The 115,343-nt window shown below is 62.8% G+C and carries 101 protein-coding genes and 1 tRNA gene (2 of these 102 running past the window's edge); 67 read left to right on the plus strand and 35 right to left on the minus strand.

What is annotated here, in order from left to right; genetic code table 11:
* A protein-coding gene (pepN, locus tag BOH68_RS05170) for an aminopeptidase N (RefSeq protein WP_077372471.1) crosses the window boundary here: on the plus strand, window positions 1–129 show its 3' portion. Its footprint begins 2,523 nt before the window's first position; only the last 129 of its 2,652 coding nucleotides appear in the window; its start codon lies off the left edge, out of view; it ends in the stop codon at window positions 127–129.
* 127 nt (window positions 130–256) lie between these two features.
* On the opposite strand, the gene rsgA is transcribed toward pepN, so the two are convergent.
* The gene (rsgA, locus tag BOH68_RS05175; RefSeq protein ID WP_077372474.1) at window positions 257–1,267 is read right to left on the minus strand and encodes a small ribosomal subunit biogenesis GTPase RsgA; all 1,011 of its coding nucleotides are present in this window, start codon (window positions 1,265–1,267) and stop codon (window positions 257–259) included.
* 183 nt (window positions 1,268–1,450) lie between these two features.
* Between rsgA and orn the strand changes: the two genes are divergently transcribed.
* Window positions 1,451–2,023: an oligoribonuclease gene (gene orn, locus BOH68_RS05180; protein WP_077372477.1), complete on the plus strand. Its 573-nt coding sequence runs from the start codon at window positions 1,451–1,453 to the stop codon at window positions 2,021–2,023.
* 19 nt (window positions 2,024–2,042) lie between these two features.
* Here orn and queG read toward each other — a convergent pair whose 3' ends face one another.
* Window positions 2,043–3,113 carry a tRNA epoxyqueuosine(34) reductase QueG gene (gene queG, locus BOH68_RS05185; RefSeq protein ID WP_103751384.1) on the minus strand — a complete coding sequence of 357 codons (1,071 nt, stop codon included), beginning with the start codon at window positions 3,111–3,113 and terminating at the stop codon, window positions 2,043–2,045.
* Window positions 3,114–3,437: 324 nt separating this feature from the next.
* Between queG and BOH68_RS05190 the strand changes: the two genes are divergently transcribed.
* The 19 genes from BOH68_RS05190 to BOH68_RS05280 all read left to right on the plus strand — a co-directional run bounded on the left by BOH68_RS05190 (window position 3,438) and on the right by BOH68_RS05280 (window position 26,216).
* The gene (locus tag BOH68_RS05190) at window positions 3,438–5,234 is read left to right on the plus strand and encodes an NAD(P)H-hydrate dehydratase (protein ID WP_167593037.1); all 1,797 of its coding nucleotides are present in this window, start codon (window positions 3,438–3,440) and stop codon (window positions 5,232–5,234) included.
* Complete coding sequence (gene tsaE / locus BOH68_RS05195; protein WP_077372483.1) at window positions 5,215–5,700, plus strand: tRNA (adenosine(37)-N6)-threonylcarbamoyltransferase complex ATPase subunit type 1 TsaE; 486 nt, start codon at window positions 5,215–5,217, stop codon at window positions 5,698–5,700. The genes BOH68_RS05190 and tsaE overlap by 20 nt, the downstream gene beginning before the upstream one ends.
* A gap of 93 nt (window positions 5,701–5,793) precedes the next feature.
* A complete protein-coding gene (locus tag BOH68_RS05200; RefSeq protein ID WP_374700392.1) occupies window positions 5,794–7,278 on the plus strand; it encodes an N-acetylmuramoyl-L-alanine amidase in 1,485 nt (494 codons plus the stop codon).
* Window positions 7,279–7,473: 195 nt separating this feature from the next.
* Window positions 7,474–9,750 carry a DNA mismatch repair endonuclease MutL gene (mutL, locus tag BOH68_RS05205; protein WP_077372489.1) on the plus strand — a complete coding sequence of 759 codons (2,277 nt, stop codon included), beginning with the start codon at window positions 7,474–7,476 and terminating at the stop codon, window positions 9,748–9,750.
* A gap of 60 nt (window positions 9,751–9,810) precedes the next feature.
* The gene (gene miaA / locus BOH68_RS05210; protein WP_374700393.1) at window positions 9,811–10,794 is read left to right on the plus strand and encodes a tRNA (adenosine(37)-N6)-dimethylallyltransferase MiaA; all 984 of its coding nucleotides are present in this window, start codon (window positions 9,811–9,813) and stop codon (window positions 10,792–10,794) included.
* A gap of 115 nt (window positions 10,795–10,909) precedes the next feature.
* The gene (gene hfq / locus BOH68_RS05215) at window positions 10,910–11,158 is read left to right on the plus strand and encodes an RNA chaperone Hfq (RefSeq protein WP_065392483.1); all 249 of its coding nucleotides are present in this window, start codon (window positions 10,910–10,912) and stop codon (window positions 11,156–11,158) included.
* A gap of 15 nt (window positions 11,159–11,173) precedes the next feature.
* The gene (hflX, locus tag BOH68_RS05220) at window positions 11,174–12,544 is read left to right on the plus strand and encodes a ribosome rescue GTPase HflX (protein WP_065392482.1); all 1,371 of its coding nucleotides are present in this window, start codon (window positions 11,174–11,176) and stop codon (window positions 12,542–12,544) included.
* Window positions 12,545–12,831: 287 nt separating this feature from the next.
* The gene (gene hflK, locus BOH68_RS05225) at window positions 12,832–14,064 is read left to right on the plus strand and encodes an FtsH protease activity modulator HflK (protein ID WP_077372495.1); all 1,233 of its coding nucleotides are present in this window, start codon (window positions 12,832–12,834) and stop codon (window positions 14,062–14,064) included.
* Window positions 14,061–14,942: a protease modulator HflC gene (gene hflC, locus BOH68_RS05230; protein ID WP_077372498.1), complete on the plus strand. Its 882-nt coding sequence runs from the start codon at window positions 14,061–14,063 to the stop codon at window positions 14,940–14,942. The genes hflK and hflC overlap by 4 nt, the downstream gene beginning before the upstream one ends.
* Before the next feature lie 400 nt (window positions 14,943–15,342).
* Window positions 15,343–16,527: an ATP phosphoribosyltransferase regulatory subunit gene (locus BOH68_RS05235; RefSeq protein ID WP_077372501.1), complete on the plus strand. Its 1,185-nt coding sequence runs from the start codon at window positions 15,343–15,345 to the stop codon at window positions 16,525–16,527.
* Window positions 16,528–16,661: 134 nt separating this feature from the next.
* Window positions 16,662–17,957, plus strand: a complete 1,296-nt coding sequence (locus BOH68_RS05240; protein ID WP_077372504.1) for an adenylosuccinate synthase — start codon at window positions 16,662–16,664, stop codon at window positions 17,955–17,957.
* A 325-nt stretch (window positions 17,958–18,282) separates the two neighbouring features.
* Window positions 18,283–18,813 carry an SUF system Fe-S cluster assembly regulator gene (locus tag BOH68_RS05245; RefSeq protein WP_077372507.1) on the plus strand — a complete coding sequence of 177 codons (531 nt, stop codon included), beginning with the start codon at window positions 18,283–18,285 and terminating at the stop codon, window positions 18,811–18,813.
* 125 nt (window positions 18,814–18,938) lie between these two features.
* On the plus strand, window positions 18,939–20,381 hold the full coding sequence (gene sufB, locus BOH68_RS05250; protein WP_077372510.1) for a Fe-S cluster assembly protein SufB: 1,443 nt from the start codon (window positions 18,939–18,941) through the stop codon (window positions 20,379–20,381).
* A 75-nt stretch (window positions 20,382–20,456) separates the two neighbouring features.
* Window positions 20,457–21,206, plus strand: a complete 750-nt coding sequence (sufC, locus tag BOH68_RS05255) for a Fe-S cluster assembly ATPase SufC (protein WP_077372513.1) — start codon at window positions 20,457–20,459, stop codon at window positions 21,204–21,206.
* On the plus strand, window positions 21,206–22,618 hold the full coding sequence (gene sufD, locus BOH68_RS05260; protein ID WP_077372516.1) for a Fe-S cluster assembly protein SufD: 1,413 nt from the start codon (window positions 21,206–21,208) through the stop codon (window positions 22,616–22,618). The genes sufC and sufD overlap by 1 nt, the downstream gene beginning before the upstream one ends.
* Window positions 22,615–23,859: a cysteine desulfurase gene (locus BOH68_RS05265; RefSeq protein ID WP_077372519.1), complete on the plus strand. Its 1,245-nt coding sequence runs from the start codon at window positions 22,615–22,617 to the stop codon at window positions 23,857–23,859. The genes sufD and BOH68_RS05265 overlap by 4 nt, the downstream gene beginning before the upstream one ends.
* Window positions 23,860–24,024: 165 nt before the next feature.
* The gene (sufT, locus tag BOH68_RS05270) at window positions 24,025–24,600 is read left to right on the plus strand and encodes a putative Fe-S cluster assembly protein SufT (protein ID WP_077372522.1); all 576 of its coding nucleotides are present in this window, start codon (window positions 24,025–24,027) and stop codon (window positions 24,598–24,600) included.
* Between the two features lie 166 nt (window positions 24,601–24,766).
* The gene (locus BOH68_RS05275; protein ID WP_077372525.1) at window positions 24,767–25,372 is read left to right on the plus strand and encodes a YceI family protein; all 606 of its coding nucleotides are present in this window, start codon (window positions 24,767–24,769) and stop codon (window positions 25,370–25,372) included.
* A gap of 157 nt (window positions 25,373–25,529) precedes the next feature.
* Window positions 25,530–26,216, plus strand: coding sequence for a SanA/YdcF family protein (locus BOH68_RS05280; protein WP_077372528.1), 687 nt, complete (start codon window positions 25,530–25,532; stop codon window positions 26,214–26,216).
* Window positions 26,217–26,327: 111 nt separating this feature from the next.
* Here the strand turns inward: BOH68_RS05280 and BOH68_RS05285 are convergent, their stop codons facing one another.
* From BOH68_RS05285 to BOH68_RS05300, 4 genes are all read right to left on the minus strand, one after another.
* Entirely contained in the window at window positions 26,328–26,786 is a 459-nt protein-coding gene (locus BOH68_RS05285; RefSeq protein WP_077372529.1) for a hypothetical protein, read from the minus strand.
* A gap of 211 nt (window positions 26,787–26,997) precedes the next feature.
* A complete protein-coding gene (rimK, locus tag BOH68_RS05290) occupies window positions 26,998–27,906 on the minus strand; it encodes a 30S ribosomal protein S6--L-glutamate ligase (RefSeq protein ID WP_077372532.1) in 909 nt (302 codons plus the stop codon).
* 151 nt (window positions 27,907–28,057) lie between these two features.
* The gene (locus BOH68_RS05295; protein ID WP_077372535.1) at window positions 28,058–28,567 is read right to left on the minus strand and encodes an ATP-dependent zinc protease family protein; all 510 of its coding nucleotides are present in this window, start codon (window positions 28,565–28,567) and stop codon (window positions 28,058–28,060) included.
* Between the two features lie 529 nt (window positions 28,568–29,096).
* Window positions 29,097–30,215, minus strand: a complete 1,119-nt coding sequence (locus BOH68_RS05300) for a DUF3549 family protein (protein WP_077372538.1) — start codon at window positions 30,213–30,215, stop codon at window positions 29,097–29,099.
* A 764-nt stretch (window positions 30,216–30,979) separates the two neighbouring features.
* On the opposite strand from BOH68_RS05300, the gene BOH68_RS05305 reads away from it, so the two are divergent.
* The 3 genes from BOH68_RS05305 to BOH68_RS05315 all read left to right on the plus strand — a co-directional run bounded on the left by BOH68_RS05305 (window position 30,980) and on the right by BOH68_RS05315 (window position 33,381).
* Window positions 30,980–31,714, plus strand: a complete 735-nt coding sequence (locus BOH68_RS05305; RefSeq protein ID WP_103751385.1) for an amino acid ABC transporter substrate-binding protein — start codon at window positions 30,980–30,982, stop codon at window positions 31,712–31,714.
* A 231-nt stretch (window positions 31,715–31,945) separates the two neighbouring features.
* A complete protein-coding gene (locus BOH68_RS05310) occupies window positions 31,946–32,620 on the plus strand; it encodes an amino acid ABC transporter permease (protein ID WP_077372544.1) in 675 nt (224 codons plus the stop codon).
* Window positions 32,617–33,381 carry an amino acid ABC transporter ATP-binding protein gene (locus tag BOH68_RS05315; protein WP_077372546.1) on the plus strand — a complete coding sequence of 255 codons (765 nt, stop codon included), beginning with the start codon at window positions 32,617–32,619 and terminating at the stop codon, window positions 33,379–33,381. Before BOH68_RS05310 ends, BOH68_RS05315 begins: the two co-directional genes overlap by 4 nt.
* 193 nt (window positions 33,382–33,574) lie before the next feature.
* Here the strand turns inward: BOH68_RS05315 and BOH68_RS05320 are convergent, their stop codons facing one another.
* Together BOH68_RS05320 and BOH68_RS05325 are read right to left on the minus strand one after the other, a co-directional pair.
* A complete protein-coding gene (locus tag BOH68_RS05320; protein ID WP_170877348.1) occupies window positions 33,575–33,832 on the minus strand; it encodes a late competence development ComFB family protein in 258 nt (85 codons plus the stop codon).
* A gap of 137 nt (window positions 33,833–33,969) precedes the next feature.
* Window positions 33,970–35,958, minus strand: coding sequence for a cation:proton antiporter domain-containing protein (locus tag BOH68_RS05325; protein ID WP_077372552.1), 1,989 nt, complete (start codon window positions 35,956–35,958; stop codon window positions 33,970–33,972).
* Between the two features lie 76 nt (window positions 35,959–36,034).
* Here BOH68_RS05325 and BOH68_RS05330 point away from each other — a divergent pair, with 76 nt between their 5' ends.
* Window positions 36,035–36,400: a YqcC family protein gene (locus BOH68_RS05330; RefSeq protein ID WP_077372555.1), complete on the plus strand. Its 366-nt coding sequence runs from the start codon at window positions 36,035–36,037 to the stop codon at window positions 36,398–36,400.
* A 28-nt stretch (window positions 36,401–36,428) separates the two neighbouring features.
* Window positions 36,429–36,929, plus strand: a complete 501-nt coding sequence (locus BOH68_RS05335; RefSeq protein WP_077372558.1) for a gamma-glutamylcyclotransferase family protein — start codon at window positions 36,429–36,431, stop codon at window positions 36,927–36,929.
* Window positions 36,930–37,043: 114 nt separating this feature from the next.
* On the opposite strand, the gene brnQ is transcribed toward BOH68_RS05335, so the two are convergent.
* Window positions 37,044–38,384 (minus strand): branched-chain amino acid transport system II carrier protein, encoded by a 1,341-nt coding sequence (brnQ, locus tag BOH68_RS05340; protein ID WP_219815740.1) that lies wholly within the window; start codon window positions 38,382–38,384, stop codon window positions 37,044–37,046.
* Between the two features lie 274 nt (window positions 38,385–38,658).
* A complete protein-coding gene (locus tag BOH68_RS05345; RefSeq protein ID WP_456821154.1) occupies window positions 38,659–39,873 on the minus strand; it encodes a DUF1853 family protein in 1,215 nt (404 codons plus the stop codon).
* A gap of 928 nt (window positions 39,874–40,801) precedes the next feature.
* Between BOH68_RS05345 and BOH68_RS05350 the strand changes: the two genes are divergently transcribed.
* The 4 genes from BOH68_RS05350 (at window position 40,802) to BOH68_RS05365 (ending at window position 44,068) form a co-directional block, all read left to right on the plus strand.
* Window positions 40,802–41,143 (plus strand): hypothetical protein, encoded by a 342-nt coding sequence (locus BOH68_RS05350; RefSeq protein WP_077372561.1) that lies wholly within the window; start codon window positions 40,802–40,804, stop codon window positions 41,141–41,143.
* Window positions 41,144–41,259: 116 nt separating this feature from the next.
* On the plus strand, window positions 41,260–41,592 hold the full coding sequence (locus BOH68_RS05355; protein ID WP_077372564.1) for a hypothetical protein: 333 nt from the start codon (window positions 41,260–41,262) through the stop codon (window positions 41,590–41,592).
* A 424-nt stretch (window positions 41,593–42,016) separates the two neighbouring features.
* A complete protein-coding gene (locus BOH68_RS05360; RefSeq protein ID WP_077372568.1) occupies window positions 42,017–42,778 on the plus strand; it encodes a haloacid dehalogenase type II in 762 nt (253 codons plus the stop codon).
* A gap of 606 nt (window positions 42,779–43,384) precedes the next feature.
* Window positions 43,385–44,068 (plus strand): alpha/beta hydrolase, encoded by a 684-nt coding sequence (locus BOH68_RS05365; RefSeq protein ID WP_077372570.1) that lies wholly within the window; start codon window positions 43,385–43,387, stop codon window positions 44,066–44,068.
* Between the two features lie 78 nt (window positions 44,069–44,146).
* Here the strand turns inward: BOH68_RS05365 and BOH68_RS05370 are convergent, their stop codons facing one another.
* Window positions 44,147–44,671 carry a DUF6314 family protein gene (locus BOH68_RS05370; RefSeq protein ID WP_077372573.1) on the minus strand — a complete coding sequence of 175 codons (525 nt, stop codon included), beginning with the start codon at window positions 44,669–44,671 and terminating at the stop codon, window positions 44,147–44,149.
* A 28-nt stretch (window positions 44,672–44,699) separates the two neighbouring features.
* On the opposite strand from BOH68_RS05370, the gene BOH68_RS05375 reads away from it, so the two are divergent.
* Window positions 44,700–45,587 (plus strand): carboxylate/amino acid/amine transporter, encoded by an 888-nt coding sequence (locus BOH68_RS05375; RefSeq protein WP_077372576.1) that lies wholly within the window; start codon window positions 44,700–44,702, stop codon window positions 45,585–45,587.
* Here the strand turns inward: BOH68_RS05375 and BOH68_RS05380 are convergent.
* Window positions 45,584–47,227, minus strand: coding sequence for an aminotransferase-like domain-containing protein (locus BOH68_RS05380; RefSeq protein ID WP_170877349.1), 1,644 nt, complete (start codon window positions 47,225–47,227; stop codon window positions 45,584–45,586). The two genes, BOH68_RS05375 and BOH68_RS05380, sit on opposite strands and share 4 nt — an antisense overlap.
* Before the next feature lie 160 nt (window positions 47,228–47,387).
* On the opposite strand from BOH68_RS05380, the gene BOH68_RS05385 reads away from it, so the two are divergent.
* Window positions 47,388–48,350 carry a DMT family transporter gene (locus BOH68_RS05385; protein ID WP_077372582.1) on the plus strand — a complete coding sequence of 321 codons (963 nt, stop codon included), beginning with the start codon at window positions 47,388–47,390 and terminating at the stop codon, window positions 48,348–48,350.
* An 81-nt stretch (window positions 48,351–48,431) separates the two neighbouring features.
* Here the strand turns inward: BOH68_RS05385 and BOH68_RS05390 are convergent, their stop codons facing one another.
* The 3 genes from BOH68_RS05390 to BOH68_RS05400 all read right to left on the minus strand — a co-directional run bounded on the left by BOH68_RS05390 (window position 48,432) and on the right by BOH68_RS05400 (window position 51,236).
* Window positions 48,432–49,136: an OmpW/AlkL family protein gene (locus BOH68_RS05390; RefSeq protein ID WP_258038162.1), complete on the minus strand. Its 705-nt coding sequence runs from the start codon at window positions 49,134–49,136 to the stop codon at window positions 48,432–48,434.
* A gap of 278 nt (window positions 49,137–49,414) precedes the next feature.
* Entirely contained in the window at window positions 49,415–50,008 is a 594-nt protein-coding gene (locus tag BOH68_RS05395; RefSeq protein WP_065392614.1) for an OmpW/AlkL family protein, read from the minus strand.
* Window positions 50,009–50,372: 364 nt separating this feature from the next.
* Window positions 50,373–51,236: a lipopolysaccharide kinase InaA family protein gene (locus BOH68_RS05400; RefSeq protein ID WP_170877350.1), complete on the minus strand. Its 864-nt coding sequence runs from the start codon at window positions 51,234–51,236 to the stop codon at window positions 50,373–50,375.
* Window positions 51,237–51,790: 554 nt separating this feature from the next.
* On the opposite strand from BOH68_RS05400, the gene BOH68_RS05405 reads away from it, so the two are divergent.
* The 10 genes from BOH68_RS05405 to BOH68_RS05450 all read left to right on the plus strand — a co-directional run bounded on the left by BOH68_RS05405 (window position 51,791) and on the right by BOH68_RS05450 (window position 61,944).
* The gene (locus tag BOH68_RS05405) at window positions 51,791–53,392 is read left to right on the plus strand and encodes a cytochrome ubiquinol oxidase subunit I (RefSeq protein WP_077372588.1); all 1,602 of its coding nucleotides are present in this window, start codon (window positions 51,791–51,793) and stop codon (window positions 53,390–53,392) included.
* A gap of 6 nt (window positions 53,393–53,398) precedes the next feature.
* Entirely contained in the window at window positions 53,399–54,532 is a 1,134-nt protein-coding gene (cydB, locus tag BOH68_RS05410) for a cytochrome d ubiquinol oxidase subunit II (RefSeq protein ID WP_077372590.1), read from the plus strand.
* A gap of 90 nt (window positions 54,533–54,622) precedes the next feature.
* Window positions 54,623–54,724, plus strand: a complete 102-nt coding sequence (gene cydX, locus BOH68_RS05415) for a cytochrome bd-I oxidase subunit CydX (protein ID WP_024951692.1) — start codon at window positions 54,623–54,625, stop codon at window positions 54,722–54,724.
* 58 nt (window positions 54,725–54,782) lie between these two features.
* Window positions 54,783–55,085 (plus strand): cyd operon YbgE family protein, encoded by a 303-nt coding sequence (locus BOH68_RS05420; protein ID WP_167593034.1) that lies wholly within the window; start codon window positions 54,783–54,785, stop codon window positions 55,083–55,085.
* A gap of 507 nt (window positions 55,086–55,592) precedes the next feature.
* Window positions 55,593–56,699, plus strand: coding sequence for a glycosyltransferase family 2 protein (locus BOH68_RS05425; RefSeq protein WP_077372596.1), 1,107 nt, complete (start codon window positions 55,593–55,595; stop codon window positions 56,697–56,699).
* A complete protein-coding gene (locus BOH68_RS05430) occupies window positions 56,689–57,108 on the plus strand; it encodes a GtrA family protein (RefSeq protein ID WP_170877351.1) in 420 nt (139 codons plus the stop codon). Before BOH68_RS05425 ends, BOH68_RS05430 begins: the two co-directional genes overlap by 11 nt.
* A 5-nt stretch (window positions 57,109–57,113) precedes the next feature.
* Window positions 57,114–58,325, plus strand: a complete 1,212-nt coding sequence (locus BOH68_RS05435) for a hypothetical protein (RefSeq protein ID WP_077372602.1) — start codon at window positions 57,114–57,116, stop codon at window positions 58,323–58,325.
* A complete protein-coding gene (locus BOH68_RS05440) occupies window positions 58,300–59,025 on the plus strand; it encodes a hypothetical protein (protein WP_077372605.1) in 726 nt (241 codons plus the stop codon). The genes BOH68_RS05435 and BOH68_RS05440 overlap by 26 nt, the downstream gene beginning before the upstream one ends.
* A gap of 186 nt (window positions 59,026–59,211) precedes the next feature.
* Entirely contained in the window at window positions 59,212–60,051 is an 840-nt protein-coding gene (locus BOH68_RS05445) for a mechanosensitive ion channel family protein (protein ID WP_240499561.1), read from the plus strand.
* Between the two features lie 165 nt (window positions 60,052–60,216).
* Complete coding sequence (locus tag BOH68_RS05450; RefSeq protein ID WP_456821155.1) at window positions 60,217–61,944, plus strand: glucosyltransferase domain-containing protein; 1,728 nt, start codon at window positions 60,217–60,219, stop codon at window positions 61,942–61,944.
* A 102-nt stretch (window positions 61,945–62,046) separates the two neighbouring features.
* On the opposite strand, the gene putP is transcribed toward BOH68_RS05450, so the two are convergent.
* From putP to BOH68_RS05470, 4 genes are all read right to left on the minus strand, one after another.
* Entirely contained in the window at window positions 62,047–63,528 is a 1,482-nt protein-coding gene (gene putP / locus BOH68_RS05455; RefSeq protein WP_077372611.1) for a sodium/proline symporter PutP, read from the minus strand.
* Window positions 63,529–63,998: 470 nt separating this feature from the next.
* Window positions 63,999–67,289, minus strand: a complete 3,291-nt coding sequence (putA, locus tag BOH68_RS05460) for a bifunctional proline dehydrogenase/L-glutamate gamma-semialdehyde dehydrogenase PutA (protein ID WP_103751368.1) — start codon at window positions 67,287–67,289, stop codon at window positions 63,999–64,001.
* Window positions 67,290–67,697: 408 nt separating this feature from the next.
* Window positions 67,698–68,456 (minus strand): AraC family transcriptional regulator, encoded by a 759-nt coding sequence (locus BOH68_RS05465; protein WP_077372614.1) that lies wholly within the window; start codon window positions 68,454–68,456, stop codon window positions 67,698–67,700.
* Window positions 68,456–68,821 carry a hypothetical protein gene (locus BOH68_RS05470; RefSeq protein ID WP_077372617.1) on the minus strand — a complete coding sequence of 122 codons (366 nt, stop codon included), beginning with the start codon at window positions 68,819–68,821 and terminating at the stop codon, window positions 68,456–68,458. The genes BOH68_RS05465 and BOH68_RS05470 overlap by 1 nt, the downstream gene beginning before the upstream one ends.
* 178 nt (window positions 68,822–68,999) lie before the next feature.
* Between BOH68_RS05470 and BOH68_RS05475 the strand changes: the two genes are divergently transcribed.
* Window positions 69,000–69,668 carry a helix-turn-helix domain-containing protein gene (locus tag BOH68_RS05475; protein ID WP_170877353.1) on the plus strand — a complete coding sequence of 223 codons (669 nt, stop codon included), beginning with the start codon at window positions 69,000–69,002 and terminating at the stop codon, window positions 69,666–69,668.
* Between the two features lie 91 nt (window positions 69,669–69,759).
* On the opposite strand, the gene BOH68_RS05480 is transcribed toward BOH68_RS05475, so the two are convergent.
* The 3 genes from BOH68_RS05480 to BOH68_RS05490 are packed head-to-tail and all read right to left on the minus strand — an operon-like array spanning window position 69,760 to window position 72,703.
* Window positions 69,760–71,280, minus strand: coding sequence for a tripartite tricarboxylate transporter permease (locus tag BOH68_RS05480; RefSeq protein WP_077372623.1), 1,521 nt, complete (start codon window positions 71,278–71,280; stop codon window positions 69,760–69,762).
* Window positions 71,280–71,717 carry a tripartite tricarboxylate transporter TctB family protein gene (locus BOH68_RS05485; protein WP_077372626.1) on the minus strand — a complete coding sequence of 146 codons (438 nt, stop codon included), beginning with the start codon at window positions 71,715–71,717 and terminating at the stop codon, window positions 71,280–71,282. Before BOH68_RS05485 ends, BOH68_RS05480 begins: the two co-directional genes overlap by 1 nt.
* Window positions 71,717–72,703 carry a Bug family tripartite tricarboxylate transporter substrate binding protein gene (locus tag BOH68_RS05490; RefSeq protein WP_077372629.1) on the minus strand — a complete coding sequence of 329 codons (987 nt, stop codon included), beginning with the start codon at window positions 72,701–72,703 and terminating at the stop codon, window positions 71,717–71,719. The genes BOH68_RS05485 and BOH68_RS05490 overlap by 1 nt, the downstream gene beginning before the upstream one ends.
* Before the next feature lie 392 nt (window positions 72,704–73,095).
* Between BOH68_RS05490 and BOH68_RS05495 the strand changes: the two genes are divergently transcribed.
* Complete coding sequence (locus BOH68_RS05495) at window positions 73,096–74,676, plus strand: MFS transporter (protein ID WP_077372632.1); 1,581 nt, start codon at window positions 73,096–73,098, stop codon at window positions 74,674–74,676.
* Between the two features lie 50 nt (window positions 74,677–74,726).
* Here BOH68_RS05495 and BOH68_RS05500 read toward each other — a convergent pair whose 3' ends face one another.
* Window positions 74,727–75,797, minus strand: a complete 1,071-nt coding sequence (locus BOH68_RS05500) for a Bug family tripartite tricarboxylate transporter substrate binding protein (RefSeq protein WP_077372635.1) — start codon at window positions 75,795–75,797, stop codon at window positions 74,727–74,729.
* Window positions 75,798–76,124: 327 nt separating this feature from the next.
* Here BOH68_RS05500 and BOH68_RS05505 point away from each other — a divergent pair, with 327 nt between their 5' ends.
* From BOH68_RS05505 to BOH68_RS05515, 3 genes are all read left to right on the plus strand, one after another.
* Window positions 76,125–77,147, plus strand: a complete 1,023-nt coding sequence (locus tag BOH68_RS05505; protein ID WP_077373215.1) for an adenosine deaminase — start codon at window positions 76,125–76,127, stop codon at window positions 77,145–77,147.
* Between the two features lie 160 nt (window positions 77,148–77,307).
* A tRNA-Gly gene (locus tag BOH68_RS05510) sits at window positions 77,308–77,381 on the plus strand.
* A 221-nt stretch (window positions 77,382–77,602) separates the two neighbouring features.
* Window positions 77,603–77,824, plus strand: coding sequence for a hypothetical protein (locus BOH68_RS05515; protein WP_077372638.1), 222 nt, complete (start codon window positions 77,603–77,605; stop codon window positions 77,822–77,824).
* A gap of 203 nt (window positions 77,825–78,027) precedes the next feature.
* Here BOH68_RS05515 and BOH68_RS05520 read toward each other — a convergent pair whose 3' ends face one another.
* Window positions 78,028–80,124 (minus strand): KAP family P-loop NTPase fold protein, encoded by a 2,097-nt coding sequence (locus BOH68_RS05520; RefSeq protein WP_077372641.1) that lies wholly within the window; start codon window positions 80,122–80,124, stop codon window positions 78,028–78,030.
* A gap of 923 nt (window positions 80,125–81,047) precedes the next feature.
* Between BOH68_RS05520 and BOH68_RS05525 the strand changes: the two genes are divergently transcribed.
* Window positions 81,048–81,686 carry a LysE family translocator gene (locus BOH68_RS05525; protein WP_103751369.1) on the plus strand — a complete coding sequence of 213 codons (639 nt, stop codon included), beginning with the start codon at window positions 81,048–81,050 and terminating at the stop codon, window positions 81,684–81,686.
* A gap of 110 nt (window positions 81,687–81,796) precedes the next feature.
* On the opposite strand, the gene BOH68_RS05530 is transcribed toward BOH68_RS05525, so the two are convergent.
* Both BOH68_RS05530 and dctP read right to left on the minus strand, forming a co-directional pair.
* Window positions 81,797–82,792, minus strand: a complete 996-nt coding sequence (locus BOH68_RS05530) for a TRAP transporter substrate-binding protein (protein WP_170877354.1) — start codon at window positions 82,790–82,792, stop codon at window positions 81,797–81,799.
* A gap of 163 nt (window positions 82,793–82,955) precedes the next feature.
* Complete coding sequence (gene dctP / locus BOH68_RS05535; RefSeq protein ID WP_170877355.1) at window positions 82,956–83,951, minus strand: TRAP transporter substrate-binding protein DctP; 996 nt, start codon at window positions 83,949–83,951, stop codon at window positions 82,956–82,958.
* Between the two features lie 289 nt (window positions 83,952–84,240).
* On the opposite strand from dctP, the gene BOH68_RS05540 reads away from it, so the two are divergent.
* The 10 genes from BOH68_RS05540 (at window position 84,241) to xylB (ending at window position 95,322) form a co-directional block, all read left to right on the plus strand.
* Complete coding sequence (locus tag BOH68_RS05540; RefSeq protein ID WP_077372653.1) at window positions 84,241–84,834, plus strand: Yip1 family protein; 594 nt, start codon at window positions 84,241–84,243, stop codon at window positions 84,832–84,834.
* A gap of 184 nt (window positions 84,835–85,018) precedes the next feature.
* A complete protein-coding gene (locus BOH68_RS05545; RefSeq protein WP_077372656.1) occupies window positions 85,019–85,975 on the plus strand; it encodes a sugar-binding transcriptional regulator in 957 nt (318 codons plus the stop codon).
* Window positions 85,976–86,683: 708 nt separating this feature from the next.
* A complete protein-coding gene (locus tag BOH68_RS05550; RefSeq protein WP_077372660.1) occupies window positions 86,684–88,027 on the plus strand; it encodes an ABC transporter substrate-binding protein in 1,344 nt (447 codons plus the stop codon).
* A gap of 243 nt (window positions 88,028–88,270) precedes the next feature.
* Window positions 88,271–89,158, plus strand: a complete 888-nt coding sequence (locus BOH68_RS05555; protein WP_043334545.1) for a carbohydrate ABC transporter permease — start codon at window positions 88,271–88,273, stop codon at window positions 89,156–89,158.
* 31 nt (window positions 89,159–89,189) lie between these two features.
* Window positions 89,190–90,074: a carbohydrate ABC transporter permease gene (locus tag BOH68_RS05560; protein ID WP_077373218.1), complete on the plus strand. Its 885-nt coding sequence runs from the start codon at window positions 89,190–89,192 to the stop codon at window positions 90,072–90,074.
* A gap of 90 nt (window positions 90,075–90,164) precedes the next feature.
* Window positions 90,165–91,412, plus strand: coding sequence for an ABC transporter ATP-binding protein (locus BOH68_RS05565; RefSeq protein ID WP_077372662.1), 1,248 nt, complete (start codon window positions 90,165–90,167; stop codon window positions 91,410–91,412).
* 26 nt (window positions 91,413–91,438) lie between these two features.
* The gene (locus BOH68_RS05570; protein ID WP_258038164.1) at window positions 91,439–92,149 is read left to right on the plus strand and encodes an HAD family hydrolase; all 711 of its coding nucleotides are present in this window, start codon (window positions 91,439–91,441) and stop codon (window positions 92,147–92,149) included.
* 26 nt (window positions 92,150–92,175) lie between these two features.
* Complete coding sequence (locus BOH68_RS05575) at window positions 92,176–93,018, plus strand: L-iditol 2-dehydrogenase (protein ID WP_077373225.1); 843 nt, start codon at window positions 92,176–92,178, stop codon at window positions 93,016–93,018.
* Between the two features lie 60 nt (window positions 93,019–93,078).
* Entirely contained in the window at window positions 93,079–93,780 is a 702-nt protein-coding gene (locus tag BOH68_RS05580) for a nucleoside/nucleotide kinase family protein (protein ID WP_307722823.1), read from the plus strand.
* A gap of 24 nt (window positions 93,781–93,804) precedes the next feature.
* Entirely contained in the window at window positions 93,805–95,322 is a 1,518-nt protein-coding gene (gene xylB, locus BOH68_RS05585; protein WP_077373228.1) for a xylulokinase, read from the plus strand.
* Between the two features lie 188 nt (window positions 95,323–95,510).
* Here xylB and mgrA read toward each other — a convergent pair whose 3' ends face one another.
* On the minus strand, window positions 95,511–96,539 hold the full coding sequence (gene mgrA, locus BOH68_RS05590) for an L-glyceraldehyde 3-phosphate reductase (RefSeq protein ID WP_054556771.1): 1,029 nt from the start codon (window positions 96,537–96,539) through the stop codon (window positions 95,511–95,513).
* A 192-nt stretch (window positions 96,540–96,731) separates the two neighbouring features.
* Between mgrA and BOH68_RS05595 the strand changes: the two genes are divergently transcribed.
* A complete protein-coding gene (locus BOH68_RS05595) occupies window positions 96,732–97,637 on the plus strand; it encodes a LysR family transcriptional regulator (protein ID WP_077372668.1) in 906 nt (301 codons plus the stop codon).
* 123 nt (window positions 97,638–97,760) lie between these two features.
* On the opposite strand, the gene BOH68_RS05600 is transcribed toward BOH68_RS05595, so the two are convergent.
* The 4 genes from BOH68_RS05600 to glcD form a co-directional block, all read right to left on the minus strand.
* On the minus strand, window positions 97,761–98,168 hold the full coding sequence (locus BOH68_RS05600) for a GlcG/HbpS family heme-binding protein (RefSeq protein WP_077372671.1): 408 nt from the start codon (window positions 98,166–98,168) through the stop codon (window positions 97,761–97,763).
* Window positions 98,169–98,235: 67 nt separating this feature from the next.
* On the minus strand, window positions 98,236–99,561 hold the full coding sequence (glcF, locus tag BOH68_RS05605; protein ID WP_077372675.1) for a glycolate oxidase subunit GlcF: 1,326 nt from the start codon (window positions 99,559–99,561) through the stop codon (window positions 98,236–98,238).
* 28 nt (window positions 99,562–99,589) lie between these two features.
* The gene (gene glcE, locus BOH68_RS05610) at window positions 99,590–100,792 is read right to left on the minus strand and encodes a glycolate oxidase subunit GlcE (protein WP_077372677.1); all 1,203 of its coding nucleotides are present in this window, start codon (window positions 100,790–100,792) and stop codon (window positions 99,590–99,592) included.
* Between the two features lie 170 nt (window positions 100,793–100,962).
* Window positions 100,963–102,462 carry a glycolate oxidase subunit GlcD gene (gene glcD / locus BOH68_RS05615; RefSeq protein ID WP_077372680.1) on the minus strand — a complete coding sequence of 500 codons (1,500 nt, stop codon included), beginning with the start codon at window positions 102,460–102,462 and terminating at the stop codon, window positions 100,963–100,965.
* Between the two features lie 360 nt (window positions 102,463–102,822).
* Here glcD and glcC point away from each other — a divergent pair, with 360 nt between their 5' ends.
* Together glcC and BOH68_RS05625 are read left to right on the plus strand one after the other, a co-directional pair.
* A complete protein-coding gene (gene glcC, locus BOH68_RS05620; RefSeq protein WP_077372683.1) occupies window positions 102,823–103,638 on the plus strand; it encodes a transcriptional regulator GlcC in 816 nt (271 codons plus the stop codon).
* Between the two features lie 149 nt (window positions 103,639–103,787).
* Window positions 103,788–104,372: a YqaA family protein gene (locus BOH68_RS05625; protein ID WP_077372686.1), complete on the plus strand. Its 585-nt coding sequence runs from the start codon at window positions 103,788–103,790 to the stop codon at window positions 104,370–104,372.
* Here the strand turns inward: BOH68_RS05625 and BOH68_RS05630 are convergent.
* The 4 genes from BOH68_RS05630 to BOH68_RS05645 form a co-directional block, all read right to left on the minus strand.
* Window positions 104,349–105,785 carry a D-serine ammonia-lyase gene (locus BOH68_RS05630; RefSeq protein WP_077372689.1) on the minus strand — a complete coding sequence of 479 codons (1,437 nt, stop codon included), beginning with the start codon at window positions 105,783–105,785 and terminating at the stop codon, window positions 104,349–104,351. The two genes, BOH68_RS05625 and BOH68_RS05630, sit on opposite strands and share 24 nt — an antisense overlap.
* 630 nt (window positions 105,786–106,415) lie before the next feature.
* A complete protein-coding gene (locus BOH68_RS05635; RefSeq protein ID WP_077372692.1) occupies window positions 106,416–106,835 on the minus strand; it encodes a CBS domain-containing protein in 420 nt (139 codons plus the stop codon).
* A 212-nt stretch (window positions 106,836–107,047) separates the two neighbouring features.
* Window positions 107,048–108,532: a dihydrolipoyl dehydrogenase gene (locus tag BOH68_RS05640; RefSeq protein ID WP_077372695.1), complete on the minus strand. Its 1,485-nt coding sequence runs from the start codon at window positions 108,530–108,532 to the stop codon at window positions 107,048–107,050.
* A 114-nt stretch (window positions 108,533–108,646) separates the two neighbouring features.
* On the minus strand, window positions 108,647–109,396 hold the full coding sequence (locus BOH68_RS05645; RefSeq protein WP_077372697.1) for a glutathione peroxidase: 750 nt from the start codon (window positions 109,394–109,396) through the stop codon (window positions 108,647–108,649).
* A gap of 335 nt (window positions 109,397–109,731) precedes the next feature.
* Between BOH68_RS05645 and BOH68_RS05650 the strand changes: the two genes are divergently transcribed.
* The 6 genes from BOH68_RS05650 to BOH68_RS05675 form a co-directional block, all read left to right on the plus strand.
* Window positions 109,732–109,992 (plus strand): hypothetical protein, encoded by a 261-nt coding sequence (locus BOH68_RS05650; protein ID WP_240499559.1) that lies wholly within the window; start codon window positions 109,732–109,734, stop codon window positions 109,990–109,992.
* 82 nt (window positions 109,993–110,074) lie between these two features.
* Window positions 110,075–110,236, plus strand: a complete 162-nt coding sequence (locus tag BOH68_RS05655) for a YqaE/Pmp3 family membrane protein (protein WP_043334518.1) — start codon at window positions 110,075–110,077, stop codon at window positions 110,234–110,236.
* Window positions 110,237–110,659: 423 nt separating this feature from the next.
* Complete coding sequence (locus BOH68_RS05660; RefSeq protein WP_373996111.1) at window positions 110,660–111,799, plus strand: ABC transporter ATP-binding protein; 1,140 nt, start codon at window positions 110,660–110,662, stop codon at window positions 111,797–111,799.
* A 100-nt stretch (window positions 111,800–111,899) separates the two neighbouring features.
* Window positions 111,900–113,057, plus strand: coding sequence for an extracellular solute-binding protein (locus tag BOH68_RS05665; RefSeq protein WP_240499558.1), 1,158 nt, complete (start codon window positions 111,900–111,902; stop codon window positions 113,055–113,057).
* Between the two features lie 158 nt (window positions 113,058–113,215).
* Window positions 113,216–114,517, plus strand: a complete 1,302-nt coding sequence (locus tag BOH68_RS05670) for an ABC transporter permease (protein WP_077372703.1) — start codon at window positions 113,216–113,218, stop codon at window positions 114,515–114,517.
* Between the two features lie 3 nt (window positions 114,518–114,520).
* Window positions 114,521–115,343, plus strand: partial view of an ABC transporter permease gene (locus BOH68_RS05675; RefSeq protein WP_077372706.1) — the 5' portion only. The gene runs 29 nt beyond the window's last position; 823 of the gene's 852 nt are visible here — the first part of the coding sequence; the start codon lies at window positions 114,521–114,523; its stop codon lies off the right edge, out of view.

The raw sequence follows: 115,343 nt of genomic DNA on the forward strand, positions 1-115,343 counted from the left end.
ACGCCGCTGACGCGCTACAAGCGTTTCGATGCCAAGCGTCAGGCGCTGATGAAGGCAGAGCTCGAGCGTATCCGTGGCGAGAAGCTGTCGCGCAATCTCTACGAGGTCGTGGAGAAGGCGCTGGCCTGATCCGCCTGATCACGTACTCGCCCCGTCAGTTCGACTGACATGAAAAACCCCCACCCGTCTGTGACGGGTGGGGGTTTTCATGGTGCTTGCGAACCAGACCTTGAAGAGAGGCGTCAGTCGCGCACGTTCAGCTCTCGGTCAGTGACAGCAGGATCTTCTTGTAGCTGTCAAAGCGCACGCGGCCTATCTCGCCGCTGTCGACCGCCTGGAGCAGGGCGCATCCCGGCTCCTTCTCGTGCTTGCAGTCACGGAAGCGGCATAGCCCCAGGTAGTCGTGGAATTCACGGAAACCATCGGTGACCTGCTCCGGCGTCAGGTGCACCAGGCCGAATTCACGGATACCGGGTGAGTCGATCAGATCACCGCCGTCCGGCATGTGATAGAGCCAGGCCGTGGTGGTGGTGTGCATGCCCTGGCGTGATTCGGTGGAGAGCGGGCCGACACGTATCTCTTCTCGGGGCAGCAGCATGCCGACCAGTGACGACTTGCCGACGCCACTCTGACCGACGAACACCGAGGTGCGATCGCTCAGCTGTGCCTTCAGGGCGTCCAGGCCTGCCTCGCCGCGCGTGGTACAGGCGACGACGTCGTAGCCGAGTGCCTCGTAGCGTGCCAGCAGGTCACGCAACACACCGCCACTCTCGGGCAGGAGGTCAACCTTGTTGAGCACCAGCACCGGCGTGATGCCGGTGGCTTCCGCGGCGATCAGGTAGCGGTCGATCAGATTGGGTTGTGGCGCGGGTTCGGCGGCGAACACGATCATGATCTGGTCGATGTTGGCGGCCACCGGCTTGAGCACCCCCCGCATGTCCGGGCGTTCAAGCTCGGTAGTGCGGGCACCGCGTGCCACCACCACACCCGTGGCGTCGCTGGCTTCACGCCAGATCACGCGGTCACCGGTGACCAGCGTTTCCAGGTTGGCGCGCAGGTGGCAGCGATGCAGGCTGCCGGATTCACTTTCGACTTCCAGGCTGCGCCCGTAGTGGGCAATGACACGGCCGTGCTGTTCCGGGCCGTATTCGCCGGCGTCGAGCTTGTCGCGGTCCTGCGTCTCGCGCTTTTCGGCGCGCTTGGTACGCTCGGCCTGGACCTTCTCGATGCGCCATTGTTGCTGGCGGCTTAGCTTGCGTTTGCTCATGCTTGGCTGGTGACTCCGGTCGCCGTTCGTTCGCCAGGGATGGGAGCGTCTTCCCCCCTCTGCGGCGCGATTGTACCCTTTGCGCCCTCGGGTGTCGTGCCACACCCCGGGATGGCGTGTGATACTGCCGTCACAGGCGGATCCTCAGCGTCTTCCCATTCCCCGTTCAGCAAGGAGTGACCCATGGCAAATCCCACCGCGCAGGCCGAGCGACTCATCTGGATCGACCTGGAAATGACCGGTCTCGACCCGGCGCGTGAGCGCATCATCGAGGTGGCCACGCTGGTCACCGACGGCGACCTCAACCTGATCGCCGAAGGCCCGGTGCTGGCCGTGCATCAGCCGGACAGCCTGCTGGAGGCGATGGATGAGTGGAACACGCGCACCCACGGCGAATCCGGACTGGTGACGCGCGTCAAGGAAAGTCAGATCGATACCGCCGAAGCCGAACGTCAGACTCTCGAGTTCCTGGCCCGTCACGTGGCGGCAGGCGCCTCGCCGATGTGCGGAAACAGCGTGCATCAGGACCGCCGTTTCCTGCAGCATGAGATGCCGTTGCTGGAAGCGTTCTTCCATTACCGCAACATCGATGTCTCGACCCTCAAGGAACTCGCCAAGCGCTGGAATCCGGCCGCGCTGGACGGTTTCAAGAAGCGCGCGACTCACCAGGCGATGGACGATATCCGCGAGTCACTGGCGGAGCTTGCGCATTACCGCAAGACCTTCCTCAAGCTGACCCAGCAGGGCATCGTCTGAACGACGCAGGGTGAGAGTGTCAGAGCGCGGTGGCCAGACGGGCACCGCGCTTGATGGCTTGCTCCTTCAGCGCCCAGCGCACGTGCTCGCGCAGTGGCTCGCTGGGATAGGGCAGGCGGGCACGCAGGACATGCTCGACCTGCTCCGACCAGGGCGCATTGCCCAGCCCGATGGCGATGTTGGAGAGCCACTTCTCATAGCCGATACGCCGGATGGGACTGCCTTGCGTCTTGTCGAGGAACTCCTGCTCCCCCCAGCAGAACAGCCGGATCAGCTCGATGCGATCCAGATCATGGCGTGGCGAGAAATCCGCCTCCTGGGTCGCCTTGGCAAAGCGCGTGAAGGGACAGAACAGCTGGCAGTCGTCGCAGCCATAGATGCGGTTGCCCATGGCACGGCGGAATTCTTCGGGGATGGCGCCATCCAGCTCGATGGTCAGGTAGGAGATGCAGCGGCGTGCATCGATGACCTTGTCCTCGACGATGGCATCCGTCGGGCAGGCGACCTTGCAGGCGTTGCAGCTGCCACAGTGCTCCTTCTCGAAAGGGGCATCCACCGGCAGAGGCAGGTCGGTGTAGAGTTCGCCCAGGAAGAACAGGCAGCCGGCCTGCTGGTTCATCAGCATGGCGTTCTTGCCGAACCAGCCGATACCGGCCTTCTGGGCCAGCGCGCGCTCCATGACCGGGGCGGAGTCGACGAAGGCGCGGTAGCCGAACGTGCCGACTTCCTTCTCTATCTGCTTGGCCAGGTTGGCCAGCCGCTTGCGCATCAGCTTGTGGTAATCGCGTCCCAGCGCGTAGCGTGAGACGTAGGCGCGCTCGGGCTGGCTGAGTACCTGGGTGGTCTCGACCTCGGGCGGCAGGTAGTCGAGGCGCACGCTGATGACGCGCAGCGTGCCGGGCACCAGCTCCTCCGGGCGCGTGCGCCTGGTGCCGTGCTTGGCCATGAAGTTCATCTCGCCGTGATGACCATTGGCCAGCCAACGTTCCAGGTAGGCCTCGTGTTCCGAGAGGTCGACATCGGTGATCCCGACCTGCTGAAACCCCAGTTCGCGCCCCCATATCTTGATGCGGGCTGCCAGTTCCGCCATGGCCTGAGGGTCGGCGACGCGCGAGTCATCACCGGATGTCTCGTCGGGAGAGCTTCCGGCTGCGTCGGCGGGCAGGGGCATGGTGGCGGATGAAGCAGGCATGGGCATTCCAGCTGGACAGGATGTTCAGGAGCATGGTGCACGCTGGCGTCTCACGGCGAGGAGTCGGCGGTGCGTGCGAAAGGGCGCCACCTTAGCGTAACTTGCCGATCAGCCCAAGCGGCATGTGAGGTGTGCGCTACCCAGTATTTCAGGGCGTGCGGCGCCGCTTTTCCAGGGCGCGGGCACGACTCAGTTTATCAGACATGGAGTGTGGGCATGGCCGTGAGCGATTCCTCTAACCCCTGCGATGTGACGCCGGTCTCATCCGCCACTCAAGCCTTGTGGCGTTCGGTCAATTGCCTGTGGCCCATCGCGGCGCTGCGTGACCTCGAGCATTGGCTGCTGGCGGAAGAGACCGTCTCGATGACCAACGGCTTGCCTGAAGCGTCGGTGGACAAGCGTCTGATGGGGCGGGCGGCGCAGTCAGCCTTCGACCTGCTGCGGCAGCGATGGCCCGAGACGCGCAGATTGTGTGTCCTGTGTGGTGGCGGCAACAATGCGGGCGACGGCTATCTGGTGGCGCGTCTTGCCCAGCTGGCGGGGTTCGAGGTGCGCATCATCGCTTTGAAGGATGAGGCGCAATTGACGGGCGATGCCCAGCTGGCCGCGATTGCCGCGCGGGAAGCCGGGGTCGAGCGTCACCCCTGGCCACAAGATACCGCCACGGCAGAATCATTGGTGAAGGGCTGGCCATTGCTGCTGGACGCCCTGACCGGTATCGGTCTGCGCGAGGCGCCCCGCGGCGCGGTCGCCCACGCCATCGAGCTGATCAACCAACGTCACCGGGAGGGCGCGCATGTCATGGCGCTGGATGTGCCCTCGGGGCTTGATGCCGCCACGGGGGCGGTGGCCGGTGTCGCCGTGGAGGCGGATGTCACGCTGACATTTCTGGTCGACAAGCCGGGTCTGCACACCGGGCGCGCCGAGCTGCATGCCGGACACGTCAGTCTGGCGCGGCTTGGTGCGGCTCGGGTGCTGCCGGAGGTGGTCAAGCAGACCCGAACGGCAGCGTTGCTGGCATGCGAGTCCGTGCAGCGCCTCACGCCGCGCTGGCTGGAGACCGAGCTGGTGCCGCGCTCTCCGCTGGCGCACAAGGGGGATGCCGGCAGCGTGCTGGTCTTTGGCGGCGGGCCGGGGCTTGGCGGCTCCGTTCTGCTGGCCAGTGAAGCCGCCGCGCGTGCCGGTGCCGGCAAGGTGGCGCTGCTTACCGCGCCGGCGCATGTCAGCGCCAGCCTGACACGCTGCCCGGAAGTCATGGTGCGTGGTCTCAAGAGCGGGCCGGAGGGCAGCAGTCATGACGGGTTTGCCGTACTGGAAGCCCAGATGGCACAGGCCAGCGTGACACTGGTCGGCCCCGGCATGGGGACGGAGCCGCTGGAGAGCCTGTTGTGGGGCTGGGGAGGACTGTCTCGCGTGCTCGCGGCCGACCAGCCGCTGGTGGTGGATGCCGACGCCCTGAGCCTGCTGGCCTGGCGAGCCGGTGAAGGTGAGGTGATCCGACGCGACGATTGGGTGTTGACGCCGCATCCTGGAGAGGCGGCGCGCCTGCTGGGCTGCTCGGTGGCACAGGTCGAGCAGGACCGGCCCGGTGCCGTGCGTGCCCTGCAGCAAAGATATGGCGGCAGTGTGGTGCTCAAGGGGGCCGGCAGTCTGATTGCCAGTCCCGCCGGCGTACTGGAAGGGCCAGACGTGGCGCTGTGTCCCTATGGCAATCCCGGCATGGCCAGTGGCGGCATGGGGGACGTGCTGGGCGGCATCATCGCGGGGCTGGCGGCCCAGGCGCTCAATGGTGGCTTCGATGCACGCCAGTCACGCACCCATGAGCAGGGCACGGCACAGGCGGCGCATGTCACGCGTTGCATGGCGCAGGCGGCACGGGTCGGCGTGCTGGTGCACGCCCTGGCCGCCGACCGTGCGGTGCAGGAGCGCGGCGAGCGTGGCCTGCTCGCGGGTGATCTGGCATCCTATATGCATTTATTGCTCAATCCACGGGCCCGAAATGCGCATACTCCTGTCTGATGAAAATGCCCAGGTTGCCTTTGGCAGCCAGCTGGGCGACGTCCTTGCCGGCCGCGGGCTGGTGTTCCTGGAAGGTGAGCTGGGGGCCGGCAAGACGACTCTCACGCGTGGCGTGCTGCGTGCCTACGGGCATGAGGGGGCGGTGAAGAGTCCGACCTATACCCTGGTGGAGCCCTATGTGCTGCCACGTCCCGAGGGCGGCGAATGGCACATCAATCATTTTGATCTCTACCGGCTGGCTGACCCGGAGGAGCTTGAGTTCATCGGCGGGCGAGACCTGCTTGCCGATGACTGCCTGGCGCTGATCGAGTGGCCAAGCTGTGGTCAGGGCTTCCTGCCGGTGCCGGACCTGCGCGTGACGTTGTCCGTCGCCGAGCAGGGCCGCGAGGCCGAGTTGCATGCCCTCACACCGCGAGGAGAGGGTTGGCTTGAGGCACTGGCCGAGCGACGCGCCTCTCAGGCATGATGGCGCCTGACGTGCCGTATCATCTTCGTGGCTGCGTCTGGTCATCCTTCGCTATATTCATCCATGTTCCTTCTGTTCGAGTCACCCTTTCCGATGCCTGAAACTGCGCCCCAATCCTCTCGCCTGCGCATGATGCGCGGTCTACGTCGCTGCCTGGCGGGGGGGGTGATGTGCTCGCTGGCAAGTCTCGCGCTCGCTCCCCAGGCGCTGGCCGCCAAGGTCGAGAATCTGCGGTTGTGGACCGCGCCGGACCACACGCGGCTGGTGTTCGATCTCGATAGCGCAGCCAGTGCCAACATCTTCAGCCTCGACAATCCTCGGCGTCTGGTGATCGACCTCGCGGCAAGCGAGGTGGCCAGCAACGCGGTGAAGCACAAGCTCGATGCGCTGGATCTGGAAGGCAGTGCCATCAAGGCGATCCGTACCGGACGACAGGACGATGCCCTGCGGGTCGTGCTGGATCTGACGCGCCAGGTCAATCCCAAGGACTTCACGCTGGCGCCGAACGACAAGTACGGCAACCGTCTGGTGGTGGATCTCGAGTTCCCGGGCGAGTCCGCGGTCGAGAATCCCATCGACCCGATCGAAGCCCGTATCCGCGAGCAGGAGCAGGCGGCAGCCAAGCGCAAGCTGAAGGGCGAGCCTGCCGCGCCGCTGCCGAGCAGCAAGGCGGCGACGCATCCCAAGCGCGATATCATCATCGCCATTGACCCCGGTCACGGCGGTGAGGACCCGGGCGCCAGCGGCCCGAGCGGCACCAAGGAGAAGGATGTGGTGCTCAAGATCGGCAAGCGTCTCAAGCGCATGTTCGACGAGCAGCCCGGCTTCAAGGCCATCCTGACCCGCAACAGCGATTACTACATCCCGCTGCGCAAGCGTACCGAGATCGCGCGTGAGCAGAAGGCAGACTTCTTCGTCTCGGTGCACGCCGACGCCTTCAACAGTCCGCGGCCGCATGGCAGCTCGGTCTTTGCGCTTTCCAGCCGAGGCGCCACCTCAGAGACCGCCCGCTGGCTGGCGGCCACCGAGAACCGTGCTGACCTGATCGGCGGCGTGGATGGCAACCTCAGCCTGAATGACAAGGATGAGATGCTGCGCGGCGTGCTGCTGGATCTGACCATGACCGCCACGCTCAATGATTCATTGGCGGCAGGCAGCGGCGTGCTGGCCAATCTGGGCCGCATCAACTCGCTGCACAAGCGTCAGGTGGAGCAGGCCGGGTTCGTGGTGCTCAAGTCGCCGGACATCCCGTCTCTGCTGGTGGAAACGGGCTTCATCTCCAATCCCCAGGAAGAGCGCAACCTCAACAGTGGCGCCTATCAGGAAAAGCTGGCGCGCTCGATCTTCTCGGGTATCCAGAGTCACTTCGAGCGCAATCCGCCGCCTGCCAGTCTGCTGGCATGGCGACGCAGCCAGGCACGAGGCGGCAATGGTGGCGAGTATCGCGTCAAGAGTGGCGATACGCTGTCGGAAGTCGCACAGCGTCACAACGTGAGCATGGCCGCGCTGAAGCAGGCCAATGGCATGAGCGGGGACACGGTCCGCGTCGGTCAGGTGCTCAAGATTCCGCGCGGCTGAGTGTCAGGCCGCCTGCTCCTTCGATGTGGTGGCAGGCGGGCGTGGCGGCCCGAGCACGCTATCCATCGGGCATGAAGCCCGTCGACTGTCCGCTGACTCGGCTCTTGCGTGCTCGCCGCACGGAGAAGCCGGGTCGGCGGGCAGTGTCGTTTTCAGAGAGACGCCCTCTACGCATGCATAATCAGGAGTTCTTCCATGTCCGTCGAGTCATCTGATACGGATGTCGCTGAAACACGTGAGCGGCGTATCCGCATCCTCAATCCGCGTCTTGCCAACCAGATCGCGGCGGGCGAGGTGGTGGAGCGACCGGCCTCCGTGGTCAAGGAGCTGGTCGAGAACGCCATCGATGCCGGCAGTACGCGCATCGAGCTGGAACTGGAAGGCGGCGGTGCGCGGCTGATTCGCGTGCGTGACAACGGCTGCGGCATCACCGAGGAGGATCTGCCGCTGGCCCTGTCACGTCACGCGACCAGCAAGATCGAGAGCCTTGATGACCTGGAAGGTGTGGCGAGTCTCGGCTTTCGGGGGGAGGCATTGGCCTCGATCAGCTCGGTCTCGCGCCTGGAGCTGTTCTCGAACGTCTCGGATGAGCCCGCCAATGGCTGGCGGGTGGTGGCGGAAGGCCGTGAGATGTCGCCGCGCGTCTCGCCGGCGCCCCATCCGCGTGGCACCAGCGTGGCCGTGCGTGACCTGTTCTTCAATACGCCGGCGCGTCGCAAGTTCATGCGTACCGAGAAGACCGAATTCGGCCATGTCGAGGAAAGCTTCCGCCGTCTCGCGCTGTCGCGTCACGACATCGGCTGGACGTTGCGCCACAACCAGAAGGTGGTGCATCAGCTGCGTGCCGGCGAGGACACGCTGACGGTGGAGCGACGGATCGGCGCACTGCTGGGTCGCAACTTCCTCGAGCATGCGCTGCATCTGGATATCGAGGCCTCCGGCTTGCGTCTCTCCGGCTGGGTCGGCTTGCCGACGCATTCGCGTGCCCAGGCGGACCAGCAGTATTTCTTCGTCAATGGCCGCGTGGTGCGTGACCGTCTGGTCGCGCATGCCGTGCGTCAGGCCTATCGCGACGTGCTGTTCCACGGCCGGCATCCGGTGTTCGTGCTCTATCTGGAGCTGGACCCCACGGTGGTGGATGTCAACGTTCACCCCACCAAGCACGAAGTGCGCTTCCGTGACGGTCGCCTGGTGCACGACTTCCTGTTCTCCAGCTTGCACAAGGCACTGGCCGAGGTGCGCCCCGGTGACAACAGCGCCGCGCCCACCGGTATCGAGGGCCAGGAGAAGGAGGAGGATCCCGGCTGGCAGCAGCAGGGCATGCGTCTCGGGCGTCAGGAGCAGGATGCGCAGGAGCATGGTGCGTCAGCGCAGTCATCCCCTGGTGGTGGTGCGTCGGCCGGGAAGGATCAGTCAGCCGCTGCAGGTGAGCCGTCAGGCGCTGCCGCGCCCTGGAAGCCATCGTCACAGCTGCCGCCGGCCGGAGATGGCCGCTCCAGCGAGCGCCTGAGTGCTGAGCGGGTGCGTCAGTTCATGGCCGGCTATCGTGCGTTGCATCCCAGCGAAGACCATCTGCTGACGCCGGGTGGCGGGCCAGCGGGCACGACGCCTGAGCATGGCGCTGCTCGTGACCCTGCCGCCATCGCCATTGCCGAGCGCGAGGCGCGACGCGCCCCGCGTGTCACACTGGGCGAAGGGATGCGCCAAGGTGAGGATGACGCACCGGCCAGTATCAGCGAATCTGCCGCCGGTTGGCAGGTCTCGGCACCGTCAGCGGAGCCATCGTCGGGAGTCCCGGCAGAGAATGTGTCCGCTGACGGACCCACGCCTGTCACCTCTGACATCGTGATGCGTGGCCTGCCAGCCCAGAGCGCCGAGGATGATACGCCACCGCTGGGCTACGCCATCGCGCAGCTGCACGGGGTCTACATCCTGTCGCAGACCTCGCGTGGACTGGTGATGGTCGACATGCACGCCGCCCACGAGCGCATCACCTACGAGCGCATGAAGCGCCATGTGCATGGCGGCGGTCATCTGGAGGCCCAGCCGCTGCTGGTGCCGGTGTCACTTGCCGTCAGTTCGCGCGAGATGGGTACCTTCGAGCGCGAATCCGAGGCATTCACGCGTCTGGGTGTCGAGCTGGACGCCGCCGGACCGGAAACCCTGCTGGTGCGACAGGTGCCGGTGGTGCTCGGCAATGCCGATGTCGAGCCACTGGTGCGCGGCATGCTGGAGGATCTCGAGCGTTACGGCCGCAGCGATCGCATGGAAGCTCACATGAATGAGCTGCTCGCGGACATGGCCTGCCGGGGCAGCGTGCGGGCCAATCGTCGCCTGACGGTTCCCGAGATGAATGCCCTGCTGCGAGACATGGAGCGCACCGAGCGCTCCGGTCAGTGCAATCATGGCCGTCCTACCTGGACCGAACTTTCCATGAATGAACTCGACAAGCTGTTCCTGCGTGGGCAGTAAGCCTGCCCGGTATCGACAGTGGTTCACCCTTGATTCACCTCCTAGCCCAGACAATAGGTCATGACCCAGACGCAATCCCCCGACATTTCCCCCCGTGCCGCGCATGAGATGGCTGACAAACCGCCCGTCATGCTGTTGATGGGGCCGACAGCCTCCGGCAAGACGGACCTGGCCATCCGCTGGCACGAGGAGCAGGGGGCGGAGCTGGTGAGCGTCGATTCCGCGCTGATCTATCGTGGCATGGACATCGGGACCGCCAAGCCCAGCGCCGAAGAGCTGGCGCGGGCGCCGCACCGGTTGATTGACTTCCTGGACCCGCTGGAGAGCTATTCGGCAGCGGAGTTTCGTCGCGATGCACTGGCGCATATCGCCGAGATCCAGTCCCGCGGCAAGATGCCGCTGCTGGTCGGTGGCACCATGATGTACTTCAAGCGGCTGCTGGAAGGTGTGGCGGAGCTGCCGGCGGCGGATCCCGCGCTGCGTGAACAGCTGGAAGCACGCGCCAGAGACGAAGGGCTGCCGGCGCTGCATGCGCAGCTTGCCAGGCTGGATCCGGCGAGCGCCGAGAGGATCCGGCCCTCGGACCCGCAGCGTCTGACACGTGCGCTGGAAGTCTGTCTGTTGAGCGGGCGCTCGATGACGGAGCTGCTCGCGGAGCAGCCGGAAGCCGAGCTTCCGTTCCGGCCGATCCCGATCGCACTGGCGCCCCATGACAGAGCCGTGTTACATGAACGTATCGAGACGCGTTTTGACCAGATGCTGGAACAGGGCCTGATTGGCGAGGTCGAAGCGCTGAAGGCTCGCCCGGAGCTGCACCCCGGGCTGCCCTCGATACGCTGTGTCGGCTATCGTCAGGTGTGGGATTATCTGGAGGGGCATCTGACGCGTGACGAGATGCGTGAGCGTGGCATCATTGCCACCCGCCAGCTCGCCAAGCGTCAATTGACCTGGCTGCGTAGCTGGAAGGGGATTCACCACGTGGATTCCATGGGTGTAAATCCTTACAGTGAAACCTTGAAAATCGTGCGCCAGACCAGCACTTAGCGTAACATGAGCTGTCACGACCCGCGCCCGTGAAGCCCCCCAAAGAGGGCAACCCGGAGCGCTGGCGAACATAACCATACTTGCCTCGAACGAGACATTTTTTACGGAGAGTCACATGTCCAAAGGTCAATCACTCCAGGACCCGTACCTGAACATCCTGCGCAAGGAACGTATTCCGGTCTCGATCTTCCTGGTCAACGGCATCAAGCTGCAGGGCCAGATCGAATCCTTCGATCAATTCGTCATCCTGCTGCGCAATACCGTCTCCCAGATGGTTTACAAGCACGCTATCTCAACCGTGGTGCCCTCGCGCAATGTGCGCCTGCCGGCCCAGGATGCGACCGTGCCCTCCACAGAAAGCTGAAATCCGAGGCGCTGATTGTTCTTCGAACGACCCGAAGCCGGTGAAACGGCCGTCCTGGTCCATGTCAATTTCCGGGACGAAAAAGAACGCGAGGATGCAGGTGAGCTCCTCGAACTCGTACGTTCGGCAGGCGCCGTGCCGGCCACCCTCATCGAGGGTAGCCGGCCCCGCCCTGACTCCCGTACGTTCATCGGAGAAGGCAAGCTTGAGGAAGTGCGTGAGGCCCTGGCCGAGCACCAAGCCGAGCTTGTGATCTTCAACCATTCATTGAGCCCTTCCCAGCAGCGCAACCTTGAAGGTTCGCTCCAGTGTCGCGTGATCGACCGCACCGGTCTGATCCTCGACATCTTTGCCCAGCGCGCGCGCACCCACGAGGGCAAGCTGCAGGTGGAGCTCGCTCAGCTCGAGTACATGTCCACCCGCCTGGTGCGTGGCTGGACCCACCTTGAGCGTCAGAAGGGCGGTATCGGTCTGCGTGGCCCGGGGGAAACCCAGCTCGAGACCGACCGTCGTCTGCTGCGTGCCCGGATCAAGTCGATCCACAAGCGGCTCGAGAAGGTGCACAAGCAGCGCGATCAGAACCGCCGTGCTCGGGCACGTGCCGAGATCCCCAGCCTGTCACTGGTCGGCTATACCAACGCCGGCAAGTCGACGCTGTTCAATGCGCTGACCACCTCTGAGGTCTATGCGGCGGATCAGCTGTTCGCCACGCTCGACCCGACGCTGCGCCGTCTGGAGCTGGAAGACGTGGGCCCTGCGGTGCTTGCGGATACCGTCGGCTTCATTCGGCACCTGCCGCACAAGCTGGTGGAAGCGTTCCAGGCCACCCTGCAGGAAGCCGCCGAGGCGGACCTGCTGGTGCACGTCATCGATGCGGCTGACCCGGAAAATGATCGCAATACCGAGCAGGTCAACGAGGTGCTCAACGAGATTGAGGCCGGTGACGTGCCACGCCTGCTGGTCATGAACAAGGTCGATCGCCTCGACATGGCGCCGCGCATCGAGCGCGACGGCTTCGGGCGTCCGCTGGTCGTATGGTTGTCGGCGCGTGACGGCAAGGGGCTGGATCTGCTGATGCAGGCCTTCTCCGAGCTGCTGTCAGACAATGTCATCTCGACCCGTCTGACGCTGGGGCCGGAGAAGTCACGCCTGCGTGCCGGTCTGCATGAGCTGGATGCCGTCAAGAGTGAAGCGTATGACGAGCAGGGCAATGCGTTGATGGACATTCGTCTCGAGAAGCGCGACTTTCTCCAGCTGTTGTCGCATCTTGGGGAATCTCCCGAGGCCTACCTCGGGGGCGAGCATGACGATCGTGAGGCCTGGCAGCGTGAGCTGTCTGCCGAGCGCGCCGAGAAGCATCGCCTCTCGGTGACGCACAAGTCCTGACGCAGTGATTGCGTCATCTGGCATCTGCAGGTACCTGATGCAGATGCCCTAGCACGGATAGTGACGTGCAGCGAGCAACAGGCATTCGACGTGAAGGGATTGTCGGATGCCGCCTGGCAGAGGATGGTTGTCAGGCAGGGCCATGGCCTTCTCCCGCAAGGGGCGCGCCGCCGTGTCATAGCAAAGAACCGGTCATCAATTGCCGGGGACGATTCCCGGCAACGAAAGCCGGCATGGGCGGCGTCATCATAATGACGAGCGGAACATCGACTGAGTGGAGACGACGTATGGCTTGGAATGAGCCGGGTGGCGGCAACCAGCATGACCCCTGGAGTGGCGGTGGCCGCAACGGGGACAAGAAAGGGGGTGGAGGCAACGGCGGTGGCAACGGTGGACCGCCCGACCTCGACGAAGCGCTGAAGAAGTTCCAGGACAAGCTCAACGGCATGCTGGGCAACGGCCGCAAGCGTCGTGGCGGCAGCGGGGGCGGCAACGGCGGCAGTGGTGGCAGCACCAATGCCTTTGCCCTGCCGGGCATCATCGGGGTGGTGCTGGTCGCCATCTGGGCGGCTTCCGGTTTCTATCTGGTCGATCAGTCCGAACGTGGCGTGGTGCTTCGCTTCGGCAAGTACAACGACATCGTCGGCCCGGGCCTGCACTGGAATCCGCCGATCATCGATGACGTGCGCGAGATCAACGTCACCAAGGTGCGCTCGCTCTCCCAGACCAAGTCGATGCTGACGCAGGACGAGAACATCGTCGAAGTGCAGATGTCCGTCCAGTATCAGGTATCCAACCCGCGTGACTTCCTGCTCAACGTGCGTGCTCCCGAGGTCAGCCTCGAGAACGCCATGGATTCTGCATTGCGTCACGAAGTCGGCAGCGCCGACATGAACGACATCCTGACCTCCGGGCGTGAGCTGCTGGCCAGCAACGTCAAGTCGCGTCTGCAGTCCTACCTGGACAACTATGGCGTGGGTCTGACATTGCAGACCATCAACGTCGAGTCCACGTCGGCGCCGGCAGCGGTCCAGGATTCCTTCGATGACGTCATCAAGGCTCGTGAGGATCGTCAGCGCACGATCAACCAGGCATTGGCCTACGAGAACTCGATTCTCCCGGCGGCTCAAGGTCAGGCGCAGCGCATCATCGAGGAAGCCGAAGGGTACAAGGAGTCGGTGGTGGCCAAGTCCCAGGGTGAGGCCAATCGCTTCACTTCCCTGCTGACCGAGTACCAGAAGGCACCGGAGATCATCCGCGAGCGCATGTACCTCGAGACCATGGGGGAAGTGCTCGGCAAGACCAACAAGGTGCTGGTGGATGTCGAGAACGGCAACTCCCTCATGTACCTGCCGTTGGACAAGCTGGCTGGCAAGTCCAATGCCACGTCCGAGGATGCCAGTGGCATGAGTCGCAGTGAGTTGGATCGCGTGTCCCGACAGGCGAGCGACGCTCTCGGCCGCAGCAGCCAGAGCAGCAATGACAGCAGCAACAGCATTCGTCGGGAGGGTCGTCAATGATCAACAATCGCTCACTGATGGCCGTGGCGGGTCTGGCCGTCGTTGCCTGGTTCGCCAGCAACAGCCTCTACACGATCGATGAGACCCAGCGCGCCATCAAGCTCAAGTTTGGTGAGGTGGTGGAAGACAACATCCAGCCGGGCCTGCATTTCAAGTTGCCGGTCTACAACACGATTCGTACCTTCGATACGCGCGTGTTGACACTGGATGCCCAGGCGAGCCGTTATCTGACCCGCGAGAAGAAGGCGGTCATCGTCGACTCCTTCGTCAAGTGGAAGATCATCGACCCCAAGCGCTACTACGAGGCGACGTCCGGTGATGAGCAGATGGCAGAGCGTCTGATCGCGCCGCGTGTCGATGAGAGTCTGCGTAACGAGTTCGGCAAGCTCGAGCTGGTACAGATCATCTCCGAACAGCGTGATGCGCTGATGAAGAAGCCCACCGAAGAGCTCGACGCGGTGATGCGCAAGGAACTGGGGGTGTCGATTCTCGATATCCGCGTCAAGCGCATCGACCTGCCGGACGAAGTCTCTCAGGCGGTCTATGAGCGCATGAAGACCGAGCGTCAGCGTGAGGCACGTGAATATCGTGCCCAGGGTCAGGAGCAGGCCGAGAAGATCCAGGCCAATGCGGACCGCCGTCGTTCGGTACTGCTTGCGCAGGCTGAAGAGCAGGCGCAGACCCTGCGTGGTGAGGGGGACGCATCAGCGGCCGCCATCTACGCTGCGGCTTACGGGGCGGATCTGGAGTTCTTCCGCTTCTATCGCTCGCTGCAGGCCTATCGCGACAGCTTCAAGGGTGATGGCAACATGATGGTCATCCAGCCGGATAGCGAATTCTTCCGCTTCTTCAAGGATTCGCAGGGCGGCTCTCAGTAACGGCTGACCGTCCGCATCGTCATCAGGCGAACAGATGACGATGCCGCGGATGAACCCCGCACGAAGTCTCGTGTGGGGTTCATCCCGAAAGGATTCATGCTAGACTCCTGCAACCGGGCACCGCCCGGTTTTTTTGTGGCCGTTTTTCCTCTATCGACGACGTTCCCACGAAGTCCCGATGGGCCCCGGACAGGCGCTGTCAGCGTGGCAGTCCTTGCTCGCGAAGCCGCCTCAAGGCGCGGCTCGAGCCTGTCTCACGCCGTGTTTCAAGGGCGTTGCCGTCGAGTGTCCAGCGTGTTGCGCGGGTGTTTCGTCACTGAGTTGCAGCGGCATGTCCCTGCACTGACGGCACGCGCGATACGCGCCACTCCTTGTCAAAAATTTCTCGCAGGATAGCGCAATGACCATCGCAGATCGCTGGCTCCTCCCGGATGGCATGGATGAGGTACTGCCGCCTCAGGCAACCCGTATGGAGGCGCTGCGCCGCGCGCTGCTCGACCTCTATCATCGCTTCGGCTATGACCTGGTGCTGCCGCCTCCCGTCGAATTCCTTGATTCCCTGCTGACCGGCACCGGTACCGAGCTTGACCTTCAGACCTTCAAGCTGACAGATCAGATGACCGGGCGCATGATGGGAGCCAGTGCCGATGTCACCCCGCAGGTGGCACGCATGGATGCCCACTCCCTGCATCGTGAAGGGCCGGTGCGTCTGTGCTACTGCGCCAACGTGCTGCGTACCAAGGCGGACAAGCATCAGGGCGGACGCAGCCCGGTGCAGGTCGGTGCCGAGCTGTTCGGTCATGCTGGCCTTGAGGCCGACCACGAGATCCTGCACCTGGCACTGACCAGCCTCGAGCAGGCCGGTGCTGGCGAGCTGCACCTGGCGCTGGGGCATATCGGCATCTATCGTGCCTTGATCGCCGAAGCCGGCATGAGCGACGAGCACGAGCGCGAGCTGTTCGCCGCCATCGAACGCAAGCAGTATTCCGCTCTCGATGCATTGATCGATCGCGTGGTGGGTGACAAGGTGGTGGCGGGCATGCTCAAGACCCTGCCGCACCTGCACGGGGATGAAGAGATTCTTGCCCAGGCCCGGACCGCCTTTGCCGGCGCGCCCGCTGCCGTCGCCGGCGCACTGGATCAGCTTGCCGCCCTCAGTCAGGTCGTGCGTGAGCGTCATCCGCAGGTCACGTTGTACTTCGATCTCGCCGAACTGCGCGGCTATGAATATCACACCGGCATGGTGTTCGCGGCCTATGTGCCGGGCTACGGTCAGGCGCTGGCCAAGGGCGGGCGCTACGACGATACTGGGCGTGCCTTCGGACGTGCGCGTCCGGCCACCGGCTTCTCGATGGACCTGAAGCAGCTGGCGTCGCTCGCCGTGCAGCCTCCGGCCTGCGATGGCATCTGGGCACCGGCGCTCAATGACAGCGCGCTGCGAGAGTGTGTCGATCAGCTGCGCGCCGACGGCGAGCGTGTCATCGCCGCGCTGCCGGGCCAGACCACCGGTGCCGATGCGCACCGTTGCAACCGCGAGCTTGTCCAGGTCGATGGCGCCTGGCAGGTCGTGACGCTGCAGTCGTGATCCGCTGACGGCCATGCGTGCCAGCCAGCAGAACAGCAGGGGCCACCAGGTCCCGAGGTGCAGCTGCCCTTGAGGTGGCTGCACTTGTGAGTGGGTTTTCACCGACGGTTATTCACCGAAAGAGACTAGGAATCATGGGCAAGAATGTAGTCGTGCTCGGCACCCAATGGGGTGATGAAGGCAAGGGCAAGGTCGTTGACCTGCTGACCGAATCCGCCAGCGCCGTCGTGCGCTTCCAGGGTGGCCACAACGCCGGCCATACACTGGTGCTGGATGGCAAGAAGACCGTTCTTCACCTGATCCCGTCCGGTATCCTGCACCCGGGCAAGACCTGCGTCATCGGCAATGGCGTCGTGCTGTCTCCGGAAGCGCTGATCAAGGAGATCCGTGAGCTGGAAGCCAATGACGTGCCGGTACGTGACCGTCTGCGTCTGTCGCCGGCTTGCCCGCTGATCCTGTCCTATCACGTGCGCCTGGATCAGGCGCGCGAGAAGGCGCGTGGTGTCGCCAAGATCGGCACCACGGGTCGTGGCATCGGGCCGGCCTACGAAGACAAGGTCGCGCGTCGTGGTCTGCGTCTGGGTGACATGCTCCACCGTGAGCGTTTCGCCTCCAAGCTGGGCGAAGTGCTGGACTACCACAACTTCGTGCTGCAGCACTATCACGGCGAAGCGCCGGTCGACTTCCAGCAGGTGCTGGACGAAGCCATGGAAATGGCCGAAGAGCTGCGTCCGATGGTCTGCGACACCGTGGACCTGGTCCACTCCGTGCGCAAGGCCAACGAGAACATCCTCTTCGAGGGTGCTCAAGGCTCACTGCTCGACATCGACCACGGTACCTACCCGTACGTCACCAGCTCCAACACCACTGCCGGCGGCACCGCCACCGGTTCCGGTGTCGGCCCGCTGTATCTCGACTACGTGCTGGGCATCACCAAGGCCTACACCACCCGTGTCGGTTCCGGCCCGTTCCCGACCGAGCTGTTCGATGAGTTCGGCCGTCACCTGGCCGAGCGTGGCCACGAATTCGGTGCCACCACCGGTCGTGCGCGTCGTTGTGGCTGGTTCGATGCCGTCGCCCTGCGTCACGCCGTGCAGATCAACTCGGTCAGCGGCATCTGCCTGACCAAGCTGGACGTGCTGGATGGTCTCGAGAACATCCGGGTCTGCATCGGCTATCGCAGCAAGGATGGCGACGTGCTGGACAACCCGGTGGATTCCGAAGGCTATGAAGCCATCGAGCCGCTCTACCAGGACCTGCCGGGCTGGAGCGACTCCACCATCGGCGTGCGTGAAGTCGAGAAGCTGCCGGCCAATGCCCGTGCCTACATCAGCTTCCTGGAAGAGCAGGTCGGCGTGCCGATCGACATCATCTCCACCGGCCCGGATCGCAACGAGACCATCGTGCTGCGCAATCCGTTCCACGACTGATCATGACCACGTCGCTCTCCTGAGCGGCGCGTGATGTCGAGATGATGCAAGACCAAGACACCCCGTCGGGATTTCCCGGCGGGGTGTCTTGCGTTCCAAGGCTGGTAGCAGAAGGGCTTGTACAGTCTTGAGAGTGGCAGGGTGGGGTGGTCAGTAGGAATTTTAAATGGGAATGATTGTTATTTTTGTTGTGATCGGCGGCTATCTTGTCGGCAAACTGGTTGCCCAGGCCGCAATTTGGCGTTTTCGCTGGGTGCTTGGCTTCACATCGTTCTGATACAGGACTAAAATGGTCCCCAATTGATAACCCCGCAGTGGAGGCAAGATGCTGAAGCTTTCCAGAATGACCGATTATGCCGCCGTGGTGATGGCGCGCATCGCTCGCGAGCCGGAGTCGGCCCATGCAGCGATCGATCTCGCGGAAAGCGTTCAGTTGCCGCATCCCACCGTCAGCAAGACCTTGAAGGCGCTGGTACGCGCCGGATTGCTGGAGTCACGTCGTGGGGCGCAGGGGGGCTACCGTCTGGCGCGACCCGCCAGTGACATCACGGCCAGTGACATCATCAGCGCCATCGAAGGTCCAGTGGCCGTCACGGAATGCAGCCACGCCGATGGCGATTGCGAGCTGGTCAACACCTGCGGCGTGGCCGACAACTGGCAGAGAGTCTCACGCGCCATCGGTGAACTGCTGGGCAGCGTGACGCTGGCACATCTGGCATCCACCGCACCGCTGCGGATGCCGATCCAGTTGCCCATTCAGGCCGTCAGTCTCTACAGCGATGAAGAGGCTGCCGGGGGAGCCCCTGACAAGGACAGCAGTGCAGGAAGCGTCGTCAACGGCATGTCCGGGCGCTGAATGCTCAGCCCCACGGTAGCGGGCCAGGCTTCAGAAACATTCGAATATTCGAGCTTCGCCGCAGTTGAGGCGGGGTGATCAGGAATCTGAACAGACCCGGAGCTTCTCCGGGAGAGGAGACCAGCATGGCGAGCCAGGAGATGGAGCAGCTTGTACAGCGAGAGTACAAGCAGGGCTTCGTGACCGACATCGAGAGCGACACCATTCCGCCGGGACTGGATGAGAGCGTGATTCGCTTCATCTCGGCCAAGAAGGGTGAGCCGGAGTGGATGCTGGAGTGGCGTCTGGATGCCTATCATCAGTGGCTGAAGATGAAGGCGCCGTCTTGGGCACACCTGGATTACCCCGAGATCGACTACCAGGCGATTTCCTATTTCAGCGCCCCGAAGAAGCCGGAAGATCGTCCGCAGAGTCTGGATGAGGTGGACCCCAAGCTGCTGGAGACCTACGAGAAGCTGGGTATCCCGCTGCACGAGCGTGCCGCGCTGGCTGGCGTGGCGGTGGATGCGGTATTCGACTCCGTATCGGTGACCACCACCTTCAAGAAGGAACTGTCCGAGGCAGGCGTGATCTTCTGCTCCATCTCGGAAGCCATCCAGGACTACCCGGAGCTGATCAAGCAGTATCTGGGGACCGTCGTGCCCAAGGCAGACAACTACTTCACCGCGCTGAACGCGGCCGTCTTCACCGATGGCTCCTTCGTGTTCGTGCCGGAAGGCGTGACCTGCCCGATGGAGCTTTCCACCTACTTCCGCATCAACGCCGCCAACACCGGCCAGTTCGAGCGCACCCTGATCATCTGCGAGAAGCAGGCTCAGGTCTCGTATCTGGAAGGCTGCACCGCACCGCAGCGTGATGAGAACCAGCTGCACGCCGCCGTGGTCGAGCTGGTCGCGCTGGAAGATGCCTACATCAAGTACTCCACCGTCCAGAACTGGTATCCGGGCGATGAAGACGGCAAGGGTGGCATCTACAACTTCGTCACCAAGCGTGCCGATTGCCGCGGTGATCGTTCCAAGGTGTCCTGGACCCAGGTCGAGACCGGCTCCGCGATCACCTGGAAGTACCCGTCATGCATCCTGCGTGGCAAGGACAGTGTCGGGGAGTTCTACTCCGTTGCCGTCACCAATGGTCGCCAGCAGGCGGACACCGGTACCAAGATGATCCACATCGGTGAGGGCACCAAGTCCACCATCGTCTCCAAGGGCATCTCGGCCGGCAACTCCGAGCAGTCCTATCGTGGCCTGGTCAAGATCGGTCCACGGGCCAAGGGCGCGCGCAATTTCACCCAGTGTGACTCGCTGTTGATCGGCGATCGCTGTGGTGCGCACACCTTCCCGTATCAGGAGATCGGCAACGCCACCGCTACCGTCGAGCACGAGGCGACGACGTCCAAGATCGGCGAGGATCAGCTGTTCTACTGCCGTCAGCGCGGCATCAGCGAGGAAGATGCGGTCAACATGATCGTCAACGGTTTCTGCAAGGACGTCTTCCAGGAGCTGCCGATGGAGTTCGCCGTCGAGGCCGAGGCGCTGCTCAACGTCACCCTCGAAGGCGCCGTCGGCTAACGCCACAGCCTGTTTCGCATTCATCCCCATTCTTGAGGGCCGCTTGCGGGCGGCCTGTCAGCCAAAGGTATCATCATGCTCGTAGTCAAAGATCTGCACGTCTCGGTGGAAGGCAAGGAAATCCTCAAGGGGCTCGACCTGACCATCAACAAGGGTGAAGTCCACGCCATCATGGGGCCGAACGGTGCGGGCAAGTCCACGCTGTCTTCCGTGATCGCCGGCAAGGACGGTTATGAAGTGACCTCGGGCACCATCACCTATGAAGGCGAGGACGTGCTGGAGATGGAAGTCGAGGAGCGCGCGCGTGCCGGCCTGCTGCTGGGCTTCCAGTACCCGGTGGAGATCCCGGGGGTCAAGAATGTCTACCTGCTCAAGGCGGCGCTGAACGCCAAGCGTGAAGCCGAAGGCCTGGGCGAGATTCCGGCCCCGGAATTCATGAAGCTGATCCGCGAGAAGCTTGCCTTCATGCAGATGGATGCCAGCTTCCTGCAGCGTGCGGTGAACGAGGGCTTCTCCGGTGGCGAGAAGAAGCGCAACGAGATCCTGCAGATGCTGGTGCTGGAACCGAAGCTCGCCATGCTCGACGAGATCGACTCCGGTCTCGACATCGATGCGTTGAAGATCGTCGCCAAGGGCGTCAATTCCCTGCGCAACGAGAACCGTGCCGTACTGATGGTCACGCACTACCAGCGTCTGCTCGAGCACATCGTGCCGGACCACATCCACGTGCTGATGGATGGCCGCATCGTCAAGTCCGGCGACAAGTCGCTGGCCCTCGAACTCGAAGCCCAGGGTTATGACTGGCTGCAGGAGGAAACCGCGTAATGACAGCACTTGCTACCGCGTCCGTCCCCGGCAGCGAAGCCTTCGCCAGCGAATTCGCCGCGCGCAAGGCTCGCTTCGCGGCTGACTCGAGCTGGATGGCGGCGCGCCGTCAGGCCGGCATCGCCCGCTTTGAAGCGCTGGGTCTGCCGACTCGCAAGGTCGAGGCCTGGAAGTACACCGACACCCAGGCGCTGGGTCGCCAGCAATACCGTCTCGCCGACGATGCCCATCTCTCGGCGGCGGTGAAGGACGAGCTGGCGCTCGCCGTCGATGCTTACCGCCTGGTGTTCGTCGATGGTCTCTACAACGCCGAGCTCTCCGATGTCGCGGGCCTGCCGGACACCGTGCGTGTCGTGCCGCTGTCCCAGGCCATCATCGATCAGCCGGAAGTGATCGGCGGCTCGCTGAATCGCCTGACCGGTATCGACTTCACGCCCTTCGTGGCGCTGAACTCTGCCTTCACTGAAGAGGGTGCGGTGATTCAGGTCGGCCCTCGGACGGTGCTCGACAAGCCGGTCTATGCGCTGTTCCTGTCGCGCGCCGCCGTCGAAGGCGAGCCCGTGACCATGAGCCATCCGCGTCTGCTGGTGCAGCTGGGCAGCCGTGCCGAAGCCAGCGTGATCGAGCATCACATCGGCGAGACCGGCGCGACCAACTTCACCAACATGGTCAGCGAAGTGATGCTGGAGCGCGGCGCCGTGCTCAATCACTACAAGCTGGGTGAGGCCGCCACCGGCGAGACGCATATCGCCTCACTGCAGGTCGAGCAGCCGCGTGACAGCCAGTACCGCTCCATCAACCTGAATACCGGTGGTGGTCTGGTGCGCAACGACATCGTCTGCGATCTCAACGGCAACAACGCCCATGCACGCCTCGATGGCCTGTTCTTCGGTCGTGATCGTCAGCACGTGGATACCCACTCGCTGGTCAATCACAACGAGGCTCTGACCTTCTCGGATGAGAACTACAAGGGCATCCTGGCCGACCGCGCACGTGGTGTCTTCAATGGGCGCGTACTGGTCAAGCGTGACAGTCAGAAGATCGAGGCGCATCAGAACAACGCCAACCTGCTGCTGTCGGACCGCGCCGAGATCAATACCAAGCCGGAACTCGAGATCTATGCCGACGACGTCAAGTGCTCCCATGGCACCACGACCGGCCAGCTCGACGAGACGGCTGTCTTCGCACTGCGCGCGCGTGGCATCGATGAGCAGACGGCACGCGGCCTGCTGACCCTGGCCTTCGCCAATGAGGTCATGTCCGGTCTGGGCATCGACGCCATCGCCGAGCGTATCGAGCGCAGCGTCGCGGGTCGCCTGCCGTCACGCTTCCACCTCGATGAGCTGGTGGATCTGAGTGTCGAGCTGGGCGGCGGGGCCGTGGCGGTGGCGCGTGATGAGGACTTCGCATGAGCGCACTCGACAATCTGATGCTCGATGTCGTGCGGGTCCGCGAGGATTTCCCGATCCTCGAGCGTCGCGTGCATGGTGACGTGCCGCTGATCTATCTCGACAGCGCCGCCACCAGCCAGACGCCGACTGCCGTCATCGACGCGATGAGCGATTATTACCGCAACACCAATGCCAATATCCACCGTGGCCTGCACAGCCTGGCGGACGAGGCGACGGCCGCTTACGAAGGGACGCGCGAGAAGGTACGTGCCTTCATCAATGCGCGCCTGACGCGTGAAGTCATCTTCACGCGCGGCACCACCGAGGCGATCAACCTGGTCGCCAACAGCTGGGGGGCCAACTGGCTGAATGCCGGTGATGAAGTGCTGATCTCGGTGATGGAGCATCACGCCAACATCGTGCCCTGGCAGATGCTGGCGGAACGCCTGGATATCGTCATCAAGGTGATTCCGTGTGACGACGATGGCGTGCTCGACATGGCGGCCTACCGTGACCTGCTGGGCGAGAAGACGCGCCTGGTCTGCGTCAATCAGGTCTCCAACGCCCTGGGCAGCATCAACCCGGTGGCCGAGATGGCCCGGTTGGCGCATGCTCACGACGCGTTGATTCTGGTCGATGGTGCCCAAGCGGTGCCGCATCAGCAGGTCGATGTACGCGAGATCGACGCCGACTTCTATGTCTTCTCGGGCCACAAGATGTATGGCCCGACCGGCATCGGCGTGCTCTACGGCAAGGAAGCGCTGCTCGATGCCATGCCACCGTGGCAGGGCGGCGGCGAGATGATCCGCACGGTCTCGTTCGAGAACGGCACCCTGTTCGCGGATCTGCCGCACAAGTTCGAGGCTGGCACGCCGCCCATCGCCGAGGTCATCGGTCTGGGCAAGGCCATCGACTGGCTGGACTGCACCCACATGGCGCTGATCACGCGCTGGGAGCAGCAGCTGATGCGCCATGCCACCGAGCGCATGCGCGAAGTGGACGGGCTGCGCATCATCGGCAACTCGCCCGACAAGGCCGGCGCGATCTCCTTCGTGGTCGACGGTGCCCACGCCCAGGACATCGGTCTGCTGATCGATCAGCTGGGGGTCGCCATCCGGACCGGTCATCACTGCGCTCAGCCGGTGCTGCGACGTTTCGGTGTCGATGCCACCTGTCGCGCCTCCTTCGCGGCCTACAACACGCCGGAGGAGATCGACCTGTTCGTCGAGGCTCTGCAGCGCGTGCTGACCATGGTGCGCTGAGCATCCCCTGCGGTGGCCCTGACGGGCGCTGATCAATGAGGCTCGCGCATGGCGGGCCTCATTGCTATCGGCGCTTGCCAGGGGATGTTGTGACCCGCACATCCTGAGTGAACCCACAGTATTCTTGATCCGCATGGCTGTCATGCGGTTCGGCAAGGAGAGGGCATGAGCCACACTGAAGACCAGCTGGCCAGCCTCGGCAAGGGCCAGAAGATGCCGTTGCAGCGTGACGTGGAAGGTATCTCGGTACCCTTCGGCAAGTCGGTGACCCTGCATGAGGACTCGGTGGTCGAAGTCATGCAGGCCAAGGGCGGCACCGTCAGCGTGGCGTACGAGGGCCGCATGTACCTGATCGAGAGCTTCAGCCTCGATGCACTGGGACTGGACGCCGTGCCGCGCCCGCATCTGCCGGCCGGGCAGAGCGACGCCGAGATAGAGGCCTTCGTCTGGGCGCAGCTGCGCACCTGTTTCGACCCCGAGATCCCGGTGGACATCGTCGAGCTCGGGCTGGTCTATGGCTGTCGTATCGACACCCTGATCAGCGGCGAGAAGATGGTCAATCTGAAGATGACGCTGACGGCGCCGGGCTGCGGCATGGGCAACGTGATCGCCGAGGATGCCAAGCGCAAGATCCTGGGCGCGGAGGATGTCTCCAAGGTTCACGTCGAGATCGTGTTCTCGCCCCCCTGGTCGCGGGAGATGATGAGTGAAGAGGCGCGCCTGGAACTTGGCATGTTCTGACGCTGCGTGTCGCTCGGGCGCAATCGCGCAACGGGCGGCACGGCCGTCTTGACGGAACCTCTCGCGCCAACCGCTTTCCAAGCCGTGCCAAGGACTGCACCATGGCGCCGTCGTTGCGTCATGTGGCGTCGAAGATCGTGATTCTCTGCCAGCAAGGAATATCCCAATGCGCTACCCGACAGCCTTACGTGTCCTGACCGCCAGCCTGATCATGAGTACTGCCGTCAGTGCACAGGCGTCATGGACACTGGACAGCGATGCCTCGCAACTGAATTTCCAGTCCACCAAGATGAGCAAGGACGGTGCCAGCACCGTCGAGCAGCACGCCTTCGATTCCTGGCGTGCTCGCGTCAATGATGCGGGCCAGTTGTCGGTCGAGATCGACCTGGACTCCGCCGATACCGGTATCGAGATCCGTGATCAGCGTGTCAGCGAGAAACTCTTTGAGGCCGGTGACTATCCCCTGGCCGTGCTGACCGCGTCACTGGACATGCCGACGCTCAAGGTCATGGAGCCGGGCGATACCCAGCATGTCAGCCTGGAAGGGCAGCTGACGCTGCATGACAGCACCCAGACCCTGCCGGTGAGCCTGCAGGTGACACGTCTGCAGGGGGAGCGCTGGCTGGTGCAGACGGACGTGCCGGTGATGGTCGATGCCAGCCAGTTCTCGCTGGTGGATGGCATCCGTACCCTGCGTGACCTGGCGGGACTGGGCAACATCGCGACCCAGGTGCCGGTCAGCGTCAAGGCGATCATGACCCAGGAAGAGTGAGCCGACAGGCGTCTGCCCTGACCCCGTGGCTTCGAGCCTGCAGGCGTATCTCGCTGGTGTCGTGTGCATGGCTTGGGTAGGCTGGGCGCTCATGCTTGCATGATGCAGTGAATGGCGATATTCGGTAGTGACAGGCAAGGATGGGTACGGGGAGCAGATGCGACGAGTGATCAAGCGGGCCGTGATGGCCATGATTGGCCTGTTGGTCGTGAGCCTGATGATAGTGGTCGGGCTCAATCTCTGGGTCGTGATGTCGACCCGTGATCGCATCGCGTCTTCCCCGCTGACCTGCGAAAGCCGTGAAGTGGGAATCGTCTTCGGGACCTCCCATGGCCTGGTGGGCGGAGGACGCAACCCGCACTATCAGGCTCGTCTCGACACCGCAGCCCAGCTCTACCGGCTGCATCGAGTGAGCAACCTGCTGCTGTCAGGGGACAATCGTACGCGTTATTACAATGAGCCGATGACCATGTGGCGTGACCTGCGTGATCGCAATGTGCCACAGCAGTTCATGACGCTGGATTACGCCGGATTCTCGACCTTCGATACGCTGGTGCGTGCGCACAAGGTCTTCGGTGTCGATCAGGCGGTGCTGGTCACGCAGCCCTGGCATCTGCCACGGGCACTGTTCATCGCTGACGTGCTGGGGTTGGATGCCGTCGGCTGTCCGGCGGTTTCCGAGCGTCGGCCTGCGGGGCTGCGGCTGATGCTGCGCGAATGGCTGGCGCGTGCCGCCACGGTGGGGGATCTTTACCTGTGGGGCCGCAAGCCGCGTTTCCTGGGGCCGGCGGAGCGACTGCCGACACCGGTATTGCCCGACGTACCGGCCGTGTCAGGCAGTTGACGACAGCGGCTCAGCGTACCGGCCGGCCAACACGAAAAGCCCCCGTCTTCCGATAGGAAGCGGGGGCTTTTCGTGTCTGCTCGAGGCTTTTTCCGCTGAGCGGCCCCGAGGTCAGCCGGCGCGGCGGCGTGCCGCGATGCCGGTCTGGTGACGATAGAGCTCGCGAATCAATTGGCGGCAGTTGTGGAAGCACGCTTCCAGCACCTTCTCCATGCTGTCCGGGAGAGGATGCGTGAAGGCCGTCGAGCAGGCCTGCATCAGCACGCGCTCCTGTTCGAGCAGTTCGTTGATCAGAACCTGATTGTCGTTGCTGACGATGCTCTTCAGGCGACTCCACAGCCACATGTAGTCATCACGCTCGACATCAGCGTCTCGCGGCATCAGGCTCAGATGCTTGCGCGTCTCGACTTCCAGCGCCTGCTTGAGCTCCACGCGCCGGGCATAGAAGGGTTCAAAGGCCTTCAGCAGCCCGGGACGCAGCCGTTCGGCGTTGTCCTCGAAATAATCAAGACTGTCTGCCAGGGCTTCCTGGACGCTATCCATCGCCACCTGGCGATTGTCGAGAAACATGGGCGGTCACCTCCTCCGTCAGGAGAGATTGTGCGGGTGAAAACAGTGTTTTTCTACCCCTGATGTGCAGAAAGTCCTGATATTTCTTCCCGTAGCGTCAATCCACTCATTTTACGACAGTTCGATGACGTTATCGTGACGTCCGACAGTGTCACGGCTGTCCGTGATCAGCGTCATGTCTCCCAGAATGCTCTGGCAAGCCGGCGGCATTTCACCCCTTGGGCTTGGGCGGGATCTTCCTGGCGGGTGCGGCGGACTTGGCGATGTGGTCGATGATCATCCCCGCGATGTCCTTGCCGGTTGCCGTTTCAATGCCCTGCAGACCCGGTGAGGAGTTCACTTCCATGATCACCGGACCATGGTTGGCGCGCAGCAGGTCGACACCGGCGACGGCCAGGCCCATGGCCTTGGCGGCGCGGATGGCGGTGGAGCGCTCTTCCGGCGTGATGCGAATCTCGCTCGCGGTGCCGCCACGATGCAGGTTGGAGCGGAACTCGCCATCAGCCGCCTGACGTTTCATGGACGCCACCACCTTGTCACCCACCACCAGGCAGCGGATGTCGGCGCCGCGCGCTTCCTTGATGTATTCCTGCACCATGATGTTGGCTTTCATGCCCATGAAGGCCTGGATCACGCTCTCGGCGGCCTGATTGGTCTCGGCGAGTACCACCCCGATGCCCTGGGTGCCTTCCAGCAGCTTGATGACCAGCGGCGCGCCCTTGACCATGGTGATCAGGTCGGGGATGTCATCGGGGGAGTGAGCGAAGCCGGTGACCGGCAGGCCCAGTCCCTTGCGAGACAGCAGCTGCAGCGAGCGCAGCTTGTCACGCGAGCGCGCGATGGCCACGGAGTCGTTGACCACGTAGGTACCCATCATCTCGAACTGGCGCAGTACCGCACAGCCATAGAAGGTGACGGAGGCGCCGATGCGCGGCACCACGGCGTCGAAATGCTCGATCTCGGCACCCTTGTAATGGATGGAGGGGCGGTGCGAGGCGATGTTCATGTAGCAGCGCAGCGTGTCCACGACGCGTGCGGTATGCCCGCGGGCTTCGGCTGCCTCGATCAGGCGGCGAGTGGAGTAGAGGCGGGAATTGCGCGACAGGATACCGATATGCATGAAATCCTCCAGAGCCGAAAGGGCCGTCAGGAATGAGAAGGTGGCGAAAGGATGAAAGAGGTGCGTCAGGAGGTGTCTTGCGCGAGCGCCGCGAAGGCGTCGTGCCCGTTCGAGTCATGCCGGGGGCGAGTCTTGCGCAATGTGAAGGTCGTCAGGGCTCGCCATGCAGATAGGCGGCACCCGGTGCCACCAGCAGGCGACGCAGTGCACGGCGCCCCAGCAGGATGGGGTGGCGCATCTGGGAGCGATCGACCAGTGTCATGTCGATGTCGTAGTCGAGCCCGGCGAGCTGCATGCGGGAGCGAATCACGTAGCGCCACTGTGCCTGACCGTTGGAAGACCTGACCCGACGCCGGTCGTGGACCCGTGTCTCGACATCATGGGGCGGAGAATCACTGCCGCCACTGCGCGTGATGAAGCGTACCCACAGGTCTTCATCCTTCTCGAAGACCTCGATGTTCTCTGCGTGCAGTGCGCTCGAGTGCGCGCCAGTGTCGATCTTGGCGTTGAGGTGCAGATGCAGCTCCGGCAGCTCGATCAGTTCACGCCGCCCGACGACGGCTCGCGGCCGAAAGCCGAGCAGATCGTGGTTCAGGGATCTGAGATCCAGAGGCGGTGCCTTGTGAGCGTGATGACGAGCAGGGGTCTTGGAATGCGGCATGTTTCATCCTGAATCAGAGGGCATGACCTGGCCTGGAGGTCGGGTCACGGCATGAAAGGCACCGTGGTGATCGCAATGGCGCGTGGCAGACAGCGGGATTGCGACCAGACGGGCGCGCAGCATAGTCACTTACCGTATCAGCAGCAATCCTTGTTGGCATATCTTTGGCTGCGAGCAGCGCCGCTTCCGTGCCTGGCGCCTTGCAGAGCGCTTTCACCGGGCAGTTCTCGCGCACGATGATCAGGCCTCTCCCAAGTGTCGTGGGTTATGCGCATGATCTCAAGGACTGTGATGCTCACCTGTCGCTTGCGCTGGCGTCCACCGGGCAAGGTGCTGGGCCTAGAGCTAGGCATAGGGCTGGGCCTGGGGCCGAACGAGGTACGTGGCGCAGTGCCGGGCACGAGCCGTGAGGAGAGATTGGCCAGGACGGGCCGGCAGGGGGGCCATCAGGGCCGGCGAGGGCGGCGGGTCCTGATGGCAGGGCTGGCTCAGTGGCTCAGTAATTCAGAGGCTGAGAGGCTCAGAGGCTTCAGTGGCGTTGCGTCGGCGCCACCGTCCGGCCGGTGAGCGACGCCAGGGCGAGCCCCAGGGCGCTGTCGGGTTCGGCGTTGCGCAGCGTCATCAGTACCGGCAGACGCAGACGCGGAATCAGCGCCAGATCACGGGCGAGAGCCTGGAAGCTGGCTTGCGGGCAGTTGGCCAGTCGCACGAGGAAGGTCGGCAGGCGCTCGGCATCTTCCAGATGGGCATAACCGCGTGCGGCGATCGCGACCAGCACATCCACGCTGGCGGCGTTCTCGTCCGCCAATAGCGTATCCAGCCATTCGGCAGCCGCTGGCAGGGGGCTGGCAGCCGCTGCACGCAGGCAGGCGCACAGGGTTTCCAGGTCTCCCAGCTCCCGTGCCGTCTGACCGCGGCGAATCAGACTGTCGAGCAGCTCCGCCTCCAGGCTGTCCGTCAGCGGACTGGCCAGCTGCGGATGGGCCGGGGGAGCCTGCTCCAAGCACAGGGCGAGCGCGCGCAGCGGCGTGTCGGGAAGATAGCCGATCCGTTCGATCATCGCCTCGGCAAGTTCATTGGTGAACTCACCGCGACGCGTCAGCCCATCGGCGATGCCCTGCAGGCCAACGCTGGGCCAGTCATCAAGGGGCAGTTGCGCGGCGAGATAGCGTTCCGCCTGTTCATAGTACTGGCTGGCAGGGCGATCACAGTCGATGCTGGCGCGGGCATGCAGCATGGCGCGCAGGCTGTCATCTGGAGTGAAGGCCAGGGGATTGTCCTGCATCAGGTTGTCGATCTTGCCTGCCTCGGCCTGCAACAGGTCAGAACGACCGACGCTCAGTGCCGTCTGGCCGAGTGTGGTCAGCAGGCGTTCGAGGAATGCATCTCGTTGCGGCGGAGAAAGCCGGCCTTCTTCATCCAGCGGCAGGGCCAGAAACCACACCAGTGGATCGTCGATGCCGGCGGGTCGGAAGACGCACGCCAGCCGGGCCTGTCCCTTGAAAGGTTGCGACCACGGCTGTTGCTGGGTCTCGAAGGCTTCCAGCTCTTCAAGGCTCAAGGGGGACAGGATGCGCCCCAGATGATAAAGGTGCACGTCAGCACCGGTGCGCTGGAAGAAGTTGCTCAGGGAGGAGAGTGGAGTCATGAGGCTCACCGCTGCGGTTGGGCTCCCCGGACGCAGTACGCGTCCGGGACGACCTGAGATTGGGCGTGATATCGGCAAGGATACGCCAAGAATGGCTGAGACTTTAGCGATTCGCCTCTTGGCATGCCACCCGCGAAGGCTATCGCGCATTGTCGCAACACCTTGATTGCAGAAGGATTGCCGGCTATGGGGCCGTTGGGAGACGTCCTGGTGACTCGCTGATGAAAATTTGATCAATTTTCTCCTGCCCAGGTCTGGCGCGGCTTGCAGCGAGGAAGCACAAGGTTATCCACAGTATCGTCCACGGAAGACGTGAATAACTGTCATCCTGATGACCTCAGGCTGTCATCGTTAGCCGCTACCCGGTGGCGTGCTCTTGAGAGGGCACACTCAATCCGAGTGTCAGCGGTCGTTGCGCCCGCCGGGACGCCTCGGCGCATGGCTGGTCAGCAGGGGCAGGCATGCTAGAATCTCATCATTGCTCGCGCATGTAGCGTTATTCCTTTTCGTTCTTACCAAAGTGGAGGAAATGTTTGGGAATGCGCGACAGGCTCGTTATTCTATAAAACTAAATCACATATAAATGCTGTCGCTTATGCCTGATTCGTTGCTGTCATGTGCTCGCTGCGTGTGGGACGGTGGATGACGTCTGCACTTCGACACATGCCCTGCCCGCATAAGTCTGCCACCATCGAGGATTTCCGATGCGCCATTCACGTTCACTTGCTGCCGTCTTCTCTTCCACTGCTCTCAAGGGCACCGTGATGGCGGCGGCATTGGGGGCTGCTGCCATGGGCAGCCTGGCCGCTCACGCCGACACCCTGAAGGTCGGCATGTCCGGAGGCTACTTCCCGTTCACCTTCGTCAAGCAGGACAAGCTGCAGGGCTTTGAGGTGGATGTCCTGAATGCCGTGGGCGAGATCACCGGCGACGATGTCGAATTCGTCACCATGAGCTTCTCCGGTCTGATCGGTGCACTGGAAGCGGGTCGTATCGATACCGTGGCCAACCAGATCACCATCACCGATGCGCGCAAGGCCAAGTTCGCCTTCACCCAGCCGTACGTCTATGACGGGGCGCAAGTGGTCAAGCGTCGTGGCAATGACGAGATCACCGGCGTCGAGTCCCTCAAGGGGCACAGCGTGGCGGTCAATCTGGGGTCCAACTACGAAGCGCTGATGAAGGAGCTGCCGTACGCCGACCAGATCGACATCAAGACCTATGAATCCAACATCGAGCAGGACACCGCCCTGGGCCGTGTCGATGCCTTCGTGATGGACCGCGTCAGCGCAAGCCAGGTGATCCAGAAGACACCGTTGCCGCTGGAGCTGGCAGGCACGCCGTTCTCACGTCTCGAGAACGCGCTGCCATTCCGCAAGGATGCCGAGGGTGAAGCCAAGCGTGACGCGGTGGATGCCGCGCTGACCGAGCTCAAGGAAAATGGTCGTCTGGCCGAGATTTCCAACAAGTGGTTCGGCAATGACATCACCACGCCTTGAACATTGACGGGCGCGCCCTGATACAGGGGGCACCCGTGGACGAGCCTGACGCATGACGGTGTGTCACGTGCAGGCGCGTCAATCGATGTCGTGAGCAAACGGGGTGACGGCACAACCGTCACCCCGTTGCCGTGATGATGCTCCACGTGTCGCCGGGATATTGCCGTCATCACGTCGATGGGCGTCTTCCGTGAGACTCTCAGCCAAGCCCTCAGCCTGTCCGGATAACGAATGGATACTCTCAATATCGATTACATGCTTGGCCTGCTGCCGGTCATGCTCAAATACCTGCCACTGACACTCAAGATGGCCTGTATCGGCATGGTGGCCGCGCTGGTACTGGCCTCGCTGTTGGCGGTAGTGCGGGTGCTGAAGGTGCCGGTGCTCAACGCGCTGACCGTGGTGTTCATCTCCTTCTTCCGCGGTACGCCGCTGCTGGTGCAGCTGTTCCTGTTCTACTACGGCCTGCCGCAGGTGATGTCGTTCCTCACCCAGATCGATGGCGTGACCGCGACGATTCTGGGCCTGACGCTGCACTTCTCTGCCTACATGGCCGAGTCGATCCGTGCGGCCATCGTCGGCGTCGATCGCAGCCAGACCGAGGCGGCGCTGTCCATCGGCATGACCAATGTCCAGTTGATGCGTCGCATCGTGCTGCCACAGGCAGCCCGTGTGGCGGCTCCCACGCTGATGAACTACTTCGTGGACATGATCAAGTCCACGTCGCTGGCCTTCACGCTGGGGGTGACCGAACTGATGGGCGCGACCCAGAAGGAAGCGGCCAGCAGCTTCCTGTACTTTGAATCCTTCATCATGGTGGCCATCGTCTACTGGGTGATGGTGGAAGGGCTGTCCTTCGTGCAGCGCTGGATGGAGAAACGTCTCAACAAGGCCTATCAGCGATGATTGCAGTCAGAAATCTGATCAAGAAATTCGGCGGGCAGGCCGTACTCGATGGCATCACGCTGGAAGTGAAGCAGGGCGAGATCATCGTCGTCATCGGCCCGTCGGGTACCGGCAAGTCCACCTTGCTGCGTTGCATCAACTTCCTGGAACAACCCGATGACGGGGAAATCCAGATCGGCGAGCACAAGGTCGCGGCCACACGCGCCAGTCGTCATGACATTCTTGCCCTGCGTCGCAACAGCGCCTTCGTGTTCCAGAACTATGCGCTGTTCGCCAACAAGACGGCGCTTGAGAACATTGCCGAGGGCCTGATCGTCGTCAATGGCTGGCCCAAGGCCAAGGCGCATCAACGCGCCCGCGAGATTCTCGAGCGCATCGGCATGAGCGAGAAGGCGGATGCCTTCCCGGCGGCGCTTTCCGGTGGACAGCAGCAGCGAATCGGCATCGGGCGTGCCATGGCGGCCCAGGCCGAGGTCATCCTGTTCGATGAGCCGACCTCGGCGCTCGACCCGGAATGGGTCGACGAAGTGCTGGAGCTGATGAAGCAGCTGGCGGTGGAGCGTCAGACCATGATCGTGGTCACCCACGAGATGCAGTTTGCGCGGGAAGTCGCTGACCGCGTCATCTTCATGGAAGGCGGGCGTATCGTCGAGCAGGGGCCACCGAGTCAGCTGTTCAGCGCGCCGAAGGATGACCGCACCCGCGCCTTCCTGCGCAAGGTGCTCGATGAAGTCCCGCCGCAGGGAGCGGCAGGTATCTGAGCGGCTGCCATCTCAAGGGCAACCCTCATCACGACGGCCCACCTGCCTGCGCAGGTGGGCCGTCGTGGTTGGTGAGGCTCGTCGTGGTTGGTGAGGCTCGTCGTGGTTGGTGAGGCTCGTCGTGGTTGATGGCGAGCATCGTGATTGCCCGGGCGCATCGCGGGGATGCGCCCGGGGCAGAAGAGGGCGGCGACTAGCTGCGTCGCGGCATGCTGTGCACCCTGGCCACCGCATCATCAAGAGCCAGGGCCACACGCTCTTCCAGCAGCTCCTGTTCGGCAGGGGTCATATAGAAGGCCATGTCCACATCATGACGGATGTAGCGCGGTGCCAGCTGATTGAGCGCGATGCAGGCGACATCCTCGCGGCTGTCGCCATCCATGCCGCTGGCCGTGGCATGCAGGCGTATGTCATCGAACACCAGCTGCTCCATGTAATTGTGGACGCCCATCGACTGTGGGCTCCCCTGGGTCGAGCAAGACGTTGCGTGCTGTCCGTGCATGATGAGTCTCCCTTGTGACGTGACGAAGGCGGTCATTGCCTGCTGTCGAAAGGCCGGTCTCCTGTGCCCGTCCGGCGGACAGAGCCTCAGCCCGACAACAGACGCGCTTCTGCCTCTTCAATATGATCAGCCAGCCCGGACAATACCAGCGTATCGCCACACGCGAGACGAAGATCACCGGTGGGCTCCTCGATGCAGTCCCCGTTGGCGCGCACGATGCGGGAGATCAGGATACCGCTGCGCTCCGGCAGGGAGATCTCGTCCAGTCGGCGCTCACAGGCCCAGGTGCTCTCGGTCAGGGTCACGGGATGGCGTCTCAGCAGCGGGTTGCCACGCTTGTCGGTCAGCTGGGACTGCTGGCCGTGGAAGTAGCCATGCAGCAGACTGTAGCGGGCCTCGCGGGCCTTCTGTATCGAACGCGCCACACGGCGAAATGGCACCTCGAGATTGACCAGCACATGCGAGACCAGCATCAATGAGCCTTCCAGTACCTCCGGGATCACCTCGGTCGCGCCGGCGGCCTTGTAGGTGTCCAGGTCGGCATCATCCTGGGTGCGCACCAGCACCTTGAGCTCGGGGAGCTGCAACGGCTGGATGGCATGCAGGATGGCCAGTGCATGCGGCAGCTGGTTGACGGTGATCACCACCTGGCGGGCGCGCTCGATGCCCAGTGCGCGCAGAATGTCCTGACGCTGGGCATCACCGAAGACCACCGGTTCACCCGCGCTGGCGGCTTCATGCACGCGGATGGGGTCGGCATCGATGGCGATCCACTGGAGCTTCTCCTGGGTCAGGAAGCGCCCGACCGTCTGACCGACACGCCCGAAGCCGCACACGATGACGTGGTCATGCAGCGGGGCCGTGGCCTCGCTCAACTGCGCCGTGGTGTGCGGATTTTCCTGGGTGAGAGTATGTGAGCGGCAGGCACGTTGCGACAGATGCTGGTTGTGACGAATGAGCGAGGGCGTGACGACCAGCGAGCCGATGATGATCGCCACCACCAGTCCCACGGTATCGGTGTCCATCAGCTGCTGTTGACTGGCCAGTGCCAGCAGGGCAAACCCGAACTCTCCGCCCTGTGACAGCACCAGGCCGGTGCGCATGGCCGAATCCAGTGGTCGTCCGGAGAGTCTGGCAAGCCCCGTGATCAACAGTGCCTTGGTGGTCAGCAGACAGATCACGCCGATCATCACCCAGTACCACTGTGCCAGCAGGACATGCGGGTCGAGCAGCATGCCGACCGAAACGAAGAACAGGCCCAGCAGGATGTCCCGGAACGGGCGGATGTCCGCCTCAATCTGATGCCGGTAATGGCTTTCACCGAGCATCATGCCCGCCAGGAAGGCGCCGAGCGCCATCGAAAGGTGCAGGCTATGGGTCAGCCAGGCCGAGAACAGGGCCACCAGCAATACGGTGAGCACGAACAGCTCTTCCGAGCGTGAGCGCGCGACTTCCTGAAAGACCAGTGGCAGCACCCATTTGCCGATGGCCATCATCACCACCACCAGGCCGATGCCCTTGGCCAGCATCACGCCCAGATCGCTGAGCAGCTGGCTGCCATCTCCCGCCATGGCCGGAATCAGGATCAGGAACAGCAGGGCGGCAAGGTCCTGAAACAGCAACACTCCCACCGCGGCATGGCCGTGGGGGCTGTCCAGCTCGTTCCAGCGCGCCAGCTCCCGCGTCACGATGGCCGTGGAAGAAAGTCCCAGTGCGCCGGCCGCGACCAGCGCCGCGGCAGGGGTCAGCCCCAGTGCGCAGCCCAGCGCCCAGAAGAGTCCGCTGCAGACCACCACCTGGGAGGCTCCCAGTCCGAAGACGGTGGTCTTGAGGGCTCGCATGCGGGGCATCGAGAATTCCAATCCCAGCGAGAACAACAGAAAGACCAGGCCGAACTCCGACAGAAAGGCCAGCTCTTCCGGACGGCCTATCCAGCCTGCCAGATGCGGGCCGACCAGAAAGCCCACCGCCAGATAGGCCAGTACCGGTGGCAGGTGCAGGCGTCGGAACAGCGCCGCCGCGACCACCGAGGCCCCCAGCAGGATCATCACGTCATTGAACAGGCTATCTGCCATCTGGCCCTCCTGGCCTTCCAAGCGTATGAACGGGATAATACCGTGAACGCATCATGCATGAATTGACGGAGGTGTCATGAACTCGACCGAAATACCCCAGGACGGCGAACTCGCCGGCAACGCGCATGACGAATTGCGTGACCTGCTGGCACGCCTGGAAGCGACGATGAAGGCGGCGGATCTGTGGCGCATGGAGACACCGACCCCAGAGGCCTTCATGAGCGTGGAGCCCTTCTGCGTGGACCGCATGGACATGGGGCAGTGGCTGCGTTTCGTGTTCATCGCGCGTCTCGAGGCACTGTGTGACGCACGTGGCAGCTTCCCGGTGAAGTGTGACGTGGCGCCTGCCATCGAGGCCTGGTTGAAGGATGCGCGTCCGGAGCGCCGCGTGGCGATGACGGAAGTCGTGCGCGAGATCGATACGCTGATCACCGACAACTGAGTCGTCGCGGTTCACACGGGAGACGGGTATGCCGTACTACTTCGCCTACGGAAGCAACATGAATCCGGCGCGTGTCGCGGCACGCATCGGTGACACGCGTCGTGCCCTGCATGGCTGGCTGGAGGAGCATCGGCTGAGTTTCGACAAGGCGTCGCGTGTTCCGGGGATCGCACATGCCAATGTGCAACCGGCGCGGGGTGAGCGTGTCGAAGGGGTGCTCTACGAGCTGCGCGACCCTGAGCAGATCACCCTGATGGACCCCTACGAGGGGCGCCCACATGAATATGAGCGCTTTCGTCATGCCATCGTGACACGTGACGGTGTCATCGAGGCCTGGGTGTACATCGCCTTGCCGGAGCGCACCGGTCAGGGACTCAAGCCGGCCCGTGAGTATCTCGAGCACCTGCTGGGTGGGCGTGACTTCCTGACCCCGGACTATTTCACGGCATTGGCAGACGTGGAAGCGGTGCACTCGCTGGATGATGACACCCTCGCACGGCTGGGGCTGTCACGCAGCACGCCGCGCTGAGACGCCAGAGACGACAGCCGTGACGAAAAAAGCCCGCCCCTCATCACGAGGGGCGGGCTTTTTCATGGCAACGCCCTGGCAACATCATGCCACCAGGGGAGGGCCGAGGGGCGCTCAGCGTTGCTCGGTCAGTACCGGGTCCAGATTCGTCTGGTCACGACGGCTGGTCAGCATGCCGATGATCAGGCCCGCCAGTGCAGGTGCCAGCCAGCCCAGATTCATGGAGGCCAGCGGCAGCAGCGGCTCGATGCGGTGCGAGATGGCCATCAGGGAATCGATGCCACTGGCTTCGAAGCCATCGAGCAGGCTGACCAGCAGGGTCAGGCCCAGGCTCCAGGCGAACACGCGCGGTGCATCATGCAGGCGCGGGCGCAGGTAGGAGAGCAGCGTCAGCACCAGCACCAGCGGATAGAGCGTGACCAGTACCGGAATCGAGACGCTGATCAGGGTCGAGAGGCCCAGGTTGGCGATCAACGCCGAGGCCACGGCCATCACGATCACCAGCAGACGGTAGGGCACGCTCGGCAGCAGGCGATGGAAGAACTCGCCGCAGGAGGTCAGCAGGCCCACCGCGGTGGTCAGACACGCCAGAGTGATGACCAGCGCCAGGATCAGCTTGCCGGCATCCCCGAACAAGGCCTCGACGTAGACCGGAATCAGTTCGCCCTTGGCGGCTTCCGTCACCAGAGCATGGCTGGTGGCGCCCATGTAGGTCAGCGGCAGATAGACGGCGGCCAGACAGATCGCGGCGATCGCGCCGGCCCACAGGGTGTAGCGCGTCACGTCAGCGGTGGCGGTGATGCCACGCGCCTTGATCGCCGAGACGATCAGGATGCCGAACACCATCGAGGCCAGCGCATCCATGGTCAGGTAGCCCTGCTGGAAGCCGGTCATGAAGGGCGCTTCGGCCCACTCGGGGCTCACCGGGCCCAGCGGTCCCTGCGGGTCGATGATGGTGAACAGCGCGATCAGTGCCAGCAGCGCGATCAACAGCGGAGTCAGCCACTTGCCGACCACGTCCATCAGCTTGCCGGGGCTCAGGGCGATCAGGGTGGCAATGCCGAAGAACACCACCGAGTGCAATGCCAGGCCTGACTCGGGCGTCATATCGATGAACGGACGCATGCCCATCTCGAAGGCGACGGTACCGGTACGCGGGATGGCGAACATCGGCCCGATGGACAGGTAGATGGCGACGCCGAAGGCCGCTGCCGCCCACTTGGGCAGCGGGGAGGTGATCTTGTCGAGCCCGCCGCCGATCACGGCGACCGCGACGATTCCGGCCAGCGGCATGCCGACACCGGTGGTCAGAAAGCCGAGTGCGGCTGGCCAGAACTCGGCCCCTGCGCCCTGACCTACCTGAGGCGGGAAGATGATGTTGCCAGCGCCGAGGAAGAGCGCAAATGTCATGAAGCCCAGCGCCACGATATCGAGGCTGGAAAGTCGTGTTTTCAAGATGACGTCCTACGGATTCAGCGGATGCGTTGCGGCAGCAGGATGTCGGAGTCGACACGCTGCCGGGAAGCCGTTGGCCAGCGACAGGGGTGAGGTCACCAGCAGACTCGGGCTCGCGGGGTAGTGCGAAGCCCGCGTCTCATGGCGAGAAACAGGCCAACCTGTGAGTCGCCTGAATCTGACGCGGCGCATTATCGTTGATTTCACGCATCAAGACAAAGTGAGTACTCCCTCCCGAGCAGTCCGCTTGCCGGTCTGATCGCGACGTGAGTCGTCAGGTGGGGGAAGCCGGGGGCAGCGGGATGAAGTGAGGCCATCCATCCGGCACCACGAATACCCGCCATTGAGAGGAGGCCTCGTGTCGCGAGTCCAAGGGCCGGTGCGGCGCGCGTTCCAGCCATAGCTGACGCGGATGCTGAGGCGGCGTCTGCCGGGGAGTGCCCGTTGGCGGGTTCGCTTCCCCGTCAGAGGGCGCGAAATAGTCCTCGAGCCAGAGTTGCAGCTCGCGCCACCCGATCAGTGATTGCACTGGGGGAGGGGCCAGCCAGGCGGGCTTTTCCCTGAGACACCCCAGCAGCGGCGCGGTATCCATCGCGGTGCTGTCGAGGCTCTGGCAGAAGGCGGCAAACTGGCTCACGGGGACCCACCAGCCAGCCTGCGCCGCGCTTGAAGGATGGCAGTGACGCGGTGGCGGCAGCTGCTCATCGGCAGGTGTCTCCGGCTGCCAGGGGCGAAACAGACCGCCGGGCATGGCCAGGCATTGGCCCGCGAGCCACCCGGGGGCCGAGTCTCCCGTCGCCTCGGCGGCGTCGCTCACGGGTAGACCAAGCGCCTGACGAATCGTCTGTTGCCCCCGCTCGCTGAGCGCCAGTGGCAGCTGGTGCGCAAGACTGCGTCGCGTCTTGATGGCGAGACTGTCGGCGCCACCCGGGCCGATCCAGCGCTCCAGGCCATCCGCCGGCCCCGGACCTTGTGGCAATCCCAGATAGAATTTGATCGCGACTTCCAGGTGGGTGGGGGTCGTGTCGCCTGCCGCCAGATACAGCATGTCCAGCTCGCCCAGCGTGATCTTGCCTTCCATGATCCTGAGATTGTGGGCCAACAGTCGGCTGCCCGGGGCGTGGGCCAGCACGAACCGCCACAGCAGCTCGTGATAGAGACCGAGCCGATGGTGGCGACGCTCATCCACCGCGGATTCCAGTGCCTCGGGGGCCTGCTCAAGCTCGCTCAGCCAGCGATGGCGAGTGATGTCGTCGCCCAGTCCCAACGCCTCGAGAGTCGGGCGCTGATAAGGGAGCAGTGTCAGCAGGTCCGGGGCACTCAACAGCCAGGCGATATCCCTGACGCGCGGATGCGTATAGCGCTCGCATTCGCCACGCAGGGTCTGCCCGGCAGTCTTTGGCCAGCGGGTGGGAGGGGCCTGCAAAGGCGCGTCATTGTCAGGAATGGGTGGCGGGTTGGGCATGTCGCCAGTGTAACGCTCACTCACCCACGCGGCCATTCGTGTCAGAGGGACCCGCGACCTCTGCTGACGGTGTTGGCGAGGGCATTGTCTTTGAGGATTGATTCCTCATGAGAACCAACCCGTGATGGTCAGGCCGGTACTTCACGCGCTGTACGTCTCTCGGCGTGTTCAACGAAGGATGCACGCAACATGCAGAAAAGATGCAGGCAACGTGCGCGTGTCTCTTGAGGTCTGAATGCCCCCTTGTCACCTGACCAGGACGGAGCCGTCATCTGACGAGCGCGGCCAGGCAGCGTGCTTGAGCCAGGGCCCCCGGCGATGGTGGAAGCGACCTTCGGCGTACTCGGTGGGTGAGGAACAATTCGGGCGACCGGGGTGAGCAATCCTCTGCTCTGCAAGGGAGTTATCCGGCTTCCTGTCGCTGGCCGACAGAAAAATAAACGCATTATTTCTCTTTCTACTGCATCCAGTCTCAAGGCCTTGGCGTATGTCTCATCAGAACATGACGACACACTTCACCGCTGGCGACATGTTTTCCCGAGGGGAGTCTCGAGACAGGGATTTCTCTCGAAAACCGAAGGATTCTGCCAGGGCAAGGCGTCAGTCAGATGGCTGACTCGGCACGGAATCAGGAAGTTTCTGCACCATTATGGTTATACAAGAGTTGTTCATGACTCTGACATGAATTGTCGATCTCGAGGGGCGCGCGGAAGATGCTGGCCCCGGAATCGACAGCCTACCGCGAATTTGTTGCTCAAGACGAAACAGTGAGCTTCCAATGGCACGGCTAGTTAGAAAGCGGAATAAAGATTAGTCTGTTAATTATCTAAGCGAAGCACGACCCACAGCCAATGGAGGACGGAGCCCGGACAGGGGCTACCCGCCAGATCCTTCACTCGCTGACAACGACTTCACGCGGAATCATCCGCTACCCAGGACCAGGAGATAGACCATGAAGAACACCACACTGAAGACATTGATCGCCGCCGCCGTCATCGCCACTGCCAGCACGTCCGCCCTTGCCGCTGATGACAGCCCTGCCGCTCTGCGCGTCCAGAATGCGCTGAACAGCCAGCAGATCATCGGCCAGTCCCAGCCGGCAGCCACCAGCCAGCAGAGCTTCGCGGAGACTGGAATGAGCGTTGCCGCCGGACGTGTCGAGCAATCACTCAATGCCGAGCACATTCGTGGCCAGCAGACCGCTGCCGTATCCCGGGCCAATGACACCGTTTCCGAGCAGGGCAAGAGTGTCGCAGCCAGCCGAGTCCAGCAGTGCATCAGCGACAACGTGTGAGTCGACGCAACGCTGAGTCGTCAACGGGTCTCAAGACACGGCCTCTCGGCGCGTCGCTCTCAAGCACTCTGTCTTTCCCTACCTCTTTCGTCAGTGTCATTTCCAGGAGTCATATCATGAAGACCTTCAACGCCCTCATCGCCGCCGCCGTTCTCTCCGTCACCACCGCAGGCGTTGCCAACGCTGATAGCGTTGCCGACCAGCAGGTTCGCGCCACCATCAGCGAATCCGTGATCCACGGTCAGGCCCAGCAGGCAGCGTCTCAGCCGCTGCACCTCAACGACGCCGGCAAGAGTGTTGCGGCCAGTCGTGTCGAGCAGGCGCTGAACAGCCAGAGCGTCAATGGTCAGCAGGCGCAGATCACTCGTGATTCCCGCCAGTACGTCAATGATGCCGGCAAGAGCGTTTCCGCCACCCGCGTCCAGCATGCCCTGAGCGAAAGCGTCTGAGGACAGGGGATCGCATTGGTGGATGGTCTTGGCTACCGCCACCGGGTGGGTCGTCTCTGCGCATGGTATGTGCTGGATGTCGACAAGGTGTTAGAGGATTTTCTTGAGTCTTCGTGAGGCATTCTTGCCAAAATTTACGCCGGTTGGATGTTGATATCTGCGATGTATCATTGGACAGATTTGAGACGATTTCTGGGGCGCAAGGCGTGATGGGTGCTCGAGAATGACAAGCCAGTCAGTCCTCGTAAGGAAGGATGATTCATCTGGATCATTGCAGATATTTCCCGCGTTTTTCGCGAAGATTCATCGCCAGTTCATGGTAAAGGTGTCATGGTGGGTCACGGTGATTAAACGTTGTTGATTGCCGAGCGGCATGCCGGAAATGTCGAGGCCGGATGCCATGATATCGATCAAGTGGAGACCCATGATGGTGCGCAGAAAACTCAAGAAGGTGGCAGGTTCAGTGTTGTTGGGTATCGGCCTGATGTCGGGGAATGCGATGGCGGATGATGTCGTCGATAAGCCCAAGGTGCTCATCTTCGATGTCAATGAAACGCTGTTGGACCTGACCTCGATGCGCAGTTCGGTCGGTGAGGCACTGGGGGGAAGAGAAGACCTGCTGCCCCTGTGGTTCTCGACCATGCTGCATTACTCCCTGGTGTCTACCGTGACCCGGGATTATCACGACTTCGGGCAGATCGGTGTCGCCTCGTTGCTGGTGGTCGCGCAGAACAACGGTGTCGAACTGACGGATGAGCAGGCGAAGAAGGCCATCATCACACCGTTGCTGACACTCCCGCCTCACCCTGATGTCAAGGAAGGTCTGGCCAGGCTCAAGGCTGAAGGCTACAAGATCGTCAGTCTGACCAACTCGTCCAACAAGGGCGTCAAGGCCCAGTTCGAGAACGCGGGACTGCTGCCGTATTTTGATGCTCGCTACAGCATTGAAGATATCCAGATCTACAAGCCGGACCTGCGTTCCTATGAGTGGGTGCTGGACAAGCTCGATGTCGAACCTGAAGAAGCCATGATGGTCGCTGCACATGGTTGGGATGTCGCGGGTGCCAAGGAAGCGGGCTTGCAGACCACCTTCATCGCCCGCCCGGGCAAGGCACTCTTCCCGCTGTCAAAGGCGCCGGATCATGTCGTGAAGGATGTGAACGAACTGGCCGACATTCTGGAGTAATTTCCTTGATTGGCGGGGGCTATCGAGATCCTGTCACCCTGAAGTCCGCGGTATCGGTGGGGCTGGCGAATCTCCTTTGACAGAAATCATATCCTGTCAATCGGGAGGCTGACGGTCCCATCGCCTGGCAGATTCATCGTGAATAATCCGCAAGTATTCTGGCGATATTGTCGAGATTTCGTGATGGTGGTTCGCTGTCATGCGCTGTATTTCGTTGATGTTGATCGATGGTGCGTGATGATGGAATGGCGCGCTGACAGGTCGCATCGAGGTGGCGTGACAGTCCTCAGGCGATCTCGAGAAGGATGCTTCTCAGAAAGACCCAGAGTGCTTGAGAAAGCCCCCCGCAGGCACGGTTTCTCAAGCGCTTTCCTGTCCTGGGTGTCGCTGTCCCGACATTCATTGCCCGCCCGATTGGCGGGTTTTTTTATGTCTCGCGTCCAGAGGCAGTGTCATGGTGAGGGCGCGCCAGAAGAGGGGGAGCGCAGGCCGAGCAGGCGTGCTGCATCGCGCGGTCGGGGTCTGAGCGAGGGGAGCGCAGGTGGCAGAAACCAATGTCAATGGTAGGCTGGGCGGCATTCCCCTTTTCCAGACAGGAGCGCAGAGATGAACGACGCATCACCCCAGCATGGCCACCGTAGTCCGCAGATCATCGAGCCTCAGGGCCAGGCGGATGCCTGTGTCATCTGGTTGCATGGGCTGGGGGCGGACGGCAGTGATTTCGTGCCCGTGGTGCCGGCGCTGGGATTGCCGGCGGATCACGGCGTACGTTTCGTCTTCCCGCACGCGCGTGAGCTGGCCGTGACCGTCAATGGCGGCATGCGCATGCCGGCCTGGTACGACATTCTCGAGATGAATCTTGGGCGGCGTGTCGATGAAGTGCAGCTGCGCGAGTCCGCGGCTTACGTGCATGCCTTGATCGAGGAGCAGGTCGCGCAGGGAATCGCCAGTGAGCGCATCCTGCTGGCAGGCTTTTCTCAGGGCGGTGCCGTGGTCTACGAGGCGGCGTTGAGCTGTGAGCGGCCGTTGGGTGGGTTGCTGGCGCTCTCCACCTATTTCGCCACCAGCGCGACCATCACGCCGTCAGCCGCCAATCAGGGGCTGGCCATCAGTGTCCATCACGGCACCCAGGATGACATCGTGCCGCTGGCACTGGGGGAGGCTGGCGCCGAGAGTGCTCGCGCCCTCGGGCATCCGCTTGAATGGCAGACCTGGCCGATGGCGCACGCCGTGTGTCTCGAGGAGATCGAAGCGATCGGCGAATGGTTCACGGCACGCCTGCTGGCCTGATCGGCCGCCAGTCCCACAACGCCGCTGACGGAGTGATTCGTCAGCGGCGTTTTCATGTGCCGGCAGCGCGGGTCACGTTCAGCAGCGATAGCGATAGGCGAGATGTTCATCCTTGCGCGGGCCGGTGATGCGCCAGTCGAGGTCGAAGCCGCAGGGCTTGTCATCCGCATCGCGCACGATGACGAGGGTGGCGGAATAGAGGTCATCGATGCACAGGTGTGCCTCGCGGCTGATGAAGTGGTCACCATCGCCTGCGGGAGCCTCGATCAGGTCGAACAGGAAGACCGCCGCATCGCGGCCGCGGCGCTCATGGCTCAGTGACAGGGCCGTGCCGTCGGGGCTCAGTCGCCAGCGATAGCGATTGCGGAACGTGATACTGCTGGCCTGGCCCTCCAGTCGGAACTGCCCCTGTTCATTGAAGAGGATGTCCCACGAGACTTCCGCACCAGTCCTGCCGGCCCCATCAGGCATCTCCTTCTCGAGGCGCACCTCACCGCTGCCATGGCCGGACCAGGCGTTGCGTGAGGCAGGCCCCGAGCGTGACGAAAATTCCAGGTGGCGTATCTGCTCAAGCAGCGCGTGGAGGGTTACAATGCCTGTCAACTTTCTCTGCCTAACGGGTTTACTCGTCATGTCCTACCTGATCGGTGTCACGGCCCTGTGGGCCTTCTCGTTTTCCCTGATCGGCGTCTACCTGTCCGGTCAGGTCGATAGCTATCTGGCCGTGCTGACACGCATCGTGCTGGCCAGCCTGATCTTTGCTCCCTTTCTGCGCCCACGGGCGATCAGTGGCCGCATCCGCTGGCAGCTGATGGCCATCGGTGCGGTGCAGCTGGGGCTGATGTACATCTTCTTCTACCGCTCCTTCCTGCTGTTGCCCGTCCCGGAAGTGCTGCTGTTCACGATCTTCACGCCCATCTACATCACCCTCCTGGATGACATGATGAAACGTCGGCTGTCGCCATTCTACCTGCTCACGGCGATGGTGGCGGTCATCGGTGCGGCGATCATTCGCTACGACGGGGTCACCGAGGGCTTCTGGTTCGGCTTTGCCGTCGTTCAGGGGGCCAATCTGTGCTTTGCCATCGGCCAGGTCGCCTATCGTCATCTCTCGCCCCAGCTGCCTGAAGGTGTCGCGCACCGTCATGTGTTCGGCTGGTTCTATCTTGGCGCCCTGGCGCTGGTGGTCGTGATGTTCCTGCTGTTCGGCAATACCGACAAGCTGCCTTCGCAGCCGGTGCACTTCGTGGTGCTGGGCTGGTTGGGCATCGTGGCGTCCGGGATGGGCTACTTCCTGTGGAACAAGGGAGCGACGCGCGTCGATGCCGGTACCCTGGCGATCATGAACAATGCGCTGGTACCGGCGGGACTGCTGGTCAATCTGCTGATCTGGAATCGCGACGCGGACCTGCCGCGTCTCGCGCTGGGCGGGGCGGTCATCGTGCTGGCGCTGTTGATCAATCAGTTCTGGGCGCGCCAGCGTGAGCAGCGCGCGCGTGAGGCGCAGAGCGTTCGCTAGGCATCGGCTCCGTGCAGCGCGTTGCGCAGGGTCGTGGTCAATCGTGCGAGGGTCTCATCGTTCTGCAGTTGGGCCGCATTGAGGCGCAGGCCGGGGCTGACCGCCTTGAACAGGTAGCCGGGCAGAGTGGCGATGCCAGCCTCGAGCAGCTCGCGGTGCAGGCGGGAAAGGGCCGCGCCATCGAGTCCCGGCAGGCCGCACCACTGCAGATAGCCACCACTGACACCGGGCAGCCAGACGCCATCGCCGAGAGCAGAGGCAAGCGTCTCGCGCAGCAGTTGCAGGCGCTTCGCGTAGCAGCGGCGCATGCGGTGGACATGGCGCCCGTAATCGCCGCTGGCGATCAGCTCCGCGAGGGCGGCGTGCATCCATGGCATGTCGCCCATGCCATCGGCCCAGCGTGCGCGAATCAGCCCCTGCATGCCCAGCTCGGCGTCAGGCGTCACGCTTTCGGACCGAGGGAGCCACACCCAGCCACAGCGTGCTCGCGGGTCGAGCGTCTTGGACAGCGAGCCCACCGTGATCACGCCGGGTGCCTGTTCCGGTGATATTGTCTGTCCCAGTAGCGTTGTCTGCGCCGGTGACGGTGCCTGGCGCTGATGGAGGTCCATCAGCCAGGGCAGGCGGGTGTCGAAGCTCAGTTCCGCGAAGGTGGCATTCTCGATGATCTGTACCCCGTGGCGTTGGGCCAGCTTGAGCAGGCGATCTCGATCCGTCAGGCTCAGCTGGCCACCCAGCGGGTTGTGGCAATCCGGTGAGACGATCAGCGCGTCGAGGGCGGCCTTGCCGTGTCGGTGCCCGGCCGTGGGCGGCATCTCTGGCCGCGTCTTGCCTGCACACGTCTGCCGCCTGTCCATCTGCCTTGCCTCTCCTTCCTCCAGCAGTCTGGCCAATGCCTCGATATCCAGTCCGCTTCCAGCATGTGTCGGCAGGGCAATGGCTTCGTGACCATTGGCTTCCACCGCCGCAAGTACACCGAAATAGCCGGGGGCCTCGATGCCGATGCGACAGCGTCCCCGGCTTGCGCGCCATTGTCGGAGAATCAGCGACATGCCTTGCTGAGCCCCCTGACACAGCAACAGGGTGTCACCGTGACAGTGATGGCCATGGTGGCTGAGGTGAGAGGCAATGGCCTCGCGCAGGGCGGGGGAGCCCGGGGGCAGCGCGTAGGCGCTGGGGGATTCGGCGTGATGCTTGAGCTTCTGGCGCACCAGCCGATAGAGGCGCCTCACGGCGGGCGCATCCAGCTCGGGATGCGCCGCGCCCAGCGGAGCCAGCGCCGGGTCGCTGGCATGTGCCATGGCCTGCCAGGCCGGGTCATCGATGGCCAGTGACGGAGTGGCAAGAGGGGTGCAGCGTGACGGGGCGGCATCGTGATCGCGGCTGGCGGAAGAGGGAGGCGCCGCTGCGGCCGCGACCTGAAATCCCCGGCGCGGGACAGCCACGAGGAAGCCGGCGGATTCCAGCTCACCATAGGCGCGGATCACGCTGTTGAGTCCCAGTCCTGACAGGGCCGCCTGGCGGCGCAATGAGGGCAGCCGTTGTCCGGGGACGAGTTGCCCCGTGGCCATCTCGGCTTTCAAGCGCGTCGCCAGCTGTTGGTAGCGCGGCGTTGATGGAAGGTCTTGAGTGCCACTCATGCGGACTGTATCCCCTGAAAAAGCCATTCTCTGTATCTTGTATCCCCTGGTGCCTTCGCGGCAAGCTCATGTCACATCACGCCGGCGATGCATGACGCGCTCGGTGTGAGCGCTCCTCGGGACAGTGAGGTCCCGCCTCTCGTGCTCTGGAGTCAATCTGATGTGGATGCCGCTGACCTTCGTCTTCCTGTTCGCCACCGGGTTCATCGCCGCACGTTTCGGCACCCTGGATGCTGAGCCTTTCACGCTGCTGCTGGTGCGCAGCCTGCTGGTACTGCCGGTGCTGGGGCTGATCCTGTGGATACGCCGCAAGCCGCGCCAGTGGGGGCAGCGCCATGACAAGCTGGCTCAGATGGGCATCGGCATGCTGTTGCACGGCGCCTATCTGGGTGGCGTGTTCGCGGCGGTCAAGGCCGGGCTGCCCGCGGGGCTGACGGCCTTGCTGGTCAGCCTGCACCCTCTGGTGACGGCTGCGCTGTCACTGCCGCTGTTCGGTATCCGTCTGGGCGCCAGGCAGTGGCTGGGGCTGGGGTGTGGCGCGATTGGCGTCAGTCTGGTGCTGGGGGCGGGCATGCTTCAGGGGGCAGGCGCCGCAAGCGCTACGCTCGAGTGGCCGATGATCGGCCTGCTGTGGTGTCTGGTGGCGCTCATCGGCGTGTCCAGCTCGACGCTGTGGCAGAAGCGTGTCGGTGGTCGGATGGGGCTGGTGGAGGGGCTGGTATTCCAGTATCTGGGAGCGGGCTGTGTCTTCCTCATCGCAGCCAGCAGCGTAGGTAGCTTCGCCTTCGACCCGACGTCTCGTCTGCTGCTGACCCTCGCCTGGCTGGTGATCGCCATCTCGGTGGGTGCCATCTGGTTGCTGATGCTGATGCTCGAACGTGGCGAGGCCCACCAGGTCGCACGTACCTTCTTCCTGGTGCCACCGTGTGCCGCGCTGATGGCCTGGTGGCTGTTCGATGAGCAGTGGACCGCCTTGATGGTGGTGGGAGCGGCGCTGGTCGTGCTGGGACTGGTGCTGGATCGCCCCCGTCCGGGCAAGGTAGCCAGGGCGCCGGCTGACGACACGTCGCCGTCAGCGCCCGAGACGTCGGCACCGAGCAGCGGGCAGGCCGCCTCGCGCTGATTCGCCCTGAAAGCACAACGCCCCGCCGGCCCGTGATGGGCTGGCGGGGCGTTGTCGTCTGTGGCCAGTCAGATGCGCGACTCAGAAGCGATAGCTGATACCGGCCATGGTCACGATCGGGTCGATCTCGACCTTGTCGTTGACGCTGCCCGCCACGGTGACATCGGAATCGATATCCAGATACCAGGCAGCGACGTTGGCCGCCCAATGCTCATTGATGACCAGGTCGACACCGATCTGTGCGGCCGCGCCCCAGCTGTCATCCATCTCGAGCTTGGTGCCGTCATCGAGGGTTTCATCGGAGAAGTGGGTGTAATTGACGCCTGCACCGATGTACGGCTGGATGCGGGAGTCGCGTCCACCGAGGGGGTAGTACTGCAGTGTCAGGGTCGGTGGCAGATGATCGACGGAGCCGGCCTTCTGGCCATTTAGCGAGATGTCATGCTCGAAATTCTGCGCGGCCAGCAGCTCGATCCCCAGGGTATCGGTGAAGCGATACCCCAGAGTGAAGGCGAAGGCGCTGTCATCATCGACGTCCACGTCGGCACCGATGGCATCGATGCGACCGTTGTCGCTCTTAGGCGAGACCTTGGCGACACCCACGCGAGTCCAGAACTGGCCGGCACCATAATCGAGGTTCTCGAGGCCTGAGTCAGTCGACGAGAACGGCGCAGCGACAGCCGACGTGGCAGTCAGCGTGAGTGCGGCCGTGATCGCCGCCATGCGCAGCGGGCGTGAAGAGGACCGGCAGAAGGAGAAGGGCAAGAAGGACTGTGCGGCTGACATGTTCGCTCCCGAAGTGACAGGGGGTGAGAAAGGAGATGTCAGTCTAGGAGCTCATGTCGACGAAAAATTGATCCATGACAAGGGTTTGCCGTCATGTCCGACAAGGGTCCGTCACACTTGATTCAAATCAAGTTCCGTCTGTCTCGCCGACTGTCCGCGCATGCAAGAACGCCGCAGGCCCTGAGGCCTGCGGCGTTCTTGTGCGTCGTCAATGAGGCAAGGGGATCACCCCTGATGCGTCATGGCTCGGCGCGGCTCGTCAGTGCGTGTTTCAGCACTTAGAAGCGGTAGGTGACACCGGCACCGACGGTGACCGGGTCCAGCTCGGTGTCGTTCACGTCCTGGCCGTTGATCTTGGTGTCGGCCTTGACGTCAGCGTAACGAGCGAAGCCATTGACGGCCCAGGATTCGTTGATGTTGAGGTCAACACCCAGCTCGGCAGCAGCACCGTAGCTGTCGTCGATGTCCATGCTCTGGCCACCGGCAGACTCACCGGAGAAGTGGGTGTAGTTCAGGCCGACGCCAGCGTAAGGCTGAACGCGAGCTTCGGTACCGCCCAGCGGGTAGTACTGCAGCATCAGATTGATCGGCATCTGATCGAAGCCACCGTCGCTGTTTTTCCAGTCGGTGCTGAATGCTTCAGTGGACTGCAGGGCAACTGCCAGGTTGTCGTGGAACATGTAGCCCACGGAGCCGGCGAAACCGGATTCATCCTTGGCGATCAGGCCATTGCCGTTGTTGCTCTTGCCGTCGACCTTGGCAACGCCGCCGCGCAGGAAGATGTCGCCCTTGCCGTAGGCCAGTGCAGATTGTGCACCCATTGCCATGGTGCCGGCGATGACGGTAGCAGTCAGGATCTTGATGGTTTTCATGTGATGTTCTCCTTGAAGCTTGTGGCCTCGGGGGCTTCCTGTCGGCGGTGCCTGGCGAACTCGGGGGATGTACCGAGTGTGGCAAGGCTGCCTTGTTCAGGGGACGAGATGAACTATAAAAAACACTGTTCTTTTTGGCAAGCATTTTTTTAGAACAATGTTTGAAAACATATTTGACGTCTTGTTAGCGGATGTTACCGATTATTTCAGAAAAGGTGCATGTCTCGAGGATGAGACTGGAGGTGGCGCAGGACAGCGACAGGGCCGTTCATTTTCACGACAGATTCATGAGACGTTGGTCGTAGGCGGCTCGTGAGGTGAGCGCATGCTACGCAATGCGTGATGCGCCCACCAGTGTGGGAATTCAGCGACGCTTGCGCTGGGCACGTGCTTCAAGCTCGTTGAGCCATCGACTGACCTCGTCACTCTGCGCGGGACAGTCGAGGTAGACGGCCAGAAACTCTCGCCACTCCGCTGCCTGCCAGGCCTTGAGGCGGCGCCACAACACGTAGAGGTCGCGCTGGCACTCGTGACGGCGCAGCACGAAGCGTCGGGTCTTCTCCAGGTCGATGATGACGGCATCCATCTGTTCCTGCATGGCGCTGGTACCGTCGGCGGCGGGCTGTGGGCGGCTGAGGAACAGATGCTTGGGGAACAGGCAGCCGTGCATCATGCCGGCCTGATGAATCTGTCGCACGAGACGTGCGCTGGCAGTGATGACTTGCGTGCGTCGGGTATCGTCCAGCGCCGGCCAGCGTGCATGCCAGTGGTCCAGATCATCGCGGCCGTCGAGATCGAAGGTGATCAGGATGGCGCGCCATTCCTTGCCGGTGCGGCGCTCGCCATACCAGCCGGCATCCACCGAAGGAATGCCCAGCGCGTGATAGTGGCGGATGGCACGCCACTCGCGCGAGAAGGTCGGCTCGCCCAGTGGGCGTGACAGGCTGCGGCCCAGATGGTTGGTCTGGCGCTTGAGGTAGAGGCGATGTGTCTGGCCCTGCTCGTCCTCGAGAGTGAGCAGCGAGACCGTCGAGATGCCTCCGCGCTCACGGTTAGGGGCATCAACGTCCTGGGCGGCCACGTGCCACAGGGCCTCGAACCGGTTCAGGCCGTGGTAATCCAGCAGATTCCCCAGGGGGGGGTCACAGTAGTCGGCATGGCCACGGGGCGCCGTGGCACGTGGGCCCCGAGAGGCGCTGGACAGGGAGTGACGGGAAAAGGAGGTCATGGCAAGTTCACGAGCGAAAGAGGGGAGGTGAGTCACGGGCAATCCCTGCCGCAGGACCCAGCGATGGATCGCCCTATGATAGTTAGCCTGCTGGTGAAGTGATAGTCGCTGATCGGCAACTCCTGTGTCTGCGCATTCAACACGCGTCGCAGGATTGTCCGAGCCGTGCATGGCTGCTGTCGTGCAGGCCCGTGCTCTGTGGCGTGTGGTGGAAGGTCGCAGGTGTCGCGCAGGTGCGCAGGAAGAGCGTTGAGAGGCCGCTGGCGGTCCACTGCGCGCCAGCCCAGCAATGATGCGGGCCATGGACGTTTCCGCTGTCAGCTCATGGGCTTGCGATCCCCGCAGGCGGCGCTTGCCGGAGTGCGGCTGCGACAACCTGTCATCTGGAGCCTGTCGCGAGAGGGCAGAGAATGTCCGACCAAGGTCTTGGTACCACGGTGCCATTGCCTGTGCGCTTTCCGGCGGGAGTCGGGGGGAGACTGCCCCCGACGTCGGGGGCAAGCGCATGCAGAGACGGCAGTCTGGCCGTTCGTCTTATCGCAAAGGGGTTAGACATGATCTCCGATACCGTAGTGGAGCTGTCGCGGTTCCAGTTTGGCATGACCGCGCTCTATCACTTCCTGTTCGTCCCGTTGACCATCGGCATGGCCTTCCTGCTGGCCATCATGGAATCCCTGTATGTGATGACCGGCAAGCAGGTCTACCAGGACATGACCAAGTTCTGGGGCAAGCTGTTCGGCATCAACTTCGCGCTCGGTGTCGCCACCGGCCTGACGATGGAGTTCCAGTTCGGCACCAACTGGGCCTATTACTCGCATTACGTCGGCGACATCTTCGGTGCGCCGCTGGCCATCGAGGGCCTGGTGGCCTTCTTCCTCGAATCCACCTTCGTCGGGCTGTTCTTCTTCGGCTGGGACCGCCTGAGCAAGCGTCAGCACCTGATGGTGACCTGGCTTGTCGCCTTCGGCTCCAACTTCTCGGCGCTGTGGATCCTGATCGCCAATGGCTGGATGCAGAATCCGGTCGGGGCGGCCTTCAACTTCGAGACCATGCGCATGGAGCTGACCAGCTTCGCGGATGTCATCTTCAATCCGGTCGCCCAGGCCAAGTTCGTGCATACCGTGTCGGCAGGCTACGTGACCGGCGCCATGTTCGTGCTCGGCATCAGTGCCTTCTATCTTCTCAAGGGGCGGGATCTGGGCTTTGCCAAGCGCAGCTTCGCCATCGCCGCGGCCTTCGGACTGTTCTCGGTGGCCTCGGTCATCGTGCTGGGCGATGAGTCCGGCTACGAAGTCGGGGATGTCCAGAAGGCCAAGATGGCCGCCATCGAGGCGATGTGGGAGACCGAGCCGGCGCCGGCGTCCTTCACGCTGATCGGTCTGCCCAACGAGGAGACCCAGCACACCGATTACGGCATCCACATTCCCTATGTGATGGGGCTGATCGGTACGCGCTCGCTGGATACCGAGATTCCGGGCATCAAGGAGCTGACCGAGGAGCACCGCGGACGCATCGTCAATGGCATGCAGGCCTATGATCTGCTTCAGCAGCTGCGTGATGGTCAGGACGATATCGCGACCCGCAAGGCCTTCGATGCCGTCAAGCAGGATCTCGGTTACGGCATGCTGCTCAAGCGCTATGTCGAGACGCCCTCCGATGCCACGCCGGAGATGATCGACAAGGCCGCGGCCGACTCGATCCCCCCGGTGGCACCGATGTTCTTCTCGTTCCGGATCATGGTCGCCTGTGGCATGGCGATGCTCGCGATCTTCATCGTCGCGGTATGGATGAGTGCCAAGCATCGCTTCGATGTGCGCCCCTTCCTGTGGATCTGCCTGCTGTCGATCCCGCTGCCGTTCATCGCGGTGGAGACCGGCTGGTTCGTGGCCGAATTCGGGCGTCAGCCCTGGGCGGTCGGAGAGATTCTGCCGACCTTTATGGCGGCCTCGAGCCTGGATGAGTCGGATCTGTGGTGGTCCATCGGCGGTTTCCTGGCCTTCTACAGCCTGTTCTTCGTCATCGAGATGTGGCTGATGTTCCACTTCGCGCGCAAGGGACCCTCTTCCCTGCATACCGGCCGCTATCACTTCGAGCGCGGCGCCCTGCGAGACGACGAGGGCATGTCGCTCAATCCTTCGCTGTCATTCAAGGAGTAATGGATCATGTGGGATTACGAGATCCTCAAGCTGTTCTGGTGGGTGGCGGTGGGTCTGCTGCTGATCGGCTTCGTCATCACCGATGGCATGGACATGGGCGCGGCGATGCTGATGCCGCTGGTCAGTCGCAGTGACAGCGAACGGCGCGTGGTGATCAACACGCTGGCGCCGCACTGGGATGGCAATCAGGTATGGCTGGTCACCGCCATCGGTGCCGTCTTCGCGGTATGGCCGGTGGTCTATGGCGCGGCGTTCTCCAGCTTCTATTTCGCGATGCTGACCATCCTGTTCTCGCTGTTCTTCCGCCCGCTGGGCTTTGACTATCGCTCCAAGCTCGAGAGCCCCCAATGGCGGGGCTGGTGGGACCGTGGCATCGTCGCCGGCAGCCTGATTCCCACTGCCTTCTTCGGCCTCATCTTCGGCAATCTGCTGCAGGGCGTGCCACTGGAAGTCGATCAGTACATGCGTGCCAGCTACGACGGCAGCTATCTCGGGCTGTTCAATCCCTTCGCGTTGCTGTGTGCGGCGCTGTCCGTCGTGATGGTGATGCTGCATGGCGGTACCTGGCTGGTGGCGCGTGCCGATGACGCCGTGGCGGCGCGCAGTGCGCGTCTGGTGCAGCCGCTGGGACTGCTTTCGCTCGGGCTGTTTGGCCTGGGCGGACTGTGGGTGTGGTTGTCCGGCATGGGCTACAGCATCGACCAGATGGGCGATACCGGCACGGCGCTAAAGCTGCTGGACAAGCAGGTCGGTCCCGGCAGCTGGATGGATGTCTACGCGCGTGAGCCGCTGACGTTGCTCGCGCCCTTGGGCGCCGTGGCGGGTATCGTCACCGCGATGTGGCTCTCGGCCAGACGTCAGGGCGGGGCAGCCTTCACGGCCAGTTCCGTCGGGGTCGGCGGTGTGGTCGCCACCGCAGGCATCAGCATGTTCCCGTTCATCGTGCCGTCCTCGCGCATGGGCGAGGCCAGCCTGACGCTGTGGGATTCGGTCTCCAGCGAGCTGACACTGTCCATCGTCACCGTGGCGGGGCTGGTGATGGTGCCGACCATCATCCTCTACACCACCTGGTGCTACGTGAAGATGTGGCGGCGCGTCACGGTGAGTCACGTCGAGCAGGACGGACACAGTCTGTACTGAGGCAGGCAGCCGACGCTGCAACCGCTTTTCCCGTACGCTTCATAACTGCATCATTGGGCGAGGGTGCCGCCCTCGCCGGGAGACGACTTCATGTGGTATTTCGCCTGGATTCTCGGTGTACTGCTGGCCTGCTTCGCGGGCATCATCAATGCATTGTGGCTTGAGCAGACTCACACCTTTGACGATGATTGAGGCAGGCGGCCTCAACGATGCTTCTGCGCCGCCGACCGTTCTGATCAAGGAGAGCTCGATGTCACGACCCTGGTACGCCTCACGACCACCGGCCTGGTGCCGAACTCGCCCTGCCCATCTGGCCTCGCTGCTGCTGTCTGCCATGGTGGCCATCTGGATGCTGCTGGGCCCGGATGCCATTGCCTCGATGGCCACCGGGCCGCGCTATCTGATGCTGCTGATTGCGCTGTGGGGGCTGGGGGCCGGCTTCACGCATGGGGTCGGTCTGGTGCCGCGTCATGCCACGCGCGCCTGGCTGCTGGGCGCACCGCTGAGCTGGTGTCTGCTGCTGATCACCCTGATCGCCCTGAGCATGAGCTAGCCACCGCGATGCCTTGAAAGTCCCGAGAGGGGTCACTCCATGAGTGGCCCCTCTTGCGTTGGGGGATGCTGGCGCGAGAAGTGTCACCGAGAAGGCAAGCGAGCCCTTCTTGAGCGGCAGCGACATGCGATATCGCTTTACATCCCGCCAGTCCGCGCCCTATAACGCCAGTGCAACCGCGTGAGAGGGGGCCTGGAGGTCACCGCGATTCGCTCATGCCCTTGGCGCATGCCCTGGGCTTGTGCATCCGGGCGTGGTGGGCGAGGCGTCATTGCAATCCCTCCTGCGAGCCCCACCTAACACAAGAGACCCCCTGTGCGCCCGAGCGTGCTGTCGTGGGGGTATGGCTGGGCGACCGATATCAACAACAATGGTTCACGAGCGATATCCAGACCGCTCTTCGAGGAGGAAGGCATGCGATCATCCGTTGACTCTGCCCGCGGTTCGGCCCGCGGACCCGAGGGAAGCAGGCCGTCCACGGCGTCTGCAGGTTATATCCCGCGCGACATGACACGGCGCCAATCAGGCGACTGGGTGCTGTCGCTGGTGGTGCCGGTGATGAATGAAGAGGAGACGATCGCGCCGTTTCTTGCCGCCATCGATGCCACCCTGGCAGCGCAGGTACCGCACCTGGAAATCCTGTTCGTCGACGATGGCTCCAGCGATGCCACCCTGGCGCGCCTGGAAGCTGCCGCGGCCGATGATTCACGTATTCGTTATCTGAGCCTGACACGCAACTTCGGCAAGGAAGCGGCCATGAGCGCCGGCATCGAGCAGGCGCGAGGCGATGCCATCGTGCCGATGGATGTCGACCTGCAGGACCCGCCCGAGGTGATACTCGAATTCATCACCCAGTGGCAGGCCGGCTACGACATGGTCTATGGCGTCCGCGCCGCGCGTGATGAAGACACCGCCACCAAGCGCAAGACGGCAGGATGGTTCTATCGCATCTTCAATCGCCTGACATTTACCGAGATTCCACGGGACGCCGGTGATTTCCGACTGCTGGATCGTCGGGTCGTCGAGGCGTTGCGCCGCATGCCGGAGCGCAACCGTTTCATGAAGGGACTGTTCTCCTGGCCCGGTTATAGCTCGGTTGGCGTCACCTATCAGCGCCCGGCGCGGACCGCCGGCACGACCAAGTTCAACTACTGGAAGCTGTGGAACTTCGCCCTGGACGGTGTGGTGAGCTTCTCGACCTGGCCGCTGCGGGTCTGGACCTACCTCGGCGCGTGCATCGCGGGGCTGTCCTTCCTCTACATCCTCGTCATCATCAGCAAGACGGTGCTGTTCGGCATTGATGCCCCGGGGTATGCGTCCCTGATGATCGCGGTGCTGTTCTTCGGCGGCATGCAGCTGATTTCCATCGGCGTGCTGGGCGAATATCTCGGGCGCCTGTTCATGGAGACCAAGCAGCGGCCGCTGTATCTGATCGATCACGACAGCCTGCAGGATGGCCCCGGTGGCGCTACCTCGCCGGACAGCGGGCTGGACAGCGGCCTCAGCACGGCGCGGGTCTTGCGCGGACAGCGTGACCGTGAGGCCAGTCGCCGCCGTGAATCCTGTCAGAGTGCCGAGCCTGACATGACGCGAGGAGATTCGCGTGAGGGATGATGCCACGTCACGCAAGACGTCCAGCACCGCAGAGCGGGCACGACAGGAAGCCGGCACCGCCACCCGTTTCGGTCTGGTGGGGCTGGCCGCCACGGGGGTGCACCTCGCGGTCGCCGCGTTGATGCTGTTTCTCTGGCCACCGCTCAATGAATTCATCGCCAATATCGTGGCCTTCTGTGTGGCCTTCCAGGTCTCGCTGGTGGGGCATCGACGTCTGACCTTCAAGCGACAGGGCAGCGCCTGGCGGTTCGCGCTGGTGGCGGCCAGCGGCTTCGCGCTCAACAACGGGCTGCTGGCCGTGCTGATCCAGGGGCTCGGCATGAGCGGCTTCGTGGCCATCGCGATCGCGACGCTCTCGGTACCTGTCGTGACCTATCTGGCATCACGACTCTGGGCCTTCAAGGAATGAGCTTCATGAACGACAGCACTGCCGTGAAGGCCGAGCGGATGGGCAAGGGGCGGCTGGCGGCCCTGGGGGCCGCGTTGATCGCCGAGACGCCATCGCCGAGCGACGCGCTGGTGCGCGCACGCACCGCCAGCATTCCCTGGGCACATATCCTGCTGGCACTGGTGATCACGCGGCTTGCGTGGCTGGCCATCGCCGCCCATGGCGATCAAAGCTACCTGCATGCCATGGCCCAGTTCGATGGCAGCTGGTTCAAGGGCATCATGACCCGTGGCTACGATGTCGAAGCCCGGGGCATGAGCGACGGTGATGCCGCCAACTGGGCCTTCTTTCCGCTCTATCCTGCCCTGTTGTGGCTGGTGACGCTGGGCGGCCAGCTCGACCCGGAGCTGATGGGCGTACTGCTGAGCAATGTGCTGCTGGCGGCGGCCCTGGGGCTGGGGTGTCGCTATCTTGCCATCACGCGCCCTGATGCCTCGCCGCTGCTGTTCGTGTGGCTGGTCGCCAGCATGCCGTACAGCTTCTATTTCAGTGCGCTGTACTCGGAATCGCTGTTCTGGCTGTTGTGTCTCGCGTCCCTGATCGACTGGCGCTGTCAGCGCACCGGACGGGTGATGCTGTGGACGTTGCTGCTGTCGATGACACGGGCCACCGGGGTGTTCTGGGTCATCGCCATGGGCATCGAGCTGCTGGCGCGTCTGCGTCTGGCGGCCTTCGCCGAGCTGTGGCGCCGCCCCGACTGGCTGTTGATCGGCGTGATGGGGCCGCTGGGGCTGTTTCTGTTCATGGCGGTGCTCTACCACCAGACGGGCGATGCGCTGGCCTTCAGTCACGTGCAGATCTCCTGGGGCCGCGAGATGGGCAATCCCATCGTCAATCTGGTGCAGGGGCTGGGGTACTGGTTCACGGCGCCGGAAACGCTCCGGCCCGCCTGGCAGGCCAGCATGGCGCTGATCGGCATCGCGTTGATCGGCTGGCTGGGCCTGCAGCGGCGCTGGCTGGAGATGGGCCTGGCGGCGTTCACCCTGTTCATTCCGCTGGCCACGGGGCTGGACGCCATCCCGCGCTACCTGATCGGCATGCCGGTGTTCGTGCTGGCGCTGCTGGATCTGCTAACGCGCCTCCCGAGCCGACTTGCCTGGGGGCTGGTCGCCCTGGGCGCGCTTTTCAATCTCTGGCTGGTGGAGAACTGGTATGACGCCGCATTCTGGCTCGTCTGATGTGAGTGCGGACCTCTCCGCCGCTTCGGGAGGGCGCGCCGATGCGCGTTACGGCGTGCCGACCCGCTTGAGCCGGCGGCGTCTCTGGCTATTGCTGGCGACGGCCGCCGTGCTGGCCTTCGAACTCTGCATGCTGTGGCTGGCACGCACCCCTCAGGTGGATGACCACTACCGACGCTACTTCATCGAACACGCCACCACCTGCTATCGCCCGATGGGCGAGGTACCGGTTCTCGCCTTGGGCGAGCGCTATCCCGTGCGCAAGGGGGAGCCGCTTGGCAACTGCGGCGTGCTGTGGGAAGGGTTCTATTCGCCCAAGGAGGATCGGCCGGTCAGTGCACGCCAGGCGCAGGTGGGTCTGCGTCTGAAGGTCACGCCGGGCCTCAGGCAGCCGGTCGTGGTGGCACTCGCGCTGTCACGCTATCCCGATGACGCCGAACCCCGCCCGGTGGAGGTGTGGGGGGAAGGCGAGCTGTTGGCCCGCTGGCCGGTGGGCGGTCGTCAGGCCAGCCACGAGGTGGAGGTGCCGGAGCGGTTGATCCAGCCGGACGGCAGCCTGCATCTGACGCTCAAGGGGCCGCCGCCCATTGCCCCGCGGGATGTCGGGATCGATGGCAACAAGTTTCCCGTCGGCCTGCGCCTGGATAGCGTGATGTTGCGCTCGACCCTGGGGCTGACGCCGCCCGACAGTGCTCCATGACCCTGACCGGCGGCGCGCGATGACACTGACGCGGCGACGATAGTCAGGTAAATTGTGCGCGCGTCAACGTGAATGATCCGTCCGACCGAGCGGCAGTTCGCCTGATGGTGAACGGCTCGCGTCCTATCAAGAGAAAGCGCCCGGTAGTCAGTGACTGTCATCGCAAGGGGCTTACAAGGAGTTAGTGTGGATTTTCTGAATGCCATTCCCATGGAAACCGACCAGTTGTTCGAGCTGGCGTTGTGGTGGGGCGGAACCCTGTTGTCAGCACTGGCCGTGCTGGTGTTCGGGATGTGGGTGGCCAAGCGTCTGACCCGGTGGGTCACCTCGCTGTTGCAGCGCAAGAGCATGGACGAGGCGGCGGCAGGCTTCGTCGGTCAGATCGCCTACGCGATTCTGGTGGTCATGGTGCTGCTGACCGCGCTGGATCAGGTGGGGGTCGATACCACGTCGATGATCGCGGCACTGGGTGCGGCGGGTCTGGCCATCGGTCTGGCACTGCAGAGCTCACTGTCCAATCTGGCCTCGGGCTTCCTGCTGGTGACGCTGCGTCCGTTCAAGAAGGGCGATTACATCGAGGCCGCCGGGACGTCCGGCAGCGTCGACCAGATCACCATGCTACAGACTCGTCTGGTGACGCCGGACAATCGCAAGGTCACCGTGCCCAACTCCAGCGTGATGTCCCAGACCATCACCAATTATTCGGCACTGCCGACACGTCGTCTGGATCTGGTGGTCGGGGTCAGCTATGACGACGACATCCGTCAGGTCAAGGCGGTGCTCGAGGAGCTGGTCAACAGCGACGAGCGCATCATGAAGGAGCCGTCCTACCTGATCGCCGTGGCGGAACTGGCCGACAGCTCGGTCAACTTCAACTTCCGCATGTGGTGCCAGGCCTCCGACTACTGGGCACTGAAGTGGGACATGACCGAGCGTATCAAGCTGACCTTCGATGAGCGCGGCATCAGCATCCCCTATCCGCAGCGCGATGTGCATATCCATCAGCCGGGCAGGGCGGCCGAGTAAGCCACCTGTCCTCGCGTGATGGCATGCCATGCCATGACATGCCGTGATATGGCACAAAAGAACGCCACCTTCGGGTGGCGTTCTTTTGTGGCGCGAGTCAGCTACTCTCGAGTGTGGCAGTGGTTCATCCTCCAGGACCGGGAGTGTCGTCTCTTGTACATGATCATGGATCTGACTCGTCGCCAACGTCGCCAGGCGTGGCGCCTTCTGCTTGCCAGCCTGGCCGTGCTCGGCATCGGGCTCGTGCCGCTGTTAAGCCAGCAGGCCCTCTATCTGGATGACATGAGTCGTACCCTGGATGGCTACTTCGGATGGGGGCTGAATGCCCGGCCGGCCGCGGAAGGCGTGATGCGCCTGCTGGGCTTCGGGGGAGAGCTTGTCAATGTCGCGCCCTTGCCGCAGCTGGCGGCCTGGGGCATCGCGGCCGGTATGGCGCTGGTCTGGTGGCGTCGGGTGCCGGGACTCTCGCCGGGCGTCTGCGTGCTGGGCAATGCGCTCATCTGGCTGACACCCTTCACGCTGCAGAACTTCAGCTATGCCTACGACAGCCTGCCGATGAGTCTCGGGCTTGCCAGCGCGATGCTGGCCAGCCTGATCCTGCGCCCGGGTGTCCACGGGCCGGTGCAACGTTCGCAGCGCCGCTGGCAACCTTCATTGATGGCGCTGGGATTGCTGCTGCTGGCCCTGTGCTGCTACCAGCCGGCGCTGAACGTCTTTCTGGTACTGAGCCTGCTGGACGCCCTGATGGGGTCGCGCCCGCGCGGGGTCGAAAGGAGAGAGGCTGAAGAGAGAAATACCGAAGAGAGGAAGTTCGAAGAGGGAAAGACCGAACAGAGTGAATCGGTATGGTGCGCCTGGCTTGCGCTGCTGCAGCGCGGCGGACTGGTGCTGGCTGCCTTGCTGCTCTACCTGCCGCTGTCACGACTGCTGGTGGCGGGCGACTACAGCCAGCAGCACGGCGAGATGCTGTCGCTGGGGGATCTCCCGGCACTGCTGGCCGCCTTGGAGCAGCATCTCGCACAGGCACTTGCCGCCCTGCGTGGCGGACTGGATCTCGTCAGCGGGGCACTGAGTGGCAGCCTGCTGGTGGTAGCGCTGGGGGCGGCGCTGATGACAGCAGGCCGGCGGCATGACGCTCGCCAGGTATCCTCGCGCCAGCTGACGCTGGAGCGTCTGAGTCGTCTGCTGTGGGCGTTGCTGCTGATTCCTGCACTGTGGGGGCCGATGCTGATGCTGGCGGAGCCGGTCTTTCACTCGCGCACCCTGGTGGGCTGGGGGGCACTGCTGGGCGGTGCCCTGATGCTGAGCCTGGCGGGCCGGCAGGCGAGAGGCTCCGAGCGCTTCACGCTGCGGCGCTGTCTGCTGGGGGTGGCGGCACTGCTGTTGCTGCGTCACTGGTTGATCTTCGCGGCCTGGAGCAATGCGCTGGCCGCCCAGCAGGCCCATGAGACCCAGCTGGCGCGTGAGATCGTCACCCAGGCACGTGAGCTGGGACTGCCGATCACCTCACCACGTGACCGCGACACCTATCGGCCCCATGACGAGCTGGCGGTGCAGGTGCTGGGGAAGGCGCCGCTGGCACCGCTGGCGCGGGTCGCTGAGCGCCAGGTGCCCGCCGTGCGCCAGAACCTGATCGCCGCCTTCACGCCTGACAACTATTGGGCTGTGGTGAGATTGCGCATGGCCGGTGCCAGTGCGGCGACCCTGCTGCGCGATGATGAGCGCAAGGCCAGTATCAAGGAGCCGCCTGTCTGTGACGAGCGCGCGACAGTGGATGCCCCGGGAGATGAGGGGGGATCGCCGAGAATCTTCACCCAGACCTTGCGGGAGGGTGTCTGGGTGATCGACTTTCGCACCGCCGAGAACTGTCGCCGAGCAGACGTGAGACCCTGACGTGCGTCCAGACGCTTGCCCAGGCGCTTATCCAGACACGACAACGCCGCCCCGAGGGGCGGCGTTGTCGTGTCTCACGGCAGATCATGCTGCCGAGTTCGATCAGGCGTGGTTCTCGACCTGTTCGAATTCGTCGGTGATCTCATCGCTCGGCGCTGCGGTCATGATGCTGACCACGTAGATGGCGATGTAGGCGAAGATGACGCCCGGCACGATCTCGTAGAGGTCGAAGATGCCACCGGACAGCTGCTTCCAGACCACCACGGTCACGCCACCGACGATGATGCCGGCCAGAGCGCCGAAGCGGTTCATGCGACGCCAGTACAGCGACATGATCAGCGCCGGACCGAAGGCCGCGCCGAAGCCGGCCCAGGCGTAGGACACCAGGCCCAGTACGCTGGAGTTCGGGTCCAGTGCCAGCACCCACGCGATGATGGCGATGCCGATCACGGCGAAGCGACCGACCCACACCAGCTCGGACTGGGTCGCGTCCTTCTTGAACAGTGCCTTGTAGAAGTCATCGGCCAGCGCAGAGGAAGACACCAGCAGCTGGGAGTCGGCGGTGGACATCACGGCAGCCAGGATGGCGGCCAGCAGCACGCCGGCGACCGCCGGGTGGAAGATGAAGTTCACCATGACCATGAAGATCTTCTCGCTGTCGGCCAGATCCTTCGGCACATAGACGAGACCCAGCAGGCCGATGCAGATGGCGGCGAACAGCCCCAGGGCTGACCAGATGACGGCGATGGTGCGTGCGGTGCCGACATCCTTCTCGCTGCGGATGGCCGCGAAGCGCGCCAGGATATGCGGCTGACCGAAGTAGCCCAGACCCCAGGCCAGTGACGAGATGATGCCGACCAGCGTCAGGGCTTCACCGGTGGAGGCGTCACGGAACCATTCCAGCAGCAGCGGGTTCTCGGCGGTGATGCGCGAGCTCGCTTCTGCCACGCCACCCATGTCGGTGAGCGCGACGATGGGCACCACGATCAGCGCGGCGGCCATCATCAGACCCTGGATGAGGTCGGTCCACGACACGGCGAGGAAGCCGCCGAAGAAGGTGTAGGACACGATGGCGATGGTGCCGACGGTCACGGCGATGGTGTAGTCGAGGCCGAAGACGGTCTCGAACAGCTTGCCGCCCGCCACCAGACCGGAGCTGGTGTAGAAGAGGAAGAACAGCAGGATGAAGACGGCCGAGATGACACGCAGCATCTTGGAGTTGTCGCGGAAGCGCTTCTCGAAGTAATCCGGCAGCGTCAGGGAGTCGCTGGCGACGAAGCTGTAGATACGCAGGCGCTTGGCGACGATCAGCCAGTTGAGCCAGGTACCGGCCAGCAGGCCGATGCCGATCCAGGCAGCGGACAGACCACTGAGGTAGGCCGCACCCGGCAGGCCCAGCAGCAGCCAGCCGGACATGTCAGAGGCGCCGGCGGAAATCGCGGAGGTCCAGGGGCCCAGTGAGCGGCCGCCCAGGATGTAGTCCGACATGTTGGAGGTGCGCTTGTAGGCCAGCAGGCCGATGCCAAGCATCACCGCCAGATAGACGGCAAACGTGATGAGAATTGTGGGGCTATTTTCGACCATCGTGGAGTAAATCCTTTGCATTTATTGTTGTCGGACGTCGAGCGTTCCGATAATCCCGGAGGAGATGGCACCGCCTGGTGCATCACCGCCATGGCCCTGAGCACCTACCGAATGTCACCGTCCTGCAAGGGCTGGTGCCATTCTGTATATGTTCAGACTAGCGCATAAACGAATCATCTGAAGCCTCTCCGTCCCCGCATGTCGCCGTCGAATCAAGCAGGAGAACGGCAACGGACACCGCAGGGCACCTGGCGGGCAGGCCAGTCAATCGGCCTGTCTGCCAAGTGGCATCCCTGTCGGTGTCCGAAGCACACCCCCCGTGCTGCAGAGAGGGTGTGCCAGGCATCGTCCTGATGCCCATTGCCTGACTACTTCATGCACGTCCGGCATGCAGTCCTCTGTCAGGCGGGACCGATGCTACTCGTCGTGCAGGCCCGTCATGCCGAGCCCGTCACCGGCGATAGCGCCGATCATTCGTCGCCCATGGCCAGAAGAGACGCGTTGCCGCCGAGTGCCGTGGTGTTGATGGTACGGGTCTTCTCGGTGGCGAAACGGTGCAGGTAGTGGGGGCCGCCGGCTTTCGGACCGGTTCCGGAGAAGCCCTGACCACCAAACGGCTGTACACCCACCACTGCGCCGATGATATTCCTGTTGACGTAGACATTACCAACACGAATTTTCTGTGCAACTGCATTAGCAAAACTTTCGTTTCGAGAATGCACACCGAAGGTCAGGCCATAGCCCAGGCCATTGATGGTATCGATGACCTTGTCGATATCGCCGCCTTTCCAGGTGGCGATGTGCAGGATCGGCCCGAACTGCTCGCTTTCCAGGCTGTCGATGCCGTCGATGCGCAGCGCGATCGGCGCGACGAAGGTGCCTTCGGCGGTGTGCGCCGGGTCCATGCTGGCTTCCGCCACCACGCGGCCCTGGGCACGATATTCCTCGATGTGCTTGAGCAGACCGGCGCGTGCCTCTTCATCGATGACCGGGCCGACATCAGTGCCCAGATCGCGCGGATCGCCGATCTTCAGCTCATCCATCGCGCCCTTGAGCAGGCTGATGACGCGCTCGGCGACATCTTCCTGGACGTAGAGCACACGCAGGGCGGAACAGCGCTGCCCGGCGCTCTGGAAGGCGGACTGCACCACGTCATTGACGACCTGCTCCGGCAGGGCGGTGGAGTCGACGATCATGGCGTTGAGGCCACCGGTCTCGGCGATCAGACTCGGCAGCGGGGCATTCTCACGTGCCGCCAGAGAGCGGTTGATGATCTGGGCTGTCTGGGTGGAGCCGGTGAAGCAGACACCGGTGATGCGCGGGTCGCTGGAGAGCACGCTGCCCACGGTCGGGCCATCGCCCGGCAGCAGCTGCACGACATCTCGCGGCATGCCGGCTTCACGCAGCAGCTCGACGACACGGTGCGCGACCAGCGAGGTCTGCTCGGCCGGTTTGGCGACCACGGTGTTGCCGGTGACGGCCGCGGCGACCATCTGACCGCAGAAGATCGCGACCGGGAAGTTCCACGGGCTGATGCAGGCGAACACGCCCTTGCCGCCCAGCACGATCTCGTTGTGCTCGCCGGTCGGGCCACGCAGGACGGTGGGGGCACCGAAGTCGGCACGCGCACGGTTGGCGTAGTAGCGGCAGAAGTCGACGGCTTCGCGAATCTCGGCGATGCCATCGGTCAGAAGCTTGCCGCCCTCGCGGGAGCACAGGGTCATCAGCTCCGCGGTATGGGCTTCCATCAGATCGCCAAAGCGCTCGAGGATGGCAGCACGCTCCTCGACCGGGGTCATCTCCCAGCGCGGGAAGGCGGCCCAGGCGGCGTCGATGGCGCGGGAGGCTTCATCGGCGCTGGTCCATTGCACGTGGCCCACGGTGACGCGGCGATCGAACGGGCAGGTCACGGCCTGACGTCGTTCGGCATTGGCGTCGACATCGAAGGCCAGCTGCGGACGCACGTCGTAGGTGCTGTCCATGAACCTGGCCATCTCGTCCATCAGCGGCTGGTACTGGCTGTTGATGTTCAGATTGATGCCGCGTGAGTTGCGACGGCCCTCGCCATAGATATGCGGCGGCAAGGCGATACGCGGATTGTGGTAGGTCTTGAACTGGGAGAGCGTGGTGACCGGGTGAACGCACAGGCTCTCGACCGGCACGCGCGGGTCGACCAGCTGGTGGACGAAGGAAGAGTTGGCACCGTTCTCCAGCAGGCGACGCACCAGGTAGGGGAGCAGGTCCTTGTGGGCACCGACCGGCGCATAGATACGGCACCAGGTCCCTTCGGGAGCGCGCTTGAGGGCGGCGTCGTACAGCGCCTCGCCCATGCCGTGCAGACGCTGGAATTCGAACTGGCGCGTCTCGCCTGAGTTGGCCACGTCCAGAATGGTGCTGATGGTGTGAGCGTTGTGGGTCGCGAACTGCGGATAGATGCGGCCACGGGTGTTCTCGGACAGCAGGAAGCGCACGCAGGCCAGATAGCTGACATCGGTGGAGGCCTTGCGAGTGAAGACCGGATAGCCGTCGACCCCCAGCTCCTGGGATTCCTTGATCTCGCTGTCCCAGTAGGCGCCCTTGACCAGGCGCAGCGGGATCTCGTCACCCTGCAGGTCGGCGATGCGGTTCAGATACTGAAGCGTCGGCAGAGCGCGGGTGGAGTAGGCCTGCACCACCAGACCGAACTTGCCCCAGCCGCGGCAGGTGTCGCTCTCGTAGACGGCGCGGAAGACTTCCAGCGACAGCTCGAGGCGATCGACCTCTTCGGCATCGATGGTGATGGCGACTTCCAGCTCGCGCGCGATGCTGACCAGTTCGCGCACGCTGGCGACCAGCTCTTCCAGAATCTGCTCGCGACGGCCGAATTCATAACGCGGGTGCAGGGCGGACAGCTTGATGGAGACCGACGGTGACGGCGTCGCGGCCTTCAGCTTGCGAGAGGTCTCGCCCACGGTGCGAATGGCGCGCGCGTAGTCATCGAAGTAGCCCTTGGCATCGGCACGCGTGCAGGCGGCTTCGCCGAGCATGTCATAGGAGTAGGTGTAGCCCTTCTCGAACTGCGGCTGGGAGCGCTTGAGCGCTTCCTTGATGTCACGGCCCAGCACGAACTGCTTGCCCATGATCTTCATGGCCTGATACATGGCGCGACGGATGACCGGCTCGCCCATGCGGTTGACCATGCGATTGATGAAGGTCGCCGGCTTGCCGTCATTCTTGGGCAGATCCATCTTGATGACGTTGCCGGTCATCAGAAGGCCCCAGGTGGAGGCATTGACGAACCAGGACTCGCTCTGGCCGAGATGGGATTTCCAGTCGGCCACGCCCAGCTTGTCCTCGATCAGCGCATCGGCGGTGTCCTTGTCCGGAATGCGCAGCAGCGCCTCGGCCAGGCACATCAGCAGCACGCCTTCCTGGGTGTCGAGGCTGTATTGCTGCAGCAGCTCGTCGATGGAATCGACGGCGGTGTCCATGGTGCGAATCTCGCGGACAAGCTCCGCGGCCTTGTCACCGACACGCTTGATGTCGGCATCGTTGACGTCCAGCAGCTTGACCAGCTCAGCCACGAAACCATCTTCGTCGACCAGATAGTGGTCGCTGACCCGTGAGAACAGCTTGCTCGGATCGCGTTGCCAGGTATTCGGCGCCAGAATCTCGTCGGCACGCAGCACCGTCTCGCCCAGCGGGCAAGCGGTACGCGGCGTTTCCTTGAGGGAATCGGACGGCTGGGTAGTGGCCGGAACGGCCGGAGTGACGGTGGTCATTGAGCAAACCCCCTGCTGCTGGGTGGCATTACGCCAGATAGGATTGCCGGGCACGATGCGCGAAGGTGATGCGAGGCGCATCCGGGCGGGACATCGGCACGTCTTGTTGGATACCGGTGAATGTAGGGTGGTGCAGGGGGGCGGGTCTTTCCAATTTCTCGGCTGCGCGTGTCAAATCCACGGGCGTGGCAGGAAACCTGCCGCCATCTGCGACCTTCGTCGAAAAGCATGACGTCAATTGCTGTGAACTTGTTAGACCAAGGTCGGAGTGTCCTGTGTCAGATCCCTGCCGGTCACGCTCTAAGGACAGCGCCCCTGGCCGGGGCTTGCGTTCAGGGCTTGTGATCAGCGCTGGCGCTCAGCGCTTGTGGTCAGAGCTTGCGATCGGGAGACGCTGGGTGGGGGCGTTCAGGACTTGCGCAGTGCGGAAGGCGGGAAACCGAGGTGCTTGCGGAAGGCGTGCGAGAGTGCGCTCTGATTCGCGAAGCCGCAGCGCTCGGCAATCTGCGACAGGGAGAGGTCGCTGCTGTCCAGCAGATGGCGCGCTTCGTCCAGGCGGCGGCGCAGCAGGTACTGATAGGGCGAAAGCCCCGTCAACACGCGAAAGCGCTCACTGAAATGCTGTTCGGACAGGTGGGACTGACGTGCCAGATCCGCCACGCTCAGTCGGCGATGCAGGTTGGCATCGATGAAGCGGTTCAGGGCGACTAGATCCAGCTGGCGGCCGGTGCCGTTCAGGGCGCTCATCGGCTCGGCGATACGCGAGTTGAGACAGGCGAGGAAGGTGGCAGCCAGCAGGTCGCCGGGGGCCTGCTGGTAGTCATTGACCTCGGCGAGCATGAACTCCAGATAGCCGCGCAGCCGGGTATCCAGCGTGAAGAAGCGCGGGCGCTCGAATAGACGCTTCAGGTCACGATGCTGACCGGTCAGATAGGGCGCGTCATCCGGCAGATCCAGAATCAACTGGCGATTCTCGCCGATACCCGCGTAGTAGTGCACGTGGTCTGCCGGCACGATACAGCCGGTCAGGGGGCGAATCTCGCCGCCCTGGCCCTCGATCTCGAATTCGGCCAGCCCATCCAGCCCGATCACCAGCTGGTGGTAGCTGTGATCATGGTGTTCCCGCAGGTTGGAAAGCGGGATCAGGCGCATCTCGCTGTTGACCATCAGGCGCGGGTCTCCGCTACGCCCGTGCGGGCGCGCAGGTGCCCCAGCAGGACGTTGAGTTCCTCACGGCCCTCGCGGGAGAACAGCGCGCCGCCCTGCGCCAGTTGCCAGGGTCTGGCGTGCTTGTCGAAGATGCCCTGACAGCGGCGGCGCAGGCTTTCCAGATATTCATCATGACGAATCGGGTAGCCGATCACGCTATGCCACTCGTTCTCGTTGATCTCGCCGCTGACCGCCTGATCCAGCACGCGGGCGATATCACTGAAATCGGTACGAAATCGCGGCGTGCGCGACATCATGAGCAGAGCGACAGTGCCGACGCTGACGATCAGGCAGACCACGAAGGTAATGATGAAGATGGTCATGAGCGAACCTTGTGCGGGCAGAGCCGAGGGAATGATGGGGCATTCTACCACGCCTGTCCGGCGCCATCGTCAGTCCGGCGTGTCGGGTGATGTTCTGTCTGACAGAACGATATGGCATGATTCTCGCGACATCCGCAGGGTCATGAGTGACCCGTCCATCCAAGGGGAATGCCGAATCATGGCCAATCAACGCGTGGAAGCGGTCGAGCGTGCCTTGACCCTGCTGGAAGCCTTCACCCCCGATACGCCTCGTCTGACGCTCAACGAGCTGGCCCAGGCCAGCGGTTTCTACAAGAGCACGATTCTGCGTCTGATGGGCTCGCTCGAGCATTTCGGCTACGTGACGCGTGACAGCCATGGAATCTATGCCATCGGCGCGGCGCTTGGGCGCTTCGCCGAGCTGGCACCCGGACTCGATGCCCGCGAGACCCTGCAGCGTGGCTGGCTGGCACGCCTGCATGCGGCCAGTGGTGAGACGGCCAGCCTGCTGCTGGTCGAGCATGGCCCGGCTGCGCAGGCGCGTCCCGTCGAGGGGCTGACCCGCCCCCGGCAGGCGATCTGTCGCTATGTTCGCGTCAGTGAGGCGCCGCTGCGCCATCAGCTGGAGGAGGGGGAATGGATCGAGGAGGCGCTATCCGCCTTGCTGCATCACTGCATCGACAGTGGCGAGATCGAGGTCGGTGAGGCTGCGGGGCTGACGGTGGCAGCCCTGGCCGTGAGCGTCGCCCCGCATCACGATGAGGGCTTGGCCCCGGCGGAAGTCATCATGCTCAGCGGACCATCGGCTCGCCTGACGCCCGGCCAGGCACGGCAGCTGATGCAGGAGTGGCAGCAGAGCGCCAGGTGAAGAGGAGGGCTGAATGACACGACGCCCCCGCCGGGTAACCGGCGGGGGCGTCGTGTGGTTGGCCGTCTTCCCTTTGCAGGAAGCGCTTGCCTCAGGCGTCGGTGGCGGCCTTGGCGGCCCCCATGCGGCGACGCAGGATGGGGCCGACGATCACCGGCAGCAGCAGGCCGGCGATGGCGATGCACCACAGGGTCACGGCCAGCGGGCTGCCGATCAGGATGGTCCAGTCGCCGTCGGACAGCTGCATGGCGTGACGCAGGTTCTTCTCCATCTCCGGGCCCAGCAGCATGCCCAGGATGACCGGTACCAGCGGGATGTCCAGCTTGCGCAGGAAGTAGCCGGCGACCCCGAAGGCGACCATGAAGTACAGGTCGAAGGCGGAGTGGCTGATGGAGTAGATGCCGACGAAGGCGACCATCGTCACCACCGGCAGCAGGTACTTGGGCGGCACGGACAGCAGCTTGACGAAGATGCCGACCATCGGAATGTTCATCAACAGCAGGATGACGTTGCCGATCAGCAGTGCCGCGATCACGCCCCACACGATGTCACCGTGCTGGGAGAACATCAGCGGTCCCGGGGTGATGTTGAGCGAGATCAGCATCGCCAGCAGTACCGCAGTGGTACCGGAGCCGGGCACGCCCAGTGTCAGCATCGGCACCAGGGCACCGGAGGCCGCCCCGTTGTTGCCGGCTTCCGGTGCGGCGACCCCACGCGGGTCCCCTTCACCGAAGTGACCTTTCTTGCCGATGATCTTCTTTTCCAGGGTGTAGCTGATGAAGCTGCCCAGCGAGGCCCCGGCGCCCGGCAACACGCCGGAAATGAAGCCCAGCACCCCGCCACGGAAGGCGGTCGGCAGGATGGCCACGATGTCCTTGAGCTTCAGGGTCATCTTGTTCATCGCGATCATCGCCTTGCCTTCCCCGGCGTGCTGCTCGATGAAGAACAGCAGTTCCGAGATGGCGAACAGACCGACGATGGCGATGATGAAGTCGATGCCTTCATACAGCTCGAGAATGTCGTAGGTGTAGCGCTGGGTGCCGGTGGAGGCATCGATGCCGACGGTGGCGATCATCAGGCCGATGGCCGCCGCCATCAGGGTCTTGACCGGGTTCTTGCCGGTGATGCCACCCAGGGTGGCGAAGGCCAGCACGAACAGCGCGAAGTACTCCGCCGGGCCAAAGGTCAGCGCGAAGCTGGCCAGCCACGGTGCCATCACGATCAGGCCGATGGTGGCGATCAGGCTGCCGATGAAGGAGGCGATCGCCGAGATGGCCATCGCTTCGGCGGCCTTGCCCTTCTGGGCCATCGGATAGCCGTCGAGACAGGTCATCATCGCCGGCTCATCGCCCGGGATGTTGAGCAGGATCGAGGAGATGCGCCCGCCGTACATGGCACCGGCGTAGACCGAGGTCAGCAGGATCAGCGACGTCTCCGGGCTCAGGCCCAGGGTGAAGGCCAGCGGAATCAGGATGGCCACGCCATTGGCCGGGCCCAGACCCGGCAGGGCGCCGATCAAGGTACCGAGGAAGGCACCCAACACGGCAAACATCAGATTTTCTGGCTGCAGGGCGATGCCGAAGCCCTGCATCAAGAAGCCAAGACTTTCCATTACGCCACCTCCAGAATGCCCAGCGGCAGTGGTAGCTCAAGCACGAAATTGAACAGGGCGAAGACGACGATGCCGCCGACCAGTCCCGTGGCATAGGCCTTGAGCGGCGTGGCCCCCATGCGCCAGCACAGGGTGCCGACCGCAGCGGTGGTCGTGACGATGAAGCCCAGCGGCTCCAGCAGCGCGGTGTAGAGGCACAGGATCACGATCGCCAGCACCATCTCGGCGCCGGTGCGGCTCCACGGCCAGTGCTGGTCAGGGTCAGGCCGCAGGATCAGGTACAGACTGCTCAGGCCCAGCACGATGGACAGCACGGTAGGGAAGGTTTCAGGACCGATGGACTCGGCCCCACCGAAGGGTTCGGGGAACTGCTGGGCACCCCAGCCGTACGCGACGGCCAGGGTGAGCATCAGCAGACCAAAGATGCGGTCATTCATCAGCGAATCAGCCCAATGTCCTTGGAGAGCGTCTGGATGTCCTTGATCTGCGCCTTCACGAAGGCATCAAACTCGGCACCCGATTTGTGGAACGGCATCAGGCCGCTCTTGGCCATCACGTCCTTCCATTCATCGCTGGTGTAGACGTTGTCCAATGTCGTGGTCCAGTACTGCTCGGCGTCATCGCTGATGTCGGCCGGCATGTAGAAGCCACGCCAGTTGGGCGCGACGGCATCGATCCCCTGCTCGCGTGCGGTGGGGACGTCAGCCAGCTTGCCCGGCAGGCGCTCTTCGGAGAGCACGGCCAGTACCTTCAGATCACCGGACTCCATGAAGCCCTGGATCTCGGAGATGTCACCGGTGAAGGCCTGCACGTGGCCGCCGACGACCTGGGTAATCGCCTCACCGCCGTTGTTGTAGGACAGGTAGGAGACCTTGGGCAGGTTCTCGACACCGGCTGCCTGGGCGGCGATCAGTACCTTGAGGTGATCCCAGCCGCCTGCCGCACTGCCGCCGGCGAACTTGACGGATTTCGGGTCTTTCTTCAGCGCCTCCATCACCTCGCTCAAGGTGTTGTAGGGCGAGTCCTTGGAGACGGCGATGGCGCCGTAATCCGCGCCCAGTGCGCCGATCCAGTTGACCTGATCCTGATTCATGCCCGGGAACTGACCCTGAGCCAGACGCGTGGTGGTCGCGGTGGACGCGGCCACCAGCAGCTGCTCATCACCGGCGCGCTTGGAGACGGTATGGGCGAAGGCGACGCCACCACCGGCACCGGCCATGTTGATGGTCTGGACGTTGCCTGGCACGTATTCGAGATCAGACAGCAGCTTGCCGACGCTGCGGCAGGTGAAATCCCAGCCGCCGCCCGGGTCTGCCGGTGCGATGCAGTCGACCTTGCCCTTGGGCTCGAAGGCGAGGGCCTGGGCGGACATGGCGGTGACCACCGCGGCGGTCAGGAGTTTGAGAGACAGATGGCGTGTCATGGCGACCTCTGATGTCGTTGAGCTTGTTATTGGTATGCACTCTTTGCGCTGGCAGGACAGTGGCGGGCTTCGTCTCCCGGTTTCCTGTCAGCAACCTTACAGTTCTGTAAGGCAGAACTTTATTCTGTATGGTGAAATTAGTCCCCTCGGCCCTGCCTCGCAAGATCACCATTCGTCGCACCGACCTTGGTCGAAAGACGCCTCCCTGCACCAGGGCGGTGCATCGAAGGGACTTCGACGTTGTCCTGCGGTCGGTCATGACGGCATGGCATGTCGTGAATGAGACCTCATGCGGCGTTGCAGCAACTGCAGCGCCGGCTGGCGAGGGCTAGCGTGTAGCCGAAGCCCGCCATCGCCTGACGACGAGCGAGGGGCAAGGAACAGGAGGCGTCATGGTCAAGGTACTGGGGGGAGTGTGGGCGTTGTTGCTGGGGATCGTGCTGATCATGCTCGGCAACGGCATGCACTTCACGCTGATCGGCCTGCGTGGCGCCATCGAGGGGTTCTCCTCGGCGGAGCTGGCGATCGTCACCTCGGGCTACTTCGTGGGGTTTCTCTCCGGGGCACGTTATACCCCGGTGCTGATCCAGCGGGTCGGACATGTGCGGGTGTTCGCCGCGCTGGGCAGTTTCATCTCGGCGGCACTGATCGCCTTGCCACTGCTCACTGAGCCCTGGGCCTGGACCCTGCTGCGCATGTTGATCGGCTTCTGCATGTCCGGCATCTATGTGACGGCGGAAAGCTGGCTGAACGCGGCGGCCAGCAACGAGACCCGTGGCAAGGTGCTCTCGGCCTACATGATGGCGCAGACCCTGGGCATCATCGGGGCCCAGGGCCTGCTGACGCTGGGAGATGCCGCGACTTCCGTGCTGTTCATCTGCGCCTCCATTCTCGTGTCGGTCTCCTTCGGCCCCATCCTGTTGTCGGCGGTCGTGGCGCCCGTGGTGGAAGTCTCGCGGGCCATGTCATTCGGTCAGCTGTTCCGGGCCTCGCCGCTGGGGGCCATCGGCATCTTTCTGCTCGGTAGCGTCTACGCCACCCAGTCGGGGATGGGCGCGGTATTCGGCACCCAGATCGGCCTCTCGGGGGCTCAGATCGCGCTGTTCATCGCCACGCTGTTCGCCGGCGCACTGGTTCTGCAGACCCCCATCGGCTGGTTGTCGGACCGCATGGATCGCCGAGTGCTGATCGGGATTCTGGCCGCCGCCGGTGCAGCGTCCTGCGCGCTGGGCTGGATGGCGGGAGATGCCCTGTGGCCGTTGATCGCCGCCGCGTTCCTCGCCGGTGGGGTGACCACGCCGCTGTATGCCCTGCTGCTGGCCTTCACCAATGACTCGCTGTCTGCTGAGGAGATGCCGGGCGCCTCGGGCGGGCTGGTCTTTTCCTTCGGACTCGGCGCCATCCTCGGACCGCTGGCGGCAGGGGGCGCGATGGAGATGCTCGACCCCCATGCCTTCTGGCTGGTGCTGGCCGTCACCTTCGTGGCCATCTCGCTGTATGCGCTCTATCAGGTCACCCAGAAGGCGAGAGTGCCGCTGGCGGACACCGACAGCTATCTGAATATCCTGCCGACAGCGTCACCGATGGCGGTGGAAGTGGCGGTGGAGTGGGCGCATGAACATGCCGAGGACGAGCAGGAAGCGCTGGCGGCAGCTGAAGCGGCCGCACAGGAAGAGGCCTTCGAACATGAACTGGAGGAAACTTTCGAGGAGGCGCTGGAAGAGGCTCTCGATGAGGCCTTTGCGGCCAATGAGACGCCAGTGGACATTCAGGGCGCTGCTGATCAGAGCACTATTGATCAGAGCGGTATTGAGCAGAGCATTATTGATCAGAGAGACGGCAGAAAAAACCCCGCCGCAGCGAAGTCAGATAGGACAGACTCCGCCGCAGCGGGGGGATCAGACGAGCCGGCGTGGCAGACATCTACGTCTCACGACGCGCTCAAGGCCCAGTGGCCGCCCTCCACGCCTTGAGGTCCGCTCAGTGAGGGACGCGTCTCACGCTTATCTGCGACGACAGGCCGTCACAGCAGGCCCAGCTCACGCGACAGTTGCTCCACATCGCTCACCTGGCGGGTGATGAAGGTCTCCAGCGCCTTGCCGGACTTGTGGAAGGGCATCAGGCCGTTGTCCTGCATCACCTGTTGCCACTCGGGCGTATCCGCCATGCGGTTGAGGGTCTGCTCCCACCAGGCAAAGGCGGCATCGGAGACGCCACCCGGCAGATAGAAGCCCCGCCAGTTGGGGGCCACCACGTCGATGCCCTGTTCGCGTGCGGTGGGAATGTCGCCGTACTGGCCGGGCAGGCGCTCTTCGCTGAACACGGCCAGCAGGCGCAGATGGCCTGACTCGACGAAGCCGCGGGCCTCGGTCATGTCGCCGGTGAAGGCCTCCAGGTGGCCGCCCATGACCTGGGTGATGGCCACGGAGCCGGAGTCATAGGCCAGATAGGGCAGGGCGCGCAGATTCTCGATTCCCGCCTCGCGTGCGGCCATCAGCACCTTGAGGTGGTCAAAGCCGCCCGCGACATCTCCCCCGGCAAAGCGGATTGATTTGGGGTCTGCCTGCATGGCGCTCATCAGGTCGCCGAGGGTCTGGTAGGGAGAGTCCGCGGCCACCGCGATCACGCCGTAATCCGCGCCCAGCGTCACCAGCCAGCGCACGTCGTCCACCTTGCCGTCCTGATAGGCGTGCTGCCCCAGGCGAGTGGTGGTGGCGCTGGAGGCCGCCACGATGACCTGCTCATCGTCATGGCGTTTTGACTTCACGTGCGCGAAGGCAACACCCCCGCTGGCACCGGGCACATTCAGTGTCTGCATGCCGGCGGGAATCAGATTCTCCTCATCGAGAAGGCGTGCCACGCTGCGACAGGTGAAGTCCCAGCCGCCACCGGGCTTGGCGGGGGCGATACATTCAGTCTTGCCCCTGGGGGCAACGTCATCGGCCGCGCTTTCCTCGGCGGAGGCGCTCAATGGTGTCATCAGGCCAAGACTCAGCAGCAGGGCAGCGGGCAGGGCGCCGGCACGATGAGGCGCAGCAAGGCGAGAATGCAGGCGGCGCAGCAAGGTGCGGCGGGCAGGCAAGGTGGCGTACATGGCAGGGTGTCCTTGGGTGTTCAGCGTCGATCGTTATGGTTATGTCAGCCAGGGCGGCGTGTCTTCTGCGGCTGGCTTGCGTACTCGCGGGTTCTGGCATGGTGAGTCATTGCGAGAGTACGAATGAACGAAAATAGCCTATTTCGGCGCGCAGCGGAAAGGCGCAGGGCTGAGGCGTCCTGGCAGGAATCGGCATTTCCCCAAGCCTCTCTCCTCAAGGTGGTCCCGGGATTGCTAGAATTGCGCCATCAGGCTGTGATGAACGTTCCGCGATCTCCCAGCCGCCGCCTTTCATTGAGGAGACGGGCCATGACCCTTACCCCGCGCATGCATGACTTTCTCGCCCGCCTGCCCAAGGTGGAGCTGCACCTGCATATCGAGGGCTCGCTGACCCCTGCGCTGATGTTCGAGCTGGCGGCGGAGCAGGGCATCGCCTTGCCCTATGCCACTCTGGAGGAAGTCGAGGCGGCCTATGACTTCGCGGATCTTCCCGCCTTCCTCGCGCTCTACTATCAGGGCATGGGCGTGCTGAATGACGAGTCGCATTTCTACCGACTGGCGCAGGACTATTTCCGCCGCGCGAGTGCCGATGGCGTCAAGCATCTGGAGCTGTTCTTCGACCCACAGGCGCATCTGTCACGTGGCGTGAGCCTGGCCACCCAGTTCGCGGGGCTGGAGCGCGCCTGTCGTGAGGCAGTGAAGGAATTCGATATCACCTCGGCCCTGGTGCCGAGTTTCCTGCGTTGCCACTCCGCGGAATCTGCACGCGAACTGTTCGAGGCGCTGATTCCCTTCGAGTCACGCTTCGTGGGGGTCGGGCTGGACAGCGCCGAGATCGGCAACCCGCCGGAGAAGTTCACCGAGGTCTTCCAGCTGGCGGGGGAGCGCGGCTGGCACCGTGTCGCTCACGCCGGCGAGGAAGGCCCGGCTGCGTACATTCGCACCGCGCTTGAGGTGCTGGGGGTGGAGCGTATCGACCACGGCGTGCGCTGCCTGGAAGACCCGGCGCTGGTCGCGGAACTCGCCGAGCGGCGTATCCCGCTGACGGTGTGTCCGCTCTCCAATGTCGCGCTCAAGGTGGTGGAGCGCATGGACGACCACCCGCTGCCCAAGCTGATCGAGGCCGGGCTCAATATCACCCTCAACTCGGATGACCCGGCCTATTTCGGCGGTGGCATGCTCGACAACTTCATCGCCGTGCAGCAGGCGCTGGATCTCAGCGAGACGCAGTGGCTCACCCTGTGTCGCAATGCCATCGACGCCGCCTTCCCGCAGCGCGCCGAAGGCCTCGGCATGAGTGACACCCGGCGTGGCGTCCTGCTGGCGCAACTCGATAGCTGCGTGGCGTGACGCAATTAACATTGACGCTTGAATACTGAATATAATCAACGGCTTGGCCACCAACATTGCCAGCAGGACGCGCCTTGCGGCAAGCGCTCCATCAGATGTTGCTTGACCGTGCTAAGTCGTTGAGTACAATGCAGTTCTGGCGTGCGCAATGCACCGCCCTGCGGGTGTAGCTCAATGGTAGAGCAGAAGCTTCCCAAGCTTAAGACGAGGGTTCGATTCCCTTCACCCGCTCCAGTTTCTTCAAAAAAGCCTCCCGAATGGGAGGCTTTTTTGTGTTTGTATCTTTGTTCTTGCTTAAGCCCCCGCAAGCCATCGTTCAGGGCTGTTTTTTAGCCGTAATCTTACGCGCCAGCCTGCAGGGGCGTGCCCTGAGCGTGCGCCAGTCTATCGAGCTGCAGAGATTCCATCTGTGATGGCGTCGTGTGGTATCTGTTCAAGCAAAGGAGGGGGATAGCATGGCCAATCCATATCGCTGCCTGCTGGCGTTACTGCCGACCACGCCGCGCCAGGTAGGCGAGGTGATCAGCGTCAGCGGCTCGCGCGTTCGCGTGGATCTGGTAGGGGGTGGGGTGCGCACCTGCGAGGGTGATGCCCAGGTGGGTGGCATGGTCTACGTGGAGGGGGACCAGATCACTGGTATGGCGCCGAGCCTGCCGGTGGTGGTGGTGATGACATAATATAGATTTTAAAAAGTAATAAGATGTATTTTGGAAGTATATCTTAATAATGTTTTACAAAGTGATTGTATTCTATATTTCAAGCAGGATGATTCTGGTCAAAAGTTGTTTATAAATGCCACATGTAATCTATAATGGGAATGCAATACCCAAACGATAATTAGGGTATTGCATCCATTCATTGCGAGTTATATATTCGCTGTTCAATCAAGATTTCTTGTATATTTCACACCATCTCCAGCTATTGCTTGCCATGCAAGTCGAGATTTTTGTGTTAGATCTAGTTGTGCCAATCTGTGTAATGCATGCTCTTCAAGTCCGTTATTACCCGTAAATTTATTTATAATTGTTGACTCGGGTTTTGATTCATAGAAAAGACCTCTTACTGAACTAACCCCTTTTATAGTAACTGCCATTGCAAACAAATCTAAATCAGGTTCTGCTTTCTTCCATAATGAAAATAAAGAAGGGCAGTGTTTTGAATATTTTGTAGCTAAGGTGTTTAATATTAAGTTGAGGTTACCAGCTTCAAGTATTGTTTTGTCTTTTATTGAGGTTCGGACAGTGTTAATCCACTCATCAGATAATACGTTGGTTGTATTTTTAAGTGAGCTATTTTCTAAGAATTTATTAAGTAGTATGGTGCCGCATGTAATTGACGCATTGTCTTTTACAATATCAAGTGTCAGATTTTGTATTTTATCAGTTGACAGTTTTTGAAGTAAGCTTGTAATCAATACTTCAACCTGCTCACTGATATTGTGAGGTAGATCATCATTAGGTATTGATTCATTAAAAGGCCGAGCATCTAATAGTCTAGCTACTTTAAATACAATATGTTCATTCTCTGAATCAGCTATCGTTTCGTCCGCTATAACTCTTTGTGTTAATGCATCTATAAATTCACCGCACCGATTATATTCAATTCTCATGCAGGTGCTCTGTAACGGTGTTTCTGGTTTTAAGAAATCCCTGACTAGATTGTTAATTGATATTCCTGGATCCCCAAGTGAAAGCATGCAGTCAAAAGTATGGCGAGCATTAATATACCCTAATGCGAGAGGGTCGCTAACACCTTCGATATCTATATTTTCATTAGGCCTAAGTTTAGGAAAGAGATATTCAGTTAGCCTTTTTATAGCGATAGGGGATTCACATTCATCTAATGCTGTACTTATTTCAGTCTGAGCTTGAGCTTCTGTAGCATCTTTGTTATGTAAACTATCTCCATGAGTATGCCCCATATATATTTCAGGGTTGGAGATCATTAATTTGTGGATGCTTGGTGCTTTATTGAAAATTATAGAAATAGCAAATATGTCTGGATAAGCTATTTGCTCTTTGAGCATTCCAAACATAAAGTTAAAGTTGCTCATTACTCTTATGATGTCACGGGGATGTTTGAGTGCAGCAAGACCACCGTATGCATATATTGATTCTAGCCTTCGATGTTGTCTCGGGAATAGATTAATGTCCTCTGGAGTAAGAGTTTTTTCAAGGTGTTCGTTAATCAAATCCTTTTTAGTTGCCCTTGATAGGTGTGGAACGTACAGACGTAACTGTATGATTTTGTCGATATATAAATGATCGCTAGGTATGCCAGCCTTCTCTAGAGCATTCGTGATATATTTTGAATCCCATGTGACTACATAAATTATATTTGGAAGGTCGCCAATAGCTTTAATTATTCTTATCATCTCATATACTTCGTCGGGGAATAACCTATCCATATCATCTATAAAGACGACTATTTTCTTTTCTAGCGTATTTAATATATTTATAAGTTTTAAGCGTTCGCTATTTATATCATTGTCTTGATTATCTGCTATATTTATTGCAACATCGCTAGTAGTGTCTATTACTTTTTTTATAATGGAAGCCCAAGGCTCTGCCCCAGGTATAAGTTTGACGGCATCTAGTGCGGTAGCATAACGCTTAAAAGAATTTGCAGCTCTTCTAGCATTTACAGAATTATTTTCTATAAGTAGGCTTGAGGAGATTTGGCTGAAGAAGCTGTTTATGAGTCCATCTTTGCTACCCACTTCCCAAGGGTTGAAGTTAATAATATTTGTAAAAGAGTATTCATTTCTAAGTACTTCTTCGGTTATTGATAGGATTGAGGTTTTACCACTACCCCACTCGCCCTCAATTGATATAACAAATCCAGTGTTATGAGAATAGTCTTTTATAGTTTTAGCTATGTTTCTTGAAAATATAGTTCTATCTAGCCTATCCATTTTTGAAGCGTTCTTAGGTGATAACGGTTCATCAATTAATTGGCTTTCTGTTAAGTTTTCCATGTATTCCCTTACTTTTTGGTTATTCTGGCAACACCTACTTTAGCTGCTGCCTTGTTGCACGTCACTATGATGACGATTGTTAGCTATCTAATTATTTTGGAGTTATCTATTGGTGCCACCCTGTCTAATGCTCCGTATGATTTGATAAGTCTTATCAAAAAGGTATACGTGGGGTCAATTTAGGTACGGTGATCAGTATCAAGGGCTCACGTTTGTACGTAGATTTGGACAGCGGTGGAATGCGTAACTGCTAGTGGAATGCTGATAAGAATAACATGGTCTGTGTGGTGGCATAGGCGAGGATCTTAGCCTTCTGGTCATGGCTGTCGAGGTCTGGCCAGACTTCTGTCTTGGAATTTATGCGTGAATCTATTCTGGTTAGAGATCGCTTTCGAAAGCCGATCTAGCATCCATTTTCGTGTATGGTGAGGTATATGGTAGGAGTAATTTTTTTTACTAGATCACTTATCATGGGCCTATACGACTCCTGCAGGAACGCCAATTTAAATATTGCTGCGAACGGGCACTCAACTGCTCTGATGCGTTTCTGATTTCAGACTCGTATTGCTGTGCGTGCTTATTTTGCGCTTTTGTGTAGGTTTTTCTTTACGCTCCTCCCTAAATGCCTGATATATATAGGTATTAGACTCCCTTCACCCGCTCCAGATTCTTCAAAAAAGCCTCCCGAATGGGAGGCTTTTTTGTTTGGGATTCCATGCGGCACGCGTGTGCATGGAATTCGTTATCGATGGGATGCGTGGGGATGGAAAACGGGGGCAGCAGCTGCCTGCTCGATGAAGTGCCACGTGACTGTCTTGCCGAGCCGATCGAAGCGAAAATTGTTGCTGACGCGGCGGACAGCCGCGATATTGGCATGTCACCTTTCAGCAGTTCGTCACTCGTTGAACGACAAGGAGCCCCCAGTGGAATTTACCGTCTGGCTGGCATATGTAAGCGTCATCACCGCCTTGATCACCTTTCCCGGACCATTTGCGTTGCTGTGCATGGATCATGGCCTGCGCCACGGTCGACGCCGCTCGTTCGCGACGGTGGCGGGCGGAGCGGCGGCGTCACTGGTGTTGATGGCCTTGTCGTCGCTGGGCCTCGGCGCGGCCTTGGCGGCGTCGGAGACGGGGTTTCTGGTGCTGAAGATCGTCGGGGCGCTCTATCTCATCTATCTGGGCATTCAGGCCTGGCGGGCGCCATCCCAGCCGGTGGTGTTCGGCGCCGTGGGGGAAGACGGGCAGACCCGCGCCAGAGCCACGCGTTGGCAACTGTGCCGCAAGGGCTTCGGTATCGGGATCAGCAACCCGAAGGACCTGCTGTTCTTCGGCGCGCTGTTCCCCAACTTCATCGACATGGCCCAGCCGCAGCTGCCCCAGTTCGTGGTGCTGGCGCTGACCTGGCTGGTGGTGGACCTGCTGACGATGAGCACCTACGCCCATGCGGGTTCCAGCATCAGTCGCTGGTTTGATAGCCACCGGCGCGTGCGGCTGTTCAATCGCACCACGGGCAGTCTGTTCGTCGTGGCCGGCGCGGGACTGGCGGCGTCGCATCGGTGAGCCGAGCCTTGGCTGCCATTGCACAAGACATGAAGCGCACGAAGACGACAACGGCACCCTAGGGTGCCGTTGTCGTGTCTGGAGCCTGTTGATCATCAGTGCTTTAAGGCTCAGCGTTCAGGACGTGATTCCAGATACTCTTCGAGCAGGTTGCCGTCCTGACGTGACACCTTCTGCTTCCAGCTATCGAAGACGTGCTGGCTGGCGGCTTCCAGGTCACGGTGGAGTGCCGGCGGTGCAGGGGTGATCAGGCGTGCACCATTGGCTTGCAAGGTGGTATAGGCCTCGGCGAGCACGGCTTCAGCAGATGCCCAGGCGTTTTCTTCTGTTGCCTTCGCGGCAGCGAGCAGTGCCGTCTGCTGGCGCTTGTCGAGACGATCGAAGCTGTCACGATTCATGTGAACGATATTTAGCGGCATGGCGTAGTTGAGCGTCGTGAAATTGGGCATATACCGGTAGAGCTCGGCGCTGACACCCCCCATGGCGGAGGTGAGGGCGCCGTGGATGCTGCCGGCTTCGAGCAGGGGCTTGAGTTCCCCCCAGCTCATGACACGCGGGTCGGCCCCCAGATTGAGCAGGATACGCTGTGTGTTGCGGTCATAGGTGCGAATCGGCATGTCCTTGAGGTCATCACCATCGGCGATGGGCCGAGTGCTCCACAGGCCGCTTGGGGGCCATGGCAGCGCGAACAGCAGTATCTGGTGGTGGTCCTCAAGCAGCTCGCGATAGCGGGGCTTGGCGAGCTGATAGAGACGGTTCGCTTCCTTGAGGTTGTAGGCGATGGCCGGCAACGACGAGATGCCGAAGAAGGGAATCTCCTCGGCGAGGGCACCGCTCAGCGTCGCGGCAATGTCGATGACGCCGGCGGAAGTGGCCTGCAGGTGACTGGCCGAGCGAATGTCCGAGCGCAGCGTCAGGGCCAGATCACCATCGGACTGCCTGGTGACTTCCTGGCTGAATTCTGCCGCGCGTTGGCCCATCAGGGTATCGGGCTCGTAGTCGCTGCTCATGCTGAGCGTCGTCTGGGCCTGGGCAAGGGGGGTCGTCAACAGCGCGGTGAGCGCCATGAGCGAACGGAATCGGCGCAGAGGAGAGGATGGCGTCATGGAGGGGGCCTTTCTCGTTGTTGTCATTCCGGGGGTCCGGCATCGGGACACTCGAGGGCGCTCCCACGGCCCTCGGCTCGGGGCTGATCCGCCAGACCGAATGGCTCGCGCTTCATGCCCGGGTGTCGCGAGACACCTGGGCGGACTGGAGAGCGTGGCGGCGCTAGAGCGTGGAGCGCACGTCAAGATAGTGATCCAGCAATTCGTTTTCCTTCGGGCCTACCTTGCTGCGCCAGCTTTCGATCACGCTGATGCTGGCGCGGGAAAGTGACTGCTTGAGATCAGGCGTGAGGGGATTGCGGACAGTCACGCCCGCGTGTTCAAGCTGGGCGTGCGTCTCTTCCAGGATGCCGGCGATGGCGTCCCAGCTGGTATCTTCAATCTCTGCCGCGGCGGTGAGCAGCGCCTCGCGCTGGGGGGCGTCGAGGGCCTCGAATCTCGCCTGGCTCATGTGCACGATATTGAGCGGCATGGCGTATTGCAGGGCGGTGTAGTGATCCAGCGTGCGGTTGAGCTCGGCTGTCAGACCGCCCAATGCCGAGGTCATCACGGCCTCGATGCGGCCTTCGGCCAGTTGCTGTTGCATCGGCTCCCAGCTCAGCACGCTGGCGATGGCGCCGAGGTTCAGCAGCACGCGCTGGGTATTGCGGTCATAGGCACGCACTGTCAGCCCCTGGAGGTCCTGGCGCTCGGCGATCGGCTTGCGTGACCAGAGTCCGCTGGGAGGCCAGGGCAGGGCGTAGAGCAGAATCTGATCATGGCGCTCCAGCAGTGCCTCGTAACTCGGGCGAGCCAGGCGATAGAGCTCTCGGGCCTGGCGCGGATTGTCGACCAGCGTGGGCAGTGAGCTGATGCTGAACAGCGGCATGCTGGTGGCGAGGGCGCCGCTGTGGGAGTCCGCCAGTTGAATGATATCGGCGTTGATGGCTTCAAGATGATTCACTGACCGCAGGCGAGTCAGCGGGCCTTCACCAAAATGGATCACCAGTTCTCCCTCGCTGAGCGAGGCCACCTTCTCGACGAATGCCTGGGCACGCTGCCCCATCATGGTCTGGGGGCCATACTCCCGGCTCATGGTCAGCTCGACCGAGTCAGCCCGGGCGTCCGCGCCCATTGGCGCCAGACCCAGGGCAAGGATCACTCCGAGCACTCTCTTCATGCTTGAGCGCTGTCCAGTTGGCATGTGTCGTCATCCATCCGTTGTGTCTGATACATCCAGTATCTCTCATTCGCGCCTCCCTTGCCGTTGGTGTTTCGGTCAACGCAAGCCGCCGCTCTCCTTCCCCCTGCACCAACGCAGGGTTCAGGGCGGCGCAACGGGCGTTGAACTGCCAGTTGACGCAATGTGGTCTACGCTCAAAACAAGGCCGTGCAACTGCCCTGACACGAATTCCGCGCCGGGACCGCATGACCGGATTGTCGACGACTGTCAACGGGAGGTAGACCACATGCTGACCCACGTATGGGGCTTGATGGCACATCCGCAACGGGAATGGCAGACCATCCGCAAGGAACACGAATCCATCACCCACCTCTACGCACATCATGTGCTGCTCATGGCGCTGGTGCCTGTCATCTGCGCTTACATCGGTACCACCCAGGTCGGCTGGAGCCTGACGGAAGGCCACGCCATCCTGCTGGAACCCCTCGATGCCTTCTATGCCGGTATCGCCTTCTACATCGCCATCCTGACGGCGATCGCCTTCATGGGCACCGTCATACACCTGCTGTCGCAGCGCTTCTCGGGACACCCCAGTCGTCGTCGCTGCATCATCTTCGCAGGCTATGTGGCCACGCCGATGTTCCTGGCAGGCCTGGTGGCGCTGTATCCCATCATCTGGCTGTGCATTCTCGCCGGTACCATCGGCCTGTGTTACAGCGCCTATCTGCTGTATCTGGGCATCCCGCCACTGCTGGACATCTCCAACAAGGAAGGCTTTCTGGTCACCGGCTCCACGCTCGGGATCGGGGTGCTGGTGCTGGAAGGACTGCTGGCGGTGACCGTGCTGCTTTGGGGGTACGGCGCACGCTGGTTCATGTAGCCCGTGAGGCAACGACCCCGATGTCAGTGACGTGATGCCAACTGCTTGAGAAAACACCCCTCCGACGCCTCGCCTTCACCGGCGGGGCGTCGCCGTTTCGTGACCGTGTTGGTCCGTGACTCTTGTGCTCGGCGGCAGCGGCGTGGAAAGTGTTGGACTCAATAGACAGTGTGGAAGAAAGCGCATGGACAAGTTTGAGCTGAGACTGGAGCAGGCTGCGCGTGCCGCATGGTTGTCCTATGTGGGAGGGCGAACCCAGGATGAGATTGCCACCCAGCTTGGGGTCTCTCGCCCGGGAATACAGCGCCTGCTGTCGCTGGCGCGTCAGGAACGCCTGGTCAAGATCTCCATCGATCACCCCGTGGCCAGCAGCATGGCGCTGTCGGATGCGCTGGTGGAGCGATTCGGTCTGAGCTTCTGCGATGTGGTGCCCTCGGACACCCAGTCGCCGGAAAGCATTGCGGAGTATCTCGCGGTGGCCGGTGCCGAGCGCCTGTCGTTCTATCTCGGTCGACAGCAGCCACAGACCATCTCGTTGAGTACCGGACGCGCGGTGCGTGCGGCGGTGGAAGCCCTGAGCCGCAGTGAGCGGCCCCAGCACCGTATCGTGTCGCTGGTCGGCAATGTCGCTCTGAATGGCTCCTCGAACCGCTATGACGGCGTGATGCTGCTGGCGGACAAGATCGGCGCGGACCGCTTTCTGCTGCCTGCACCGGTGGTGGCGGCCAGTGTCGAGGAGAAGGAGTCACTGCTCAGTCAGAGTCTGGTCAAGGCGGTGTTCAGCGTCGCCTGCGAGGCCGATGTGGGCATGATCGGCATCGGGCGACTCGATGCCCAGGCGACCTTGTTCCAGGATCAGTTCATCAGCGCCGCCGAGCGCGATGAGTTGATGGAAGTCGGTGCCGTGGGCGAGTTGATGGGCTGGCCGCTGGACATGAATGGACAGCTGATCGATTGCCCGCTGGCGCAGCGCATCACCAGCGTGCCGCTGACCTCGCTCAAGGCACAGCCGCTGATCGGGCTGGCGGGCGGGCACGACAAGGTGCCGGCCATTCTGAGTGCATTGCGCGGTGGCTGGCTGCAGGGGCTGATCATCGATGAGGTGGCCGCCCAGCGGGTCTGCGCGGCACTCAAGGACTGAGCAGGAGACGGCTGCCTTCGAATGGCTTCAGAGTGATGGGGGCATTCTGATGGCGTTCTGCTGACGGCTTGCGCTCGACGACAGGCTCCCGATGACAGGCTCTCGTGAATAGACGCCGTACAAGGCGCCGAGCGAGTCGTCGGGAGCAGGGCGGGGGCAGTGTCTGGCGTTGTCTTGCTGGCGCGATGCCTGGGGGATGCACACAACCCTCACGCCGCCATGTCTGTTCTTTTTCTCCCTCTTATTTCTCACCTTCTTTTCTCTTTCTCTTTCTTTCTCTCCTTCCTTCGTCTGGCCCACGGCTTTTGCTGCGAAACCTGCCATCTCTTGTCAGACATTCCGGCAGGATTGTTCGACTCAATGGCGGCGAATTCCGCCTCGATCAAGGGCTGCGTTGTTTCGTTTAACGCTAATATCTGTATAGGCTGATCGGGTCGCAAGCTCAGAGGTCATGCCGGCTATCGGTCTACACCCAAAGGATCAGATCCCAAGGTGGTATAGCCCAAGGTATAGCGCTTCAGAGTTTGCTTTTTCAAAGGTCTGATCCGATCATTTGTTCACTGAATGACGTTTTGATCGAACGTATTTGTGCCGAGATGTCTCGCCAGGACATTCGAGCACCAGACCGGTAGATGGGAAGGTATCGGTGCCTCAGGTGCCGCTACCCTCGAAAAGAACAATGCCAATAACGCCCGATGGAGTGCCCTCATGCGCCTACCTCACATCACCAAGCCCCGCCGTCATCTGCTCACGCTCGCCAGCGTCGCCGCCATCGCGCCGCTCAGCGCACAGGTGAGTGCCGAGACCATCACCGTGGCGACCGTCAACAACGCCGACATGGTGGTCATGCAGAGCCTGACCAGCGAATTCGAGAAGGCGCATCCGGATATCACTCTCGACTGGGTGGTGCTGGAAGAGAACGTGTTGCGTCAGCGCCTGACCACCGATGTCGCGACCCAGGGTGGCCAGTTCGATGTCATGACCATCGGTACCTATGAAGTGCCTATCTGGGCCAAGCACGGTTGGCTGACCAAGCTCGACAATCTGCCGGACGACTATCAGGTCGATGACCTGATCAAGCCGGTGCGTGATGGTCTGAGCCTGACCGAAGGCGAGAACCAGGGCCTCTACGCGCTGCCGTTCTATGGCGAGAGCTCCATGCTCTACTACCGCAAGGACCTCTTCGAGAAGGCCGGTATCGAGATGCCGGAGCAGCCGACCTGGACACAGGTCAACGACTGGGCCGCCAAGCTCAACTCTGCGGATGAAGGTGTCTACGGGATCTGCCTGCGTGGCAAGCCGGGCTGGGGCGAGAACATGGCGGTGCTGGGCACGATGGTCAACAGCTTCGGTGGCCGCTGGTTCAATGAGGAGTGGGAGCCGCAGCTGGACTCGCCGGCCTGGAGCGAGGCCATCAACTTCTACGTCGACATGATGGGCAAGTACGGCCCGCCGGGGGCGACCTCCAACGGCTTCAACGAGAACCTGGCGCTGTTCTCCAGCGGCAAGTGCGGCATGTGGGTCGATGCCACGTCCGCAGCCGGCAAGCTCTACAACCCGAAGGAATCTTCCGTGGCTGACAAGCTGGGCTTCGCGCCGGCGCCGATCGCCAAGACGGAGAAGGGCTCGCATTGGCTGTGGTCCTGGGCACTGGCCATTCCTGAGTCTTCCAAGTCCAAGGATGCCGCCCAGACCTTCATCACCTGGGCCACATCCCAGGAATACGTGAATCTGGTCGGCGAGCGTGAAGGCTGGGCCAGCATTCCGCCGGGCACCCGTGTCTCCACCTACGAGAACCAGTCCTACAAGGACGCCGCCCCCTTCGCCGGCTTCGTGATGGACGCCATCACCAGTGCCGACCCGACCGATCCGACGCTTGAGCCGGTGCCGTATGTCGGCGTGCAGATGGTGACCATCCCGGAATTCCAGTCCATCGGTACCCAGGTGGGTCAGATGATCGCCGCGGCGCTGGCGGGCCAGATGTCGGTCGAGCAGGCGCTGTCCTCCGCCCAGCGTTCCACCGAGCGCACCATGCGCCAGTCGGGCTATTGATCTGATCTCAACGGCTGTGATCTCAAAGGATCCGGTCTGATCTGACCTGAATGTTCCAACGGCCTCCCGCCTTGCCTTGAGCCTCAACTCGAATTGACTCGAAGCACGGCGGGAGCCCGTCCGGCACCCGCGGCAACCTCTTCCTCTCGAGACTTCTGCCACGCCCTTGCGGCGCGGCACGGCGAGCCTCGGCCTGAAGCCCACCGCATTGCCGGACTTCCTCACCGTATCGAAGGACTCACCATGCGCACGAGAGCATCCGGACGCACCGTCGGGGGATTGCGAACCCTGTCGCTGCAAGCCCCAGCCGTAAGCCTGTTGTTGATGTGGATGCTGGTACCACTGGTCATGACCCTGTGGTTCTCCTTCCAGCGTTACAACCTGATGATGCCGTCGGTGTCCGGTTTTGCCGGCGTCGACAACTATTACTATCTGCTGACCGACCCGTCCCTGTGGACGGCCATGGGCAATACCCTGCTACTGGTGGGCTGGGTGCTGGTGGCCACCGTGGTCGGCGGCACGCTGCTGGCGGTATTGCTGCAGCAGGAATTCTTCGGCCGCGGCGTCGCGCGTCTGTTCGTGATCGCGCCGTTCTTCATCATGCCCACCGTGAGTGCGCTGGTGTGGAAGAACATGATGATGCACCCGGTCAACGGCATTCTGGCCTGGGTCGCCGGGCTGTTCGGTCTGCCGGCCATCGACTGGTTCGCCAGCCTGCCGCTGACCTCCATCGTGATCATCGTCACCTGGCAGTGGCTGCCGTTCGCGGTGTTGATCCTGCTGACCGCCATCCAGTCACTGGATGACGACCAGGTCGAGGCGGCACGCATGGACGGGGCAGGGCCGGTAGCGATCTTCTTCTACATCACCTTGCCGCACTTGAAGCGTGCCATCAGCGTGGTGGTGATGATCGAGATGATCTTCCTGCTGACCATCTTCGCCGAGATCTTCGTCACCACCTCCGGTGGTCCGGGGCTGGCCTCGACCAACCTGGCGTACCTGATCTACATCCGCGCCCTGCTGGACTTCGATGTAGGGGGTGCCTCCGCCGGTGGCGTGATCGCCATCATCCTGGCCAATATCGTGGCCTTCTTCCTGGTGCGTACCGTCGCCAAGAATCTCGAGAACTGATGACAAGCGCTCAGCACAGGGAGACTCAATGATGTCGACTTCAACTTCCAATTCCGTGGCCGCCGCCAGCGCAGCAGTGAGCGCCAGTCGTGCGCGCCGCAGCGTGATCAACAAGAAACTTGTCCTGACCCTGGTGGCCTGGACCATCGCGCTGGTGATGTTCTTCCCGATCTTCTGGATGATCCTCACCAGCTTCAAGACCGAGGCCGAGGCGATCGCCACGCCGCCGAGCCTGTTCTTCACGCCCAGCATCGAAGGCTATATCGAGATCCAGGCGCGTGCGGACTACTTCAAGTATGCCCTCAACAGCGTGGTGATCTCGCTGGGTGCCACGCTGCTGGCGTTGCTGATCGCGATTCCGTCCGCCTACTCGATGGCCTTCCTGCCCACCAAGCGCACCCAGGGCACGCTGCTGTGGATGCTCTCCACCAAGATGCTGCCGTCCGTGGGCGTGCTGCTGCCGGTCTACCTGATCTTCCGCGATCTGGGGCTGCTGGATAGCCGTACCGGCCTGATCATCATCTACATGCTGATGAACCTGCCGATCGTGGTCTGGATGCTCTACACCTTCTTCAAGGACATTCCCAAGGACATCCTGGAGGCCGGACGCATGGACGGCGCCAGCACGCTGCAGGAGATCTTCCATCTGCTGCTGCCGCTGACCCTGCCGGGCATCGCCTCCACCGGCCTGCTGTGCGTGATCCTGAGCTGGAACGAGGCGTTCTGGAGCCTGAACCTGACCACCTCCAACGCCGCACCGCTGACCGCCTACATCGCCTCCTTCTCCAGTCCTGAAGGGTTGTTCTGGGCCAAGCTCTCCGCGGCTTCCACGCTCGCCATCGCGCCGATCCTGATCTTCGGCTGGATGACCCAGAAGCAGATGGTTCGCGGCCTGACCTTCGGTGCCGTCAAGTAACGGCGCGCCATACGCATGTCGCCTTGATGCCATGCCACCCAAATTTTGCCATCACCTGCCCGAGGGCAGGTGCGGATAAGGAAACTTCCCATGTCCACACTCACGCTCAAGAACATCGTCAAGGAATTCACCTCCGGCAGTGGCGCCAGCGCCACGACGACCCAGGTCATCAAGGGGGTCGATCTGGAAGTGAAGGACCAGGAATTCGTGGTCTTCGTCGGCCCGTCCGGCTGCGGCAAGTCCACGCTGATGCGCATGATCGCCGGACTCGAGAACGCGACGTCCGGTGACATCCTGATCGACGGCAATCGCATGAACGATGTCGGCCCGGCCGAGCGCGGCCTGGCGATGGTCTTCCAGAGCTATGCGCTCTACCCGCACATGACGGTGGGCGAGAACATGGGCTTCAGCCTCAAGCTCGCCGGCGTCTCCAAGGAAGAGCGTGCCGAGAAGGTCAATGCGGCCGCCGAGGTGCTGCAACTGGGTCCGCTGCTGGATCGCAAGCCCAAGGCACTGTCCGGTGGTCAGCGTCAGCGTGTCGCCATCGGGCGTGCCATCGTGCGCAACCCGAGCATCTTCCTGTTCGATGAGCCGCTCTCCAACCTGGACGCCGCGCTGCGCGTGCAGATGCGCATCGAACTGGCGCGCCTGCATGCCGAGCTCAAGGCGACCATGATCTACGTGACCCACGACCAGGTCGAGGCCATGACCATGGCTGACAAGATCGTCGTGCTGCAGGGCGGTGTGGTCGAGCAGGTCGGCTCGCCGATGGAGCTTTACCATCACCCGCGCAATCGTTTCGTGGCCGGTTTCATCGGCTCACCGAAGATGAACTTCCTCGACCTCACCGTTACCTCCGTGGCGGTCGAAGGGGTCACGGTGCGTCTGCCGGATGGCAGTGAGCACCTGATTCCGGTCGTGAGTCAGACGGAAGACGGTGCCTCGGTGTGTGTCGGCGATACCCTGACGCTGGGCGTGCGGCCGGAGCATCTGGTGCTCGACGAGAATGGTCCGTTCACGGGTCAGATTCAGGTCATCGAGCGTCTGGGTGGGGTGACGTCGCTCTATCTGGCGACCCCGGACGGCTCCGGCGATGCGCCGATCGGCGGCCTCAAGTCTGACGAGCAGTCCGACAGCGGCTGGATTCTGATGGCGGATGGCGACGTCGACAGCCGTGTGGGAGACCGCATCCGCTACGGCTTCGAGACCGAGCGTGCGCATCTGTTCACCGCCGCGGGCCTGGCATTGCAGAATCTCAACCGTCACCCGCTGACCAGCCTGACGCGTCAGGACAATTCACTGTCCAGTGCCGGTGCCGCACAGGCAGCCCGCGCATGAACGGGAAGCCCGAAGAGGAGGCCGACATGAGTACACCCTTGCAGCAGGTGATCTTCGATTGTGATGGCGTGCTGGTGGACAGCGAGATACTGGCGGAGGAGGTGCTGTTACGTCAGTTGGGGGAATGGCTGCCGGACCTGGATACCGAGGCGGAGCTGCGTGCGGCGCTGGGCATGACCACTGATGCCATTCTGGGGCATCTGGAGGCCATGAGCGCACACACGCTGCCGCCGCAGGCGATGGAGCGCATCGATCACGCCATCGAGTCGCGTCTGGCCAGTGAGCTTGCGCCCATCCAGGGCATGGCGGAACTGCTGGGCGAGCTGATGACCCGGGGTCTGGCGGTGGCGATCGTCTCCAACAGCGCCGAGCGACGAGTGCGTGCCTCGCTGGCCGCCACGGGTCTGGATCGCTGGTTGGGAAAGGTGCCGCTGTTCACGGCCGAGCAGGTCGCACGCCCGAAACCTGCGCCGGATGTCTATCAGTTGGCACTGCGTCAGCTGGGGCGTGATGTCGAGGAATGCGTGGTGGTCGAGGACAGCCTGGCCGGTGTCAGCGCGGCGGTCGCGGCCGGTCTGCGCGTGATCGGCTTTACCGGTGCCGGACATATTCCGCCGGGGCATGCGCAGCGTCAGCAGGAGGCGGGTGCCTGGCAGAGCTGTGCGACCATGGAGGAGGTCAACGGTCTGATTCGCCAGCTGCATGCTGGACAGGCCAGCGACCTGAGCGCCACATGAGTACCGTCAGGGGGTGACACATGCACATGGCTTCTGGACGCGCTGACAGTGACTCCGTGACGTCGCCGGTGTCCCGCAGTGCAAGGCTCAAGGGCAAGGTGGCCGTGGTCACCGGCGGTGCGGGAGGCATCGGTCTGGCCATCGCCACCCGGTATGTCGTGGAAGGTGCCTATGTGGCATTGGCAGACATCAATGGCGAGGCGGCCGAGCGTGCCGCGAAGCGACTGCGTGCACAGGCCGGGCCGCAGGCGCGGGTGCTGGCGGTGACGCTGGACGTGACCTCCAGCGTCTCGCGTCAGAGCATGCTGGAGTGCGTGCAGGCCCAGCTGGGCCCGATCGACATTCTGGTCAACAATGCGGCCGTCTTCGCCATGGCGCCGGTGCTTGAGGTCAGCGAAGGCATGTTGCGCCACCAGCTGGCGGTCAATGTCGAAGGGCTGTTCTTCACCCTGCAGGCGGTGGCCAGGACAATGGTCGAGCGCGGGCAGGGCGGCAAGATCATCAACATGGCCTCGCAGGCAGGGCGGCGGGGTGAGGCGCTGGTCAGCGCCTATTGCGCCTCCAAGGCGGCCGTGATCAGTCTCACCCAGTCCTGCGGACTTGATCTCATCCGCCATGGCATCAATGTCAATGGCATCGCGCCGGGCGTGGTGGATACGCCGATGTGGGATCAGGTCGATGCGCTGTTTGCCCATCACGAACAGCGCCCGCTGGGAGAGAAGAAGCGGTTGGTCGGGGAGGCCGTGCCCTATGGGCGCATGGGACTGCCGGATGACCACGCCGGCGCCGCGGTATTCCTGGCCTGTGAAGACAGCGATTTCGTCGTCGCCCAGACACTCAATGTCGACGGTGGCAACTGGATGAGCTAAGGATGAAAGACACCTTCCGTCCTGCTGCAAGCGGTGTGCATCCATGAATGAGGTAGTCACGTGACATCTTTACCCGATTCTCGCCTGGCCCACATGTCGCCCTCACTGGACGACATGGCCAGCCGTGTGCTGGCGGAACATGCCTCCAGTCAGCGCACACGTACCATCGTGGCCCTCGCCGGTCCGCCGGCGGCGGGCAAGTCGACGCTGTCGGAATCCCTGTGCGAGACCCTCAACGCGCTGGAACCCGGCATCGCCGTGGTGGTGCCGATGGATGGCTATCACTACGACAACGCCGTGCTGGCCCCTCTGGGGCTGCTCTACGTCAAGGGCGCTCCGGAGACCTTTGATGCGCGCGGGCTCTATCACGACCTCGTCAGGGTGCGCGCCGATGATGGCCCGGTCGCCGTGCCGGTGTTCGACCGCCCGCTGGATCTGGCGCGTGCCGGAGGCCGCGTGGTCGAGCCCCGTCATCGCATCGTGCTGGTCGAGGGCAACTATCTGCTGCTGCGCCACGCGCCCTGGGATGCATTGCTGGAATTGTTCGACATCCGCATCTTCCTGGACATCGAGGATGAGGTCCTGGTGCCGCGCCTGCTGCATCGCTGGCGCGAGATGGGCCAGGATGCGCGGGGTGCCCATGAGCGTACCCATCACAAGGACATGCTCAATGCGCATCTGATCAAGCAGGACTCGCTCAACGCCGACTGGCGCTGGCGTCTGGCGAACGACCCCATCGGCCCCGACGCGGATGACAGCTGAATGATGGATGGCAAGGAGAGCCGCATGTGGGTCGGCGTTGACTGTGGAACCCAGAGCACCAAGGTGGTGATTCTCGACCCGGACTCCGGGCGGATCGTGGCCCAGGGCCAGCGCAGTCATGCGCTGCAGGAAGGGGCCAACGGGCGCCGTGAGCAGGACCCGCTCGACTGGGTCGCCGCGCTGGAAGGTGCCTTCGATGAGGCACTGACCACCTCGCGGCTGGACCCGCTGCGCATCGAGGCGATCGGCGTGTCCGGTCAGCAGCATGGCATGGTGGTGTTGGATGAGGCGGGCGTGCCCCTTTATCCGGCCAAGCTGTGGTGTGATACCGAGACCCGCGAGCATAACGCCGCCTTGATCGAGGCGCTGGGCGGAGAGGCGGGCTGTCTGGAGGCATTGGGACTGGTGCTGCAGACCGGTTACACCGCCTCCAAGCTCGCCTGGCTGCGTGAACAGCATCCTGAGCGCTATCAGCGCATCGCCAGCATCCTGCTGCCGCATGACTATCTCAATTTCTGGCTTACCGGGGAGCATGTCGCCGAATATGGCGACGCTTCGGGCACCGGCTATTTCGATACCCGGCGCCGCTGCTGGCATCAGGATGTCTTCGCGCAGATCGCCCCGGAACTAGACGCGCAGCGCGTGTTGCCCAGACTCATCGAATCCCATGAGCCCGCCGGGTATATCCGGCCCGAGATCGCCGCGCGCTTCGGGCTACGTGACGCCGTCATCGTCTCCAGTGGTGGCGGCGACAACATGATGAGTGCCATCGGCACCGGCAACATCGCGCCGGGGCGCGTCACGCTGAGCATGGGCACCTCCGGCACGGTATGCGCGTGGTCAGCTCAGTATCCCGAGGACTGTGACCCTCAGGTGGCTGCCTTCAGCGCCAGCGATGGCGGCTGGTTGCCGCTGGTGTGCACCATGAATGTCACCTCTGCCACCACGCGGGTGCGCGAGATGTTCGGCTTCGACATCGATACCTTCTCCGCGCAGGTGGCAAGCGCGCCTCCCGGGGCCGAGGGCGTGCAGATCCTGCCGTTCTTCAATGGCGAGCGCGTGCCGATGCTACCGCGTGCCCAGGCCAGTTTCCATGGGCTGGACAGCCGCAACACCACCCCGGCCAACCTGTGCCGCGCGACCATGGAAGGCGCAAGCTACGGCCTGCGCTACGCGCTTGAGTGCATGGGGCCGCTGGGCAGTGCGGCGCGCCAGATTCGGCTGGTGGGGGGAGGTGCCAAGAGCCCGCTGTGGCGTCAGATGCTGGCGGACATTCTCGACCTCGAGGTGGTCTGCCCGCAGGTGACCGAGGCCGCCGCATTGGGCGCCGCCATTCAGGCCGGCTGGTGTCTGCGCCAGCGGGACGCGCAGGGAGAGGGGCCACGCAGCGAGACGCTGAAGGCGCTGTGTGATCGGCTGGTGGCGCTGGACCTGACGACCCACACCCAGCCCCAGCCCGAGGGAGTGGCCGCCTACCGCAAGGGCTATGCCGATTACCGCGCGCTGCTGGCCAGCGAGCACGGCATTCCCACCGGCGGCTGAATTCCTGCCATCAGCGCTTCAAGCCAGACAACATCGCCCCCGTCGAGACTCACTCGGCGGGGGCGATGTGTTTCAGGCACTTCACTGCATCAGTCGCAGCTCATACGTACGCTATCAGGCTCTCGTACGCTATCAGGCTCTAGATTGCGTGCTTGAGCGAGAACTTGGGTGCGAGCTTATGCACGAGCTTAGGCATTGGACGAGCGCGCCCATAGATTGACGCCGCCATCGACGGCGTAGCGGTCGATCTCATCAAGCTCCGCCTGGGTGAAGTCGAGGTGATCCAGCGCCTTGACGCAATCACTGACCTGCTGCGGACGGCTGGCGCCGATCAGTGCGGTGGTGACGCGGTTGCCGCGCAGTGCCCAGGCGAGCGCCATCTGCGCCAGCGACTGGCCACGCCGCTCGGCGATGGCATTGAGGGCGCGCACCCGCTCCAGGTTGTCCTCGGTGAGGTGGTCTTCCTTGATCGCCCCGCCACGTGCCAGGCGGCTGTCCTGTGGCACGCCGCCCAGATACTTGTCGGTCAGCACGCCCTGGGCCAGCGGCGAGAACACGATGGAGCCGATGCCCTCGTCATCGAGGGTGTCGAGCAGGCCGTCTTCCTCGATCCAGCGATTGATCATCGAGTAGCTGGGCTGATGGATGATGCACGGCGTGCCCAGCTCGCGCAGGATGGCGGCCGCTTCGCGGGTGCGCTGGGCATTGTAGGAGGAGATGCCCGCATAGAGCGCCTTGCCGGAACGCACGGCGCTGTCCAGCGCCCCCATCGTCTCTTCCAGCGGCGTGTCGGGGTCGAAGCGGTGCGAGTAGAAGATGTCGACGTAATCGAGATCCATGCGCTTGAGGCTCTGATCCAGACTCGAGAGCAGGTACTTGCGGCTGCCCCATTCGCCGTAGGGGCCAGGCCACATGTGATAGCCCGCCTTGGTGGAGATCACCATCTCATCGCGATAGCCGGCGAAGTCGCGCTTGAGCATGCGGCCGAACATTTCCTCGGCGCTGCCCGGGGGCGGCCCGTAGTTGTTGGCCAGATCAAAGTGGGTGATGCCCAGATCGAAGGCGGTGTGACAGATGGCGCGCGCATTGTCTTCATGGGCGTTGTTGCCGAAGTTGTGCCAAAGCCCCAGTGACAGGCGGGGCAGTTTGAGGCCGCTCTTGCCGCAGCGCTGGTATTGCATGCGTTCGTAGCGATCTTCAGCCGGGGTATAGCGCATGGCGGAGTCCTTTCGCGAGTGAAGGCGGGGATGTCTCAGGGAGGAAATGACCTCGGATGACGCCTTCAGTCTAGGTCGCGTCTGTCGGTCTGATAAGTACATGCGAACGAATAGATTGTTCGCCATAGCGCACAATGCTGTGGCAGTCTCGATCCCTCCAATCCCGGGTAGCTGGCATGAGGAGCAGGCTGGATGCAGCATCACAAGCAGGTAGAGCGCCTGATGTTGTTCGCTCAGGTGGCGGAATCGCTCAGCTTCACGCAGGCGGCCAGGGTGCTGGGCATCTCGCGCGCCCATCTCTCCGAGCAGGTGCGGCGGCTTGAGCACGATATCGGGGCGCCCTTGCTGATTCGCACCACGCGGGCGGTGCGCCTGACCGAGGAGGGCGAGCGTATCCGCCAGCGCATGCAAGGCGTGCGCAGCGAGCTGCTGGCACTGGAGCGTGACCTCGAGCACGACCTCGAGCATGGGAGGGAGCACCCGCGACAGGGGTTCAGCGGCGTATTGCGCATCACGGCGCCGGTGCTGTTTGCCGAGCGCTATCTGATCGGGGTCTGCAATGCCTTCCAGGCCCGCCACCCGGCGGTCGAGCTGCGCCTGGACGTCAGTTACGAGAGTCATGATCTGACGCGCGAACCGTTTGACGTGGCGTTTCGCGCCACGCGCACGCCACCGGACAACCTGATCGCGCGGCGCCTGCTGGATTACGTCCACTGTTGCTGTGCCTCGCCCGAGTACCTTGCGGCGCAGGGCACCCCTCACACGGCCGCAGCACTTGCCGACCACCGTTGCCACCGCTGGGCCGGGCAATCCGGCTGGCCGCTGGCCAGTGGTGAGGTAAGCCCCGCTGGCGGACTGGCGATCAATGATCATCGTCTGCTCAAGCAGCAGGCGCTGGATCACGCCGGCATCATCCGGGTCGCTCATTACCTGGTGGATCGTGAGCTGGCCGAGGGGCGTCTGGTGCGTCTGCTGGCGCACGAGGAGGGCGAGCCCAACAGCATCTACATGCTCTATCCCCAGCGCCTGCCGCAGTCGGGCAAGCTGCGCGCCTTCATGGCGGCGGTGGAAGCCGCCATGCCGCCTTGCAGTGCGTGACCGAAAGGCACAGACGCAAGAGTGGCGTATGCAAAAAGACCGCCGTGCCCTGATGGGCGCGGCGGTCTTTTTAATCGCCTTTTATTCAGACCGGTGAGGCCTCTTGACCAGGCTGGCGGTCTCTCAGAGACCCAGTGCGGCGACCCCGGCCTTGGCGATCTGGGCATCCTGCTCCGGCTTGACGCCGGATACGCCGATGCTGCCGGCGATCTGGCCCTCGACCATCACCGGCACGCCGCCGCCCAGCATGCCTTCCAGCTCCGGCGCTGACAGGAAGGCGGTGCGTCCGCCGTTGATGGAGTCCTCGAACAGTTGCGTCTCGCGGCGCCCCAGGGCAGCGCTCTTGGCCTTTTGCTGGGCGAAGTAGCCGGTCATCGCCGGCGTGTCGTCCAGGCGACGCAGGCCCAGCGGGTGGCCGCCATCGTCGGCAACGGCGATGGAAACGGCCCAGCCGTTGGTCTCGGCTTCCTTCTGGGCGGCGTCCAGCATCTGATTGACGTCAGCGAGGGTCAGTACGTGGCGAGTGATCATCGGGCTTCCTTGGCAAGTGGTGCGAGTGAGTGAAAGTGACAGCAAGAGTAACAGTAACGGTGAATCGTCATGCCTGCGGCAGCGTCTCGGGCAGGGCGTCATCCACCAGTTCGATCCAGTGACTTACCGGCGTGCGTCCGGCGCTCGAGAGATGCGTCTGACAGCCGATGTTGGCAGTGGCGATGCGCGCAGGCCCGTTGGCCTCCAGCGCCTCAAGCTTGCGGTCTCGCAGCTGGCGTGACAACTCCGGTTGCGTGATCGAGTAGGTGCCGGCGGAACCGCAGCACAGATGCCCCTCGGCGACCGGGGTCAGGGTGAAGCCCAGCGCGCGCAATATCTTCTCCACTTCACCGCCCAGACCCTGGGCATGTTGCAGGGTGCACGGGCAGTGGAAGGCCAGCGGCTGCGGGGCGGGGGAGGCGGCGGAAAGTGTCGGTCGGTCATCGCGGGCGATCTCCTCACCGAGCATCTCGACGATGTCACGCGCCAGGGCACTGACGCGCGCGGCGCGCTCAGCATAGTCCGGGTCATCGGCCAGCATCTCGCCATATTCCTTGACGAAGGCGCCGCAGCCACTGGCGGTCTGCACGATCGCCTCCGCGCCCGCCTCGATGGCCGGCCACCAGGCATCGATGTTGGCACGCATGCGCGCGCGCCCTGCCTGCTGGGCGTTGAGATGATAGTCGATGGCGCCGCAGCAGCCGGCCTCGCGGATCGGCGTGACGCCGATGTCGAAGCGCGCCAGCACGCGGGCGGTGGCGGCGTTGATGTTGGGAGCCAGACCCGGTTGCACGCAGCCCTCCAGCATCAGCACCTGGCGCGAAAGCGCCTGATCAGAAGGCGTCGCGGTGACGGGGCCGGCCGGGTGCTCAGCGTGACGGTCGTGCTCGCGGGCCAGCGGGATCTTGTCGGCCAGCGCGCCCGGCACGAGCGGGCGGAAGCGCACCCCGAGTGCCAGCAAGGCCTTGAAGCGAGCAGGTTCGACCAGCGCATGGCGTAGCCCGGTGCGCAGCAGGCGCTCACGCCAGGGGCGTCCGACGCGCCGTTCCAGTTCCTGACGGCCGATATCCAGCAAGGTGTGATATTGCACGCCTGACGGGCAGGTGGTCTCGCAGCTGCGACAGCTCAGGCAGCGATCCAGATGCTGCTGGGTCTCGCGGGTGATCTGCGTTGCCTGCTCGCGAACTGCCTCGTCGGGACTTTCGGGATCGCTTTCCAGCAGCTGCTTGATCAGATAGATGCGTCCACGCGGTCCATCGCGCTCATCGCCCAGCAGCTGATAGGTCGGGCAGGTGGCATTGCAGAAGCCGCAATGTACACAGCTGCGCAGAACCTTGTCGGCTCGCTGGATGTGCGGCCTGGCAAGTGCGGCGTCACTGAAGTGGGTCTGCATTCAGGTGCGTCTCCCGTCATGAAGTGAATCACATCTCGGCATATAGACGACCGGGATTGAGGATGCCGTGAGGATCCAGCTGCTGCTTGAGCTGGAGGTGATAGCGGGCATTGATGGCGGCCAGTGGCATCAGTGGACTGTCCTCGGCAGCGACGGCTCCCGGGGTGTAGCAGATGGCATGGCCACCCAGCCGGCTGGCCAGCGAGCGAACCCTGTCAGCGGGGGCGTCGCTGTAAAGCCAGCGCTGGGCGCCCGCCCAGTCACACAGCAGGTCGGCGTCCTCAAGATGACCCAGCAGCTCGCTGACGGCGGCTTGCCATTCGACGTGATCCAGTGCCAGCGGCAAGGACAGTCGCCACAGGGCCTGATGTGGCGCGCGCGCGGTGAAGAAGAGCAGGCGGTGCTCGCGCAACTCGGTCCATTGCGCCGATGCCTGGTCAGGCATCAACACCTCGCCGCCCAATTGCTCGCGCCCGGCCTGGACCGAACGCTCGCCCCCTTCCAGGCGCAGGGTGAGGCGACCGTCATGCCAGCTGGTCGCCGTGACCGGCAGCGGCGTGCGCCCCCAGGCATCCAAGCGAGTCAGCGCCTCGGCGAGACTTAGCTCCAGGCACAGCGATTCGCTCGCCACCGGTCGCGGCATCACCTTGAGCGAGACTTCGCTGATCACGCCCAGCGTGCCCTGGGCACCGCACATCAGGCGCGACAGGTCGTAGCCCGCCACGTTCTTCATCACTTCGCCGCCGAAGCGCAGCGCCTTGCCATCGGCACTGATGATGCGCGTGCCCAGCACCAGGTCGCGCAGGCTGCCGCTCCAGGGACGGCGTGGGCCACTGAGTCCAGAGGCGAGAGTGCCGCCGACGGTCGCTTCGGGGCCGAAGTGGGGCGGCTCGCAGCTCAGATGCTGGCCTTGTTCGGCGAGCACGGCTTCCAGCGTCGCCAGCGGGGTGCCGGCGCGTACCGAGACCATCAGCTCCACGGGGTCGTAGTGGGTGATGCCGTGGTGAGAACGCAGGTCGAGTACTTCCTCGGCAGCCACTTCACGGCCGAGAAAGGTCTTGCTGCCACTGCCGGCGATGCGCAGCGGGCGCCTCGCCTCATGGGCGGCGCGGACCTGCTCGCAAAGTGCCTCACTGGCATCGTGTTCCTGCCTGTGCTGGCTGGCGGCAGGTGTGGCGCACTCGGCATGGCTTGGCACCTGATCCTGGAGCGAATCATCTGGCTCTGGCATGGCATATCTCTATGAAGTGGCGATGAAGTGGCTATGAAGTGGCTATGAAGTGGCGATGAAGTGGCGAAAATCAGGTGGCAGAAGGTCTGGTGGCGGCAAATGTGCGAGCTGTCCAGAACCGAGAAAAACCGTACAGACGCGCGCAAGCTGTCCAGAAATGCGGCAGCTGTCTAGAAGCGCGGAAGCTCCGGATGTGGCAGCTGGTTGTCATGCACATGCATGGCACCGAATTCGGCACAGCGCGCCAGCGTCGGGATGTTCTTGCCGGGATTGAGCAGCCCGGTGGGGTCGAAGGCGGCCTTCACGGCATGGAAGACGCTGATCTCCTCGTGATTGAACTGCGCGCACATCTGGTTGATCTTCTCGCGGCCCACGCCATGTTCACCGGTGATGCTGCCGCCGGCGGCCACGCACAGTTCCAGAATCCTGCCGCCGACCTCCTCGGCCAGCTCAAGCTCCCCGGGCTTGTTGGCATCGAACAGGATCAGCGGGTGCATGTTGCCGTCACCGGCATGGAAGACATTGGCCACCGCGAGCCCCGATTGGCGCGAGAGTTCGGCGATACCGTTGAGCACAGCGGGCAGTTCGCGGCGCGGGATGGTGCCATCCATGCAGTAATAATCGGGCGACATGCGACCCACGGCAGGGAAGGCATTCTTGCGTCCGGCCCAGAAGCGCGCGCGCTCGGCCTCATCACGGGCGAGCCGGATCTCGGTGGCACCGGCGCGTTCCAGCACCTCGCGAACCCGTGCGCAATCATCAACGACATCGGCCTCGGCACCATCCAGCTCGCAGAGCAGGATGGCCGCGGCCTCCACCGGATAGCCCGCGTGGATGAAATCTTCAGCGGCGCGGATGGCGAGGTTGTCCATCATCTCGAGCCCGCCGGGGATGATGCCGCAGGCGATGATGTCGCCCACCGCACGGCCGGCCTTGTCGATATCGGCGAAGCTTGCCATCAGCACCTTGGCCGTCTCGGGGCGGGGCAGCAGACGCACCGTGACTTCCGTGACCACGCCCAGCATGCCTTCGGAGCCTGTCATCAGCGCCAGCAGGTCCAGTCCGGGGGAGTCGAGGCTGTCGGCGCCGATCGTCATCGCCTCGCCCTCGATGGTCAGCACCTCGAGCTTGAGCAGGTTGTGCACGGTGAGGCCGTACTTGAGACAGTGCACGCCGCCGGCATTCTCGGCCACGTTGCCGCCGATGGAGCAGGCGATCTGCGAGGAGGGGTCCGGCGCGTAGTAGAGCCCGTATGGGGCGGCAGCTTCTGAAATGGCCAGGTTGCGCACCCCGGGTTGCAGGCGCGCGGTACGCGCATCGGGGTCGATCTCGAGAATGCGCGCCATGCGCGACATCACCAGCAGCACGCCTTGTTCCAGCGGCAAGGCGCCGCCGGAAAGGCCAGTGCCAGCACCGCGCGTGACCACCGGAACCCCCAGCGAGTGGCATTCGCGCAGCAGGGCGGCGACCTGTTCGACACGCTCGGGCAGCGCGACCAGCATCGGCATGACGCGATAGGCCGCCAGTCCATCACATTCGAAGGGATGCAGATCCTCTTCGCGATGCAGCAGGGTGAGGTCGGGCAGCAGCGTGGTGAGGTGCGCCAGTACCCGGGACTTGTCGTGCTGGGGGAGAGGGCCATCCAGCGTCGGGTCATACAGGATATTCATGCCATGCCTCCAGGAGAGTCCGGTACTCGCGATGCCGTGTCGGGTGTCCATTGCGCCGGTGATGCATGAGGCGTGTCGGGTGTGCAGGTCACGACGCGCGGGTGTGTCTCCAATCTGGCAGTGAGGGCTGCGCCTTGTCCATGCGAAGCCACAGTGGTCTGACCAGACATTCGTCTAGTTCATGTCATCGGGTGTCGCTGGCGACAGGAGAGCTCGCTAGGGTAGAGAGCGTGGTCTGACCAGTGAGAAGGGCGGCAGTCTCCTTGCCGCATGTGGGCAAGCGAGCGGCAGACGAGAGACGAGCACCCCGGGAGAGGCCAGCCGGGCTGGCTCGGCCGGTTCATCAGGGGAGGGGCAGGGATGCAGGTGTCAGAGAGAATGGCGTGCGGTGAGCAGCGTGCGCCGGAGCATGCGGCGGCGCGCCTCGAGCAGTTGATACTGGATGGTGTGCTCAAGCCGGGGCAGATGATTCCTTCGGAACGCAGGCTCTGTGAGCGACTGGGTATCTCACGCGCCTCGCTGCGCGAGGGGCTGAGGCTGTTGCGTGGCAAGGGCATCATCGAGACTCGCCACGGCAAGGGCTCAAGCGTCGCTCAGCTGTTGCCGAGCGGCGATATCAGTCCGTTGATGCACCTGTTTCGGGACCAGCCGCGCACCTTGTATGACCTGCTCGAGGTGCGCGCGCTGCTGGAGGGGCAGTCGGCGCGACTGGCCGCCCAGCGTGGCACGCCGGCGGATAGAGTACTGATCCGGCGTCATTACGAGGCAATGGCGGCCTGCGTGCGCGAGTATCCGCCGGACTTTCCGTCCTCAGCGCAGGGCGATGAGGCGCTGCCGGATGCCCAGCAGCTGGCGCGTCACGACCACGCCTTTCACCACGCCATCTGTGAGGCATCCCACAATCCGGTGCTGGTGCATACGCTCAAGGGCATCAATGACCTGCTGCTCAGCTCGGTGTTCGCCTCGCTGCGCAATCTCTACCATCGGCCGATTCCCCGCGGCCAGATCAATGCTCAGCACACGGCCATCTATCGTGCGGTGATGGACCAGCAGCCGGACGCTGCCGAAAGCGCGGCGCTGGACCACCTGCACGGCATTCGCGACAGTCTGCGTGAGCTGGAAGCGGAAGATGAGCGGCTCATCCGGTCTGCCATGCGTCTGGAAGGCTTCGAGTAGCGCGCAGGGTTTGAGAGCTGGCGTTGAGAGCTGATCTTGAGAACAGGCTTCGAGGTCAGGCGTGTGGCTAGGCGTGTGGCCAGGCTGGCAAGCGGGGCGGACTCAAGGCAAAGTGGTCAGCTCATCATCCAGGACAACGTGCTGCCTTCATGTGGAAACTCTCTTCCGCGAGTGATTGGCTCGACCGCCTCAATCAATCCCGCCACGCCATGCTGTGGCTGTTCATCGCCTCGATGCTGGAAACCCTTTTGATCCCGATTCCCATCGAGGTCATCCTGATCCCGTGGATGCTGCGCCATCCCGAGCGCCGCTGGCGAGTGGCCGCGGTGGCATTGGCCGGCAACCTCACCGCGGCGCTGCTGGGGTTCTATCTAGGGGCCTATGCACTGGCGGCGTGGGGCGATGGGTTGATCAGCTTCTTCGGCGGCCAGCAGGCCTTCGAAGCCTTCCAGCAGCGCTTCAGCGAGCAGGGCTTCCTCGCCATCATGCTGATCGGCATCGTGCCGATTCCCTTTCAGAGCGCCATGCTGGTCGCCGGTGCCAGCGGGTATCCGGTCGGGCTGTTCCTGCTGGCGGCACTGGTCGGGCGCGGAGTGCGCTATTTCGGACTGGCGGCCCTGGTGGCACTGGTCGAGGATCAGGCGATGGCCCTCTGGCAACGCTATTCACGCCCGCTGGGCGTGATCGGGCTGGCGCTGACGGGCGTGTGGTTATGGCAGGCGTTCATCGCCTGATCTGCCGGCAGACGCCAGCAACGCCTTGCCACGCTGATAGTCGGCTTGCCAGATCTCATCGGGCACCATGCTGCCGCCGGTGGCCCATATGACATGGGTGGTGCTGGCCTGCACTTCGCCGTCATCCAGCCCGACAGCCGCTCGCCAGGCGTGCCACTCGGGGGCGTCATTGCGCAGCACGCGGATGATGCCGGGCACCCCGGCCAGCGCCGACGGCTCAAGCTTGAGCCCTTCGCTGTCATGCGCCAGCGCCAGCCATTCGAGCATGCTGTCATCCGACAGGGTGTAGATGCCACTGAGCAGCGGTGCCATCACCTGTCCGACGAAGGCCGAGGCGCGCCCCACCGCCAGGCCATCGGCACAGGTGCGATTGTCCAGTCCGATATCCTCCACCGCGATGCCGTCATGCTTCCCGGTCAACATGCCCAGCAGCATGCAGGGGGAATTGACCGGCTCGGCGAAGAAGCAGTGCACGGCGTCACCGAAGACCTGCTTGAGGCCGTAGGCCACGCCGCCCGGGCCGCCGCCGACGCCACAGGGCAGGTAGACGCACAGCGGATGGCGGGCATCCACGGCAATCCCCTGTTCCTCGAGCTGCCGCGCGAGGCGGCTGGCTGCCGTGGCGTAGCCCATGAACAGATCCCGCGAGCTTTCATCATCGATGAAGTGGGCGTCTGGCTGCTGCGCCTCCCGGCGTCCAGCCTCGACCGCCTTGCTGTAATCGCCGCTGTGCTCCACGACCTCTGCGCCACGCGAGCGCAGCAGATCCTTCTTCCACTGCTTGGCATCCGCCGACATGTGGACGGTGACGCGAAAGCCGAGTCGGGCACTCATGATCCCGATGCTGAGTCCAAGGTTGCCGGTGGAGCCCACCAGTATCCGCTGGTTGGCCAGCAGTGCCTGAATCGCGGGGTGTTCGAAGGCGCGATAGTCGTCATCAAGACGCACAAGCCCTGCGTCAACGGCGAGACGCTCGGCATGCTTGAGCACCTCGTGGATGCCACCACGTGCCTTGATGGACCCTGAGATCGGCAGTTGATGGTCACATTTGATCATCAGGCGGCCGGGGAGTGTCTGCCCGGAGGCATGGGAGGTATCAGGCGTGGCAAGGGACTCGCCCAGCGCCTGCTGCAAGCTGGGCGCTGCCACCAGCGGTGATTCGATGCGCCCTGACGCGGCGGCCGTCTCAGGAAAGGCCTCGGCAATCCAGGGCGCGAAACGTGCCAGGCGCGCCTCGGCAGCCTCGATATCCTGTTCGCCCACGCCACTTGCCTGCAATGCCGGCGAGGCCTGCGCTTGCGTGATGTCGAGTCGTCCGGGATTCAGCCAGCTGATTTCCCGGCGAGCCCTCAAGGTGGCAATTTCCGGATGATGCAGGGTGAGGGCACTCAGATCATGGGGCGTGGCAGACATGCGATGTCCTTGTGATGGGGGGCTCGATTGCGCAGCAATGGGGAACAGGCCTCAGGCTAGCGCGTCCTTGCCCGCCATGTCTCGTGATCACTCGGCCCTGCACATGATGCGAGCCGACTCATGCGTCTTCATCAGGCAACGCACGTAGCCCAGCTTTCACATCTGGTAAAGGTCTGTGACAAAAAAGGCCGATTTTTTTGGCCACCCTCGGGATAGAAATGCCAAAGCTGCAGTCATAGTTGGCAAGGACATGATGTTATCGCGATGTTATGTCTGGCTTTAACTGTTCTTATCCACCGCCATGCACTGCCTGGCGGTTTTTTTTGGTCACGAGGGCGTGGTCATCGAGTCAATGCTACGGCGTCATTGCCCGAGAGAACGTCATGGCTTGCGTTCGCAAGCACTTTTCCGTCCTGGGGTGACGCTCCAGAGATCATGACCCGGACATGAATGGGTTAGCTGGCAGGTAATCATGTGAGGCAAGGCCTCGCACATCGGATGGTCAAAGAGACATGAAAAAGCCCGCGCAGACAGGATGTCTGCGCGGGCTTTTTCATGGGCGCTGCATGCTTCTTCACGCGGCGCCATGTCTGGCCTGCGTCGTCAGGCAATCACGCACCGGATGTCAGTTCAGCAACCCGCCTGCATGGTGAGCAGGGCACTCAGGACATCACGACGTGTCACCACACCGATCAGGCGTCCCTGTTCCACCACGGGATAGACCTTGGGCTGATGACCATTCATGCGCTGTGCAAGGTCGGTGATGCTGTCATTGGGGCCGACACTCAGGACCTCGTGATGCATGAGGTCACCGACCTGTGCGTGTTGGCCGCAGTGATAGGCGCTGTCGAGCAGCTTGCCGAGGATGTCCTGCTCCGAGATGAAACCGACCAGACGATCCAGGTCATCGACCACAGGCGCACCCGGCAGACGGTGATGGGTCAGGCCGTGGGCGAATTCCAGAATGCTGGTGCGTGCCTTCACCCGATAACAGTCGCGGGACATGATGTCGCGAAGGGTCGAAGGGACCTTCAGTTGTGTGGCTTTCATGGGCAGGTCTCCTGCTTCGCCGCTGACGACGCCCGGGCAGGGAGTCGTTCGATGGATGTCGGCTACCCGCCAGGCGGTAGCCGACGGCATGTCGACGTCTCGTTCAGAGCATAGAGCATCCCATCGTGAGCTGCCCGACGCCGCTTGTCGCCTTGTCTCGGGGAGTCCGATCGCCAGTGGCCATCAGACTCCCCGAGCGTCGTGCGGCGAGATCAGTCGCCCGGGCCGCACTCCATGCAGCGTTCGACCACGGCCGGCCCCAGCTGCAGGTTGGCATTGAGATCCCGCAGCGCGGTGCGCAGACCTTCCTCGATCACCGGGTGATAGAAGGGCATTTCCAGCATCTGCTCGATGGTCATGCGCTGCTGATGGGACCAGGCCAGCAGGTGGGCGAGGTGCTCGGCACGGGGACCGAAGATCTCGGCACCCAGCAGCAGGCCAGTGCCTTGCTCGCCATAGACGCGCAGCATGCCCTTGTTCATGCGCATCACGCGGGAGCGGCCCTGGCCGGTGAAGTCGACTTCGCCGACCGCGTAGCAGTCGCAGGCACCGTAGCGCTGTTCGATCTCGGCGGTGGAGAGGCCGATGGTCGCCATCTGCGGATCGCTGAAGACGACGGCGATGGTGCTCTTGCGGTGACCGGCACGCACCTCGGGGAAGCGACCGGCGTTGTCACCGGCGATACGGCCCTCGTCGGAGGCCTCGTGCAGCAGCGGCAGGTCGTTGTTGGCGTCGCCGGCGATGAAGACATGGCTCGGGGTGTCATCGCTCAGGCGAGTCTGCAGGGTGTGGCGATTGAAGATCGGCACGCCGCGCTCGTCCAGCTTCAGCCCGAGGGCGTCGATATTTAGGCGATCGACATTCGGGCGACGACCGGTGGCCGCGAGCAGATAGTCGAAACGTTCGGTCAGGCGAGCTTCGCTGCCACGCTCGATGAAGGTGATCTCGACACCGGCACCGTTCTCGTCCTCGACACGTTCGATCTTCTCGACCTTGGCGTCCGGGTCCAGATAGAACTCCTCGTTGAAGACGCGATCGGCATTGGCACGCAGCTTCTCGTCACGCAGCGGGCCGATGGCACCGCCGACGCCGAACATGCGGATGCGCACGCCGAGACGCGTGAGCGCCTGCCCCAGCTCCAGCCCGATGACGCCCGGGCCGAAGACGGCGACGGATTCCGGCAGGTCGTCCCACTCGAAGACGTTGTCGTTGATGATCAGGCGGTCACCGGCATTCTCGAAGAAGCCCGGGTAGCTGGGGCGCGAGCCGGTGGCGATCACGACACGCTCGAAGGTCACGCGGGTCTCGTTGTCGCCGATGATCAGGCTGTTGGCGGTCTCGAAACGTGCATTGCCGCGCAGCTTGTCCTGCGGCGGGATGCCTTCCACGGACTCGACCACGAAACCGACGAAGCGGTCGCGCTCCCGCTTGACGCGGTCCATCACGGCGCGGCCATCCACCTTGACCTCACCCTCGATATTGATGCCGAACGGTGCGGTATCACGGGCGTGATGCGCGGCTTCCGCCGCACTGATCAAGAGCTTGGAGGGCATGCAGCCGACACGGGCACAGGTGGTGCCGTAGGGGCCGCCCTCGATCATGACCACGGAATCGGTGTGGGCCTTGGCGGCGCGATAGGCGCCGAGTCCTGCACTGCCTGCGCCGATGATGGCGACTTCAACCTGGCGTTCGTTCACGTCGTACTCCTCAAGGTGCGCCAGCGGCGCACCTGACTGAATGGGGTCTCAGGCGCGGGGTGACCCGCGCATGATGAAACGAGATGGCGATGGGGTTACGTCAGCGTGAAGCGCTCAGGCGCTGGTCAGGCTGCCGAAGTAGCGGGCGACTTCATCGCTGCCGCCGACGTGCTCACCGTCGATCCAGACCTGAGGCACGGTGGCCTGGCCGGTCATGGCGCGCAGGGTGCGAGAGGTCACGCCACGGGTGCCGACTTCGATGACTTCGTAGCTGATGCGGGCTTCATCAAGCATCTGCTTGGCACGTGCGCAGTACGGGCAGCCCGGCTTGCTGAACAGGGTGGCGAAGCTGGGACGGCCGGCTTCCGGGTCCAGATAATCCAGCATGGTGTCGGCGTCGGAGACTTCAAAGGGGTCGCCCGGTTTCTGCGGCTCGATGAACTGCTTCTCGACCACGCCGTTGCGCACCAGCATGGAGTAGCGCCAGCTGCGCTTGCCGAAGCCGATATCGCTCTTGTCGACCAGCATGCCCATGCCCTGTGCGAAGTCACCGTTGCCATCGGCGATCAGGCTCAGGTTCTCGGCTTCCTGATGCTCGCCCCAGGATTCCATGACGAAGGCGTCGTTGACCGACAGGCAGACGATCTCGTCGATCCCGACCGCATAGAAACGATCGGCCAGTTCGTTGTAACGCGGCAGGTGGGTGGAAGAGCAGGTCGGGGTGAAGGCACCCGGCAGGGCGAAGACCACCACGTTGCGGCCTGAGAAGATCTCCTCGCTGGTGCGTTCGACCAGACGGCCGTCGCGGCGAATCTTGAAGCTGACGTTGGGGACTTGCTGGCCTTCGTGTGACTCGAGTTGCATGAAATTGGCTCCGATCTCGACAAGAGAATGTTGAATGGGTTGGCAGGCGATGAAGACTTCGAAAAGGAAAGCAGGACCTCGAAGAATCAGTGCCTTGCGAAACTGGAGCCAGTCTATGCAGATGCCGGGGGCGGGTGAATTTGATTGCATCAAGCGATGCGATAGCTTTTCTTGATGACGTGAGCCTGGGCGACTGAACGTTTGCGGAGTTTTTTGTTCGAAAGCGGTGTGTAGGCTTGATATTGCTCGGTGTCAGCCGCAGGTAGTGGGTAAGTCACAGCATCGTCAGGTTTCGCGCCTGACAAGCGAGGCAGCAGATGAACGCAAGAGAGTACATGGCAAAGCACGGCCTGGATGGCGACAAGGACAAGGAAGAGGACAAGCCTCAGAGTCTGGAAGAACACGCCTGGGCACGCGCACGTGAGTCGGGCAGTCACCGTCCCCGCAGTGGCACGCCACATGACTGGGAGGACTGGGAGCGCTATCACGAGCAACTGGCAGCGGAGTCCGAGTCGCTTGCACAGAAGGTCAATCGTGACTCCCGGGTCAAGTCGCAGGACTCGACAGATGAGGATGAACCGCCACGGAAGCCATGAGTGCGTCATTCGTGTGTCACGCTGCAGGTAGACGTTGGACGAGAGGATCAGGTCACCCAATTCCACCCGCAAGGAGCAAACTATGGATATCATTCGCATCATTCTGGCCATCATCCTTCCGCCGCTGGGCGTACTGATGCAGGTGGGGGTCGCCAACAAGCATTTCTGGATCAACATCATCCTGACCTGTTTCGGCTTCCTGCCGGGGATCATCCACGCCGTGTGGGTCATCACTAAGTTCTGACCCGGTCTGGGCGACCCGGTCCGGGCCCCGTGGGGCGGGTTCGCATCCCGTGAGGCATTGCGAACTTGACCGGCTGATTCGACCGGCTGACATGATCGGTGCCGCCACCTGGCCTGGAAAGTTGAAAGATCTGAGGCCCCGTCTGACATTCGTGCAGGCGGGGCTTTCTAGTGGGCGCTCGCCGGGCAAGGCCCTTGCCCCGTGAGTCCCGCGAGAGAGGTTCGCGGCGGGAAGCAACGTGCTCATAGTCCAATGTTCAGACTTTCGCATAGCCTGCTTTCAACGCTATTCAGCGGGAGTGCCGCTTGTCGCCTTTGGTCTGCCACCGTAGGGTCAAATGGGAGTGAGAGCAGTGATCACGGGGCGGGTGAAGCCCGGTCGATCGCGGGCTTCGCGATAACAACAACATGATGGATACCACGCATGGTCATGACTGCAGAGCCCGACGCGCCGCAGGAGACCAGCTCCTGCTTCGCGATCTTCAATGATGTGCAAAAGAGCTATGACGGCGAAACGCTGGTGGTCAAGGGCTTCAATCTTGAAGTTCGGCGCGGCGAGTTCGTCACCCTGCTGGGGCCGTCCGGTTCCGGCAAGACCACCTGCCTGATGATGATGGCGGGCTTCGAAACGCCGACTCATGGCGACATCCTTCTCGACGGTACCCCCATCAACGACTTGCCACCGCACAAGCGCGGCATCGGCATGGTCTTCCAGAATTACGCCCTGTTTCCGCACATGAGCGTGGCCGAGAACCTGGCATTTCCGCTGGAAGTGCGCGGCATGAGCAAGGAAGAGATTTCCACCAAGGTGGCCAATGCACTGGACATGGTGCGGCTCGGCGAATTCGGGGATCGCCGCCCGGGGCAACTCTCCGGCGGACAGCAACAGCGGGTCGCCCTGGCGCGCGCGCTGGTCTTCGAGCCGGAACTGGTGCTGATGGATGAGCCGCTGGGGGCGCTTGACAAGAATCTGCGTGAAGAGATGCAGTTCGAGATCAAGCGCATCCACCAGCGTCTCGGCGTCACCATGCTCTACGTGACCCATGATCAGACGGAAGCGCTGACCATGTCGGACCGCATCGCGGTCTTCAATGATGGCATCGTCCAGCAGCTGGCGACCCCCGAGGCGCTATATGAAGCGCCGGAGAATGCCTTCGTCGCCTATTTCATCGGCGAGAACAACCGCCTCAACGGGCAGGTCACACAGCTGGAAGCACAAGACGCGCATTGCACCGTGACCCTCGACAGTGGCGAGCAGGTGCGGGCACTCAAGGTCGCCGTCAATGAGATTGGCGAGCGTACCCAGCTGTCGCTCCGCCCGGAGCGGGTGCGCCTGCTGTCCAGCGAAGAGGCAGGTGTTTCATCCCCCCCCGACAATGTCTTTACCGCCGAGGTGCTTGAGGTGATCTATCTTGGAGATCATCTGCGCACGCGAGTGGCGGTATGTGGCAGTGACGAATTCATCATCAAGACACCCAATGCCGAAGGCTATCCACCCTTGCGGCCCGGACAGACATTGCAGGTCGGGTGGGATGCCTGCGATTGCCGAGCACTGGATGCCTGACGACAGCACAGGAGACGAACGCAAGCCTTACCCGAGAGAGCAACAGCACGATTCGCGACAAGAGTGCAGTACAACAACAAGAATTCAGGGAGATTCACCCATGTCAGTGATCAATCGATTCATCTCTTCACGTCGCATCGCCCAGGTGTCGCGTTCCTGCGCAGGGGCCAGCATGCCACTGCGTGCCGCTCTGGTCGTGGCGGTCGCCACGGCAAGCCTTGGCGCCACCGCAGCTCAGGCCGAGACACTCAATATCGTGTCGTGGGGCGGGGCGTACAGTGAAAGCCAGCTCAAGGCCTATCACGAGCCATGGGAAGAGAAGAGCGGCGATACCGTCGTCAATATCGACAAGTCGTCCAATGCGCTCTCGGGGCTGCGTGCCCAGGTACAGGCAGGCAACGTCACCTGGGATCTGGTCGACATGTTGCCCAGCGACGCGCTGATCGCCTGCTCCGAAGGGCTGATCGAGCCGCTGGACCCGGACACCCTGTTCGCGGCAGCGCCGGATGGAACACCGGCCAGTGAGGATTTCATCGAAGGCTCGCTCAGTGAGTGCTTCGTGCCGCAGATCGTCTATTCCAACATCGTGGCCTTCAATACCGAGATGTTCCCCGAGGACAAGCAGCCGGATTCCATCGATGATGTCTTCAATCTCGAGGAGTTCCCCGGCAAGCGTGCGTTGCAGAAGAAGCCGATCAACAACATGGAATGGGCACTGGTCGCTGATGGTGTGGCACCGGAAGAGGTCTACGACATGCTGGAGACCGATGAAGGCATCGAGCGTGCCTTCGCCAAGCTCGATACCATCAAGGACAGCGTCATCTGGTGGGAGGAGGGTGCCCAGCCGCCGCAGCTGCTGGCGGACAAGGAAGTGGCCTTCGCCTCTGCCTACAACGGCCGTATCTTCAATGCCGAGGTCAACGAGAAGCAGCCCTTCGCCATCGTCTGGGATGCTCAGGTGTTCGAGCTGGACGGCTGGGTCGTCCCGACCGGCAAGCTCGACAAGGTCAAGGATTACCTGATGTTTGCCACCGACACCCAGCGTCTGGCGGACCAGGCCAAGTACATCTCCTACGGTCCGGCACGTACCTCGTCTGCGGCGCTGGTCTCGACCCACGCCGATACGGGCATCGACATGAAGCCGCACATGCCGACCTACGGCCCCAACTTCGAGACCGCCATTCCCAAGGATGACGAGTTCTGGGCCGACAACCTCGATGAGCTGAGCCAGCGCTTCAACGCCTGGCTGGCACGCTGATTCCGCACTGACCCGATGGCCCCGGTGGCGCACGACCGCGCGCCGGGGCCTTTTTGATCATGCCTGATCGCCCGGCAGTTCGTGCTCGTCCCCGCCTTCACGTGCGGGAAGCGGCTGACGGCTCAGGCATCCTCGGATAGCCGATCAAGGAGTGCAGGATGAGCGATTCCTCCGCCCCGGCCACGTCCGGAAGCGCAGAACATGACCCCAATGGAGCCCCCGGCGCGGCACTGACCACCGCCGACGGCGTGCCCCTGAAACAGAGTCTCAATCGTGCCATCCGCCGCAGCCGTCTCAAGGCGTTGCTGCTGGTGGCACCGCTGTTGATCTTCATCGGGCTGGCCTTCGTCATGCCCATCTTCGACATGCTGTCGCGCAGTGTCGACAACCCGGAAGTCTCCACCTATCTGCCGCGCACCAGTGAGGCGCTGGTTGACTGGGACGGCGAGGGATTGCCGGATGAGGCTACCTACGCCGCGCTGGCAGATGACCTTGCCGCGGGCCTCAAGGCGCGCAATCTCGGGCGTGTCGCCTCACGTCTCAACTATGAAATGTCGGGCATGCGCTCACTGTTCATGAAGAGTGCACGCAAGGCCGCTCGCATGGAGGCCCCTTACAAGGCGGCATTGATCGAGGCCGATGAGGACTGGCAGGACCCGGACATCTGGCGCTTGATCAAGCGCGAGTCCACGCCTTACACGGCTTCCTACTATCTGGCGGCGGTGGATCGTCAGTTCTCTCCCACTGGCGAGATCGTCGAGAAGCCGGAATATCTGCAGATCCATGTCTCGCTGTTCATCCGGACCTTCTGGATGAGCGCCGCGATCACCGGGCTATGTCTGTTGCTGGCCTATCCGGTGGCCTGGCTGCTGGCGACCCTGCCTGCCGGGCGCGGCAATCTGCTGATGATTCTGGTGTTGCTGCCGTTCTGGACTTCGCTTCTGGTACGCACCACGACATGGATCGCGATCCTGCAGCAGCAGGGGGTGCTCAACGACATGCTGGTGGGCGTCGGGATACTCGCCGAGGAGGCGCGCATCCAGATGATCTACAACAAGACCGGCACCATCATCGCGATGACCCACATCCTGCTGCCCTTCATGATCCTGCCGCTGTACTCGGTGATGAAGACCATTCCGCCCAGCTACATGCACGCGGCGCGCTCGCTGGGTGCCGGGCCGATCACCGCCTTCCGACGCGTCTACTTCCCGCAGACCCTGCCGGGTATCGGAGCAGGCTCGATTCTGGTCTTCATCCTCTCCATCGGCTACTACATCACGCCGGCACTGGTGGGCGGGCAGTCGGGCCGCTTCATCACCAACTTCATCGCCTATCACATGCAGACCTCGCTCAACTGGGGACTGGCAGCGGCCATTGGCTCGATCCTGCTGGTCGTGGTGATCCTCTTCTATCTCGTCTACAACCGCCTGATCGGTGTCGACAAGGTCAAACTGGGGTGACAGATGGCCATACCTTCCTATGCAACACGTGGTGAGCGGATCTGGCATTGGGTGTTCTGCGCACTCTGTGCGCTGATCTTCCTGTTCCTGATCGGCCCGATCCTGGTGATCATTCCGCTCTCGTTCAATGCCGAACCCTACTTCACCTTCTCGGAGAAGATGCTGTCGCTGGACCCGGAGGGTTACTCGCTGCGCTGGTATCAGGAGTTCTTCACGTCGGATGAGTGGATGCGCTCGATCAAGAACAGCATCTTCGTCGCGGTGTGTGCCACGGTGCTGGCCACGGTGCTGGGCACGCTTGCCGCGCTTGGGCTTTCGAGTCGCTTCATGCCGTTTCGCAACACGATCATGGCGATCCTGATCTCGCCGATGATCGTGCCATTGATCATCAGTGCCGCGGCGATGTTCTTCTTCTTCTCGAAGCTGGGGCTGACGCAGACCTATCTGGGCGTGATTCTGGCGCACACCGCGCTAGGCATTCCCTTCGTGGTGATCACGGTGACGGCGACGCTGTCCGGATTCGATCACTCTCTGACGCGTGCGGCGCACTCGCTGGGGGCAAGTCCGAGTCGCACCTTCTTCCGCATCATCCTGCCGCTGGTGACGCCGGGCGTGGTGTCCGGTGCGCTGTTCGCCTTCATCACCTCGTTCGATGAAGTCGTGGTGGTGCTGTTCATCGCCGGGCCGGCGCAGACCACCATCCCGATCCAGATGTGGTCCGGTATCCGCGAGGAGATCAGTCCGACGATTCTGGCGGTGGCCACGCTGCTGGTGCTGGTCTCGATCCTGCTGTTGACGACACTGGAGCTGATTCGCCGTCGCAATG

The sequence above is a fragment of the Cobetia sp. MM1IDA2H-1 genome, from assembly GCF_002916775.2.
GTDB classification, from domain to species: Bacteria; Pseudomonadota; Gammaproteobacteria; order Pseudomonadales; family Halomonadaceae; genus Cobetia; species Cobetia marina.

Coding starts and splice junctions, on each gene's coding strand:
- rsgA (WP_077372474.1), bottom strand. CDS start 1,267: ATGAGCAAACGCAAGCTAAGCCGCCAGCAACAATGGCGCATCGAGAAG.
- orn (WP_077372477.1), top strand. CDS start 1,451: ATGGCAAATCCCACCGCGCAGGCCGAGCGACTCATCTGGATCGACCTG.
- queG (WP_103751384.1), bottom strand. CDS start 3,113: ATGGCGGAACTGGCAGCCCGCATCAAGATATGGGGGCGCGAACTGGGG.
- tsaE (WP_077372483.1), top strand. CDS start 5,215: ATGCGCATACTCCTGTCTGATGAAAATGCCCAGGTTGCCTTTGGCAGC.
- BOH68_RS05200 (WP_374700392.1), top strand. CDS start 5,794: ATGCCTGAAACTGCGCCCCAATCCTCTCGCCTGCGCATGATGCGCGGT.
- mutL (WP_077372489.1), top strand. CDS start 7,474: ATGTCCGTCGAGTCATCTGATACGGATGTCGCTGAAACACGTGAGCGG.
- miaA (WP_374700393.1), top strand. CDS start 9,811: ATGACCCAGACGCAATCCCCCGACATTTCCCCCCGTGCCGCGCATGAG.
- hfq (WP_065392483.1), top strand. CDS start 10,910: ATGTCCAAAGGTCAATCACTCCAGGACCCGTACCTGAACATCCTGCGC.
- hflK (WP_077372495.1), top strand. CDS start 12,832: ATGGCTTGGAATGAGCCGGGTGGCGGCAACCAGCATGACCCCTGGAGT.
- hflC (WP_077372498.1), top strand. CDS start 14,061: ATGATCAACAATCGCTCACTGATGGCCGTGGCGGGTCTGGCCGTCGTT.
- BOH68_RS05235 (WP_077372501.1), top strand. CDS start 15,343: ATGACCATCGCAGATCGCTGGCTCCTCCCGGATGGCATGGATGAGGTA.
- BOH68_RS05240 (WP_077372504.1), top strand. CDS start 16,662: ATGGGCAAGAATGTAGTCGTGCTCGGCACCCAATGGGGTGATGAAGGC.
- BOH68_RS05245 (WP_077372507.1), top strand. CDS start 18,283: ATGCTGAAGCTTTCCAGAATGACCGATTATGCCGCCGTGGTGATGGCG.
- sufB (WP_077372510.1), top strand. CDS start 18,939: ATGGCGAGCCAGGAGATGGAGCAGCTTGTACAGCGAGAGTACAAGCAG.
- sufC (WP_077372513.1), top strand. CDS start 20,457: ATGCTCGTAGTCAAAGATCTGCACGTCTCGGTGGAAGGCAAGGAAATC.
- sufD (WP_077372516.1), top strand. CDS start 21,206: ATGACAGCACTTGCTACCGCGTCCGTCCCCGGCAGCGAAGCCTTCGCC.
- BOH68_RS05265 (WP_077372519.1), top strand. CDS start 22,615: ATGAGCGCACTCGACAATCTGATGCTCGATGTCGTGCGGGTCCGCGAG.
- sufT (WP_077372522.1), top strand. CDS start 24,025: ATGAGCCACACTGAAGACCAGCTGGCCAGCCTCGGCAAGGGCCAGAAG.
- BOH68_RS05275 (WP_077372525.1), top strand. CDS start 24,767: ATGCGCTACCCGACAGCCTTACGTGTCCTGACCGCCAGCCTGATCATG.
- BOH68_RS05280 (WP_077372528.1), top strand. CDS start 25,530: ATGCGACGAGTGATCAAGCGGGCCGTGATGGCCATGATTGGCCTGTTG.
- BOH68_RS05285 (WP_077372529.1), bottom strand. CDS start 26,786: ATGTTTCTCGACAATCGCCAGGTGGCGATGGATAGCGTCCAGGAAGCC.
- rimK (WP_077372532.1), bottom strand. CDS start 27,906: ATGCATATCGGTATCCTGTCGCGCAATTCCCGCCTCTACTCCACTCGC.
- BOH68_RS05295 (WP_077372535.1), bottom strand. CDS start 28,567: ATGCCGCATTCCAAGACCCCTGCTCGTCATCACGCTCACAAGGCACCG.
- BOH68_RS05300 (WP_077372538.1), bottom strand. CDS start 30,215: ATGACTCCACTCTCCTCCCTGAGCAACTTCTTCCAGCGCACCGGTGCT.
- BOH68_RS05305 (WP_103751385.1), top strand. CDS start 30,980: ATGGCGGCGGCATTGGGGGCTGCTGCCATGGGCAGCCTGGCCGCTCAC.
- BOH68_RS05310 (WP_077372544.1), top strand. CDS start 31,946: ATGGATACTCTCAATATCGATTACATGCTTGGCCTGCTGCCGGTCATG.
- BOH68_RS05315 (WP_077372546.1), top strand. CDS start 32,617: ATGATTGCAGTCAGAAATCTGATCAAGAAATTCGGCGGGCAGGCCGTA.
- BOH68_RS05320 (WP_170877348.1), bottom strand. CDS start 33,832: ATGGGCGTCCACAATTACATGGAGCAGCTGGTGTTCGATGACATACGC.
- BOH68_RS05325 (WP_077372552.1), bottom strand. CDS start 35,958: ATGGCAGATAGCCTGTTCAATGACGTGATGATCCTGCTGGGGGCCTCG.
- BOH68_RS05330 (WP_077372555.1), top strand. CDS start 36,035: ATGAACTCGACCGAAATACCCCAGGACGGCGAACTCGCCGGCAACGCG.
- BOH68_RS05335 (WP_077372558.1), top strand. CDS start 36,429: ATGCCGTACTACTTCGCCTACGGAAGCAACATGAATCCGGCGCGTGTC.
- BOH68_RS05350 (WP_077372561.1), top strand. CDS start 40,802: ATGAAGAACACCACACTGAAGACATTGATCGCCGCCGCCGTCATCGCC.
- BOH68_RS05355 (WP_077372564.1), top strand. CDS start 41,260: ATGAAGACCTTCAACGCCCTCATCGCCGCCGCCGTTCTCTCCGTCACC.
- BOH68_RS05360 (WP_077372568.1), top strand. CDS start 42,017: ATGATGGTGCGCAGAAAACTCAAGAAGGTGGCAGGTTCAGTGTTGTTG.
- BOH68_RS05365 (WP_077372570.1), top strand. CDS start 43,385: ATGAACGACGCATCACCCCAGCATGGCCACCGTAGTCCGCAGATCATC.
- BOH68_RS05375 (WP_077372576.1), top strand. CDS start 44,700: ATGTCCTACCTGATCGGTGTCACGGCCCTGTGGGCCTTCTCGTTTTCC.
- BOH68_RS05380 (WP_170877349.1), bottom strand. CDS start 47,227: ATGAGTGGCACTCAAGACCTTCCATCAACGCCGCGCTACCAACAGCTG.
- BOH68_RS05385 (WP_077372582.1), top strand. CDS start 47,388: ATGTGGATGCCGCTGACCTTCGTCTTCCTGTTCGCCACCGGGTTCATC.
- BOH68_RS05390 (WP_258038162.1), bottom strand. CDS start 49,136: ATGTCAGCCGCACAGTCCTTCTTGCCCTTCTCCTTCTGCCGGTCCTCT.
- BOH68_RS05395 (WP_065392614.1), bottom strand. CDS start 50,008: ATGAAAACCATCAAGATCCTGACTGCTACCGTCATCGCCGGCACCATG.
- BOH68_RS05400 (WP_170877350.1), bottom strand. CDS start 51,236: ATGACCTCCTTTTCCCGTCACTCCCTGTCCAGCGCCTCTCGGGGCCCA.
- BOH68_RS05405 (WP_077372588.1), top strand. CDS start 51,791: ATGATCTCCGATACCGTAGTGGAGCTGTCGCGGTTCCAGTTTGGCATG.
- cydB (WP_077372590.1), top strand. CDS start 53,399: ATGTGGGATTACGAGATCCTCAAGCTGTTCTGGTGGGTGGCGGTGGGT.
- cydX (WP_024951692.1), top strand. CDS start 54,623: ATGTGGTATTTCGCCTGGATTCTCGGTGTACTGCTGGCCTGCTTCGCG.
- BOH68_RS05420 (WP_167593034.1), top strand. CDS start 54,783: ATGTCACGACCCTGGTACGCCTCACGACCACCGGCCTGGTGCCGAACT.
- BOH68_RS05425 (WP_077372596.1), top strand. CDS start 55,593: ATGACACGGCGCCAATCAGGCGACTGGGTGCTGTCGCTGGTGGTGCCG.
- BOH68_RS05435 (WP_077372602.1), top strand. CDS start 57,114: ATGAACGACAGCACTGCCGTGAAGGCCGAGCGGATGGGCAAGGGGCGG.
- BOH68_RS05440 (WP_077372605.1), top strand. CDS start 58,300: ATGACGCCGCATTCTGGCTCGTCTGATGTGAGTGCGGACCTCTCCGCC.
- BOH68_RS05450 (WP_456821155.1), top strand. CDS start 60,217: ATGGATCTGACTCGTCGCCAACGTCGCCAGGCGTGGCGCCTTCTGCTT.
- putP (WP_077372611.1), bottom strand. CDS start 63,528: ATGGTCGAAAATAGCCCCACAATTCTCATCACGTTTGCCGTCTATCTG.
- putA (WP_103751368.1), bottom strand. CDS start 67,289: ATGACCACCGTCACTCCGGCCGTTCCGGCCACTACCCAGCCGTCCGAT.
- BOH68_RS05465 (WP_077372614.1), bottom strand. CDS start 68,456: ATGGTCAACAGCGAGATGCGCCTGATCCCGCTTTCCAACCTGCGGGAA.
- BOH68_RS05470 (WP_077372617.1), bottom strand. CDS start 68,821: ATGACCATCTTCATCATTACCTTCGTGGTCTGCCTGATCGTCAGCGTC.
- BOH68_RS05475 (WP_170877353.1), top strand. CDS start 69,000: ATGGCCAATCAACGCGTGGAAGCGGTCGAGCGTGCCTTGACCCTGCTG.
- BOH68_RS05480 (WP_077372623.1), bottom strand. CDS start 71,280: ATGGAAAGTCTTGGCTTCTTGATGCAGGGCTTCGGCATCGCCCTGCAG.
- BOH68_RS05485 (WP_077372626.1), bottom strand. CDS start 71,717: ATGAATGACCGCATCTTTGGTCTGCTGATGCTCACCCTGGCCGTCGCG.
- BOH68_RS05490 (WP_077372629.1), bottom strand. CDS start 72,703: ATGACACGCCATCTGTCTCTCAAACTCCTGACCGCCGCGGTGGTCACC.
- BOH68_RS05495 (WP_077372632.1), top strand. CDS start 73,096: ATGGTCAAGGTACTGGGGGGAGTGTGGGCGTTGTTGCTGGGGATCGTG.
- BOH68_RS05500 (WP_077372635.1), bottom strand. CDS start 75,797: ATGTACGCCACCTTGCCTGCCCGCCGCACCTTGCTGCGCCGCCTGCAT.
- BOH68_RS05505 (WP_077373215.1), top strand. CDS start 76,125: ATGCATGACTTTCTCGCCCGCCTGCCCAAGGTGGAGCTGCACCTGCAT.
- BOH68_RS05515 (WP_077372638.1), top strand. CDS start 77,603: ATGGCCAATCCATATCGCTGCCTGCTGGCGTTACTGCCGACCACGCCG.
- BOH68_RS05520 (WP_077372641.1), bottom strand. CDS start 80,124: ATGGAAAACTTAACAGAAAGCCAATTAATTGATGAACCGTTATCACCT.
- BOH68_RS05530 (WP_170877354.1), bottom strand. CDS start 82,792: ATGACGCCATCCTCTCCTCTGCGCCGATTCCGTTCGCTCATGGCGCTC.
- dctP (WP_170877355.1), bottom strand. CDS start 83,951: ATGAAGAGAGTGCTCGGAGTGATCCTTGCCCTGGGTCTGGCGCCAATG.
- BOH68_RS05540 (WP_077372653.1), top strand. CDS start 84,241: ATGCTGACCCACGTATGGGGCTTGATGGCACATCCGCAACGGGAATGG.
- BOH68_RS05545 (WP_077372656.1), top strand. CDS start 85,019: ATGGACAAGTTTGAGCTGAGACTGGAGCAGGCTGCGCGTGCCGCATGG.
- BOH68_RS05550 (WP_077372660.1), top strand. CDS start 86,684: ATGCGCCTACCTCACATCACCAAGCCCCGCCGTCATCTGCTCACGCTC.
- BOH68_RS05555 (WP_043334545.1), top strand. CDS start 88,271: ATGCGCACGAGAGCATCCGGACGCACCGTCGGGGGATTGCGAACCCTG.
- BOH68_RS05560 (WP_077373218.1), top strand. CDS start 89,190: ATGTCGACTTCAACTTCCAATTCCGTGGCCGCCGCCAGCGCAGCAGTG.
- BOH68_RS05565 (WP_077372662.1), top strand. CDS start 90,165: ATGTCCACACTCACGCTCAAGAACATCGTCAAGGAATTCACCTCCGGC.
- BOH68_RS05570 (WP_258038164.1), top strand. CDS start 91,439: ATGAGTACACCCTTGCAGCAGGTGATCTTCGATTGTGATGGCGTGCTG.
- BOH68_RS05575 (WP_077373225.1), top strand. CDS start 92,176: ATGGCTTCTGGACGCGCTGACAGTGACTCCGTGACGTCGCCGGTGTCC.
- xylB (WP_077373228.1), top strand. CDS start 93,805: ATGTGGGTCGGCGTTGACTGTGGAACCCAGAGCACCAAGGTGGTGATT.
- mgrA (WP_054556771.1), bottom strand. CDS start 96,539: ATGCGCTATACCCCGGCTGAAGATCGCTACGAACGCATGCAATACCAG.
- BOH68_RS05595 (WP_077372668.1), top strand. CDS start 96,732: ATGCAGCATCACAAGCAGGTAGAGCGCCTGATGTTGTTCGCTCAGGTG.
- BOH68_RS05600 (WP_077372671.1), bottom strand. CDS start 98,168: ATGATCACTCGCCACGTACTGACCCTCGCTGACGTCAATCAGATGCTG.
- glcF (WP_077372675.1), bottom strand. CDS start 99,561: ATGCAGACCCACTTCAGTGACGCCGCACTTGCCAGGCCGCACATCCAG.
- glcE (WP_077372677.1), bottom strand. CDS start 100,792: ATGCCAGAGCCAGATGATTCGCTCCAGGATCAGGTGCCAAGCCATGCC.
- glcD (WP_077372680.1), bottom strand. CDS start 102,462: ATGAATATCCTGTATGACCCGACGCTGGATGGCCCTCTCCCCCAGCAC.
- glcC (WP_077372683.1), top strand. CDS start 102,823: ATGCAGGTGTCAGAGAGAATGGCGTGCGGTGAGCAGCGTGCGCCGGAG.
- BOH68_RS05625 (WP_077372686.1), top strand. CDS start 103,788: ATGTGGAAACTCTCTTCCGCGAGTGATTGGCTCGACCGCCTCAATCAA.
- BOH68_RS05630 (WP_077372689.1), bottom strand. CDS start 105,785: ATGTCTGCCACGCCCCATGATCTGAGTGCCCTCACCCTGCATCATCCG.
- BOH68_RS05635 (WP_077372692.1), bottom strand. CDS start 106,835: ATGAAAGCCACACAACTGAAGGTCCCTTCGACCCTTCGCGACATCATG.
- BOH68_RS05645 (WP_077372697.1), bottom strand. CDS start 109,396: ATGCAACTCGAGTCACACGAAGGCCAGCAAGTCCCCAACGTCAGCTTC.
- BOH68_RS05650 (WP_240499559.1), top strand. CDS start 109,732: ATGGCAAAGCACGGCCTGGATGGCGACAAGGACAAGGAAGAGGACAAG.
- BOH68_RS05655 (WP_043334518.1), top strand. CDS start 110,075: ATGGATATCATTCGCATCATTCTGGCCATCATCCTTCCGCCGCTGGGC.
- BOH68_RS05660 (WP_373996111.1), top strand. CDS start 110,660: ATGGTCATGACTGCAGAGCCCGACGCGCCGCAGGAGACCAGCTCCTGC.
- BOH68_RS05665 (WP_240499558.1), top strand. CDS start 111,900: ATGTCAGTGATCAATCGATTCATCTCTTCACGTCGCATCGCCCAGGTG.
- BOH68_RS05670 (WP_077372703.1), top strand. CDS start 113,216: ATGAGCGATTCCTCCGCCCCGGCCACGTCCGGAAGCGCAGAACATGAC.